Genomic DNA, 115,343 nt, shown 5'->3' on the forward strand with positions numbered 1-115,343 from the left:
GGACCGGCCCGGACGCCGGGCCGGGCGCCAGCAGGGTCGGCCCGTCCAGGCCGGCCAGCGCGCGGGCCCAGGCGGCGTCGGCCGCGTCCCGGTCCTGCCCGGCCAGCCAGCCCAGGAAGCGGCGGTACGGCGGCACCGCGGGCAGCCCCGCCGGTTCGTCCGTCCGGTAGTACGCGAACAGGTCCCGCAGCAGCACCGACACCGACCAGCCGTCCGCGATGATGTGCGGGAACTGCAGCAGCAGCCGGTGGTGGCCGTCGTGGTGGCGCAGCAGGGTGGCCCGCAGCAGCGCCGGCCTGCCGAGGTCGAACGGCCGGGCGCGTTCCGCGGCGACCACCCGGTCCACGTCGTCCGCGGCCACCTCGGCGATCCGCCAGGGCAATGGCACCCGGTCGACGACGGCCTGCACCAGGCGGCCGTCGGGCGCCTGCCGGAACACGGCCCGCAGCGGCGCGTGCCGGTCGAGGACGGCCTGCGCGGCGCGGCGCAACCGGTCCGCGTCCAGCGGCCCGGACAGCTCGACCAGCATCTGCACCACGTACGTGTCGGTGTCCGCGCCGTCGCGCAGGGCGTGGAAGTAGAAGCCCTCCTGCAGCGGCGTGGCCGGCAGGATCTCGGCGCGGCCGGGCAGGTCGGCGGCGAGTTCGGCGGCGGCGGCCGGGTCCAGCACCGGCGGCGGCGCGTCCGGCGACACGGCCGCTCCGGCGGCGTCCGCGGCGTTCACCGCGGGAGCCAGCCGGGCCACCGTGCGGTGCAGGAAGACCTGCCGCAGGGTCATCGCGATGCCGGCCCGGCGGGCCCGGATGACGAGCTGGATGGCCACGATGCTGTCGCCGCCGAGCGCGAAGAAGTCGTCGTCCACGCCGACCGTCGGCAGGTCCAGGACCTCGGCGTAGAGGGTGCAGAGCAGTTCCTCGCGGGCGCTGCGCGGCCGGACCCCGGTACTCAGCGCGCGCCGGTCCGGTGCCGGCAGAGCGGCCCGGTCCACCTTGCCCGAGCCGGTGACCGGCATCCGGTGCAGCGGCACGATCGCGGTCGGCACCATGTAGTCGGGCAGCCAGGCGGCGGCCCGTTCGCGGAGCCGGCGCAGCAGCGCGTGCACGTCGCGGAACGGCACCGGCCGGTTCGCCAGCGCGGTCCGCGGACGGTCCGGGTCGCCGGCGTACGCGGTGAACGGGCGGCCCGGCGGCGCGAACACCGCGTCGAGTTCCCCGGCCGCGCCACCGGCGGTCCAGGTCACCTCGACGGCACAGGCCAGGCGGGCGCCGAGGGCGTACAGGTCCTCGGGGTCGACGCCGGGACCGGTCGCCGGGTTCCCTTCCAGGGCCTGTTCGGCGGCCCGGTCGGCGGTCAGGCGGGCGTTCGGGATGCCGGTGACCCGCACCGTTTCGCCGCTGTCCAGGGCGGTCCGTACCGCCTCGGTGAGAGCATCGAGGTCGGCGAACTCCGCGCGCCAGACCCGGGTGACCCCGGGTGCCGGCGCGGCCGGGCCGCCGAGCACCACGTCGTAGCGGTACCGGGTCAGCTCGTTGTGCGCGGCCCCGCGCTTGACCCGCAGGTCGACGCGGTCGACCGTGGGCAGCGCGGCGAAGAAGTCCGGGTCGAGCAGGAGTTCGCCCTCCCAGGCGAGATCCTGCGCCACCGCGGCCCGCGCCGCGTCCGGATCGGCCCCGCGTCCGAGGTGGACGGCCGCGCGCAGCGTGCGCAGCAGCCGCAGGTTCCGCACGTCGCCGACGAAGATCCGGCCGCCCGGCACCACCAGGTCGGCGGCCTGGCGCAGCACGTCGGCCAGGTAGTCGCCGTCCGGGAAGTACTGCGCCACCGAGTTGATCACCACGGTGTCGAACCGGCCGGCCGGCAGGCCGTCGAACCGGTGCGCCGGCCGGGCCAGCAACGTCACCCGGTCGGCCAGCACCGGGTCCGCGTCCACCTGCCGGCGCAGCGCGGCGACGGCCTCCTCGGACAGGTCGGTGCCCCAGTACTCGGCCGTGTCCGGGGCGATCCGGGTCAGCAGCAGGCCGCTGCCGACACCGATCTCCAGCACCCGCCATGGCCGGTCGGCCGGCCGCAGTTCGGTGATCCGGGCCACCGTGGCGTCCCGCCAGGCGCGCATCTCGGGCAGCGGGATCGGCTGACCGTCGTACGTGGAGTTCCAGCCGGTGAAGTTCTCCCCCGGGCGCTCGGCCTCGCCCGCGGCGTAGAGCAGCTCGTGCAGGTCCTTCCACAGCCGCACCCGGCCGTCCGCGGAGGCCGGGGCGGTGGGCGGCGCGTCGACCGCCGGCACCACATAGGCGACCAGCCGGCCGTCCCGGACCGCGGCGACGACCTGGGCCACGTCCTGGTCGCCGGCGAGCGCCGCCTCCACCTCGCCCAGTTCGATCCGGTAGCCGCGCACCTTGACCTGGTCGTCGGCCCGGCCGACGAAGTCCAGCCGGCCGTCCGTGCCCCACCGCACCAGGTCGCCGGTGCGGTACAGCCGCTCGCCCGGCGCGCCGAACGGGTCGGCGACGAACCGTTCCGCGGTGCGGGCGGCCTGTCCGAGGTAGCCGCGGGCCAGGCCCGCCCCGCCCAGGTACAGCTCCCCCACCACACCGGCCGGCACCGGTTGCAGGGTGGCGTCGAGCACGTACGCCCGGGTGCCCGGGTCCGGCACGCCGATCGGCACCGAGGTACCGCGCGGGTGCGCCGGGTCGCAGCGGCCCAGCGTGGAGTTGACCGTCGCCTCGGTCGGCCCGTACGCGTTGAACATCCGCTGCCGGCCGGCGTACCGGGCGACGAGTTCGGCGGAGACCCGCTCGGTGCCGGCCAGCAGCGTGGCACCGGCCGGAAGTTGCACGTCCGGCGGCAGCGCGGCCAGCAGCACCGGCGGCAGGATCATGAAGGTGGCGCCGTGCGCCGCGGCGTACTCGGCCAGCTCGGCGGTCGGCTGCCGCAGCTCGGACGGCACCACCACCAGCCGGCCGCCGCTGAGCAGGCCGAGGCACAGGTCGAAGAACGCCACGTCGAAGCTCGGCGAGGCGAACTGCAGCACCCGGCTGTGCGGGCCGATGCCGAACCGTTCGATGCCGGTGGCCAGCAGCTTCGCCACCCCGGTGTGGGTGAGCACCACGCCCTTGGGCCGGCCGGTGGAGCCGGAGGTGTAGATGACGTAGGCGGCGTTGTGCACGCGCAGCCCGCCCCGCTCGGCCGGGGTCGGGTTCCGTTCCGGGGCGGCGGCCAGCGCGGCGGCCGTACCCGGGTCGTCCAGCACCAGCCGCACCGTGCCGGCCCGGTCCGGTACCGCGGCGTCCAGCTCCGCGATCGTGACCAGCGCGACCGGGGCCGCGTCGGTGAGCATGTACGCGATCCGCTCGGCCGGGTAGTCCACGTCCAGCGGCAGGTACGCGCCGCCCGCCTTGAGCACCGCCAGCTCGGCCACGTACAGGTCGACGGACCGGGGCAGGGCCAGCCCGACCAGCCGCTCCGGCCCGACACCGGCCGCGATCAGCCGGTGCGCCAGCCGGTTCGCCCGCTCGTTCAGCTCCCGGTAGCTGACCGTGGCACCGTCGCAGACCAGGGCGACCGCGTCGGGCGCGCGCTCGACCTGGGCCTCGAACCGGTCCGGCACGGTGGCCGGGGACACCGTGTGCCCGGTGTCGTTCCAGTCGACGAGGATCCGGTGCCGCTCCTGTTCGGTGAGGACGGCAGGGACACCCCGGGTCGGCACGGACGTGTGCGGGCTGTCGCTCGCGGGCACAGTGGATCCACCTTCGGGTCGGTACGGCAGGGCGGAGCGCCCGCCCTGCGGGGAGGTGCGGTGCGGTGTGGTCCGGTCAGACCGGGCTGGCCGCCGGGGTGAGTTCGGCGCTGCGGTGCGCGACGACCGAGTCGAGGATCTCGGCGGCCCGGACGGCGGCGTTGGAGAGCAGCGACGAGCTGATGCCGTGGCTGTGCTCGGTACCGCCCTGCAGGTAGACGCCGGCCCGCAGCAGCGGATCCGTGGCCACCCGGTAGTCGCGGTTCACCCGCAGCAGCCCGACCGGATCGCGGTGGCAGTACGCGTCCAGCTCGCCCAGCAGCGGCCCGGGTTCCACCGGCGCGTATCCGGTGGCGCAGACCAGCACGTCCGCCTCGATGGTGGTCCGGGTGCCGGTGGCCAGCGTCTCCACCGCGACCCGGACCCCGGTGTCGTGCGGCGTGGCGCCGGTGAGCCGGGACATGTTGAGCACCCGCAGGCGTTCCCGGCCGAGCACCCGCTCCTGGTACGACCGGCGGTAGAGGTCGGCGATGAGGTCGGCGTCCACCACCGAGTAGTTGGTGTTCGCGTGGTAGCCGACGAGCTGGGCCTTCACCTCCGGCGGCGCGACGTAGAACTCGTCGACCGCGGCCGGGTCGAAGATGCGGTTGGCGAACGAGCTGTCGTCGGCCGGGCTGTAGCCGTACCGGGCGAACACCGCGCACACCTCGGCGTCGGCGAACCGCTCGTGCAGGTACGCGGTCACCTCGGCGGCGCTCTGCCCGGCGCCGACCACGACGAACCGGGACGGCGCGGGGCCGTCGGCCAGCCGGTCCACGTTGCGCAGCAGGTCGCTGTTGTGCCAGATGCGGTCGCCGGTGGTGACGCCGGCCGGCAGCTGGGGCCGCAGCCCGGTCGCCACGACCAGGTTCCGGGCCCGGTACGTGGTCTGCCCGGCGGGCGTCCGCACGAGCACGTCGACCAGGTCGATGTCCGGGTCGACGCCGGTCACCGGCCGCACGTCGACCACCTCGTGGCCGTACCGCACCAGCTCGTCGACCTGCGCGGCGGCCCACTCGAGGTAGTCGTGGAACTCGACCCGCAGCGGGAACAGGGTCTTGTGGTTGATGAAGTCGATCAGCCGGCCACGACTGTGCAGATAGGACAGGAAGCTGAACCGGCTGGTCGGGTCGCGCAGCGTCGCGAGGTCCTTCAGGAACGACACCTGCATGGTGGCGTCCTCCAGCAGCATGCCCCGGTGCCAGCCGAAACTCGGCTGCCGCTCTAGGAACACCGACGTGACGGGATCGTCACCGCCGCCCCGCTCGGTCAGTGCGACCGCGAGGGCCAGATTGGACGGTCCGAACCCGACTCCGACGATGTCGTAGACCGGCACCGCATCATGCGGCAAAGCATCCGTCATGACCACCCCTCGCTCGATTTAGGGTAGGCTAACCTCAATCCCTAAACCGGTCAACGTGACGCCCGGAGGCGCCCGATGCGAGTCATCCTGTTCGGCTACCAGACCTGGGGGCACCGCACCCTGCAGGCCCTGCTGAACTCCCCGCACGAGGTCGCACTCGTGGTCACCCACCCGCGCAGCGACCACGCGTACGAGCAGATGTGGGACGACTCGGTGGCCGATCTGGCCAGGGCTAACGGGATTCCCACCATCCTCAAGCAACGGCCGGACGACGAGCTGGCCGACGAGGTCAAGCGCGCCGACGCGGACATCATCGTGGCCACGAACTGGCGCACCTGGCTGCCGCCGGAGATCTACGACACTCCCCGGCTCGGCACGCTGAACCTGCACGACTCGCTGCTGCCGTCGTACGCCGGCTTCTCGCCCCTGGTCTGGGCCCTGATCAACGGGGAACCGGAGGTCGGGGTGACCGCCCACCTGATGGACGCGGAACTGGACGCCGGCGACATCGTGCTGCAGCGGTCCGTCCCGGTCGGGCCCACCGACACCACCGCGGACCTGTTCCACCGCACGCTGGAACTGTTCGGCCCGCTCACCGTGGACGGGCTGGCACTGGTCGAGTCCGGGCGCCGCGACTTCGTGCCGCAGGACCGGACCCGCGCCAGCTTCTTCCACAAGCGGTCCATCGAGGACAGTCGAATCGACTGGAACTGGCCCGCCGAGGACCTGGAACGGTTCGTCCGGGCGCTGTGCGACCCGTACCCGAACGCGTTCACCACCTACCGCGGACAGCGGCTGCGGATCATCGAGGCCGGCGTGTCCCGGGGCTGCTACGGCGGCACGCCGGGCCGGGTCTTCATCCGGGAGGACGACGGCATCGTGATCGTGGCCGGCGCCGATGCCCGCCGCGGACGCAACCACGGGCTGCTGGTCAAGCGCGTCCGCACCGAGGACGACACCGACCACGCCGCCGTCGACTTCTTCCAGACCATGGGCGGTTACCTGGGCGAGCGAGGCGCCTGAGCGGCCAACGCGGCCGGGCCTAGTTCGGTTGGGCCTGGCCGCGCCGCCAGTAACCCATGAAGGCGACCGAGCGCCGGTCCACGCCGCGCTCCCCCACCAGGAACCGCCGCAGCGCCACGACGGTTCCGGCCTCGCCGGCCAGCCAGGCGTAGTCGCGGCCTTCCGCGGCAGCATCCGGGTCGGGCACCGCCCAGTCCGACTCATCGACCAGGTCCGGCTCCGCCCGGCCCGCCGCCGTGCCGAACAGATCACCGGCCAGCTCCCGGACCACCGGCAGCAGCGACTCGCCACGGGACCGCGCGAGGAAGTGCACGGTCACCCCGTCCGGCGCGTCGAACGGCACCGCGTCGGCCGGCTCGGGCACCTCGGCCACGATCGTCGCGGGACGGCCCGGCGGTAACGCCTCGGCGATGGCCGCGGCGGCCGGCAACGCCGCCTCGTCCGCGGCGATCAGCAGCCGGCCGGCGGCGGGCGGCGCCCAGGCCACGTCGGCGGCCGGATCCGAGGCGCCGGCGACCGGGCCGATGATGATCAGCGGATCGCCCGGCCGGGCCCGCCCCGCCCACCGCGACGCCGGTCCGGCGTCGCCGTGCACCACGAAGTCGATGTCCAGCTCGCACGCCTCCGGCCGGAACGACCGCACGGTGTACGTGCGCAACGGCGGCCGCGTCGCGTCGGGCGCGGCCCGCCAGCGGTCGAACCAGTCGTCCGCCGTGTACTCCCGCCGGTCGCCGTCGCAGAACAGCAGGTTGATCCGCTGGTCGAAACCGTGTGCCGCGAAGTGGGTCAGGTCGTCGTCGGCGAGGGTGACCCGGGTGAACACCGGACTGAGCCGGCGCACCCGGGCCACCCGCACCGCGAAGGGACGATCCTCCGCCATGTCAGCCGGACGTCTTGGCCAGCATCGGCACCAGCTGGTCGATCGCGTACGGCACGCTCAGCACCGTGACGAAGGACAGCGCCGCACCGATCGGCGGCTCCATGTAGGGCACGAACACCACCCGGTTGTTCTTCGCCACGTTCAGCGCGGCGAAGGCCTTGTCCGCGCGGACCCGCGGCTCGACGGTGCCGTCACCGGTCAGCACGACCAGCTGGTCCACGTCCAGGATGTCCAGCCGCTCGGCACTGAGCACCGCGGCGGTCTCCTTGCCGGCCGCCGCGTCCACTGCGGGCGCCAGCTTGAAGCCCATGTCCGCGAGCAGCTGCGCCTTCGGGTCCGACTTGGCGAACGCGGCGTACGTGCCGGGCTCGCTGGCGTCGGTGACCGCCGCGGTCTTGCCGGCCCAGGCGGCGTGCTGCGCGCGTACGTCGGCGAACCGCTTGTCGATGTCGCCCAGCAGCTTCGTCATCGCCGGCTCCTGACCGAGGGCCCGGCCGATCACCAGCGACATGTCCTTCCACGGCGCGGCGTAGTCCGGGAACTCCTTGATCTGCGCGACCACCGGGGCGACCTTGGAAAGCGTCGTGTACTGCGCCTGGGTCATGCCGGAGTACTGCGCGACGATCAGATCCGGCTTCAGCGCGATGATCTTCTCGGTCTGGTACTCGTCCCGCTCGCCGACGATCTGCGGCGGCGTGCCGCCCCACCGGTCCTTCACCCACGGCCAGTTGCCGTACGGGCGCTCGCCGAACCAGTCGACCACGCCGACCGGCACCACGCCCAGGGCCAGCACCGCGTCGTGGTCGCTGAGTCCCAGGGTGACGACGCGGGTGGGCGCCTTCTCGATCGTGGTGCTGCCGTACTTGTGGGCGATGGTCACCGGGAAGGCGGTGCCCGCGGCGGAGGACGCACCGGCGGCCGGCGTGGACGCGCCGCTGTCACCGCCGCAGGCGCCTAGGGTCAGGGCCAGCGCCACGGCGGCCACGGTGGACATCAGGCGGCCCGATGGGCTGCGGCGGATACGCGGTGCGCGTCGAGACATGAGTGTCCTTCGGAGTGTCGGCACAGGTCAGCGGCAACCGTCAGCGATGTCGGGGCCGATCTGGCGGGAATACTAAGGGTCGGCTAACCTAACCTCAACCCGCCCCGCTGCGGGGAGACCACCGCCACTCGCGTCGCCGGCGCCGGCGTTGCCGTCCACGATCGGGGACATCGCGTGACCACATCGCTCCGGCGGCCGGCGGCCACGGGGCCACGACCGCCGGCGGTACGCGCCGCGGTGCTCGGCGCCGGCCTGGTGGTACTGGCGCTGACCTGCCTCGTGTCGATCGCCGTAGGGGCCCGGGCGATCCCGCTCGACCAGGTGCTGCGGTCGTTCGTGGACCCGGGTGGCGTACCCGCCGACGTGCTGGCCATCGTCCGCGGGCTGCGTCTGCCGCGGACCGGGCTCGGCCTGCTCGCCGGTGCGGCGATCGGTCTGGCCGGCGCGCTGATGCAGGGCCTCACCCGCAACCCGCTGGCCGACCCGGGCCTGCTCGGCGTGAGCGCCGGAGCCGCCCTCGGCATCGTGATCGCGGTGGCCCTGCTCGGCATCAGCAGCCTGTACGGCTACATCTGGTTCGCGCTCGCCGGCGCCCTGCTGGCCAGCGCCGTCGTCTATCTCCTCGGCGGGGTCGGCCGGGACGGCGCGACGCCGGTGAAACTGGCCCTGGCCGGGGTCGGCGTCACCCTGCTGCTGGGCTCGCTGACCAGCGCGATCGTGCTGTCCAACCCGGTGGCGCTGGACCGGTACCGGTTCTGGACGGCCGGCTCACTGGCCGGACAGGACACCGGTGCGCTGCTCCGGGTGGCGCCGTTCATCCTCGCCGGCATCGTGCTCGCGCTGGGCGCCGCGCCCGCGCTGAACAGCCTCGCGCTCGGCGACGACGTGGCCCGCGCCCTCGGCCACCGGGTCGGCCTGGTCCGGCTCACCGGGGCGGCCGCGGTGATCCTGCTGGCCGCCGCCGCGGTGGCGGTCACCGGGCCGATCGTGTTCGTCGGCCTCGTGGTGCCGCACGTGGTCCGCCTGATCACCGGTCCGGACTACCGGTGGCTGCTGCCGTACACGCTGGTCCTCTCGCCGGTGCTGCTGCTGGCCGCCGACATCCTCGGACGGGTCCTGGTCCGGCCGTCCGAGATGCAGGTCGGCGTGGTGGTCGCGTTCGTCGGCGCGCCGTTCTTCGTGGCGCTGACCCGGCAGCGCCGGATCGCGGAGCTGTGACCGTGGCGCTCGTCGAGGTCTCCGCGCGGCGCGGGCACGCCGCGTACCGGCTCGGCCGCGGCGTGGTCTCCGGCCGCGTCCCGGTACGGCCGGCACTGGCCGCCGTCGTGCTGGCCGTCGCCACCTTCGGCGCGTTCGCGGTGTCGCTGACCGTCGGCGACCTGCCGATCCCGCTCGCCGACGCGGTGGCGGCGCTGTTCGGCTCCGGCGACGCCGCCACCCTGCTGGTGGTGCGGGAGCTGCGGCTGCCCCGGGCGCTGACCGGCCTGCTGGTCGGCGCCGCGTTCGGACTCTCCGGCGCGGTCCTGCAGACCATGACCCGCAACCCGCTGGCCAGCCCGGACATGATCGGCGTGATCGCCGGCGCGCAGACCGCGGTGGTGGCCGGCATCGTGCTCGGCTTCGGCGCCGGCGTCGGCACCCAGTCCCTCGGCCTGCTCGGGGCGCTGCTCACCGGCGTGGTGGTGTACCTGCTCAGCGCCGGGCGCGGCGCCACCGGGTACCGGATCGTGCTGGTCGGGGTCGGCATCACCTGGATGTGCACCAGCGCCACCGACTACCTGCTCGCCCGGGCCATGCCGTACGAGGCCGCCCGGGCGGTGGGCTGGCTGGTCGGCAGCCTCAACGAGCGCGGCTGGGAACACGTCCGCCCGCTGGGACTGGCCATGGCGGTGCTGGTGCCCACGGTGCTGATGCTCGGCCGATGGCTGGGCACGCTGCAACTCGGCGAGCAGGTGGCGGTGGGACTCGGCACGCCGGTGCGCGCGGCCCGCCTGGCGCTGCTGGGCGCCGCCGTGGCGCTGGCCGCGTTCGGCACCGCCGCGGCCGGTCCGGTGCTGTTCGTCGCGCTGGTGGGTCCGCAGATCGCCCAGCGGCTGGCCGGCCGGCCCGCGCCGCCGCTGGTCGGCTCCGCGCTGACCGGCGCACTGCTGCTGCTCACCGGCGACCTGCTGGCCCGGCACGTGCTGCCGGACGAGCACCTGCCCGTCGGGGTGGTGACCGGTGTCCTCGGCGCGCCGGTGCTGCTCTGGCTGCTGACCCGCGCCAACCGCACCGGTTCCGGAGGATGACGTGACCGAGCACGGACCGATCGAGCTGCGCGCCGAGGGCCTGACCCTGGGCTACGAGGACCGGACCGTCATCGACGACCTGGACCTGGTGGTGCCGCCGGGGCGGATCACCGCCATCGTCGGCGCCAACGCGTGCGGCAAGTCCACCCTGCTGCAGGCCCTGGCCCGGCTGCTCGGTGCCCGCGCGGGCACCGTGCTGCTGGACGGCCAGTCGATCCACCGCATGCCGACCCGGCAGGTGGCCCGCCGGGTCGGCATCCTGCCGCAGTCCCCGGTCGCACCGGTCGGCATCACCGTCGCCGACCTGGTGACCCGTGGCCGGTCACCGCACCAGACCTGGTGGCGGCAGTGGTCGGCGGCGGACGAGCAGGCGGTGACGGCCGCGCTGACCGCCACCGGCATGCTGGAGCACGCCGAGCGGCCGGTCGACGCGCTCTCCGGTGGCCAGCGGCAACGCGCCTGGATCGCCATGGCCATCGCCCAGGGCACGCCGGTGCTGCTGCTCGACGAGCCCACCACGTACCTCGACCTGGCGCACCAGATCGACGTGCTGGACCTGGTGATGGACCTCAACCGCACCGAGGGACGCACCGTGGTCATGGTCCTGCACGACCTCAACCAGGCCAGCCGGTACGCCGACCACCTGGTCGCGCTCAAGGCGGGCCGGATCGTCCGGCAGGGTCCGCCGTCCACCGTGGTGACCGCCGAACTGGTCGAGGAGGTCTTCGATCTGGACTGTCACGTGGGCACCGACCCGGTCACCGACACCCCGATGATCACGCCGATCGGCCGGCACCACCGGGCGGCCCGCCTGGCCCTGTCGTGACCGCGGCGGAGCGGGCCCGGAACCGGGCCGGCGGACGGTTGCTGCGCCAGGCCGTGGCCGGCCAGCGCCGGCTGGTCGCCGTGGGCGCCGTCCTGGCCGTCGGTCACCAGGCGGGCGAGGCGCTGGTACCGGTGCTGATCGGCACCATCGTGGACGAGGCCGTGGCCACCGGCTCCGGCGCCGCACTGATCCGCTGGCTGCTGGTGCTCGCGGTGGTCTTCGCCGGCCTGTCCGCCTGCTACCGGTTCGCCGCCCGGGCCGGCGAACGCGCCGCCGAACAGGCCGCGCACGATCTCCGCCGCCGGCTGGCCCGGCGCGTGGTCGCACCCGCGGGCGGCGCCGAGACCGGCCGGCTCCCCGGCGAACTGGTCAACGTGGCCAGCGCGGACGCGGCCCGGGTGGGCGCGGTGAACATGGCCGTCACGGCCGGCGCCGCCGCGTTCGCCGCGCTCGCCACCACCGCCGTGGTGCTGCTGCAGATGTCCGTACCGCTGGGCCTGGTGGTGCTGCTCGGCGCGCCGCCAGTGCTGCTGCTGGCGCAGGTGCTCGGCCGCCCGCTGCAACGCCGCAGCGAGACCGAGCAGGAGAACGCCGGGCACGCGGCCGGCGTGGCCGCCGATCTGGTGGCCGGCATCCGGGTCCTCAAGGGAATCGGCGCCGAGGGCACCGCCCTGGCCCGCTACCGGCGGATCAGCCGCAGCTCGCTGAGGGCCACCATCCGCGCCGCGGACGCCCAGGCCGGGCACGACGGCGCGCTGGTCGCGGTGAGCGGCGTGTTCATCGCCGCGGTCGCCCTGGTGGGTGCCCGCCTCGCGCTGCGCGGCGACATCACGGTCGGCGACCTGATCGCCGCGGTCGGCCTGGCGCTGTTCCTGCTCGGTCCGCTGTCCATCGTCACCTGGGTCAACGGCCAGCTCGCCCAGGCCCGCGGTTCGGCGGTCCGGGTGGCGGAGGTCCTCGACGCCCCGCCGGCGGTGCCGCCCGCGACGCGGGAACCGGACCGGCCGGTGCGCGGTGAACTCGTGCTGCAGGACGTCGCCGACGGCCCGCTGCGGGTGCCCCGCCTGCGGATCGCGCCCGGCGAGTTCGTCGGCGTGGTGGCCCTCGACCCGGCGGCCGGCACCGCGCTGGTGCGGGCGCTGGCCCGCGAGGCGGATCCGGCGGCCGGCACCGTCCGGCTGGACGACCGGCCGCTCACCGAGCTGGAGCCGGCCGCGGTGCGCGCCGTCATCGGCACCGCCCAGCACGACTCCGTGCTGTTCGACGACACCGTCCGGGACACGGTCGCCGGGCCGGGAGAGGCGCCGGCGGATCGCGTCCGGCTGACCGCCGTGCTGGCCGGCACCACCGTGGACGAGCTGGTCCGCACGCTGCCGGACGGCCTGGACACCCGGGTCGGCGACCGCGGCCGGGCGCTCTCCGGCGGCCAGCGGCAGCGGCTGGTCCTGGCCCGCGCCCTGGCCGCCGAGCCACCGGTGCTGGTGCTGCACGACCCCACCACGGCGGTCGACGCGGTGACCGAGGCACACATCGCCGACCGGCTGCGCGCGCTGCGCGCCGGACGCACCACGGTCCTGGTCACCACCAGCCCGGCGTTGCTCGCCGTTGCCGACCGGGTGGTCGTGCTCTCCGGCGACGCCGACCCGGTCACCGGTACGCACGCGGCGCTGGTCCGCGACGACGCCCGGTACGCCGCGGCGGTGCTCGCGTGACCGCCCCGCTCCCGGTGGCGGACCGGGCCGAGACCCTCCGGACGGTACGTACCCTGCTCCGGCCCCGCCGCCGCCTGGCCGTCTCGGGATTCGCCGTGCTCACCGCGGCCACCGCGGTCGGGCTGCTCACCCCGCCGCTGCTCGGGCACGTCGTCGACCTGGTCGCGCAGCGGCGCCCGGCCGAGGCGCTGACCCGCCCCGCGGTCCTGCTCGTGGCGGTCGCGCTGGTGCAGGCCGCCGGCACCGCACTGGGCCTCGGCCTGGTCGCCCGGCTCGGCGAGACAATGCTCGCCGACCTGCGCGAACGCTTCCTGGACCGGGTGCTCCGGCTGTCCCTGCGCCGGGTCGAGCAGGCCGGCGCCGGTGACCTCACCTCCCGGGTCGGCAACGACGTCACGGTGATCGCCGAGGCGGTCCGCAGCGCGCTGCCGGAACTGGCCCGCTCGCTGCTCGCCATCGTCCTCACGCTCGTCGCCCTGGCCGTGCTCGACTGGCGTTTCCTGCTGGCCGCGCTGCTCGCCGCGCCGGTGCAATGGCACACCGCCCGCTGGTACGCCCGGCGCAGTTCGACGCTCTACTCCGCGCACCGGACCGCGGTGGCCACCCAGCAACAGCAGCTGCTGGAGACGATCGGTGGCGCGCCGACGGTCCGCGCGCTGCGGCAGTCCGACGCACAGGTCGACCGGGTGGTCGCCCGCTCCACCGCGGCCGTGGACCTCTACCTGCGCGCGATCCGCCTGCTGACCCGGTTCTACGGCCGGCTGAACCTGGCCGAGTTCATCGCGCTGTCCGCGGTGCTGGCCGGCGGCTACCTGCTGGTCGGTGCCGGGGCGGTGACCATCGGCGGCACGGCCGCCGCGGCGCTGTACGTACACCATCTGTTCGGCCCGATGAACTCGGCGCTGCGGCTGGTCGACGACGCCCAGGTCGCCGCGGCCAGCCTGGCCCGGCTCGCCGGGGTGGTCCAGGCCGAACCGCCGCCCGCGCCGCACCCCGCGCAACCGGCCGACGGCGCGGTGAAGGCGGCGGACCTGCACTTCGCCTACCGCCCCGGGCATCCGGTGCTGGCCGGCGTCACGATCGACCTGACGGACGGCGAGACCGTGGCCGTGGTCGGTGCCAGCGGCGCCGGCAAGACCACGCTGGCCCAGCTGGTGGCCGGCGTACACCGCCCCGGAAGCGGCAGCGTCACGATCGGCGGCGTCGACCTGGCCGACCTGACCGACGCCGACCGCCGGCGCACGGTCGCGCTGGTCACCCAGGAGGTGCACGTCTTCGCCGGCACGCTGGCCGACGACCTCCGGCTGGCCCGGCCGGACGCCGACGACGACGCGCTGTACGCCGCGCTCGCCGACGTCGAGGCCCTGGACTGGGCCCTGGCGCTGCCGCAGGGCCTGCAGACCGTGGTGGGCGACGGCGGCCACCGGCTCGCGGTGACCGAGGCCCAGCAGCTCGCCCTCGCCCGGCTGATCCTCGCCGACCCCAAGGTCGTCATCCTGGACGAGGCCACCGCGGACGCGGGCAGCGCCGGCGCGCGGGTCCTGGAACGCGCCGCGGCCCGGGCCCTGCGCGGGCGGACCGCGCTGGTCGTGGCGCACCGGCTCACCCAGGCGGCCGGCGCGGACCGGATCGTGGTGCTGGACGCGGGCCGGGTGGTGGAGACCGGCACCCACGACGAGTTGCGGTCCCGTCCGGACGGGCGGTACGCGACGCTGTGGCGGGCGTGGTCGCGGTCCCGCTAACTCAGGGCGCACTGTAGTCGCCCGAGAGCCTTACTTACACTTTCTCAGGAATGTGTAAGTAAGATGGGAGGCGTGGTTACACGACAGGCCGCCGCACACGACTCCGTTCCGGTCCCGGCCGCAACCTATGAAACCCAGACGTGGACACCGCGCGATCGCGGCTATTACTCCCGGGCCGAGATGCGCCGCCAGCGCGGGCCGTACCAGTCGATAGTCACAGCGCCCCTGGTCCGTTGGCAACCACAACTGCCGGCCGGCGTCGCAGCGGACGTCGAAGACGGCGCCCGCGCATTGGTTGACTTCGACCTGCACGCCCTACATGCCCTCGGCGCCGAAAGCCCGGCGCTCGGGCCGATGTCGGCAATCTTGTTGCGAACCGAGAGCTCGTCCAGCTCACAGATCGAGAACCTTACGACGAGCGCCCGGCAGTTGGCCCTCGCCGAGATTGGCCAGAGCGACAAAGCCAACGCCCGGACCGTCATCGGCAACGTGCGCGCCATGGAAGCGGCCCTGGCGCTCTCCGACCGTATCGAGACAACGGCGATCTTGACGATGCACCGCGAACTCATGCGGCATCAGCCCGGTTTTGAACAGCATGCTGGGCGGTTCCGAGAGGAGACCGTTTGGATCGGGAAGGACAACGCCGGGCCGATCGGCGCGGACTTCGTCGCTCCACAACACGAACGCGTGCCGGAGGCGATTCAGGACATCGTCGAGTTCGCCGAGCGTGACGACCTGCCGGTGCTCGTTCAGGTGGCGGTCGCGCATGCCCAGTTCGAGACAATCCATCCTTTCGTGGACGGCAACGGACGCACCGGACGCGCGCTCGCCCAGGCCATGCTGCGGAGCAAGAAGCTGGTCCAACACGTCACCGTGCCCCTCTCGGCGGGCCTGCTGACTGATACCGGCACCTACTTCGACGCCCTGGGAGCCTTCCGGGACGGTGACGCCGGGCCGATCGTGCACCGCTTTGCCGATGCGGCACGCTTCGCCGCCGCCTCAGGCCGGGTCCTCGTCGATGACCTTGCAGCCCAGCTTGCGGAGGCCCGCGACAAACTGACTGGCGTCAGGGCGCATGCAGCCGCTTGGAGGGTATTGCCCACACTGGTGGGGCAGCCCGTGGTCAACGCCAAGTACCTGACGTCCACCTTGGCGATGAACGAAGTTACGGCACAGCGCACTCTCGACCTCCTGGCCGAACGCAAAATCTTGGCCGAGCGCACCGGTCTGCGGCGGAATCGAATCTGGCAACACACCGGGATTCTCGATGCCCTGGACAACTACGCGTCCATGGTTCGGCGCACTCCGCCCTGACGAGCCTCACGCTTCCGCCACGCCGTTGAATCAACTGTTCGGCCGCCCATCATCCGCGCCATGAACTCGAGAGTGATGACGGCCGGAAGTTCCCCGCCCGTTGGCTCCGCGGTCATGGCGGCCACCCTAGTCGCACGTTCAGTCCTTGAGAAGCTGACGGGCCATCACGATGCGCTGGACCTGGTTGGTGCCCTCGTAGATCTGGGTGATCTTGGCGTCCCGCATCATCCGCTCGACCGGGTAGTCGCGGGTGTAGCCGTACCCGCCCAGCAACTGCACCGCGTCCGTGGTGATCTCCATCGCCGCGTCCGACGCGAAACACTTCGCGGCCGCACCGAAGTAGGTCAGGTCGGCGTCCCCGCGCTCGCTCTTGCCCGCCGCCGCGTAGGTGAGCTGCCGCGCCGCCTCCAGCTTCATGCCCATGTCGGCCAGCATGAACTGCACGCCCTGGAAGTCGCCGATCGGCTTGCCGAACTGGCGGCGCTCCTTGACGTACCCCTTGGCGAAGTCCAGCGCGCCCTGCGCGATGCCGAGGGCCTGCGCGGCGATCGTCACGCGGGTGTGGTCGAGGGTCTGCATCGCGGTGGCGAAGCCGGTGCCCTCGGCGCCGATCATCCGGTCCAGCGGGAGCCGGACGTTGTCGAAGTACACCTCGCGGGTGGGGCTGCCCTTGATGCCCAGTTTCTTCTCCGGTGCGCCGAAGCTCACGCCCTCGTCCGCCTTCTCCACCACGAACGCCGAGATGCCGCGGGACCGGGCGCCGGGGTCGGTGACCGCGAAGACCGTGTAGTACTCGGAGACGCCGGCGTTGGTGATCCACCGCTTCACGCCGTTGAGCACCCAGTGGTCGCCGTCGCGGACCGCGCGGGTGGTCATCGACACGGCGTCGCTGCCGGCTTCCGGCTCGGACAGGCAGTACGAGAACATGGCCTCGCCGGCGGCCACCGGCGGCAGGTACGTCCGCTTGAGCTCCTCGCTCGCGGCCAGCAGCAGCGGCATGGTGCCGAGCTTGTTCACCGCCGGGATCAGGCTGGACGAGGCGCAGGCGCGGGCCACCTCCTCGATCACGATCGCGGTGGCCAGCGCGTCCGCACCGGCGCCGCCGTACTCGGCCGGGATGTGCGGGGCGTGGAAGTCGGCGGAGCGCAGCGCGTCGTACGAAGCCTTGGGGAACTCGCCGCTCTCGTCCGCCTCGGCGGCGTGCGGGGCGACCCGGGCGTCGCAGACCTCCCGCACCGCGGCCCGGATGGTCTGGTGGTCCTCCGGCAGCTGGTAGACGTCGAACGCAGGCATGGCTGGGTCCCCTCTCGATGCGGCTCCGAGAGCCATGTTACTGGCGCGTAGGGTACGCGTGTCACCGGTTCGCGGGTGGCGTTCGGCGCGTCGGCTTGCGCCATGAGAAGGTGAATGCCCCCTAATGTGTGCGAGCGGAGATTCCCGGCGTGACGATCCCCTACCCCAACCAGCAGTCCGCGATGGCGTTCCCGCCGGTCGAGCCGCCGTCCGGGGCGCCCCGTCCGCGGTTGTCGTTCCTCGGCACCGGTTATCTGGGTGCGACGTACGCGATCTGTTTCGCGGAGCTGGGCTACGAGGTTCTCGGTTTCGACATCGACGAGGCGAAGATCGCCAAGCTCGCCGGTGGTCAGGTGCCGTTCCACGAGCCGGGTCTGGACGAGCTGCTGCGGGCCAACGTGGCGTCCGGGCGGTTGCGGTTCACCACGTCGTACGAGCAGGTGGCGGAGTTCGCGGATGTGCACTTCATCTGTGTGGGCACGCCGCAGCGGGGCGACGGGATGGGCGCCGACCTGTCGTACGTGGAGACGTCGGTGTCGAATCTGGCGCGGCATCTGCGGCGTAAGGCGCTGATCGTGGGCAAGTCCACGGTGCCGGTGGGTACCGCGGAGTGGGTGGAGCAGCTGGTCGCCAAGCACACCGATCCGTCGTTGGGGATCGAGGTGGCGTGGTCGCCGGAGTTCCTGCAGGAGGGTTTCGCGGTCGAGGACGTGCTGCGGCCCAACCGGATCGTGGTCGGGGTGAAGACCGACTGGGCGAACGGGATGTTGTATTCGGCGCACAAGGGCGTGTTCGACCTGGCCGCCACCGAGGACCGTGAGGTGCCGCTGGTGGTGACGGACTTCGCCACGGCGGAACTGGTGAAGGTGGCGGCGAACGCGTTCCTGGCCACGAAGATCAGTTTCATCAACGCGATGGCCGAGGTGTGCGAGGTGGCCGGCGGTGACGTGACCCAGCTGGCCCGGGCGATCGGCTACGACCCGCGGATCGGCAACCGGTTCCTGCAGGCCGGGGTGGGTTTCGGTGGTGGGTGCCTGCCGAAGGACATCCGGGCGTTCCAGGCCCGGGCGCAGGAGCTGGGTGCCGGTGAGGCGTTGCGCTTCCTGCACGAGGTCGACCTGGTCAACCTGCGGCGCCGCAGCCGGGTGGTGCAGCTGGCCTCGGAGTTGCTGGACCGGCCGTCCGGCCCGGCCGGGCCGGACCTGTCCGGGACCCGGATCGCGGTGCTGGGTGCGGCGTTCAAGCCCAATTCCGATGATGTACGGGACTCGCCCAGCCTCGCGGTCGCGGCCACGCTCGCCAAGGCCGGGGCGGACGTGCGGGTGTACGACCCGCAGGGCACCGAGAACGCCCGGATCGCCCAGCCGGCCCTCACCTACGCCGAGTCGATGGTCGACGCGGTCACCGGGGCCGAACTGGTCTGCGTGCTCACCGAGTGGGCCGAGTTCCGCAACGCCGACCCGCAGACGCTGGGCGCGCTGGTCGCCGGTCGGCGCGTCATCGACGGCCGGAACTGCCTGGACGCCGGGCTGTGGGCGCGCGCCGGTTGGGCCTACCGCGGCATGGGACGTCCACAGCCTGCGGTTTAGTGAGGTTCGCGGTCGTTTCCGCAGATGTCCACCCGCTTGAGCCTGTTCTAATGAGGTGTCGTACCGGCATGCTCTAGTTGGGCGTGGAGTTACGCGGGTCAAGGAGGTTCCGTGGCGCAGGCTGATGGGCCCGACGGCTACGAAGACGAGCTGGCACGCATCGACGCGTCCATCGCCGAACTGAAGATCCGGGACATGGCGGCCGCCTCCGAGCGGTCCACGATCGCCAGCCAGCTGCAGGCGGCCCAGTTCCAGCGGGACATCCTGGCGCACGCCATGCAGCAGCGGAAGAAGGCCGCCCGGGTGCGCAAGGTGCGCCGCCCGCAGGCGGCCACGGCCGCGGCCGGCCCGGCCACCGACGCCCGCCGGGGCGGCGGCACGCCACCGCCACCGCCGCCCGAGGCCCGCCGGGCCGGTGCGCCACCACCACCGCCGCCACCGGCCGGCACGCGCCGGTCCGACGCCCCGCCGGCACCCGCCGACGAACGCCGGGCCGGCTCCGTAACGCCACCCGGCCCGGGACACTCGACCCGATCCGCACCACCACCCGGCCCGGGACACTCCACCCGTTCCGCGCCATCGACCGGCGCGGGACACTCCACCCGATCCGCACCACCGCCCGGCGCGGGACGCCCGGCGGGATCCGCCCCGCCACCCGGCGCGGGACGCCCGGCCGGATCCGCCCCGCCAGCCGGCGGGGGCCGGCGGTCCGACGCCGTCCCGCCGCCGGCCGACGGGCCGCCGGACTGGGCCGCGCCGGGCACCGCGTACACCGGTCCGCCCGGGGCGGCCAGCGACGGCCGCACCGTGCTGGTGGACGACCCGCCGCCCACCGAGCGCCCGGCACCGACGCCGCGCCGCCCGCACGGTGAGGCGCCGCCGCCACCGCACGAGCCGGAGACCTCGTCCCAGTCCGTGCAGAACATCCTGCTGGTCGTCGGTGCCCTGCTGGTGGGCGTGGCGGCCGTGGTGTTCGCCGGGGTGGCGGTGTCCAACCCGTTCGGCCGCGCCGCGATCCTCGCCCTCGCGACCGCGATCGCGCTCACCCTGGCGCCCGGCATCGCCCGGCGCGGCCTCAGCTCCACCGCGGAGACCGTCGCCGCGGTCGGCCTGGTGCTGCTGCCACTGACGCTGTATGCCCTGCACGGCAGCCCGATGGTCGGCGGCCCGGCCGTGCCGACGCCGTTCTACCTGGGCGTCACGTTCGCGATCACCGCGGTGGCCGGCTTCGTCTACGCGGGCGTCACCCGGCTGTCCGCGCCCCGGTACGCCACCGTGATCGCGCTGCAGCCGGTGCCGCCGCTGCTGGCGTACCCGCTGATCGAGAGCCCGGCCGGCTGGGGCCTGGCGCTGGCCGCCGTGGCGCTGCTCGACCTGCTGCTGCTGACCACGGTGATCCACCGCGGCCGGCTGGTCCCGCGCTGGCCGCTGGGCCGTCCCGGCGCGGCCGACCGCGAGACCACGGCGCTGGCCGACGCCCGGGACATCGGTGCCGCCGACTTCGACAAGCGGGACGCCGGACCCGACCCGGCCGACCCGTCGGCCTACGCGATCGACGCTCCGCCGCGGCCCGAGTCCCGTCCCGAGGAACCGGACCTGATCCTCGGCGGGCTGGCCGGCCCGCGCGGCCGCAAGTGGATGCCGACGCGCATCTTCCCCGGCCGCCGGCCCGACGGTGCCCCGCCGGCCGGGTCGGTGCCGCTGGCGCCGCCGGCCAAGCCGCCGTCCGCGGACTGGTTGCGGGAGCTGACCTTCGCGCTGCTCTGCGCGGCGGTCGCCGGCTCGCTGCTGTACGCCGGTGGCGCCCTGATCGGCGCCGACGCGGTGCCGGACGCGATCCGGTCCGGCCTGATCCTGGTGCTGGCCGCGGTGATCGCCTCGGCCGCGGCACGGCTGCTGGACAACCTGACCGCGCGCAACGTCGCCGGTGGCGTACTCACGCTCGCCGTCATCGCGGCCTGCGCCCGGATCGCCGCGGTCGCCTCGCCCAGCTGGACGCTGCTCGCCGCCGCGGCCGCGGTCGCGGTCACCGGCGCCGTGGTCACCACGCTCCACGAGGAGGTACGCCGGGGTCCGCAACTCGCCTCGGCCGGCGCGCTCGCACTGATCGGCCTGTTCGTGGCGGTGGACGCGCTGCGCGCCGCGCTCGCCCCGATCCAGGCCGCCCGGCCGGTCTGGAACGCGGACACCGCCGCGTACGCGCAACGGATCGCCGAGGCGGCCGGCCCGTCCGGCTGGCTGCTGGCGCTGAGCGCGCTGCTGCTCACCGTCGCCGCGGCCCTGGCGCTGCCCACGGAATGGCGGCACGAGGGTGCCGTGGCGGGCGTGGCGCTGACCGCTCTGGCCGTACCCTCGTCGTTGGGTCTGCCCTGGTCCGAGGCGCCGTGGCCGCTGGTGCTGGCAGCCATCGGCCTGGGCGCGGCCGGCCTGATGGCCCGCACCCGCCGGAGCGCCATCGCGCACGTGGCGGCGGCCGGCGTGGTCGGCCTGTTCGGTGCCGGCGCGGCGCTGAGCGCGGTGTGGCTCACCGCCGCCGTGCTCACCGCGCTGGCCGGGGCCGGCGTGATGGTCGCGATCGCGGCCCGGCAGATCCCGATGAAGCTGTACGCCTGGCTGATCGGCGACTGGGCGTCCGGCGCCGCCGCGCTGGCCCTGCCCGGCGCGGCCACCACCGCCGTGCTCGCCATGTCCGACCGGGGCGGCGGGCCACCGGCCACCGAGGCCGTCACGGTGCCGGCCCTCGCGTTCGGCTTCCTCGCGGTGGCCGGCACGCTGACCTACGCCGCGGTGTTCCAGGTGGCCCGCCGGGAGATCAGCCTTCCGCTGAACGTCGGCACCGCCCTGGGCGCGGTGGCGATGGCGCTGGCGGCGCTGCTCGCACCGGGCGCCACCGCGCCGGACATCTGGGTGGGTGCGCTGCTGCTCGGCGCCGCCGGCCTGCTGGCCTTCGCCAAGTCGCTGGACCAGGGCCGCCGAGCCGACCGGATGCTGGACGGGCCGGACATCGCCGCCGCGGCCGCCACCGTGGCGATCTGCGGGGCGCTGGCCCGGGTCGCGGCGCTCGCCTTCCCGCAGGCGCCGCTGCTGGTCGCCGGCCTGGTGATCCTGCTCGTCGCGCTGGGCATCCGGGCGCTGCCGGTGGACTGGCGGCGCGGCCCGGTCCGCGGGCTGGCCGCGGCCGGGATCGTGGTCGGTGCCATCGCCGGCTGGATGGCGCTCAGCAACGGCCTGCGGGTGCTCGCCGCGCCCGGCCCGCTGTGGGGCGCCGACCTCAGCGGCTACCCGGCCAGCGTGCCGGCCGACGCCTGGCAGGGCCCGCTCACCCTGCTGCTGATCGCGGTCGCGGCGGCCGCCGCGCTGCCCCCACCGGCCTCGTACGACATCGGCGCGGTCTGCGCCACGCTCGCCACCATCGGCGCCCCGGCCGCGTTCGGCCTGCCCTGGTGGGCGCCCCTGATGGTGGGCGGCGTGGTCGCGCTCGGGTACGGCATCTCCGCGGTGGCCGCCGTCGACCCGCGCGCCGCCGTGGCCCGGGCCGCCGTGGCCATGGTGGTCGCGCTGCACTTCGTCGGCGTCGGCCTGGCCCGGCCGTGGTCCACCGCGATGGCGCTGACCCTGGTCGTGCTGATCGGCGTCGTGGTGGCCGCGCTGTGCCGCGCCGAAGTGCCCCCGCTCACCCCGGCCCAGGCGGCGCCGCTCGTCGCGGACCGGCCGGACCGGCTCGACCCGGAACCGGAACCGGTGGTCCAGGCCATCTCCGACGACAGCACGCTGCTCGCCCGCGACGACACCGGCATGCCCCGCCACCGCGCCCAGATCGGCGGCGCCGCCACCCTCGGGGTGCTGCTCGCCGTCCCCGGGGTGTTCGCCGCGGTCGCCGCCGACCAGGGCCGGTCCGCGCAGGTGGTGCTCACCGCCGCGGTGGCCGGGTCCAGCCTGGCGCTGGCGGTGCTCGCGCTCTGCGGCCGGTGGATCCCGCAGTACCTGCCGTGGGCCACGGTCGGCCTGGTCGGCGGCGCCACCATCACCGCGTTCGCGTCCGTGCCGACGCACTTCCCCACGGCCATGTACGCCGCCGCCGCGGCCCTGCTGGGCGTGGTGGCCGAACTGCTCCGCGGTGCCACGCCGGCCCCCGGCATCACCACGGCCCCCGGCTACCGCACCGAACGCGGGTACCTCCGCACCCGCTGGACCGACCTGCGCCCGAGCGGCCTGCGCGGACGCTGGCTGGTCGACCCGGCCAGCGGCGCCGTCCTGGTGGCCACGCTGCCGACGCTGCTGGCGCTGGTCTCCATCGCCCCGGCGCTGGGTGCCGCACTGTTCGGCCCGATGGACCAGTTGGACGCGATCTGGGACGGCCCGGTCCCCGCGCTCACCGACCCGGCGTCCGGCAACGTCGACGCCACCAGCGTGCTGGCCACCGTGCTGCTCACCGTGGCGGCCGCGCTGGCCGCCCTCGGGTTCGGCGGCCGCCCCGCGGAGGCCGTACCGGTGATCCTGCCCGGCCTGGCCATCACCCTGCTGGTCGCGCCGATCGGCCTGGACGCCCGGTGGCCCGCGTCGACCGCCGCGGCGCTGGTCGTCTTCACCATCGCCATGCTCGGCCTCGCCCTCACCCCGCCGCCGCTCAGTACGCACGCACCGATGCTGCGCGGCACCCGCGTCGTGGTGTTCGTGATCGGCCTGCTGGCCGGCGGCGCCGGGCTGGCCGGCAGCCTCGCCACCCCGGAACTCACGTTGTTCACGCTGGGCAGCGCGGTCGGCGTCGGCCTGGTCGCGGCGCTCGCCGGCCGCAGCTCCCGGGCCCGCATCCTGGGCTGGCTGTTCACGGTCGTGATGGGCCAGGCGTTCGTGCTCTCCGTGGGCGAGGTCGCCGGGCTGCACCGGTCCTGGTCCGCCTTCGGCGTGCTGGCCGTCGGCGCCGGGCTGCTGATCCTGCAGGCCGGCGTGCCGCGGCTGGGCCGCCCGGAGTACGCGCTGGAGTCCGCCGTCATCGAGTGGAGCGGATACGCGTCCGCGCTGCTGGCCGCCGTGCTGGCGTACGACTCCCCGGAACACCTGGCCGCGCTGCTGGCCGCCTGGGGTGCGGTGCTCGGCCTGGTCGCCACCCGTCCCGGCCGCACGCCCACCCAGCGGCGCAACCTGTTCTGGCTGGCGGTCGGCTTCGAACTCGTCGGCTGGTGGCTGTTCATGACGCTGACCGACGTGGCGCTGCCCGAGGCGTACACGTTGCCGTTCGCCGCGCTGGCCCTGGTCGTCGGCGCGGTCGAGGCCCGGCACCGGCCCGAGCTGAGCAGCTGGTCGGCGTACGGGCCGGCGCTGCTGGCCGCGTTCGTCCCGACCATCGGCATCGTGCTGGCCACCGACGCCACCGAGTCCGGCGATCTGCGCGAGTTGTTCCTGCTGCTCGGCGCGGTGGGCACGCTGATCGTCGGTTCCCGGCTGCAGCAGCAGGCGCCGGTGGTGGTGGGCGCCGTGGCCACCGCGGTGGCGGCGATCCACTTCGCCACCACGCTGGTCGGTCCGTGGCTGGTGCTGGTGCCGGTGGGCGTGATCCTGCTCTTCCTCGGCGCCTCCAACGAGAACCGGCGCCGCACCCAGGAACGCCTCCGCGGCGCCCTGGTCCGCATGCGCTGACGCACCGGACCGGACTCGCTGCCGGCCGGCGCCTCGGCCGGCCGGCGAAGGGCGTCAGCCCAGCAGGCGCTCGCGGAGCGCCGCGTCCTTCTCGGCGACCATGTGCTCCAGGCCTTTCTGGAAGTCGGCCATGCGCTTGCGGATCGCCGGATCGGCCGCGCCCAGGATCCGCGCCGCGAGCAGCCCGGCATTGCGCGCCCCGCCGATCGACACCGTGGCCACCGGCACGCCGGCCGGCATCTGCACGATGGACAGCAGCGAGTCCATCCCGTCCAGGTACTTCAGCGGTACCGGCACGCCGATCACCGGCAGCGGCGTGAGGGCGGCGACCATGCCGGGCAGGTGGGCCGCTCCCCCGGCGCCGGTGATGATCACCTGTAGGCCACGGTCCGCGGCGCTCTCCGCGTAGTCGACCATTTTGCGGACGGTGCGGTGCGCGGACACCACGCCCACCTCGAACGGCACCTCGAACTCGGCCAGGGCGAGCGCCGCCGCCTCCATCGTGGACCAGTCCGAGTCGCTGCCCATGATGATGCCGACGACCGGCTTCATTGTTCGCCCTCCTGCAGCCAGCGGGCGGCGTGTGCGGCCCGGGCGCGTACCGATGTCATGTCGTCGCCGAGCACGGTGACGTGGCCGATCTTGCGGCCCGGCCGGACCTGCTTGCCGTACAGGTGGATGCGCACGCCGGGGTCGGCCGCGAACAGGTGGTGCACCCGTTCGTCCAGGGCGAGCCCGCCGGGTGCGCCGCCGAGTACGTTGGCCATCACCACGGCGGGCGCGGTCAGGCCGGTGGCACCCATCGGGTAGTCGAGTACGGCGCGCAGGTGCTGTTCGAACTGCGACGTCCGGGCGCCTTCGATGGTCCAGTGACCGGAGTTGTGCGGGCGCATGGCGAGTTCGTTCACCACCAGGCCGTCGGCGGTCTCGAAGAGTTCGACCGCGAGCAGGCCGACCACGCCGAGCGCGTGCGCCAGGTCGATGGCGAGCTGCTGGGCGGCCAGCGCGCGGTCCTCGGGCAGGTCCGGTGCGGGCGCGAGGACCTCCACGCAGATGCCGTCGCGTTGCACGGTCTCCACCACGGGGTACGCCGCCACCTGCCCGAACGGCGACCGCGCCACCTGCGCCGCCAGTTCCCGTCGCAGCGGCACCCGTTCCTCGACGATCAGGTCGGTGCCGGTGGCGACGAGTTCCTCGGCGGCGGCGATGTCGGCGAGCATCCACACGCCGCGGCCGTCGTAGCCGCCGCGGGTCGCCTTGGCCACCACCGGCCAGCCGGTCTGCTCGGCGAACGCCGCGACGTCCGCGGCGGTGCGCACCGTGGCCCAGCGCGGGACCGGCGCCCCCAGCTGTCCGAGCCGCTCGCGCATCCGCCGCTTGTCCTGGGCGTACAGCAGCGCCTCGGAACCTGGGTAGATCTTGATGCCCTCGGCCTCGAGCGCGCGGATGTGCTCGTTCGGCACGTGCTCGTGGTCGAAGGTGACCGCGTCGCAGCCCTTGGCGAAGTCACGCAACGCGGCCAGGTCGGTGTGGGTGCCGATCCGCACATCGGCGGCGACGAGGGCGGCACTGTCGTCGGGTGACTCGGCGAGCACACGCAGCGACTGGCCGAGGGCGATTGCGGCCTGGTGGGTCATCCGGGCCAACTGGCCGCCTCCCACCATGCCGACCACGGGCAGACCGGTTCGGGTATCCATCTCGCCGCCAGCCTAGTCAGCCCTCCGCACCGGCCGTGAGCCGGGCGATGAGGTCTGCGGTGCTGGTCACCGGGCGGTCGCAGACGAACCCCCGGCAGACGTACGCGGTGGAGCGGCCGTCGAGGTACGGCCGCCCGGCGAGCAGCGGTACGCCGGGACGGTCGGGTTCGCCGGCCACCACGACGGTGCCGGGCGGCGCGTGCCGGCGGGCGGCGACGACGAGCGGGTCCCCGTCCGGGTCGGTGGTGGCGACGGCGACCTCGTAGGGCCCGGCGAGCGCGGCCTCGGCGACGGCGGACGAGTACCCGGCGAAGCGGGCGTGCCCGGCGATCAGTGGCGCGACCGTCTCCAGGGCGGCGTCCGCGGCCTCGCGGTACCGGGTCTCCCCGCTGAGCGCGGAGTAGGCGACCAGGGCCGCGCAGATCGCGGACAGCCCGGACGGGGTGGCGTTGTCGGTGGGGTCGGCGGGCCGGGTGACCAGCTTCTCGGCGTCGTCCGCGGTGTCGTAGAACCCGCCCGCGCCGGTGCCGAAGTGGGCCAGCGCGACGTCGAGCAGCACGCCGGCCAGCTCCAGCCAGCGGCCGTCGCCGGTGAGCTGGTGCACGGCGCAGAACGCCTCGGCCACGCAGCCGTAGTCCTCGAGGACACCGGCGGGGTCGCCCACCACGCCGTCCCGGGACACCCGGCGCAGCCGTCCGTCCACCAGGTGCCGTCCGGCCAGCACCTCGGCGAGCGCCACCGCAGCCACCCCCGAGGCGGTGGCCGCCGGAGCAACGGCCCCGGAAGCGGTGGCCGCCCCGGAAGCGGTGGCCCCGGTGAGGAAGGCGTGCTCGACGAGGGCGGTGACCGCGAGGCCGTTCCAGGAGGCCACCACCTTGTCGTCGCGGGCCGGCTGCGGACGTCGGTCGCGGGCGGCCAGCAGCCGGGCCCGGACGTCGTGCCACCGCCGTACCAGCTCCGGCTCCGCGGCGTCGATGTCGCGGCCGAGCACCAGCACGCTGGCGCCATGCTCGAACGATCCCTCCGGCGTCACCCGGAACAGGTCGGCCGCCCACTCGCCGTCCGCGTCGCCCAGGGCCGCGGTCAGCTGCTCCGGCGTCCAGGCGTAGGTCAGGCCCTCGACGCCGTCGGTGTCCGCGTCCAGCGCGGACGCCAGACCGCCGGCCGGGGTGGCGAGGTCGCGCAGCAGGAACGCGGCGGTCTCGTCGGCGATCCGCCGGGCCGGCGGATCGTCGGTCAGCCGGGCCAGCCCGGTGTACGTCCGCAGCAGCAGCGCGTTGTCGTACAGCATCTTCTCGAAGTGCGGCACGGTCCAGGTGGCGTCCACCGCGTACCGGGCGAACCCGCCGGCCAGCTGGTCGTAGATGCCGCCGCGGGCCATCTGCTCGGCGGTGTGCCGGACGATCTCCAGGTCGGACGCGGAGCCGGTGCGCTGGTGGTGCCGCAGCAGGAAGAGCAGGTTCATGTGCGGCGGGAACTTGGGCGCGCCGCCGAACCCGCCGTACCGCTGGTCGTGGTCCTTGGCCAGCTGCTCCGCCGCGCCGTCCAGCAGGCCCGGGGAGATCGGCGCGGTCGGGCCGCCGACCAGCTGAGCGCCGCCGATGGCCTGGACCACCGCGGCGCCCTGCTTCAGCACGTCGTCACGCTGCTCCCGCCACGCCTTGGTGACCGACTCCAGCAGCCGGCTGAACTGCGGTTTCGGGAAGTAGGTGCCGCAGAAGAACGGGTCGCCGCCGGGCGCCGCGAACACGGTCATCGGCCAGCCGCCCTGCCCGGTCATGGCCTGCGTGGCGGTCATGTAGACGGCGTCCACGTCGGGCCGTTCCTCGCGGTCCACCTTGATCGCCACGAAGTTCTCGTTGACCAGCGCGGCCACGCCGTCATCCTCGAACGACTCGTGCGCCATCACGTGACACCAGTGACAGCTCGAATACCCCACGCTGACCAAGAGCGGAACGTCCCGCCGCTTGGCTTCGGCAAAGGCGTCGTTCCCCCATGGCCACCAGTCCACCGGGTTCTCTTTGTGCTGCAGGAGGTAGGGAGAGGTCGCCCGAGCGAGACGATTGGCCATGCCCCACCTTCTCACGGCCACCACGGGAACCTAGCTCATTGCGCCCTTCGTGGACTGGCAGGCGTCGACCGATCTCGATGTAATGGCACCCGCCATGCCAAGCCGGGCCACTGTGCCGGCTCGGACAGCATCCAGCCTCCGGCAATGCGACCGAAACCTCATAGTTCGGTCGACGCGCCTTACCCGATCATCCGTCGCCACCCACTCAGATGGCGGCAACCTCCATGCGGAGAAAGTCGTGATGAATCGATACGTTGCCCACGAGTCGCCGAGCAAGAGCCGAATTTTACGCTGAGTGGAGAACGCAACGACGAGTTGAAGGTTGTCACCACCCTCGGCGCCGATGATGTCGGTAGGACCGCCGCGCTACTAACGGCCCTCAACGACCTGGAGACCAACGCAACCACGAAAGCCCTCGAAGAAGTTCCGGCCGGCTGCCTCAGGCTGTGGACATTGCCGTGAGAAGGCACGTAGCGACCAGCGAAGATCGAGCACATGACCTACGCACTGCGCCAAACAGTACGTCGATCCGGTTGATGTACTTCAGCGCCCTGGACGCACGGGGGATCCTTCTTCGAGGAGGCCGAGAACCAGAACCCGGACGACGAATTGCGCCGAGGGCTCGCCTTTCTGAGAGAGCGGCGATCCTGAGTTGACCTCCGGAGCGGATTTGCTGATGTAGATCCGCCCCGGACCCGTCTGACCCCTCGATCCGTACCCAGTGGCGCGGGGGACGGCCGGGCCTGGTGCCTTCTGTCGTAGATTGCAACTCAGGCGTGTGCTATATAGGAAGCAGCGGGTGTGCTAGATAGGTACCATCGCATGTGCTAGATCGTCACTGGCTGGAGTCTCCGCTGAACGCCTACGTGCCCCGCATCGCCGACACAGAGCTCGCCGAGATCCTGGCGACTCATCCCGCTACGCTCGTCGTCGGTCCACGCGCCTGCGGAAAGACCACCACGACGCGGCGATTGTGCCGTTCTATCCTACGGCTGGACGTCCCTGCTCAGGCCGTGGTCGTTCGCGCCGACCCCGACGCCGCACTCCGTACTCTCGACGAGCCGATCCTCGTCGATGAGTGGCAGCTGGTCCCCGAAGTCCTCGGCGCAGTCAAGCGGGCTGTTGATGACGATCCGCGCCCCGGTCGGTTCATTCTGACTGGTTCTTCCCAGACCGACCTGACCACCGCGGGCTGGCCCGCCACCGGTCGGATCGTCCGGCTGACGATGCACCCGCTCGTAGGTCGAGAGCGGCATGGTGACCCGTCTGCGCCATCACTGATCGACCGGATCCTCGCTGACGGCCCCGACAGCTTCAGCGACCCCTCGGCCGAGTGGGACGTGCACCGATACGTGGCAGAGGCACTCACCAGCGGCTGGCCGGAAGCCCTCCGCGCCACCACCGAGCGGGCGCGCGACCGCTGGCTGACCAGCTATGTCGATCATCTGGTCACCAGAGAGGCCGCAGCGCTCGGCGTCTCCCGAGACCCGGTCTTAATGCGTAGATATCTGCAAGCGATTGCCGCCAACACCGCCGGCGTGCCGAACCACAAACTGCTATACGACGCCGCCGGAATCACGCGACACAGCGCGGTCGGCTACGACGACCTCCTCGACACGCTCATGATCACCCAACGCGTGCCTGCCTGGGCCGGCAATCGCATGGATCGCGCTGTGCGGCTACCAAAGCGGTACCTCACTGACCCAGGTCTGCTCGGTCCGCTGCTCCGCATCGACCAGCGCCGCGTTCTGCGCGATGGCGACCTCCTCGGGCGCGTTCTGGACACCCTCGTCGCCGCTCAGCTACGGGCCGAATGCGCCGCCAGCGTTGTTGGCGCTGATCTGTTCCACTATCGCGATGCGAACGGCCGGCACGAGGTCGACCTGCTTATCGAAGCCAGAGACGGCCAGATGATTGCTGTCGAAGTCAAAGCCACCGCCGCGCCCTCGGCCGCCGACGCTCGGCACCTGGAATGGTTCGCCGACCGCACCGGGTCAACCTTCGCAGCCGGCATCGTCCTGCACACCGGCCCTCGCGCCTTCCAGCTGACCGAACGGATCATCGCCGTACCGATCGCCAGTTTGTGGGCAACGGCGGCGACGTGACCTACGGCCACCGTATCCCCGGTCCGGTCAGGACGCGTCGTCGGCGCGCAACGGGACGATCTTCGCCGGGGCCGCCTCGGCCAGCTGGCGCAGCGCCCCGACGATCTTGTCGGCCGGCAGCGGCTGGCAGAAGTGGTAGCCCTGCGCGGAGGTGCACCCCAGGGCGATCAGCGCGGTCCGCTGCTCGGCGGTCTCCACGCCCTCCGCGACCACCCGGGCACCGAGGCGTTCGCCCAGCTCGACGGCGCCGCGCACGACGGCCGCCGCGGCCGGTGAGTCGATCATCTCGTCCACGAAGGAGCGGTCCACCTTGAGCTCGTCGACCTGTACCCGGGTGACGAACGAGAGCGACGAGTAGCCGGTGCCGAAGTCGTCCACGGACAGCTGGACGCCCATCTCCCGCAGCGTGCCCAGCACCTCGTCGACGATCTCCTGGTCGCTCACCGCCACCGACTCGGTGATCTCCAGGACCAGCTGGGTGGTGGGCAGGCGGTGACGGCGCAGCATGTCGGCGATCTGGGCCGGGAACGTGGCGTCCAGCAGGCTGCGGGCCGAGATGTTGACCGAGACCGGTACGTCGATGCCGGCCGCGAACCAGTCCGCCGCGGCGGCCAGCGACAGGTCCAGCATGTACCGGGTGAACGGGCCGAGCAGCTCACTGTGCTCGACCGCGCGGATGAACGCGGCGGGCGACAGCTGGCCGCGGCGCGGGTGCCGCCACCGGGTCAGCGCCTCCACCCCGGTGGGCGCGTTGGTCTGCAGGTCGACGGCCGGCTGCAGGGCCAGCACGATCTGGTCCCGGGCGGTGAGCGCGTCGTTCAGCTCGGCCAGCATGGCGAGGTGGTCGGTGCTGTCCGCGTCGTGGGCGCTGTCGTACGTGGCCACGCTGACCCGCAGGCGTTTCGCCTGGTCGAGCGCCATCGAGGCGCGCCGGATCAGCTCGGCCATGTCGGCGCGCGCGGCCCGGGTCACCACCACGCCGACCGCCGCCTCGACGGTGAGCCGGATGCCGGCCACCTCCATCGGCGCGGCCAGCCGGTCGACCAGTTCGCGGGCCCGGCGCACGGCCTGGGGCAGCGCGCCCGGTGCCTCCCGCAGCGGCGTGGCGGAGTCGGTCAGGGTGGCGACCGTGGGCAGCAGCAACGCGAACTCGTCGTCGCCGATCCGGGCCACCAGTTCGCCGTCGCGGGCCAGGTCGGTGATCCGCTCGGCGACCCGGACCAGCACCTCGTCGCCGGCCCGGTGCCCGAGCGTGCCGTTGACCTCGCGGAAGTCGTTCAGGTCGAGCAGCAGCAGTCCGACGTGGCAGTCGCCCTCGGCGGCGCGCAGCAGCCGGTCGCCGTCGACGTGCAGCGCGGTCCGGTTGGCGAGCCCGGTGAGCGGGTCCCGGACGCCGTCCCGGGCCACCCGGGCCTCCAGCTGGCTCAGGCGCTGGTGGGCGGCGGCGTCGTGCAGCGCACCGGCCAGCGCGTCCCCGTACGCCGACACGGCCATCTCGTCCCGGGTCACCGGGAGCGTCGGCTCGGACAGCCACACGCTGAGTTCGCCCACCGCCGTCTCGCCGACCGCCATCTGCCGGGTGATCACCGGGCCGGGCAGCCCGGAGGCGGCGACGTCCAGCCCGGGCGCGTCCTCGGCGTAGCTGCGGTGGCCGCCGCCGGCCGTGAGCACCTCGATCTCGACCCGGCGGGCGCCGAACACGTCCAGCGCCCCGCGCAGGCCCGCGGCCACCACGTCGGCCTCCACCGCGCCCGGCAGGCCGGCGGTGGCCCGGGCGAACGCCGCCCAGATCCGGCGTTCCTCCTCGGCCCGCAGGTGGTGCCGATAGGTGCGCTGGAGCAGCCACAGCGCGGGCGGGAAGGCCAGCAGCCAGAGCGGCTCGCGGAGGAAGGCGAACAGCGCGACCAGGCCGATCAGCACGTTTCCCACGAACATCGGCAGCTTGGCGTGCAGCGCGCGGCCGATGATCTGGGCCGGCGGCGCGTCCCGGTGCAGGGCCAGGGTGAGCACGCCCAGGCCGAGGGTGACGGCGAGATAGGTGCAGGCGCCGGCGATCAGGGCGGCCTGGGTGCGGGCGTCGGTGACCGCGGCGCCGCCGGCCACGGCGCCGGCCACCAGGGTGGCGCCGGCCGCGCCCAGGGTGAGCGAGGCGGCCAGGTGGACGACGTCGACCAGGGACCGCTGGTCGCCGAGCCAGGAGATGACCAGCCAGGCGCCCGCGGCGCCGACCAGCGTGGCGAGCGGCACCCAGCCCGGTGGCGCCAGCGCGAAGGCGAGGATGAACGCGGCCTCGCCCCAGGACACGCTGACCGTGCCGCGGCCGATCCGCAGTCGCAGCCGGGCCAGTTGCCCGGCGGCGGCCAGCGCGGCGGCCACGCCCAGGGCGGCCGGCGCGGAGAGCGGGACGCCCGGCGGCGGGGCGCCGGAGCGGAGCAGGCCCACCGCGACCGCGGCGAGCGCGGCGGCGAGGACGATCGCGGCGAGCACCAGCACGGCCCGGGGCCGCCCGGCGACGCCGATCCGGTCGGGCGCACGGGCGGGCCGGACCTGGGTCCCGGCGAGCAGCGGCGTGCTCATGCGCTTGCCTTGGTCGGAAAAGGCACTGGCGTCTGCACGTGCATCTGCAGTGGAGGATGCGGGGGGCGGAAAGTGGTCATCATCAGCGCCCCCTTCCGCACAGGGTCCGGGGACATTGAAGCCCCCGGCGGGAAGGCTAAGCCAATCCGGGAGAAGACAACAGGGGTTGACCGTGGGCCCCTGTCTATGCGCGACCGGTAACGACCGACCGGGCTTATCGATATGACAGGCCCGGCCCGGCCCGACCGGCGCGGACCCGGCTAAGCGCGCTCGTCGCCCCGGTCGCCGGGCGCCGGCTGATCGCCGCCTGCCACGTCGCTGACCTGGGAGTCCGCGCCGTCGCCCGATTTTGATGATCGACTCGGCTCGATGACCGCCGCGCCCGCGCCGGCGGCCGGCTGCTCGATCGCGGCGTCGAGGCGCGCGATCTCCTCGTTGCGGCGGGCGGCATCGACGTCGACAAAACTGTCGGGAAGCCGACGCAAGCGCTTGTTCATGTTGCGGATCAACAGGACAGTTGCTATTGACATCAGCACAATGATGAATAGCCCCATCGGGCCGGCCAGGCCGCCCGAGCGGGTGTCGCCGAAGTTGTTGACCGCCTCGAAGTCCACGCCCTCAGCCTACGCGCCTGCGACGGCGCCCGGTCAGCGCGTCTCGACGGACTCGCGGATGCCGGCGAACAGATCCGACTCGGGCACCGGGCTGTCGACGAACGACCGGACCAGCTCGAAGTCCTCCGTGGGCCAGACCTTCTGCTGCAGCTCCAGCGGGACGTGGAACCAGAAGCCGTCCGGGTCCACCTGGGTGGCGTGCGCCCGCAGCGCGTCGTCGCGCACGCCGAAGTACTCCCCGCACTCGACCCGGGTGGTGATCCGGTCACCGCGGTCCTCACGGTCGTTCCACTTCTCCAGCCACTCGCCGTACGGCGACTCCAGGCCGGCGGCCAGCATGCCCTCGTGCAGCGCCAGCATGCGGGCCCGGGTCCAGCCGGAGTTGTAGTACAGCTTCCGCGGCTGCCACGGCTCGCCCAGCTCGGGGAGCCGCTCCGCGTCGCCGGCCGCGTCGAACGCCGCCATCGTCACCTTGTGGCACATGATGTGGTCGGGGTGCGGATAGCCGCCGTTCTCGTCATACGTCGTGACCACGTGCGGCCGGAACTCGCGGATCAGCCGGATCAGCGGGACCGCCGCCTCGGCCGGGTCCATCAGGCCGAAGCAGCCCTCCGGCAGCGGCGGCAGCGGGTCGCCCTCGGGCAGGCCGGAGTCGACGAAGCCGAGCCAGGCCTGGTCCACGCCGAGAATCTCGCGTGCGGCGTCCATCTCGGCCCGCCGGATGTTGGCGATGTCGGCCAGCACCTCCGGACGGTCCATCTTCGGGTTGAGCACGCTGCCGCGTTCCCCACCGGTGCACGTCACGACCAGGACCGAGACACCCTCGTCCACGTAACGCGCCATGGTCGCGGCGCCCTTGCTCGACTCGTCGTCCGGGTGCGCGTGCACGGCCATCAGACGCAACTGCTCAGCCACTGGTGAACTCCCTCGACCTGGCCATGGAGAGATGTGCCGGTGCCGGCTGCGAGACGGGCCGGTGCCGACTGGAAGAATGGACCCTGCCATTCTGGCCGATCACACCGACAACAAGCGCACGAGAGGCCGCCCAGGTGAGCGAGACGCGCGCCACAACCCCGGTGTTCCCGCCGGGCCGGTACGGGCGCCGCCGGGACGGCCGGCGCCGATGGCTGCTGCCGGTGATCTTCGCGGTCCTGGTGCTGGCGCTGTCGGTGCTCGCCGCCGTGCGCCTCTACCGGCAGTACGGCGATCCCGACTACGACGCCAAGATCGTCGGCTGGTCGGACGTCACGCCGGCGCGGATGACCATCGAGTTCACGGTCCGGGTGCCGGCCGGCGGCTCGGCGGTCTGCGTGCTGCGGGCCCGGACGTACGACGGCGCCGAGGTGGGCCGGCGCGAGGTCACGGTCCGGCCGACCGGGTCCGCGACGCTGGTCCGGGCGGCGGAGAGCGTGCCCACGACCGCCCTGGCGGCGGTCGGCGACGTGGTCCGGTGCCGCCCGCCGGGGTGATCTGCGGCGCGCCCCGGAAAAAGGGTGCAAGATCCTGCAATCCCGACTCCGCGCATACCGCTGGTAAGCTTTGTGATTCGCTCCGTTCGCTTCAGCATCACCATCAGCTTGTTCCGTCAGCTCGTACCGTCAGCAAGGAGATCGACCGTGTCCAGTTCAGAGGCGTCGAAGACCTGGCTCTCCCAGGACGCTTACGACCGGTTGCAGGCCGAGCTCGACCAGGCGATCGCGAACCGTCCGGTCATCGCCGCGGAGATCAACGCCCGCCGCGAGGAGGGCGACCTCCGGGAGAACGGCGGCTACCACGCCGCGCGTGAGGAGCAGGGCAAGGCCGAAGGCCGGATCCTCTACCTGAAGGAACTCCTGCGCACCGCCGAGGTGGGCGAGGCGCCGGACCACGACAAGGTCGCGCCCGGCACCGTCGTCACCATCTACTTCGACGACGACCAGAGCGACACCGAGACCTTCCTGCTCGGCAACCGCGAGATCGCGGCGACCACCGACCTCACCGTGTACAGCCCGGAGTCGGCGCTCGGCAAGGCGATCCTCGGCGCGTCCGAGGGCCAGACCGTCACGTACACCGCGCCCAGCGGCGCGGACATCAAGGTCACCGTGGTGAAGTTCGCGCCCTACGGCTCCTGACGCCGGACACCGGCCCGCCGCCCGGTGCGGCGGGCCGTGCCGTCAGGGCCGGTCGCCGGAGAGCACGGTGACCTGGTAACCGCCGTCGCGCAGGGCACCCAGCAGCGCCGCCGAGTGGTCCGGCCCACGGGTCTCCACCGACAACGCCACCTCCACCTCGCCGAAGCTGAGCCGCGGGTTCTGCCGGGAGTGGGCCACGTCCACGATGTTGGCGCGCTGCTCGGCGATCCGGGCGAGCAGCCGGGCCAGTTCGCCGGGCTGGTCGGCGCAGCGCACCGACAGGCGCAGGAACCGCCCGGCCGAGGCCAGGCCGTGCTCGATCACCCGGAGCAGCAGCATCGGGTCGATGTTCCCGCCGGACAGGATGGCCACCACCGGGCCCGGCAGGTCCAGTTTCCGGGTGAGCAGCGCCGCCACCGCGGCGCCGCCGGCCGGCTCGACCACCATCTTGTGCCGTTCCAGCAGCATCAGCAGCGCGGCCGACAGATCTTCGTCGGTGACCGTGACGAACTCGTCGACCAGCTTGCTGACGTGCGCGAAGTTGAGGTCGCCGGGACGCAGCACGGCGATGCCGTCGGCGATGGTGGCGGACACGTCCAGCTTCAGCGGCGCGCCGGCGGCCAGCGACGGTGGGTACGATGCCGCGCCGCTCGCCTGCACCCCGATGACCCGTACCTGGGGGCGCAGCGCCTTGGCGGCCACCGCGACGCCGGAGATCAGCCCGCCCCCGCCGACCGCCGTGATGATCGTCCCGACGTCCGGGCACTGGTCCAGGATCTCCAGCCCGACCGTGCCCTGGCCGGCGATCACGTCCGGATGGTCGAACGGGTGGATCAGCACCGCCCCGGTCTCGTCCGCGAACCGCCGGGCCGCCACGAGCGCGTCGTCCACGCTGTTCCCGGCGTACTCGATCGCGGCGCCGTACCCCTTGGTCGCGGTCACCTTGGGCAGCGGCGCGCCCTCCGGCATGAACACCGTGGCGCGCGTGCCGAGCAGGCCCGCGGCCAGCGCCACGCCCTGGGCGTGGTTGCCGGCGCTGGCCGCGACCACGCCGCGGGCCCGCTCGGCGCCGGACAGGCGGGAGATCCGGGTGTACGCCCCGCGCACCTTGTACGACCCGGCCCGCTGCAGGTGCTCGCACTTCAACCAGGTCGGCACGCCGGTCCGCTGACTCAACGGGGCGGACGCCTCCAGCGGCGTGGTCCGCACGATTCCGGTCAGCAACTGCCGCGCGGCCTCGATGTCGGCCAGCGAGAGCAGATCCAGCACCCGAGAGGTCATAAGATCATCTTGCCACCGGGTCAGACCAGTGCCAGGCGCTGCCAGGGGTTGGCCAGCTCGAACTGGGCGGCCACCGCCAGCAGCAGCAGCTCGGAGTCGGGCGGCCCGACGAACTGCACGCCCAGCGGCAGGCCATCGGGGCGCACCCCGACCGGCACCACGATCGCCGGGAGCCCGGCGAAGTTCCACGGCGCCGCGTACGGTGCGTACCGCACGTTGACCCGCATGTTCGACCGCCAGCTGCCGCCCGCGTGCCCGTCGGCCGGCGGCGGCGTGGACGCCAGCGCCGGGGTGAGTAGCAGGTCGAGCCCCCGGTCGGCGAAGAACCGGAGCGCGGTCGCCCGCCAGCCGTCCCGCTTCGACTGCGCCGCGTAACCGCGCCGGTACGCCCACCGGCCCAGCCGCACGTGCTGCCGGGTGCGCGGCTGCAACCGCCGCAGGTCCAGCCCGGCCGCGTCGACCTCCCGGTACGCCGCCGCGAACCAGGTGCCCAACCCGGCCACGCCCAGCCCCGGCGAGTACGGCGGTTCCGCGGTGACCGTGTCGTGCCCCGCGTTGACCAGCAGCTTCCCGGCCGTGGCGACGGCGGACCGGTTCGGTTCGTCCGGGCGTACCCCGGCCACCGGCGACCGCAGCGACACCCCGACCCGCAGCCTGCCCGGCTCGGTCAGCTTCTGCGGCCGGCGCCCGGCCAGCACGTTGAAGCCGAGCACCGCGTCGGCCACCGTGGTGGTCAGCACGCCGTGCTCGACCATCCCGAACCAGTCGTCCACACCCAGGTCCCGCGGGATCACCCCGGAACCCGGCTTGAGCCCGACCAGCCCGCAGCAGGCGGCCGGGATGCGGATCGAGCCGAAGCCGTCGTTCGCGTGCGCGATCGGCACCAGCCCGGCCGCGACGGCCGCGCCGGCACCGCCGGACGACCCGCCGGGGGTACGGTCCAGCGCCCACGGATTGCGGGTGGCGCCGTCCGGGGAATCGGTCACGCCCCACAGCCCGAACTCCGGCATCCGGGTCGTCCCGACCACCACCGCCCCGGCGCCGCGGAGCCGGCGTACCACCTCGTGGTCCTCCTCGGCGACGGCCGTGCGGGCCGCCGCCGAGCCGTGCCAGGTCGGCAGGCCGGCCACCGGGGTGTTCTCCTTCACCGCGACCGGCACCCCGGCCAGCGGCAGGTTCGCCAGGTCGTCCTGCTCGTCGACCTTCTCCGCCTCGGTCATCGCCTCGCCGCCGCGCACCACCCGGAACGCGTTCAGCTCCGGGTCGCTGATCGCGATCTGTTCCAGGTGGTCCGCCACCACCTGGGTGGCCGACGTGTCACCGCGGCGCACCGCGCGCGCGATCTGCCTCGCGGTGGCGCCCACCAATGTGGTCGGTACGTATTCCATCGCGTTCCCGTCATCGCTCCAGTGCGGACGTCAGCCGAGCGCCTGGGCCAGATCCGCGAGCAGATCGTCAAGCGTCTCGATGCCGACAGACAGTCGCACGAGATCGGCGGGCACTTCAAGCGCCGAGCCCGCGGCACTCAGGTGTGTCATTTGACCGGGGTGCTCGATCAGCGATTCCACGCCGCCGAGCGACTCCGCCAGCACGAACAGTTTCGTCTTGTTGCAGATGGCCACGGCCTGCTCGGGACCGCCCGCGGCGCGGAACGAGATCATCCCGCCGTACCGCTTCATCTGCTTGGCCGCGGTCTCGTGCCCCGGGTGCGACTCCAGGCCCGGATACAGCACCTCGGACACCGCCCGGTGCGACCCCAGGTAGGCGGCGATCCGCTCGGCGTTGTCGCAGTGCCGGTCCATCCGTACCCCGAGCGTCTTGATCCCGCGCAGCGTCAGCCAGGCGTCGAACGGGCCGTTGACCCCGCCCATCGCGTTCTGGTGGAAGGCCAGTTCGTCGCCGAGGCCGTCGGTGGCCGTGACCAGCGCACCTCCCACCACGTCGGAGTGACCGCCGAGGTACTTGGTGGTGGAATGGATCACGACGTCCGCGCCCAGGGTCAACGGCTGCTGGAGGTACGGCGACGCGAACGTGTTGTCCACCGCCAGCATCGCGTCATACTCGTGCGCCAACTGCGCCAGCGCGGCGATGTCACACACGTTGAGCAGCGGGTTCGTCGGCGTCTCGGCCCAGATCATCCGGGTGTGGCCGGGCCGGAACGCGGCCCGTACCGCGTCCAGGTCGTCCAGCGGCACGGCGGTCCAGGCCAGACCCCAGTTCTCCGCGACCTTGGCGAACAGCCGGTAGGTGCCGCCGTACGCGTCACCCGGGATCACCACGTGGTCACCCGGCCGGCACACCGTGCGCAGCAGCGTGTCCTCGGCGGCCAGCCCGCTGGCGAAGGCCAGGCCACGGCGGCCACCCTCGATCGCGGCCAGGCACTCCTGCAGCGCGTCCCGGGTCGGGTTGCCGGACCGGCTGTACTCGTACCCGAGCCGCGGCGAACCCACCGCGTCCTGGGCGTACGTGCTGGTCTGATAGATCGGCGGCACCACCGCTCCGGTCCGCGGATCCGGATCCTGTCCGGCGTGGATGGCGAGGGTGTCGAAGCCGTACGGGTCAGCGCTCATGCCGGCCAAGGCTAGTCTCCGACCATGGCCGACTGCTTGTTCTGCGGGATCGTGGCGGGAACCGTGCCCGCCTTCCAGGTCGTGGACAGCCCGGACGGCATCGGCTTCCTCGACATCCGGCCGGTGTTCAAGGGCCACGTGCTGGTGGTGCCGCGCCCGCACGTACCCCAGCTCACCGATCTTGACGCGAAGCTGCTGCCCGGGTTCTTCGCGCTGGTGCAGCGCGTCGCCGCCGCCGTGCCCGCCGCGCTGGGCGCCCAGGGATCCTTCGTGGCGATGAACAACGTCGTGTCCCAGTCGGTGCCGCACCTGCACGCACACGTGGTACCCAGGACGAAAGGAGACGGACTTCGCGGATTCTTCTGGCCGCGCACGAAGTACGCCTCTGACGACGAAGCTGTCTCGTACGCCGAGCGGATCGGTAAGGATTTGGCCGGCCCCGGCGTTACACCTGGCGGATGAAGGGAGTGACCGTGTTCCTGCGGCACAAGAAGATCGAACTGCCCACCCCCGACCAGGCCCTGCCCGGCCGCCCGCTGGCGATGCCGGTGGCCGACAAGCACGTCGTGCTGGGCACCCCGCTGCAGGGGCCCTGGCCCGAGGGACACCAGGTGGCGGTGTTCGGCATGGGCTGTTTCTGGGGCGCCGAGCGCATCTTCTGGCAGATCCCCGGCGTCTACTCGACGTCCGTGGGCTACGCCGGCGGCGTCACGCCCAACCCGACGTACGAGGAGACCTGCTCCGGCGCCACCGGGCACGCCGAGGTGGTACAGGTGGTCTACGACCCGGCGAAGGTAGGTTACGAGTCGCTGCTGAAGGCGTTCTGGGAGAACCACGACCCCACCCAGGGCATGCGCCAGGGCAACGACGTGGGCAGCCAGTACCGGTCCGCGATCTACACCACCACGGACGAGCAGGCGAAGGTCGCGCTGGCCTCGGTGGAGGCGTTCCAGCCGGTGGTGACGGCGGCCGGGCACGGCACGATCACCACGGAGATCGCGCCGCTGCAGACGTACTACTACGCCGAGGACTACCACCAGCAGTACCTATCCAGTGACAAAAACCCCAACGGGTACTGCAACCATGGTCCGAACGGGATGACCTGCCCGATCGGCGTGGCGGAAGTCAACTGATCTGGCTACGAGGCGGGCACCCGATGCGGGTGCCCGCCTCGTGCGACGATGGCAGACAAGGAGGTGACTTTCATGCGCCGATATGCCAAGCCGGTCGTTGTCGCGGACGACCTTGCGCTGTTGGATGGGCCGCGCTCCGGCATCGTCACCCTGCCTCGCCATCTCGACTGGTCCGGCTCGGCCGATTACGACCTCGACAGCCCCGGACGGATGGTCGACCTCTACCGCACGGTCTTGATCGAGGCCACCAAACCAGCCGACCTGCACGCCTTCCTGAACCGGGCGATCCTCACCCAGCTCTGGCCTACGCTCTGGCTGCCGCCCGAGTTGCGCCGGGCCTGGGAGGAGCGCTTTCCTGACCTTCCGCTGACCGGGTCCAGGACCGCCGCCGCGTAGGGTTCTGCGGCATGGATCCACTCCACCGGCGGCTCGCGGAGATCGCCCTTCGCGCTGCGGGCAGCGACTACGGGCTGGCGTTGGCCGGCGGCTATGCGGTTCGCGCCCACGGCATGGGTGATCGCCCAAGTGGCGACGTGGATCTGTTCACCGACTGGCAGCGGCGGGCCGACTTCCCGGCCGTCGCTGACCTCGTCATCAAGGCACTGGCTGACAACGGCTTCCAGGTCGACGTCGACGCCCGGGCCGACACCTTCGCCCGCCTTCTCGTCACGCCGAACGACGAGCCAGGCATCGAGCCGCAGAAGGTGGAGCTGGCCGCTGACTGGCGCGCCCACTCACCCGTGACATTGAGCATCGGCCCGGTCCTGCATCCGGACGATGCGGTCGGCAACAAGGTCGCCGCCCTCTACGGACGGGCGCTCGCCCGAGACTTCCTTGACATCGACGCGGTGTTGGCGAGCGGGCGTTACTCCGGCGAACAGCTTCTTGAGCTTGCGGAGACCGCCGATCCCGGATTCGATCGCACGATGTTCGCCGCCGCCCTGGGAGCGTTGAGCCAGATCAGCGATGCCGCGTTCGCTCCCTACGGCGCGGACGCCTCAACCATCCAGCGCCTGCGTCAACGCTTCGCCGACTGGCGCAACGCGCTGAACCAGCAGTGACCCCTCAGCAGTCATTCGCTTAGCTGCCACCAGCAGTACCTCTCAAGTGACAAAAACCCCAACGGGTACTGCAACCACGGCCCGAACGGGATGACCTGCCCGATCGGTGTCGCCAAGACCGCACAGGCGTCGCATTTGAGATGCCCTCGCCCAGGTGAGGGCATCTCGATGGGCCGTACATGCGCCAGGACCGTGCGGATCGGTCACGGGCTGGCGCGCTGGCCGATGCCGGCGCTTGCGCCGCCAGCAGGCCAGGCGCGTCCAGCTCCCTGTCGCTTACCGGCCTGGTTCGTCGCGGACGAAGACACCAACGCCGGGCAGTGTCTCGGTGATCTCCTTGATGCGGAGGATCTGCATGGCGCGATCGATGACAGGCTCGGTGACGTCGTAGTGAGCGGTGAGTTCGCGGCGGCTGGGCAGGCGCGAGCCAGGCAGGAACTCGCCAGCTCTGATGCGCTGCAGGATGTCGTCGGCGATCTCTTCGTATCGGTAACGCGGTGGCACAGTGATCTCCTCGGTTGGCACTTCCGAGTAGACCACCAACAACTAGCCATTGACTACCCAACGCTAGCTGTGAGAGGTTGTCATGAGTCTCCTCGGTTGGCGCTTGGGAGACGCTGATAGCGAGGTCGGGCGAGGTTGACCCGGCCCGTGGTCGAGGCGAAGGCCCGGAGCAACCATGATGCTCCGGGCCTTCGTCTGCCTACTCTGCCAAAGATGTACGCGCCTCGGCCCGCGACCTCGGCCCGCCTTCTCGGCGGTCCACCCAGCGCGCCCGAGGCCACCAGTTGTCGCCAGGCCACGGGAAGTTGGCGTACTCAGTTTGGAAAGGTGCCCTAACCGTTTGTCCGCGATGCCGGCGTGACCTGCCTGACCTTCGCGGAAGTGCCGAACGGCGAAGCCGACCCTTGTCCTTTGCGGACCGCTTTCATCTCTGCCGACCGATCGATCGGGCACGCAACGGGAACGCAGGCTCATGAAGAGAGGTCAACTTGACACTGCCTCCACCATTATCTTGTGCAGCAGACGCCACTTTGGGTGCCCCTCGTCGTTGGCAGCCTCGGACTCCTGGGAACGCTTCTCGCCGGACTTGGCGGCGTTCTCATCACGCAGCGCGCCACGCTTGAGCGCGAGGCTGCCGCCTGGCAACGTCAACAAAGCATTCGATGGGACGATCGTAGGCTGGATGCCTATGTGAGTTACGCCGCCGCCGTCAAGCGCAACGCGACAGCTGTGGCTCAGCAGTTGGCCAGGAAGGGTGTCACCAAGACAATCGTGGCGGCGAATTTGAACGCGGGATTGGAGGAACTCGCTATTGCGGAGGCCGATCGTTCTGTGGCGTTCGAGAGTGTCCTTATCCTCGGCGACACCGCAACGATCGAGGCCGGCAGCCTCCTCAACCGCGAGGTTTGGCGTATGCAGGCTCAGGCTCGTGGCGAGTTGCATGTCGATCCAATCATCTGGAAAGACACTTTCCACGCTTATCGACAAACTCGTCTCAACTTCTATAACGCTGCTCGCGCCAGCATGGGCGTAGCAGCAGCGGCCATGCCAGCTTCATCTCCGTGGCTCGAGGCGGCGATCCGGGACTCCGTCACGCCTGACGACGGACCTTCATCGACGACGCCTTGACCCCCAGGCAAACAAGAAGGGCCGCCGACCTGGGCTGACAGCGCGGCTAAGCCGCTCAAACTGTCCGTGGACGTCCGTAGCCGTTTACCCGCATTGCTGGTGTTCGTCACCCAATTGGTCACTCACCCCACTGCACCAGCCTGCGCGTAGCCGTGAATGCGAGCGTTGGCAACTCCGTTGGCTACTTCACTTTCGGGTCTCGACGCGGCCATGTTGCTTAAGTCGGAGGCAGTGGTGCGGGTAACCTCTGGACTTGCTGCGGACGGTAACTACTCAGTGTCGATCTGCCGCATAGCGGCCCGCAAGGTTGTGTCCATGCTGATCTTTTGTGTCATCGTATCGAAGGCCGCTTGGCTGATGTGGATCCAGCGCTCGCGCTCCCAGTCCTCTCCAAACAGATCATTGGTCTTGCCGAGTGGCGCGTGCTCGATAGCAAAGCGTAGGTTATCGACAGCCTTGGCGAAACGATCCCAAGCATCATCGAAGGGCTCCGAGAAGAGCAACCGGAAGCGGATACCAAGGTCATCTGTTTCACGTGCGAGATCTATCGCGCGATCCGTGACGTTATTCCATTCGTAACTTTCGTCATTTTCGGCTCGGTTAGTTATGATAATGAGTAAGCTGCTCCATTTTGTTAAATGTTTACCGACTTCAAATAGGAGCTCCACCCGGTTCGGACGCAACCGTTGGACTTTCTCACGCTGGTCCTCGCGTTCCTTCGTGGTCCGATCGTGCTCAAACTTGACCGCCTCGCGCTTATCTGTGCGGCGCTGGGCGATCCAAACACCGACGAGCGCGAGCACGGCTCCTATGACAGTCCCGATCAGTGGTAGGTAATCCTTCACCACCACAGCTTAGGAGGACAGGTATGGAAGCGGGATGACGTCGAGGCCTGGGTTCGTATACACCGGCCCGAGGTCCATAAGGACTGACCGCTTCCGTGTCAAGGAACGATCATGGTGCGTTCACCTGTGGTGTGGTGCCGCCTGAGCTGCGCGAACAGTCTGTCTGAGTCCGTACTTGTCCAGCGCCGTGGGTCCCGGTTGTCACTCGGTTAGTCACTCGGCGCTTGGTCTTGGCTCTGGCCGCCTTCGTCCGAGCCATCATCTACAAGGCCACACATGAAGGTGATATCGCCGGACCGGATCATCTCGGCGATCGCCTCCATCATCGCCGGCACGCCGGGGCTGGGAACGATGACCTGATCCGAGCACCAGAAGAGTTCGGCCACCGCCCGTCTTCTCAGACTGGGCATCCTTACGGAGAAGCGCGTTGATCGCCTCCGTGGTGAAGAAGGTCGCGTACCGGTAGGTGCCATCAGGCAAGTAGATGTGCGCGTCGACGTTGTCCACCGTGTCCGGCGTGTCCTCGCCGCCCAGCATGAACTGGACCACCACACCGTCCAGCTCCTCAACATGACCATACTTGGTGCTTGAAGCTCGGTCGGTGATTGTCACTCACTTGGGTTATCCCTACCGTCGCCGCGCGGGGCGGACAGCGGACCACGAAGTTACGGGCCAAAACCCACGAGCACACCTAGCTGGCCACCTCACCGAAACGGCGACTCTCGACTACACGGATACCGATGGCATAAGGTCCCTCGTGTGGGAAACTTCAGCGACGGCTTCGAAGAGTACCTTCCGCCGAGTCAGCAGGAGGTTGAAGACCTCTTGAAAAGGGCGCTGATCGTCTTGGATACAAACGTACTTCTTGATCTCTATCGTTTCGCCAAGACGGCGCGTACGGAACTATTTGATGCTTTCGGGAAACTCGGTGATAGGCTATGGATTCCACATCAAGTCGCACTGGAGTTTCACCGAAACCGCGCCGCCGTTGTCACTAGTCACGACGATGCATATCGCAGCGTATTAAAAGAAATTACTGAACTGGATGCCGCCTTCCAGAAAGGTTTAGCACAAGAGATTCGCCGCCTAGCAAACCGGGCAGCACTGGACGATGCTCAACGCGACTCCTTGCTGAAGCATGTTCAGGAGGCTACGAACAAGCTGAAGGAAGAGGTCACTGAGTTGCGCGCCTCGCACGGCGTTTCTGAAACCTTCCTGCATGACGATGCGGTATTGCACCAGCTCGGGGAGCTGTTAGACGGCAAAGTGGGGGATGCGTTAACCGACGAGGAAGGTCAGCTAGCGCGCGAAGAAGGACTTAGACGGGTGGAGGCAAACGAACCGCCCGGATTCAAAGATTCGGTCAAGGACGACCCCTCGGGTGATTACATGCTCTGGGTTCAAGGATTGGCTGAAGCCAAGAGCAGGAACTCTTCCCTTCTTTTCGTGACCCGCGATTCTAAGAGTGACTGGTTTGAGAAAGTCAATGGCAAGACAGTAGCCGCGTTACCAGATTTGGTACGCGAAGCTCAGAAACGTTTCGGCGTTCGTTTCGTTGCAATGTCAACCAAGAGCTTCTTGGTTCATTCTCGACGGGTTCTCGGCACGAGCGTCAGTGACGCGACGCTTCGCCAAGCAGAATCATTACGTTCTCCAAGGTCAACAGAACTTCAATTCACAAAGAGCGTCCTCGGCGCCCTTAGTGTAATCCTCCCGGCGGGGAATGATCTTGAAACGCACAGGATCTCAAACGGCTTCGAGTTTGACGCTGCCATAAGTCGATCGGGAACTCACGATCGCGATCTATCCAACAGCGTAGTGGTTGAGACGGTAGCGCGACCTCGCAGGGAGAAGATCAAGAAAGACCTGCAGAAGCTAGCGTCTTCTAACGCGGGCCGCGCCATCTACATTGTGAAGCAAGGACCGTTCGACAGGCAAGTTACCCGAGACTTTGAAGCGTTTGCCGGGAATGAAGATGCCAACAATGTTTATCTTTTAATTCTGGATCTAGAAGAGGATTTTTTGCCTTCACTGGCTAATATCGTCGACAAGGCATTGGATTCATTGGAGCGCGACACTGTTGACGGTAAGTCAACCGTCAAGGAAAACTTGACAGACGAACCGAGTTGGTGACGGGGTGGCGGCGCGCGCCGCGATGCGGGCAGGCCGGTGGCCTGCCCGCTTGATTGCCTGACCGCCAGGGCCCGCAGATGCTCCGAGGTCCAGGGCGGCCGCTTGCGGCCGTCGCTTGCGACGCGAAGCGCCCTTGACTTCGGAGGGGCGGCCCGGACACACTGCGCGCCGGCATCCGACGGCAGTGACTCGCGCTGCGGCCTGCCGTGGGCAGCTCGTCCGCGTCGTGCAGGCCGTGCCGATCGGCTGGCGGCCAACCCTCACAAACTTACTTAGTTACTACTCTCGTTGCGGCCCGACCTGCTCTGCACGCCAGCCGACGGGCGTTGGCTTGGCCGCCGCCGCCCGCCTTGCAGGCGGCGGCCATGACGCCCTGGTCGGCGGCGTGAGCGGCCCGTTTCGGGCCGCCTTGACCCTGTATTGGAATTCGTAACCATGGATCGATGGTCAAGCCCTTTCGGTGCGGCGTGCAGTTTGCTGCCCGGCACGGACGCCGTCAACGGACTTCTGCTCACCACGCGCCAACCGTAGCTTTGTCGTCATACACCACCCGGTTCCCTCGCGGAGCCGGGTTTTCTCTTGTGCCAGGTGTTCGTACCGCGCCTACGACGGTCACCAGCAGTACCTCTCAAGCGATAAACCCGAACGGGATGTCATGCCCGATCGGTGTCGCCAAGACCGCATAGGCGTTCGCATCGAGGTGTCCTCGGCGAGATGAGAGCACCTCACCGCGGCACACCGCGAACCATGCGGATCTCCCGCACCCCGTCCTCGACCTGGACCGTCCCGTCGGCGACGAAGCCGTGCTTGCGGTAGAACGCCTGCGCACGCGGGTTCGGATCGGCCACCCACAGCGCCGCCGACTCGTCCGCATCGATGACCGCCGCCAGCAGCGCCGGCCCGGCCCCCGAGCCGTGGTCGGCCGCGAACACGTAGAGCACGTACAACTGCCTCGCCCACACCGCACCGGCGTCCAGGGGCGGGCCGGACATGGCGACCCCGATCAGTTCGCCGTCCCGATCGGCGACAGCCAGGCGGTTGTCGCGGTAACGCTCGTCGGTCAGCGCGGCCGTCCAGAACCGCTCGCGGGCGGCCGGCAGCCCCGGGTCGTCGAGCACCGCGTCCGGCATGAGTCCGCGGTACGTCTCCTGCCAGCACCGCACGATGACGCGCGCCATCTGCGCGACGTCCTCGACCCGGGCCGGGCGCACCGTCACCAGGGAACCCACCGCCAAATCGTAGGCCGCGGCGCATCGCGGGCGGGAGCGTTCATGCCTCCGGGCGACAAAGATCGACATGTTCCGACCCGCCGCACACACTGAGATCGAGTAGATCGATTGTGGGAGGTGCGCCGTGCCGGGGTTCCACAGCGACGACGAACGGACCGCCTGGACTCGTGCCGAGTCCCTCCTCGACCGGGCGTGCGCCATGATGCGGCAGGCGGAGACCGCGCTGGAGAGGTTCAAGCGGGGCAAGGAACTGAACCGGCAGCGGTGCGCGCTTCGCGGGATCAGCGCCACCGACGCGGAGATCCGGTGGGTGGAGACCGCCAGCGCCCAGAACGCGCTGGCCGACAACAGTTTCCACGTGGGGCTGGCGACCATGTACTTCGGCGCGGCCTCGGCGCACTACACCCGGGCGCTCTACCTCCGCAGCCGCGACCGCACCTGAAGCCTCGGGGCCGGCCGGCCGCACGGGGGACGGTAGGCCAGCCCCGAGGGGTCTCACCTCTCCACCATGCGCCCGTAACCTGAGTCTTCGCTGAATGGATGGCGGCGCGGGTGTTGCCGTGCGCGGTGTCGGGAAACACTGAGAGGGTGCAGATCGCAACGGAGACCGAACGCAAGTACGACGTACCCGACGACTTCGCACTGCCTCCGTTGCCGGGGGCCGGCGACGCCGAGGCGCATGATCTCGACGCCACCTACTACGACACCGACGACCTGCGGCTGGCCCGGAACCGGCGGACGCTGCGTCGGCGCACCGGCGGCACCGATGCCGGCTGGCATCTGAAGACGCCCGGTGACGGTTCCAGCCGCACCGAGCACCGGCTGCCCATCGACGGCGACGAGGTGCCGGGCGAAATGCACGATGAGGTACGGGTGATCGTCCGGGACCGCCCGCTGCAACCGGTGGCCCGGCTGCGTACCCGGCGGCTGGAAACGCCCCTCCGCGACGCCGACGGGCGCACGCTGGCGCTGATCGCCCAGGACCGGGTGACCGCCGAGACCGGCGGCCGGGAGCAGACCTGGCAGGAGGTCGAGGCCGAGCTGGTGGAGGGCGACCCGGAACTGCTGGAGGAGGTCGAGCGGCACCTGCTGGCGGCCGGCGCCCGGCCCGCGGCCGGCCCGTCCAAGCTGGCCCGGGCGCTCGGCGACCGGCTTCCGCCGCGGGCCGGCGCCGCGGCGCTCGACCGGGACGCGGTGCACCGGTACGTGCGGGAGCAGCGGGACGCGCTGGCCGCCTACGATCCGGGGGTACGGGCCGGCGACGCCGAGTCGGTGCACAAGATGCGCGTCGCGACGCGGCGGCTGCGCAGCACGTTGCGGACGTTCAAGCGCTCGTTCCCGCCCGGTGCCGCCGCGACGCTCGGGCCGGAGCTGAAGTGGCTGGCCGCGCAGCTGGGTGAGGTCCGGGACGGGCAGGTGCTGGAAGGCAAGCTGCTGGCCGCGGTGGACCAGGCGGGTCCCGACTTCACGCCGGTGGCGGACCGGATCCGGGATCACCTGGAGGCCAAGGTGGCGGCCGGCCGGGAGGCGTTGCGGCACGATCTCAACGGCGAGCGCTACCTGCGTCTGCTGGACGCCGTCGACGATCTGGTCGAGCGCACGGCCGCGGAGCGCAAGCCGGTGCGGCGGGCCGGGAAGGCGCTGGCCAAGGCGGACGGCCTGCTGGCGGAGGCGATGCGCGCCGACTCCGACGAGGAGCTGCACGCGGCGCGGAAGGCGTACAAGAAGGCCCGTTATGCCGTGGAGGTCTTCGCCCCGGGCGGCGGCAAGCCGGCCCGGCGGCTGGTCAAGCGGCTCACCGAGTTGCAGGACGTGCTGGGCGCGCACCAGGACTCGGTGGTCGCCCGGGAGGTCCTGCGCGACCTGGCCCGGGACGCCGACGACGGCTTCCCGTACGGCGTGTTGTACGCCCGCCAGGAGCAGATCGGCCGGGACACGCTGCGCCGCCTGCCCGCCGTGGTGGCCGCGTCCGGAAAGCCCAAGCTGCGCGGCTGGCTCGGCGGGCCGGCCGCGCGTGGCGTCGATGTCCGAGGGTAAGAACGACACCATGCAGGCCGAGGCGGAACCCAGGCAGGACGACGACGCGACCGTACCCTTCGAGGAGGCCGCCACCGAGCCGTACGACGGCCCGGTCGAGGCGCTCGGCGGATATCGGGTGGCGGACGACGATGACGACGATCCGGTGCTGCTCAACGCGGACGGCACCCCGGTGGACACGTGGCGGGAGGACTACCCGTACGACCAGCGCATGCCCCGCTCCGAGTACGACCGGGAGAAGCGGCTGCTGCAGATCGAACTGCTCAAGCTGCAGAACTGGTGCAAGGACACCGGCGAACGGCTGGTGATCCTGTTCGAGGGGCGCGACGCGGCCGGCAAGGGCGGCACGATCAAGCGGTTCATGGAGCACCTGAACCCGCGCGGCGCGTCCGTGGTGGCACTGGAGAAGCCGAACGAGCGGGAAAGCACGCAGTGGTACTTCCAGCGCTACATCAAGCACCTGCCGGCGGCCGGCGAGATCATGCTGTTCGACCGGTCCTGGTACAACCGGGCCGGCGTGGAGCGGGTGATGGGTTTCTGCACCCGCGCCGAGTACCTGGAGTTCATGCGGCAGGCGCCGGACCTGGAGCGGATGCTGGTCCGGTCCGGCATCAACCTGATCAAGTTCTGGTTCTCGGTCTCCCAGGGTGAGCAGCGCACCCGGTTCGCGATCCGCCAGGTCGACCCGGTGCGGCAGTGGAAGCTCTCCCCGATGGATCTCCAGTCGCTGGACAAGTGGGGCGACTACACCGAGGCCAAGGAGGCGATGTTCTTCTACACCGACACCGCCGACGCGCCGTGGACCGTGGTGAAGAGCAACGACAAGAAGCGCGCCCGGCTGGAGGCGATGCGGTACGTGCTGAACCGTTTCGACTACGCCGAGAAGGACGCCGAGGTGGTCGGCACGCCGGATCCGCAACTGGTCGGGCCCGCCTCGCTGGCGGTCGAGGGCACCGAGATGTCCCCCCGGGTATTCCCGCGGCTTTAGTGACTTTAAAACCGTTGTCGAGGGCGTTCGCGGTGGTTAACGTGGCGGTACACGTGAAGGGAGGTGGTCCGAAGTTGTATAGCAACGGGACTCGTGAGGTGGCTGTCCGCTAGCCGCTGTCCTTGACAGCTTCGTAGGAAGAAGTACGTCGAGACCGTGTGGCAGCGGCCCGGCGAGTACCAGACAGCCACCCGACCCCCGGGAATCCGGCCTTGTCCGACCGGACCGTGTCGTTCGCGACACGGAAGTTCCCGGGGGTCGCTTTATGTTCGGGAGCGGGCGATGCGTGAACTCGTGGTGCTCGGCACGGCCAGCCAGGTGCCCACGAGGTACCGCAACCACAACGGCTACGTGCTGCGCTGGGACGCCGAGACGATCCTGTTCGACCCGGGCGAGGGCACCCAGCGGCAGATGGTGCTGGCCGGGCTGGCGGTCAGCCCGCTCACCCGGATCTGCATCACCCACTTTCACGGGGACCACAGCCTCGGCCTGGCCGGTGTCATCCAGCGGATCTCCACGGACCGGGTCTCGCATCCGGTGACCGTCACGTTCCCCGGCACCGGCCGCGAGTACTTCGACCGGCTGCGCTACGCCACCAGCTACTGGGATCACTCGGACCTGCGTCCGGAACCGGTCGGCGCGGGCTACGCGGTGGAGACCTCGGCGGGGCGGCTCACCGCCCTGCCGCTCCACCACTCGATCGAGACGTACGGGTACCGCCTGGTCGAACCGGACGGCCGGCGGATGCTGCCGGACCGCCTCGCCGCACACGGCATCTCCGGGCCGGCGGTCGGCGAACTGCAGCGCACCGGTCAGCTCGGCACGGTGACGCTGGCCGACGTCAGCGTGCCCCGGCCCGGGCAGAGCTTCGCGTTCGTGATGGACACCGGCCTGTGCGACAACGTGTACGCGCTGGCCGACGGCGTGGACCTGCTGGTCATCGAGTCGACGTTCCTGGCCGAGGACGCGGACCTGGCCGCCCAGGTCGGGCACCTCACCGCGGGCCAGGCCGCCACGGTCGCCCGGGAGTGCGGCGTGCGCACGCTGGTGCTCACCCACTTCTCCCAGCGGTACGCCGATCCGGCCCGGTTCCTGGCCGAGGCGCGCCCGCACTTCGACGGGAAGATCGTGGTGGCCGAGGACCTGATGCGCGTGCCGGTCCCGCCGCGCGTCTGACCGGCGGTGCCGGGTACGCACGCGGATTGGCAGACGGGAGCGCATGACCGAGTGAATGCGGGGGAACCTGTGGTCACGCGCTCCCGCCAACCGCCCCGCCCAAACCGGGGGTGCGCCTGGCCGGAGGCGCTGACCGGCGGAGGCGTGCCGGTCATCCAGTTCTTGGGCGGGCTTTGGGGTGCGGGATGCCGTTGTGCTGGCGGGGCACAACGGCGTCACCGCCGGGAGACGTCGTCCGGGCCGAAGAGCCGGTTCTTGCCGGGGGACGGTCAAGTTCCCGGGCGACGTCGGAGCTGTGGAGTTGTGTCAGTCGAAGAAGCCGCGGTTGCCGGCGGGCCGGCCGGTGGTCCGCTGGTTCGGCCGGCGCGCGCCGGCCGGGCGGGCCGGTGCGCGGTGGTTGTCGTCCACCCCCGGCATCGCCCGGATGCTGTTCAGGTCGTGCCGCAGGGTCCACGCCTCCCGCCACGGCCGTCGGGACGCCACGTCGGCCTGTTCCGCGACGCGCCGCGGGGCACAGGGCCACTGCCATCCACACCAGACGCAGACGTCCTCCGCGTCGGGCTCGGCGTGACGCGACAGCATCTGCTGAGCGTCCCGCCAGAGCAGGCGGTCCACGATGTCGGCCGGTTCAGTCTGGTCGACGATGACCATTCCTTACCCCTCCGTCCGTGAGGTGCGACGACCTCCGTCATGACACATACAACCCCGGTCCGCCGGCATCGGGTCGGACTTTCTGTCCGATTCGTAACTTCCGGGGCGTCGGCCGGGCGCTGTTCGCCGAGGGCGGACGCGGCACGGGCATGCCGGGCCCGCGGCGGGCGTTTCGACCTGCATGGATACCGAACACACGGGCCTCGAGACGCAGGCGCTGGATGCCTACAGCCGTGTCGTCACCGGGGTCGCCGCCACGCTCCTGCCCTCCGTCGCCGCTCTCTCCGTCCGGTCGCCACGCGGCGCCGGTGCCGGTTCGGCGGTCACCTTCACCGCCGACGGATTCCTGCTCACCAACGCGCATGTGGTCGCCGACGCGAGCGGCGGCACGGCCGCGTTCGCCGACGGCACCGAGTCGACGTTCGACGTGGTCGGCGCGGACGCGCTCTCCGACCTGGCCGTGGTCCGCGTGCACCAGTCGGGTGCGCCGGCCGCCCCCTTGGGCGACGCGGACGGGCTGCGGATCGGCCAGCTCGTGGTCGCGGTCGGCAACCCGATGGGCCTGGCCGGCTCGGTCACCGCGGGCGTCGTCTCCGGCCTGGGCCGGTCGCTGCCGGCCCGCGACGGTCGCCGGGTACGGATCATCGACAGCGTCATCCAGACCGACGCCGCGCTGAACCCGGGCAATTCCGGGGGCGCGCTGGCCGACTCGACCGGCACCGTGGTCGGCATCAACACCGCGGTCGCCGGGTACGGGCTGGGCCTCGCCGTCCCGGTCAACTCGACCACCCGGCACATCATCAGCGAACTGCTCGCGGGCGGCCGGGTGCGCCGGGCCTGGCTGGGCGTCGCCGGGGTGCCCGTACCGTTGCCGCCTCCGCTGGCCGAACGCCTCGGCCAGAAGCTGGGGCTGCGCGTGGTGGAGGTGGTGCCGGGCAGCCCCGCCGGTACCGCCGGGATCTACCTGGGCGACGTCCTGCTGAGCGCCGGCGGCCAGCCGGTCCAGACCGTGCAGGCGTTGCAGCGGCTGATGCTGGGCCCGGCCATCGGCAATCCGCTGCCGCTGACCGTGCTGCGCCGCAACGCCTTCGTCGACGTGGTCACGGTGCCCGCCGAGCTGTCCTAGCCGGCTTGTCGGGTCAGCTGAGGTGGGTCAGCAGGTCCTGCCGGGTGAGTACGCCGGCCGGCTTGCCGTCGACCAGGACCATGGCCGCGTCCGCGTTCTCCAGCATGGCCACCGCCTCGCTCACCGGCTGCCCGCCGCCGATCATCGGCAGCGGATCGCCCATGTGGCGTTCCACCGTGTCGTGCAGGTGGGCGTGCCCGCTGAACAGCGCGTCCAGCAGCGTCTTCTCGCCGACCGAGCCGGCCACCTCGCCGGTCACCACGGGCGGCTCCGCCTTCAGCACGGGCAGCTGGCTGACGCCGTACTCGCGCATGTAGTCGATGGCGTCGCGCACCGTCTCGGTCGGGTGGACGTGCACCAGCGGCGGCATGGTGCCGTCCTTGGCGGCGAGCATCGTGGCCACGGTCGGCGTGCCGTCGCCGGTGGACAGGAAGCCGTACCGGGCCATCCACCGGTCGTTGAAGATCTTGGACAGGTATCCGCGGCCGCCGTCCGGCAGCAGGACCACCACCACGTCGTCCGGACCGGCCCGGCGCGCGGCCTCCAGTGCCGCCACCACGGCCATCCCGCAGGAACCGCCGACCAGCAGCCCCTCCTCGCGGGCCAGCCGCCGGGTCATCTCGAACGAGTCCGAGTCGGAGACCTCGATGATCTCGTCGCAGACGCCCCGGTCGTAGGTCTCCGGCCAGAAGTCCTCACCCACACCCTCGACGAGGTACGGCCGGCCGGTGCCACCGGAGTAGACCGAGCCCTCCGGGTCGGCGCCGATGATCCGCACCGGCCCCTGCTCCTTCAGGTACCGCCCGACGCCCGTGATCGTCCCGCCGGTGCCGACGCCGGCCACGAAATGCGTGATCTTCCCGGCGGTCTGGTCCCACAGCTCCGGGCCGGTCTCCTCGTAGTGCGAGCGCGGATTCGCCGGGTTGCTGTACTGGTCCGGCTTCCAGGCACCGGGGATCTCCCGGGCCAGCCGGTCGGAGACGTTGTAGTACGACCGTGGATCCTCCGGCGCCACCGCAGTCGGGCAGACCACCACCTCGGCGCCGTACGCCCGCAGCACGTTCTGCTTGTCCTCGCTCACCTTGTCCGGGCAGACGAAGACGCAGCGGTAGCCGCGGAGCTGGGCCACCAGGGCCAGGCCGACCCCGGTGTTGCCGCTGGTCGGCTCCACGATCGTGCCGCCGGGACCGAGCAGGCCGGCCTTCTCGGCGTCCTCGACCATGCGCAGCGCGATGCGGTCCTTGACCGAGCCGCCGGGATTGAAGTACTCGACCTTCGCCAGCACGGTGGCGGCGATGCCGTCCGTGACACTGCGCAGCCGTACCAGGGGTGTGTTGCCGATGATGTCGACGACGTTGTCGTAATAGCGCACGCCTCAGACTACGACGACCCGCGCCTGCTCCTTCTCCCACTCCAGGAAGCGTTCCGTCTCGCTGAGCACGGCACCCGCCAGCCAGGTGACCATGATGGCGTCGTCGGCCAGCCCGAACACCAGCAGCAGGGCCTCCGGCACGGCGTCGATCGGCGACACCACGTACGCCGTGGCGGCCGTCAGGAGCAGCAGTCGCATGCCGCCGTCGTACTCTCCGCGGGTCGTCGCCTTGATCATCCGCGGCAGCGCCGCGAGGCGCTTGCCGATCGACGGACCCCCGCGCGCCCCGGACATCAGCGCCCGGGCGAGCGCGGAGAATGCCGCGGTCCGCTTCAGCGTCCTGGCCATGTCGGCCCCCTCTCCACGTACCTACCAGGATGACGGCAACGCGCCACAACCGCTCGCCGACACCCGCGGCCCAGCCGACGCCGCGGCGTCCGGGCACGGAAACGTGAGTGAACTTATGTCCGGTAGGCGCGCGCCAGCGGTCGGTTGTCGTACCCGCGAGTTAGCCTCGAGTCCCCAACGTCGCCGGGATGGTTCGATCGAGGGGGGTCGGACGGGGGTCCCGCCGAGCACCGCGGAGGGAGATCGTGCAGCAGCTAGCGAGAGTGACGCGGGGTCTTGAGTGGCCCCGGCCGGGCTCCGGCGCCCTGGGCCTCGGCCCGGCGCTCAGCCCGAGCCGGGCGCTGGGCCGCAACCGGACACCGGGCGCGAACCGGATCCCGGGCGCGAGCCGGATGCTGGGCGCGAGCAAGGCCGGACCGGGGTGGGAGCGGATGCTCGGGGTGGACTGGGGTCGCCTCGTCGCCGGGACCGACTGGCAGCGGATCCGCACCGCGAGCCGGATCGTCGGCGGGATCACCGGCGGCGCCGCGGCCGTGGCCGGGCTGTCGCTCGCCCTGCTGATGCGGCAGGCCGCCGACGCCCGCCGGGTCATCCCGATGGCCGAGGCGCCGCCGCCACGCGCCGACGGGGTGTATGGCGGCAAGTTCCCCGGCAAGCCGCTCAGCCTGGTCATTCTCGGCGATTCGTCGGCCGCCGGGTACGGCGTGCACCGGGCCCGCGAGACACCCGGCGCCCTGCTCGCCACCGGGGTTTCCCGCCGCCTGCGCCGCCCGGTCCGGCTGCACCGCCTGGCCGTGGTGGGCTCGGTCTCGGCCGGCCTGCCGTACCAGGTGGACGCGGCCCTGGAGTACGCCCCCGACGTGGCCGTGATCATGGTCGGCGGCAACGACGTCACGCACGCCTCGGCCCGCGCGTCCGCCGTGCGGCACCTGGCCGACGCGGTCCGCCGCCTGCGGGCGGCCGGCTGCCGGGTGGTCGTCGGCACCTGCCCGGATCTCGGTGCCATCCAGCCGATCAAGCCGCCGCTGCGCTGGCTGGCCCGCACCTGGAGCCGGCAGCTCGCGGCCGCCCAGACCGTGGCCGTGGTGGAGGCCGGCGGGCGCTCGGTGTCGATGGGCGACCTGCTCGGCCCGGCCTTCGAGGCCGACCCGGTGCGGATGTTCAGCTCCGACCGGTTCCATCCGTCCGCCGAGGGGTACGCCCGGGCCGCCGCGGTCCTGATGCCGACGCTGATGGCGGTGCTCGGCGACGACGACCGCACCCCGGCCGCTCCCGCCGAGGCCCTGCGCACCCTGCCGCAGGCCGCGCACGAGGCGGTCCGCGCGGCCGGCACCGAGGTCAGCCCCACCCGGGTCGACGGCCGCGAGCGCGGTCCGGGCGGGCACTGGGCGCAGTTGCGGCGGCACCCGTGGTTCGGCGAACAGCGGCTGTGGTTCGGACACCGTCCGTCGGGGAATCCGAAAGGGTCCACGGACACCGTTCCCAGCGGCCGGTCGGCACCCAGCCCCGTAGGCTGGACGCCAGAGGATCACGGAACCGCCACGTAGTCGAGCAGGAGGCGAGATGAGCGGCCTCGCAGGTCGGATCGGTAAGGCCACGGCGACGACATTGCTCACCGGTGCCGTCGGCAGCGTGGCGCTGCTGGCCGGTGAGGCGATCGCCGCCAAGGCCCGCCGGTATGCCAAGCCGACCATGGGACTGGCGCTGCGCACGTCGATGGGACCGTCCAGTGCTCCCACGCTGCGCCTGGTGCTGCTCGGCGACTCGGCCGCGATCGGGGTGGGCGTCGAGTGGCTCGCCGAGACCGTCGGCGGCCAGCTCGCCCGCATGCTGGCCGAGGGCACCCCGGACACCGGCGAACGCCACGTGCTCCTCTCCAGCGTCGGGGTGTCCGGCTCCCGCTCCAGTGACCTGGCCACCCAGGTGGCCCGCGCCCTGCTCGGCGACCGGCCGGACGTGGCGGTGATCCTGATCGGCGCGAACGACGCCACCGGGCTGCGGTCCCCCGAGGAGTCCGCCGAACACCTGGGCGCGGCGGTCCGCCGGCTGCGCGAGGCGGGCGTCGAAGTGGTCGTCGGCACCTGCCCCGACCTGGGCGCGGTGCGTTCGATCGCGCCGCCGCTGCGCCAGGTCGTCGGGCTCTACGGCCGGCGCGTAGCCAAGGCACAGGCCCGCGCGGTCACCGAGGCCGGCGGCGTCGTGGTCGACCTCGCCGAGGAGACCGGCGCGGTGTTCCGCGCGGACGCCGGAACGCTCTGCTACGACGGCTTCCACCCGTCCGCGGACGGCTACCGGGTGTGGGCGCACGCGCTGTACCCCGCGGTCGAGGAGGCCGCCATGGCCGCCGCCGTCTGACCCACCCGCACCAGCCCGGTCCGCTTACCGGCCGGTCACCTCGCCGGCCAGGCGCCTCACCGGCCGGTTGCCGCGAGTGTGACGAACCGGCACTTCCGTCCCATGTTACCGGCGAGTTAACGTGGGCAGATGCCGGAAGCTGTCATCGTCGCCACCGCCCGCTCCCCCATCGGACGCGCCGCCAAGGGCTCGCTGCGGGACCTGCGCCCGGACGACCTCGCCGCCACGATCGTCGACGCCGCGCTGAACAAGGTGCCGCAGTTGGACCGTACCCTCATCGAGGATCTTTATCTGGGTTGCGGTCTGCCCGGCGGCGAGCAGGGCTTCAACATGGGCCGCGTGGTCGCGACGCTGCTCGGCCTGGACGGGCTGCCCGGTGCCACCGTCACCCGGTACTGCTCCAGTTCCCTGCAGACCACCCGGATGGCGTTCCACGCGATCAAGGCCGGCGAGGGCGACATCTTCGTGTCGGCCGGCGTGGAGACCGTGTCCCGCTACGCCCGGGGCAGCTCCGACGGCCTGCCCCCGGAGGCGCAGGAGATGGTCGGCGGCGGTTGGCACAACCCGGCGTTCGCGGCGGCGGCGGCCCGCACCACGGAGGCCGCGCAGGGCGGCCGAACCTGGCACGACCCGCGCGCGGACGGCAGCCTGCCGGACATCTACATCACGATGGGCCAGACCGCGGAGAACCTCGCCCAGATCAAGGGCGTGAGCCGGGAAGACATGGACGAGTTCGGGGTACGCAGCCAGAACCTCGCCGAGAAGGCCATCGCGGACGGGTTCTGGGATCGCGAGATCACCCCGGTGACCACCCCGGACGGCACGGTCGTCTCGGTCGACGACGGCCCCCGCGCCGGCGTGACCATGGAGGCCGTCGCCCAGCTCAAGCCGGTGTTCCGCCCCGACGGCCGGGTCACCGCCGGCAACTGCTGCCCGCTCAACGACGGCGCCGCGGCCGTGGTCGTCATGAGCGACACGAAGGCCCGCGAGCTGGGCATCACGCCGCTGGCCCGGATCGTCTCGACCGGCGTCACCGCGCTCAGCCCCGAGATCATGGGACTGGGCCCGGTGGAGGCGTCGAAGCAGGCGTTGAAGCGCGCCGGGATGACCATCGACGACGTCGACCTGGTCGAGATCAACGAGGCGTTCGCGGCGCAGGTCATCCCGTCGTACCGGGACCTGGGCATCCCCATCGAGAAGCTGAACGTGAACGGCGGCGCGATCGCGGTCGGCCACCCGTTCGGCATGACCGGGGCGCGCATCACCGGCACGCTGATCAACTCACTCGACTGGCACGACAAGAGCATCGGCCTGGAAACGATGTGCGTCGGCGGCGGCCAGGGCATGGCGATGGTGCTGGAACGGCTCAGCTGACCCTCCGGGCGCCGCGCTCCGGCTCGGCGTGAACGTCCACCCGACTCCGCCGCCGAGATCGTGAGCATTTAGGCGGCGTGCCCGCTGGCGGGACACCGCTGGCGGGACACCGCCGCCGGAGCACCGCTGGCGGGACACCGCTGGCGGGACACCGCTGGCGGGACACCGCCGCCGGGGCCGGGCCACCGCTGGCGGGACACACCGCTGCCGGGGCGGATGCCGCGGGGCGCGCGGCCCCACCGCACCGCAAACCCACACGCACCTGGGCAGGCCGCAACGCGTGTGGACGCGCGGCCCTCACCGCACCCCAGCTCCACACACCGCCCGCGACCCCAGCACCCGTGCGACGAAACGGCGCGCTCCGCACCTCAAATCCACACGCACCTGGGCAGGCCGCAACGCGTGTGGACGCGCGGCCCTCACCGCCCTCACCGCACCCCAGCTCCACACACCGCCCGCGACCCCGGCACCCGTGCGACGAAACGGCGCGCTCCGCACCCCAAACCCACACGCACCCCGCCAGCCCACAACGCGTGCGACGAAACGGCGCGCTCCGCACCCCAAACCCACACGCACCCCGCCAGCCCACAACGCGTGTGACACCACGGCGCGCTCCGCACCCCAGCTCCACACAACGCTGGCCCCACCACCTCGGCACCCGTGTGCGGCCCGGCCGGGAGGACTGGACTAGAGCGCCCGGTGGACCGCCTCGACGTCGGTGGTGGCGTGTTTGAGCACGTCGTCCGGTGCGTCGACGGCCACCAGATCGTCCCGCATCACCCGCAGCTGGTCGGCCAGCACCAACGCCCCGGCCCGGGGCACCGGACGGCGCGCCCGCCCCTCCACGTCAGCGGTCCGGTCGGCCAGGCGCTGCACCAGATCGTGCACGAGCTCGGCACGCGACCGGTCGGCGGCGCCGGGGACGGCCGACCAGCGCGGCCCCTCCCAGTGACCGACCTGGTGGAGCAGACGGTCGACGGCGGCGGCGAAACTCTGGGCGGGCACGCCGCGACTGTATCGCCGCGCGGCCCGGCGGTGCCGCCCGGGAACGGGACAGCGCCCGGTCCGTGGGGAGACGGGCCGGGCGCTGTTGGCGGCTGGCGAGGGGTCGCCGGCCGTCGCTGGGATCAGTCGTCGCCTTGGAAGTAGCTCAGCAGGCGCAGCACCTCGATGTACAGCCAGATGAGGCTGACCAGGATGCCGAACGCGGCGGTCCAGGAGTAACGCTGCGGCAGTCCCATCCGCACGCCCTCCTCCACCTCGTTGAAGCTGAGGATGAAGCTCAGCGACGCGACCACGATGCAGACGAGGCTGAAGCCGATGGCGAGCGGACCGCCGTCGCGCAGGCCGGTGTTGACGCCGAACAGGTACAGCACGAAGTTGACCAGCATGACCGCGAACAGGCCGGCCATGACGGCGATCATGCCCTTGACGAACTTCGGCGTCGCGCGGATCACCCGGGCCCGGTACAGCGCCGCCATCAGGAAGAAGACGCCGAAGGTGGCGACCACCGCCTGCAGGACGATGCCGTTGTAGGCCGACTCGAAGACCTTGCTGACCAGGCCGACGAACGCGCCTTCGACCACGGCGTACGTGATGACCAGCGCGGGGTTGGCCATGCGCGAGAACGAAATGATCAGGCCGAGTACCAGACCGACGACCGCGGCACCGATCCACGCCGCGCCGAGCAGCGCGTCGGGAACGAGAACCCAGGCGGCGACGGCCGACAGGCCGGTGATGCCGAGAAGCGTGACGGTTTTGACGACGACGTCGTCGATGGTCATGGGTTGCACGGCCGGCGGAGCGGCGGGGTAGTCCGTCGCCGTCGGGTACGGCTGCCCGTAACCCGGCTGACCGGCAGGCGGTCCGTACGGTCCGCCGGGGGCGGACCCGGCCGACCGCTCCCGCTCGGCCGCCTGGCCGAGGCGCGAGAGCACCGGGTTGGAAGTCTTCACTGTGTCCAGCCTCCCTTTGAGGTTGCGGCACGTAGGCGTGCCTTTCCAGGGTAAGCGCTGCACCCGTGTCGTGTCGCCTGCAGTCGCTGTGAGCAGGCTGAGAGCGTGCCCGGGGCGGGTCTCGAACCCGCACGCCTTTTCGGGGCAGCCGCTTTTAAGGCGGCCGTGTCTGCCGTTCCACCACCCGGGCCGGTCGGTGCCCTGTCACCGTAACCGCTGCCACCCGCCCGGCATTGGGCCGGACGGGCAGAAAGCGCCGGAAGCACGGCATCAAGTGCCGGACCGGGCAGGCGGGCCCGCACGGTCAGCGGGCGGCCGGCACCGCGGCGGCCGGGGCGACCGGTGCGGACGCCTGGTCGTCGCTCAGCGGCGGGGTCACGCCGGTGAACTCCTGACGCGGTGCGTGCAGCTGACCCAGCGACACCGTCTCCCGCTTGAACACGAACGCCAGCGTCCAGTCGGCCAGCACCCGGATCTTCCGGTTGAACGACGGGATACGGCTCATGTGGTACGTCCGGTGCATGAACCACGCGGGCAGGCCCTTGAGCTTGATCCCGTACACCTGGGCCACGCCCTTGTAGAGGCCGAGGCTGGCGACGCTGCCGGCGTACTTGTGCTTGTACTCCTTCGGCACGCCGCCCAGGATCACCTGCCGGATGTTGTCGGCCAGCAGGGTGGCCTGCCGGACCGCGTGCTGAGCGCTGGGCGAGCAGTAGGCACCGGGCTTGGTCAGGTCGGGCACCTGGGCGCAGTCGCCGGCGCTCCACGCGCCCTCCAGCACCCGGTCGCCGTCCACCACCTGCAGCGTCGGCAGGCAGGTGACGTGCCCGCGCGGGCCGCGGGGCAGGTCGGTGCGCTCCAGCATCGGCGACGGCTTGACGCCGGCCGTCCAGACCAGCGTCTCGGCGCGGAACTCGGCGCCGTCGGAGAGCTTGATCAGCCCGTCGACGCAGGACTCCAGCCGGGTGCCGAGCCGGATGTCGATGCCCCGGGAGTCGAGCTGGCGGACCGCGTACGCGCCCATGTCCGGGCCCACCTCGGGCAGCACCCGGTTGGTGGCCTCGACGAGGACGAACCGGACCTCCTTACGGTCCAGCTCCGGGTAGTACTTGAGGGCGTCGTGGACCACGTCCTCCATCTCGGCCAGGGCCTCGATGCCGGCGTAGCCGCCGCCGACGAAGACGAACGTCAGCGACGCCTTCCGCACCTCGGGGTCCGGGGTGACGGCCGCGATGTCGAGCCGGTCCAGGATGTGGTTGCGCAGGTAGATGGCCTCGCCGATGGTCTTGAAGCCGATCCCGTTCTCGCGCAGCCCGGGGACCGGCAGGGTGCGGGACACGCTGCCGGGCGCGACCACGATGTGGTCGTACGTCATCTCGGTGGCCGGGCCGTCGATGGGCTGGACGGTGACCGTCTTGCGGTCGTGCTCGATCTTGGTGACCTCACCGGAGACGATGCGGCAGCGCTTGAGTTCCCGGCGCAGCGGCACCACCGAGTGGCGCGGTGAGATGTTGCCGGCGGCGGCCTCGGGAAGGAAGGGCTGGTACGTCATGTGCGGCTGGGGGTCGATCACTACCACCTCGGCCCGGCGCGCATTGATCTTCTTCGACAGGCGCAGAGCGACGTACAGCCCCACGTGTCCTGCCCCTACGACGACGACACGCTGCGGATTCACGCCTCCATTGTCGCCCCTGCGGGCCCCGGCCGCCCGCCGTTGTGACGCAGCACAATGCCGGCCGGACGGTGCCGTAAAGCACAGGTGTCGGATCAGTTACCGGTACGGTGCAGCAGCCGGGTGAGCAGCATCGTGGCACCCACCGCACCGGCCAGCCCGACCAGCGTGGCGATCACGAACGCGCTGCCGGACAGCTCGTCGGCCAGCCCCAGCGCGACCACGGTGAGCACCGCCGAGATCAGCACCACCGCACCGGCCCGGCCCAGCCAGGTGGCGACCACGTCCACGCTGACCACGGCGTCGTACGGGAGCACCGCCGCCAGCGCGGCCAGGGTGTGTCCGAGGTAGAGCAGGGTGGCCAGGGCGAGCACCCGCCACAGCGCGATCCGGGCGTCCTCCCAGGTGGTGTCCACCACCCAGCCGGCGACGACGAGCAGGATCGCGGCGGTGACCCCACGGCCACGCGGGGCGATCGCCGGGTACGCCGCCACGGCCAGCAGCGGCACCACGAGTTCGCTGGTCACCACGGACGCCGGCCACGACACCAGCACGGCGAGCATCAGGCTGACCGCGATGCCGCCGCGGACCAGCAGCGGCACCAGGGTGGCCCGGCTGAGCACGGTGCGGGCCCGCTCCAGCCGGCGGGTGATCGACGCCAGCATCAGCGCCCCCTCGGCGCCGACGCGAGCCGCGCCACGTCGCGCAGGACCAGGTCCAGGCTGCCGGCGCCGGCCCAGGTGACCACGGGTACGCCGTGCTCCCGCAGCCGGCCCAGCACGTTGTCCCGTTCGATCCGCCACAGCCGGGTGGCCAGCGGCGTCCACGGGCTGCGCTGCGGTGGCGCCGCCCCGGCCGGCAACGTGTCCACCGCGACCGTGTACCGCCCGGACTGGGTGAGGCTGGCCAGCATGTCCGCCGAACGCGGGTCGACCAGCGGGGTGAGCACCACGACGAGCGCGTCCGACGACACGTGGTGGGCGCCGAACACGTGCTCGGTGGGCGCCTGGTCGCTGACGTCGGCGCGGACGTCGAGCAGCCACTCCAGGACGGTCAGGTACTGCCGGCGGCCGGTGGCCGGGCGCAGTCGCCGGGCGGCCGCGCCGTACTCCAGCAGCGACACCCGGTCGCCGCGCTTGAGGTAGTGCTCGGCGATCGCCGCCGCCGCCCGCACCGTGGTGTCCAGCACCGACGCGGTGCCCTTCACACCGCCCGAGGTGCCGGCCTCGCCGAGCACGTCGAGCAGCAGCAGCACCTCGGCGTCGCGGTCCGACAGGGTGGCGGCCACGTGCAGGTCGCGGGTGCGCAGCGACACCCGCCAGTCGATGCGGCGCAGGCGGTCACCGGGTGCGAACGGGCGTACCCCGGCCAGCTCACCGCCCTCGCCCGGGCGCCGGGAGCGGTGGTTGCCGACCAGGCCGGCCGCGGCCGGCATCGCCTCCACGGCCGCGAACGGCTCGGTCACCGGGTACACCCGGACGCCGCGGGCCGGGGTGACCACCGGGCGGCAGGCCAGCAGGCCGGCGCAGGCGGCCACCCGGGCGGCCGCCGGTCCGACGTCGTGCCGGCCCCAGCGCAGCGCGTCGCCGGGCAGGTCGATGCCGGTCCAGCCGTCCACCGGCACGGTCACCGCGAACGGCCGGTCGGCCTTCTCCAGTTCCAGCCACGGCGAGGTCCGGGTGCGGACCACCACCAGGTCGTACCGGATCACGTCGGGGTTCGCCACGGTCAGGCCGCCGTCGACGCTGCCGCCCTCGACCAGGTGTTCCTCATCGGCGTCGATGGTCACCTGGGGCGCGCTGCGCGGCATCCGCCGCAGCGCCAGCGCGCCGCCGATCGCGAACGGCGCGGCCAGCAGGACCAGGTCGACCCGGCCCAGCGCCACGCCGGCGACCAGCAGCAGGCCGGTGAGCAGCACGGTACGCCCGAGCGCGCGGGTCGGCACCCAGGCCGGGCCGGTCCACGCGTCCTCGGCGGAGCCCTCCTCGACCGGCGGGACCGCGGCGCGCAGCAACGGCTCACCGCTCACGGCCTACCCCCGCTCCGCGGATCGGCGATCGTCCGCCGTCGTGGTCCGGACCGTAGCCTCGCCGCTCCGCTCACTGCTCGGCGTACCCACCGGCGTAGGTCGGAAGGGCACCGCTGGCCGGTGCGGGGGTGCCGGCCAGCACCTCCTGGACCACGAACGAGGGGTCGACCCGGCGCAGCCACATCTCCGGCCGCAGCGTGATCCGGTGGGCCAGCGCGGGCACCGCGACGTCCTTGACGTCCTCCGGCACCACGAAGTCCCGCCCGGCCATGGCGGCCCGGGCCCGGGCCAGCAGCAGCAGCGCCAGCGAGCCCCGGGGCGACGAGCCGACCAGCGCGGACGCGTGCTCGCGGGTGGCCGAGGTGAGCGCCACGATGTACCGGCCGATCGAGTCCTCCACCGCGACGGACTCCAGCCCGGCCTGCATGGACTGCAGCGCGCGGGCGTCCACCACGGGCGCCAGCTGGGCCTCCTCGTGGCGGCGGGCCATCCGCCGGCGCAGGACCTCCCACTCCTCCTCGGCGGTCGGGTACCCGAAGGACACCCGCAGCATGAAGCGGTCGAGCTGGGCCTCCGGCAGCGGGTACGTGCCCTCGTACTCGATCGGGTTGGCCGTGGCCAGCACGTGGAACGGCGGGTCCAGGCGGTACGTGACACCCTCCACCGAGACCTGCTTCTCCTGCATCGCCTCGAGCAGCGCGGCCTGGGTCTTCGGCGGCGTCCGGTTGATCTCGTCGGCCAGCAGCATGTTGGTGAACACCGGCCCGGCCCGGAACGCGAAGTCGCCCTTGCGCTGGTCGTAGAGGAACGAGCCGGTGACGTCCGCGGGCAGCAGGTCGGGGGTGAACTGCAGCCGCCGGAAGTCGAGCCCGAGCGCCTGGGCGAAACAGCGGGCGGTGAGCGTCTTGCCGAGACCCGGCAGGTCCTCCAGCAGCACGTGACCGCCGGCCAGGATGCCGGCGAGCACGAGTTCGAGGGCGTCCCGCTTGCCCACGACCACGCTGCCGACCGAGTCCAGGATCGCGCCGGCCAGCCGCCCCACCTCGTACGGCGGGATGGGCTCCACGCCTGCGTCCGTCACAGATCAGCCTCTTTCACAGTCGTTCCAGTGTTTCCACGTACGCCGCCAGCTCCTTCGCCTTGGGCGCACGGCGTTCCGGATCGGCGAGCAGCAGCCACATCGGCTCGCCGATCAGTTCCCGGGCGCGGCGCGGGTCGGAGGACCGCGTGATGCCGTGCCGCAACCGCAGCCGCTCGTCGGTGAGTTCCGCGAGTACCGGCAGAACGTTACGCGAGAACCGGTCACCATCGGACTGCGACCACTGCAGGCGCTGCTCCCAGCGGCGTACCGCGGTGCGCAGCGAGTCGGCGCCGTCCCACCGGTAGGCGCCGCTCTCCTCGCCGCGCGCGCTCCGCGACCGCGGCACGGGCGGCGGCGCCACCTCGGACACCGCCAGCATCAGCAGCCGCAGCGCGATGAAGGCGGCCACGATGATCAGCAGGGAGATCCGGACGCCGGCGATCCGCAGTCCGGCCACCGCGACCACGGTGGCCACCGCGACCAGCAGCACGTTGCGGATCAGCCAGCCGAACCGCGACCGCGGCTTCTCCTCGACCGGCTGCGGCTCCTCGACGGCCCGTTCCGCGCCGAGCGCGAACAGCTCGTCGAGTCCGCCGTCGTCGCGTTCGGCCGGGCTCATCGCGCCACCCCCGCCCCCAGGTCGGCGCGGAGCCGCTGCAGCGCGGACCGGGCCTGCGCGCGCATCTGGTCGTCGACGGTGTGGGTGGCGTACCGGGCCTGCCGGTACACCTCCAGCAGCGCGGCCAGCACCTGCCCGTTCACCTGCTGCTCGCGCAGCAGGCGGCCGACCAGGTCGGTGGGGCTGTCGCCGGGGTGCCGGGCGGTGCCGGCCGCGGCCGCGGCCTGTTCCAGCCGCACCCAGCAGGCGATCACGGCGCGGCGCGGGTCGCGGTCGGTGTCGGAGAGTTCCTCCAGGCCGGCGTCGAGCGCGGCGACCAGATCCTCGGCGGTACGCGCCTCGGCCCGCTCCGGCAGGCGCGGGACGCGACCGCGCCGGCGCCGGCGTGTCTGGTCCCGCAGGATGGCCCAGACCACCAGCCCGATCACCACCGCCCCGGCGATGCCGAGCACGGCCAGCGCCGCGGTGCCGACCCACTCCGGCAGCCCGCCGGTGGCCTCGGCGGCCGGGCCCGGTGTGCCCGGGACGGTCTCGACCGGGGTCGGCGGCAGCAGCGGTGGCGCCTCGTCGGCGGGCGCGGCGTCCGGGGCGATGCGTTCCAGCTGCGGCTCGCTGCGGGTGGCGGCCAGCGAGGTGAGGAAGAGCAGCCCGAGAACGGCGGCCAGGGGCCACCATCGGCGCAGTGCGGCGAGATCCATCGGGACGCGTCAAACCCCTGCTTCGTGGAAGGTCGGCAGAGCACGAATCATGCCAGGCCCGCCAGCCGTTTGGCACGGCCCAGCACATCGTCCAGCATCGCCGGGGTCAGCCGGCCGGTGAACGTGTTCTGCTGGCTGACGTGGTAACTGCCGAGCAACACCGGTGTTCCGGGCACGCTGACCTGGGCGGCGTGGCCGAATTTGGGGCGCGGCACGGGCGGCCGGACGCCGTAGACGGCGGTGGCCGCGGGCCACCACGCCGCCCACGCGAACCCGCCGAGCGCGATCACCACGCGCAGTGTCGGCCGGATCAGGGTCAGCTCACGGTGCAGCCACGGCGCGCAGGTGTCCCGTTCGACCGGGAGCGGCTTGTTGTCCGGCGGCGCGCAGCGGACCGCGGCGAAGATCCGGGTGTGGTGCAACGCCAGCCCGTCGTCCGCGGAGACGCTGATCGGCTGGTTCGCCAGGCCGGCCCGGTGCAGCGCGGCGACCAGCACGTCGCCGGAGCGGTCGCCGGTGAAGATCCGGCCGGTGCGGTTGCCGCCGTGCGCGGCCGGCGCCAGGCCGAGGATGCCGATCGCGGCGTCGCCCGGACCGAGCCCGGCCACCGGGCGGCCCCAGTACTCCTCGGTGCGGAACGAGGCACGCCGCTCGACCGCCACCTTCTCCCGCCAGGCGACCAGGCGCGGGCAGGCGAAACAGTCCGCCGCGGCGGCATCGAGGGCGGGCAGGTCGGGCGCCGCGGCCGCGTGGGCGGCCACATCGTCAGGGGTACGGCTGAGCACGGGTCCAGCACAGCACGCGCGGGTTCAGCCCGCCGGCCGGGGGGCGGTCGGCCGGAGACACAGCAGGTACCCGCCGGCGGCGTCGCTGGAGTAGACGAAGAACTGCTCGGCCGGCTGGAAGTACCCCTCGCAGGCGGCGCTGTCCGAGCCGTCCGCGCCGTTCACCCGCCCCACCACGGTGAACCGGGCCTCGTCCGAGGCGCAGTCGACCACCTCCGCGTCGGTGCGGCCGAGCGCCTCGCCGGTGGCCACGCAGTCGCCGACCACGGCGTTGCGGGACTTGTCGCCGAACAGCACGCTCTTGACCGCGAACACGCCGAGCCCGACGAGCACCGCCAGGCCGACGTGCAGGATCAGCCGGCCGACCGGATGCGACCGGCCCTCCGGCGCCGGCTCGGCGGCCGGCTCAGGCGCCGGTCCAGGGGCCGGTCCAGGGGCCGGAATGACCGCCGTCTCCGACCGGTCCTGATCGGGATCCGACCAACCGGGATAACTCACGTGGTTCCTCTCCGCGGCCCGGTCGAGGGACCGACCGGGGCACACGGAGGCACGCTAGCGAGGCGACGCACGTCCCCGCGACTCCGGTCACCCAGGCGTTTACCGGCTGGGGCTCGGCGCGGCCGACGGAGTTGCCGCGGATGCCGCGCCCTCGCTCGGGGTGGGCCGGGCCGACGGGACGGACGCCGAACCCGCCTCGCCCGGGAGCCGGAACGGCGCGTTCTCCGGGCAGTACGGGTACTTCGAGTCGTCCGCCGCGACCTCACCTCCGGCGTGGTCGTCGCCGAAGCAGTAGGGCCGGCCCAGTCGGATCGGCATGCCGTTCTGGTCGAACAGCCGGGCGCCCTCGACAAGCCGCCCCTGCCCGTCGTAGATGTAGACATCTTCCACGTGGTTGTACGGGTCGGAATACCCCACGTCGGTGAAATCGGCGCCTCGGGCGTTGCTGTCCGCGCTCAGGAAGCCGCTGAGCGCCACCAGCACCAGGACCGCGGAGCCGGCGTACAGCGCGTACCGGGGCAGGCGCTCCAGCGGCGCGCCCCGCCGGCCGAACCAGATCGAGCCGAGCACCCCGGCGGCGAGCAGCAGCAGTGCCACCACGTCGCTGCCGCCGATCCGGGGCAGCAGTCCCATCGGCTGGCTGGAGTCGTCCAGGATCCAGGCCAGCACCATGGCCGCGAGGTAGCCGCGCAGCACCCACCAGGCGGGCCGCAGCAGCTGCAGGAACTCGCTGACCCGCGGGTAGCCGAGCAGCGGCCCGACCCGCGCGTCGGCGGCCCGCAACCGGAGCATCGCCCGCTCGCGCACCCGGGCCAGCGGGTCGGTGGTCGGCGGCGGGTCCGGGAAGCCACCCACGAAGCCGGCACTGATCCGCAGTTCGGTGGCGTACGCCTCGGGCGTGCCGAGCCGCTCGGTCAGCGAGCCCACCCCGTCGGCCAGCACCTCGGCCAGGTGTTCCGGGAGGTCCTCGGTGAGTTCGTCGCGGGTGGCCTCCGGCAGGCCGACGAGTGCGGCCCGGACCGCCTCGACGTACGCGGTGATCTCGTCGATGTCGGTGCCGTTCACGCCGTCCCCCGCTCACGAAGCAGATCGTTCATCGTGGATGCGAATCCGTCCCAGATCTTGCCGGACTGCTGCAACTCGGCCCGGCCGGCCGCGTTGAGCGCGTAGTACTTGCGGTGCGGGCCCTCGTCGCTGGGCACCACGTAGCTGTTCAGCAGGCCGGCGTTGAATAGCCGGCGCAGCGTCCCGTAGACCGAGGCGTCGCCCACGTCCTCGAGCCCGGCGGTGCGCAGCCGGCGCAGGATGTCGTAGCCGTATCCGTCCTCGTCGCGCAGGGCCGCGAGCACCGCGAGATCCAGCACTCCCTTGAGGAGCTGGGTGGTATCCACGCGATGCACACTAGTGCGCACTGCGAAGTACCGTCAAGAACGCTATTCCGCGAGTCCGAACGCGATGCCGTCCAGGATGTCGTGCTCGCTGGCCACCACGGTGTCCTGGCCGGCCCGCTCCATGACCGTCCGCAGGATGAGCGCCCCGGCGCCGATCACATCCGCCCGCCCGGGGTGCATCACCGGCAGCTCCCGCCGCTCGGCCACCGGCGCGGCGAGCAGGTCGGCGGTCACCTTCGCCACCGCGTCGTAGCCCACCCGGGCGTGGTGGATGCGCCGGGCGTCGTACCCCGGCAGGTCCAGAGCCAGTGCCGCCACCGTGGTGACCGAACCGGCCAGCCCGACCAGCGTCGCGGCCGCCCGGCCGGGCACCGCGGCCAGCGCGGCGTCCACCGCCGCGGTGATGTCCCGTTCCGCGGCCGCGATCTCGGCCGCGGTGGGCGGGTCGGACCGCAGGTGCCGCTCGGTCATCCGGACGCAGCCGATGTCCATCGAGATCGCCGCGGTCACCTCGGACCCGCCGGTGACGAACTCGGTGGACCCGCCGCCGATGTCCACCACCAGGTACGGCGGTTCGCCGTCCAGGCCGCGCACCGCACCGGTGAACGACAGCCGCGCCTCGGCGTCACCGCTGATCACCTCCGGGTCCACGCCCAGCACCGCGCGCACCATGCCGGAGAACTCGGCGGCGTTGGAGGCGTCCCGGGACGCCGACGTGGCACACATCCGGACCCGCTCGATGCCCAGCTCGGCGATCTCGGCGGCGTACCCGAGCAGCGCCGTCCGGGTCCGCTCGATCGCCTCCGGGGCGAGCCGGCCGGTCCGGTCGACGCCCGCGCCGAGCCGGACGATCTCCATCCGCCGGGCCACGTCGGTGAGCCGGTTCCCGGACACGTCCGCGATCAGCAACCGGATCGAGTTGGTGCCGCAGTCGATGGCCGCGACTCTCATAGGTGCAGCAGCATTCTCGTGTTCCCCAAGGTGTTCGGCTTGACCCGTTCCAGGTCCAGGAACTCCGCGACACCCTCGTCGTAGGAGCGCAGCAGTTGTTCGTACACCGCGTGCGGCACCGGCGCACCGTCGATCTCGACGAAGCCGAACGAGCCGAAGAACCGGGTCTCGAAGGTGAGGCAGAAGACCCGGGCCACGCCCAGCTCCCGGGCCACCCCGAGCAGTTCGGTGACGATCCGGTGGCCGATCTTCTGACCGCGGCAGGCCGGGTCCACCGCCACGGTACGGATCTCCGCCAGGTCCTCCCACATCACGTGCAGCGCCCCGCACCCGACCACGGCGCCGTCGTCGGTGCGCACCGCCACCCAGAAGTCCTGGACCTGTTCGTACAACGTCACGGTGGCCTTGGTGAGCAGCCGCCGGTCACCGCTGTACGTATCGATCAGCCGCCGGATCACTTTCACGTCGGACGTTCTCGCCCGTCGGATGTGCACGTCCATGGCGGCGACCCTACGACTCCGGGACGTCGACACACGGACCGTTTGTCCACCACGGTCCGATGGCGGCGAGCACCTCGTCGCCGAACGGGTTCACCCCCGGGCCGGCGGCCAGCGCGTGTCCCAGGTGGACGTGCAGGCACTTCACCCGGTGCGGCATGCCGCCCGCGGACACGTTCGCGATCTCCGGAACGTGCTGCACCGCCTCGCGCCGGGCCAGGTAGTCGTGGTGCGCCTTCGCATACCGCTCGGCCAGGTCCGGATCGGTGGACAGCCGGTCCTGCATCTCGCGCATCACGCCGGAGGACTCCAGCCGGCTGCACGCCGCGGTGGCGTTCGGGCAGGTCAGATAGAAGACGGTGGGGAACGGTGTGCCGTCCGCGAGCCGCGGCGACGTCTCCACCACGTCGGGATTGCCGCACGGGCAGCGGTGCGCGACTCCCCGGGTGGCACGTGGCGGACGGCCCAACTGGGCCGCCACGGTGTCGAGGTCGGCCTGGGTGGCGGGTTCCATTACTGGCGGGGCTCCGAATCGGCGGCGGCGACGCTGGACCACAGGGTGTCGTACCAGCGGTCGGGGGCCGCGGCGGGCGACGCCTGACCGGCGTCGCGGGCGGCGCCCTCCGGGTCGTTGAGGACCAGCAACGGGACCTCACCCGGGCGGACGTAGAACAGGCGGTCGCGGGCCTGGATCCGGACGTACTCCGGGTCCTGCCACTTGGCGACCTCCTCGGCCTTGTCCGCGATCACCTCGCGCTGGTCCGCCTGCGCGGCCTGCATCTCGGCGATCTGCGACTCCTGGGCGAGGTAGACCCGGACCGGGTACGTGTACGCCAGGGCCAGCGCGATCAGGACGACCACGAGGACGGTGGCCCGGCCGGTGAACGCGCGGGGCCGGGTGGCGACCGTGCGCTTGGTGGCGCCGGTGGCGGCGGTGCGGCGGGCCGCGGCGGGACGGGTGGCGCGACCGGCACGGGCGGTCGGCACCCGGCCGGACGAGACCCGGGGTTCGATGCGCGTGGCGGCGGTGTCCCGCACGGTGCCACGGGAGCCGCGGGCGGCGGGCCGGCCGGTGTGCCCGCGGGGACGCCGGGACGGACCCTGCCCGCTGAGCCCGGAACCTCCGGGTGTGCGGCGCTGCGTCATCCCTGCCCCTCCCCCCGATGTCGCGCGGCCATGGAGTTGCGGCACCGGTCCTGAACCTATGCCCAGGAAACCGGAGACCACAACTCCATGATCCGACGGCTCGGTGTTACGCGGAGCGGTAACGCGGGAACGCGCCCGCGCCGGCGTACCGCGCGGCATCGCCCAGCTGCTCCTCGATGCGCAGGAGCTGGTTGTACTTGGCCACCCGGTCGGACCGGGCCGGCGCGCCGGTCTTGATCTGCCCGCTGCCCACCGCGACGGCCAGGTCGGCGATCGTGGTGTCCTCGGTCTCGCCGGACCGGTGGCTCATCATCGTCCGGAAGCCGGACCGGTGCGCCAGGTCCACGGCGTCCAGCGTCTCGGTGAGCGAGCCGATCTGGTTGACCTTGACCAGGACCGCGTTCGCGGCGCTCTCCGCGATGCCCCGGCCGATGCGCTGCGGGTTGGTGACGAACAGGTCGTCGCCGACGATCTGAATCTTGTTGCCCAGCTGCGCGGTCATCGCGCTCCAGCCGGCCCAGTCCTCCTCGGACAGCGGGTCCTCGATCGAGACGATCGGGTACGCCTCGGCCAGCTTGGCGTAGTAGTTGATCATCTCCTCGGAGGACTTCGGCGTGCCCTCGAAGACGTACGCCCCGTCCTTGTAGAACTCGGTCGCCGCGACGTCCATGGCCAGCACGATGTCGGTGCCCAGGCTGAAGCCGGCGGCCTGCACGGCCTCCGCGATCAGGTCCAGCGCGGCCGCGTTGGTCGGCAGGCTGGGCGCGAAACCGCCCTCGTCACCGAGGCCGGTGGACAGGCCCTTCTTCTTCAGTACGGACTTCAGCGCGTGGTACACCTCGGCGCCGGTCCGCAGCGCCTCGCTGAACGTCGCCGCACCGATCGGGGCGACCATGAACTCCTGCACGTCGACGTTCGAGTCGGCGTGCGCGCCACCGTTGAGGATGTTCATCATCGGGACCGGGAGCAGGTGCGCGTTCGGTCCGCCCAGGTAGCGGTAGAGCGGCAGCTCGGCGGAGATGGCGGCGGCCTTGGCCACGGCGAGCGAGACGCCGAGGATGGCGTTCGCGCCCAGCTCCGACTTGCCCGCCGAACCGTCCAGGTCGAGCATCCGGTTGTCGATCAGGCGCTGCTCGTCGGCCTCGTACCCGATCAGCTGCTCGGCGATCTTGTCTTCGACGTTGCTGACCGCCTTTTCCACGCCCTTGCCGAGGTAACGGCCCTTGTCGCCGTCACGCAGCTCGATCGCTTCGAACGCGCCGGTCGAGGCGCCGGACGGGACCGCGGCGCGGCCGATCGAGCCGTCGTCCAGGCCGACCTCGACCTCGACGGTCGGGTTGCCCCGCGAGTCCAGGATTTCCCGGGCGACGATCACTTCGATGGTGGCCATGTGTCGTGTCGCTCCTAACAGCTTGTGCGGATGATGTTCCGGACCGCGACCCTGCGGCCGACCACGCCCCTGAGGGTATCGAGCCGGGGTCCCGGGCGTACCGGCGGCCGGTGAACTTACCCCTCGACATGCCTCAAGCGGTGCCCCCAGATGCCGATCACCAGGGTCGCCATGACCAGTTACCAGCTCCCCGATGCCCAGGCGCTCGTCGAGATGACCGTCGACGGCGAGCCACGGTCCGGCGTGCGCGTCATCCGGTCCGCCGACGACGTGGTCACCCTCTCTCTGGCCCTGGACGGCATTCCCGACTCCGGCACCACGGTCACGCTGCGCTGGCCGGCCGGCCCGCGCGGCCGGTACGCGCTGCCCGGCACCGTGGTCCAGGTCGACGGCAACCGGGTCGACATCCGGGCCGCCGGCACGCTGCAGGTGGAACAGCAGCGCAACTACGTGCGCGGCGGCGGAGGCGAACACGTGCTGCTGCTGCAGCAGGACCGCGGTGACACGCTGGGCTGGGTGCGCGACATCAGCGAGCAGGGGGTACGCGCACACTTCGCCGACGTGGAACTGACCGAGGGCGACGAGGTCGGACTGCGCGTCCAGCTGGAACGCGACATCGTCGAGATCCGGGCCACCGTGGTGAAGGTGGGCACGCTGCGGCAGATGATCCCCCGCCGCGGCCCGATGTCGGTGGAGGTCGTCGCGGTCTTCACGCCGGAGGAGTCGCAGGCCACCGTCATCCGCCGGTACGTTTTCCGACAGCAGTTGCTAGCCCGTACCCGGACAATTTCCTGACGTTTTGTTCATTTTCGTCCGGTCTTGTGCCGTCGCGCGGGCCGCAAATTGGGTTTGCGCGGCCTTGCGCGCATCCGCTTAGGTGTTGCACGTGTCGTCCGCCCGCAGAGTTGTCCTGGCCGCCGCCCTGGCCGCGGCGTCACTGACGGCCGGGTGCAGCGGCGTCGACGAGGCCAGCGCGCAGGGCCTCGCGCGCAACGATCTGGTGTCCGAACTGGCGAGCCAGCTGTCCACGTCCGGCACGCTCACGTACTCGGCCGCCTACCACGTCGCCGGCGGCGCCCGCGCCACCGTGGTCCAGGCACAGAACCCGTCCCGGACCGCCTACCTCTACGCCGGCGGTCGCGTGGTGGTCACCGAAACCGGCGTCACCGAGTGCCGCGGCACCACCTGTACGGTGACCCCGCCTCCCAAGCCCGGCACCCCGCCCTCCACCACGGTCTTCCGCACCGCGCAGCAGACCGGCATGATCGCCCCCGGCACGGTGATGGACCTGCTGAACGCGGCCTCCCTGGACACCGAGGTGGTGGCCGAGTCCCGGGACACCACGATCGCCGGACACCACGCGACGTGCCTGGCCCTGAGCGGCGTGGACGACGCGGCGGCCCGCGACTTCAGCGCCTGCGTCACCAACGACGGCGTGCTGGGCAGCTTCCAGGGCACCATCGGCGGCGCGACGATCGACATCGCCATGACCGAATACTCGGCCGAGGCGAACGACGACGCGTTCCGGGCCCCACCGTCGGCGCGGGTGGTCGACCGCCGGTCCGCGCCCGCCAAGTAACCGCGGCCCGCCCCTCACCCCGGGGACGACCCTCGGCCGGTGACCTCGTCGCGGCCGGGATGGCTCGGCATGGCTCGAGCCAAACCGCCCAATCCCGGTGAAGGAGGGCTAAAGGTCACCCGGTGGGACGGCGGATCGTGCAGATTTCGGACGGCTCGGCACCGCCGCGATCGACGCCCTCGACGGCGGCCGAGCCAGGCGCACATTTGCCCGGCAACGTAGGTGTCCGAGCGGGCGCGCATGTTGCCCGGCAACGTAGGTGTCCGAGCGGCGGCGCGAATGTCCGGTATGCGCCGCCCGCCGAGGGCGGTTCCCGTCGTCTCTGAGCCTCCCACCGAGCCGTTCCCGTCGTCTCCGCCTCCAAGAGCTGTGAAGTGTTGCGGCCTCCGCTCTCACCACGGTCGCGTTGCCTCACCGCCCCGCCGACGATCGATCGACGGCGGCGTGCGCCCGCGTTGCCTGCAGATCTTGTGAACCTGGGGTCGTATTTCGACCACAGCTGCACGACTTCGACGGTCCCGCAGGGCGCGTTGAACGGATGCCTCGCCCGCAGTGCCCTTTCGCCGGCCGCCCGTGGATCTCCTGAGGGCGAGGCAAGCTCCAGCCGCGGCCCCACGATTGATCCACAGGGACAGAACCGGAGGCGTGCGGATCAGTGGCGCGCTGAGCGCCGAAACCCCACACGCCCCCGCCACCCCAACCCAGCGTGCGGAATTGCGGCACGCTGCCCACCGAAACTCCACACGCCCTCACCACCCCAACCCAGCGTGCTGAACAGCGGCACCCACCGCGCCACAACTCCACACGCCCCCACCACTCCAGCCCGACGTCAAGAAATGCGGCATGCCGCGCCACAACTCCACACGCCCCCACCACTCCAGCCCGACGTCAAGAAATGCGGCATGCCGCGCACCCGAAACCGCACACGGCGTCGCCCGAGCCCGGCGTGAAGAATTGCGGCGCGCTCGGCACTGCGGAAGGCCGAACCGGCGGAACCACGCGCGACCCGTCACGCCTCCGACGCCCTGCTGCGCCGCGCGCTGGACGCCGAGGATCTGGCAGCGGTGGCAGGCAGGCGGGCGGTGCCATACGGCTGCCTGACCGCCGCACCTCCACGAGCTGTGGACTGGGCCGTCGGGTCGGATCTGGCTGACGCGGGGCGCAACGGCCAACTCCTCGCGTGTGGCCAGCCGCCCACGACCGGCTGGGCAAATTCCAGGCGCGGGCGGTCGTCGCTGACCGACGTCGAGGCCCGCGCACGAGGCGCATCCGCGAAGGAGCCCCTACACGCCGAGCAGCGTCCGCAAGTGGCGTGGCGGCGGGGAGCCGTGCGCCAGCATCGCGTCGTGCCAGGCTTTCGGCGTGGCGCCGAACGGGCGGGCCGCCGCGATCGCCGAGACCTCGGTGTAGCCGACGAAGTACGTGGAGAGCTGCGTCGAGGTGAGCAGGGCGCGGCGCCACTTGCCGGCGGCTTCGCCCGGTTCCTGGAAACCGCGCCCGGTCATCAGTGCCATGGCGTCGGACTCGGTCATGGCCTCGCAGTGCACCTGCTGGTCGAGGATCGCGTTGATGGACATGCGCAGCTGCATCTTGAGCTGCTGCAGGCGCACCGGCAGACCGCCGAAGCCGAGGCCGGCCATGAGTTCCTCGGCGTACACCGCCCAGCCCTCGACGAACGGGCCGGACCAGCCCAGCGACCGCACCCGGGTGGCGGCCCGGAACCGGCGCGCGTGGGCGATCTGCAGGAAGTGGCCGGGCATCGCCTCGTGGACGGTGAGGTCGCGGAGCATGTGGTCGTTGTATTCGCGGTAGAACGACTCCACCCGCTCCGGCGACCAGTCGGACGGCGCCGGGGAGATGCAGTAGAACGTCGGCAGGTCGGCGGTTTCCAGCAGGCCGGGCGGGTCGCAGTAGGCCACCGAGACGCCGCGGGCGAACTCCGGCATCTCCTCGATGACGCAGGGGTCGTCGGTCAGGGTCAGCAGGTCGTGCCCGCGGACGAAGTCGGTCGCCTCGGTCATGGTGACCTTGGCGAGGTCGAGGATGGTGGCGTCGTCGGGGTGCTGGCGGGCGAGCGTGTCGAACGCGGTCCGCACGGTCTCGTCGGTGGGCGGACCGCCGACCAGCTCGGCCGCGGACTTGCGCACCTCGGCGGTGACCCGGTCGAGGTTGCGATAGGCCCGGTCGAGCACCTCGGCGGCGGGCATCTCGGTGTCGAGGGTGTGCCACAGCCGCGCTTCCCACAGCGGACGGCCCAGCCGGGGGTCGCGGTCGGCGGTGTCCACCCGCTCGCGCAGCCACCCGTCGAACTCGGTCAGTGCGTCGAGCGCGGCCGCGGCGGCGGGCTCGACCGCGGGCCGCGGCCCGGGCTCTTGGGTGAGCAGCGCGGGGACCTCGTCGCGGATCAGCGCGGCGGTGCCGGCGAACTGGCCGATCGCGGTCTCGGTGTGCACGCGCGGGAGGTCGCGCAGCACGGCCCGCGCGGTGGCCAGTGCGTCGGGGATGGCGGCGAGACGACCGGCCAGCGCGGTGAGCCGCTCGTCGACCGGCGCGAACGGCCGGGCCATCAGGCCGTGCAGGAGCGGGCCGGGGTTGTGGGCGAGCGGGTTCCACTCGTGTTCGCGCACGTCGGTCAGCTCGAACAGGCGGCGCTCCACCAGGGCGGACAGGATGGCGTGGTCGACCTGGTCCTGAGCGTCGAAGGCGTCCGGGTCGATGCCGGCGAGCGCGTCGGTCGCGTCGCGCAGCATGGTGACCTGGTCGGCGACGGCACCCGGGGACAGGTCGGGCAGGCGATCGTCGAACCGGTGGTCCCCGGCCGCGGAGGCCATCGCGGGGTCGCTCTCCAGCAGGGCGTCGACGATGCGCTCGGCGAGCGGCACGAAGTCGGGCATGCCGAGAAAGCTACCCGCTGCCTGCGACGGTTTCGCCGGGGTTCGCTTCGCCTGTGGACAACCGGGCGGCCTCCGCGGCGCGGACCGCGGCGGCGTGGGACAGCACGGCGTGGCGGAGGTCGGCCTCGGCGTCGCGGCCCGCCGCCCGGGCGTCCACGACGAGCCGCAGCAGGGCGGTGCCGAGGTCGGTTCCGGACGGCAGGGGTACGTCGAGTCCGGCGCGTTCCGCCCGTTCGAGGATCTTCGCGGCCAGTGACAGCGCGGGCTGGCTGAGCGCGATGCCGTCCAGGACGGAGTCCCGTGACTTCTCCGCCTTCTTGATCCGTTCCCAGTTCTCGACGATCGCCTCGACGCCGTCGACGGTCTCGCCGGCGAACACGTGCGGGTTGCGGCGGACCATCTTGTCGACCAGTCCCCCGGCCACGTCGTCCACGCTCCACCGCTGGTCGTCCGGCAGGTCCTCGGCGAGCCGGGCGTGCAGCACCACCTGCAGGAGCACGTCCCCGAGTTCCTCGCGGAGCGCGGCCAGGTCGCCGTCGCCGATGGCGTCGTACGCCTCGTAGCTCTCCTCGAGCAGGTACGGCGCGAGGCTGCGGTGGGTCTGCTGCTGCTTCCACGGGTCACCGCCGGGCGACACCAGCCGGTCCATCACCGCCACCGCGTCCAGCAGCCGGGCGCCGGGCGGGTCCCACGAGCCGTACATCAGCTCCAGCTCGGCCAGCGCGGGTTCGCGGGCCAGCCGCAGCCCGAGCCGGCGGGCGAAGTCCTCGTCGCCGGCCGGTCCGGCCAGCCACACCACGGTCGGATCGGTGGTCAGCGCGCCGATCAGCGTCTCCGGGTCGGGTGCGATCACCGACACCGGTACGCCGGTCACCCGCAGCGCGGTCGGCAGCTCCCCGTCGGCGGCGGTGTAGACCGGATGCGCGCGCACCAGGTCCCACGCTTCGGCGGTGAGCAGCCCGGCCGGCAGCCGGGGCGAGGTGACCAGGAGAACGATCCGCCCGGGCGTCGCCGGTCCTTCAGTCATGCGCTCTGGGTTCAGTCCCGTGCCTAACGTGCGTCGGTCACCGGCATCGTGGCGGGGTCGACCAGCGGCAACACCACCAGCGGAAGCAGCCGCTGCTTCTCCGTGCCGACCGCGAAGACGTCGATGTCCGCCGCCGAGAACCGGGGGTTCACCTCGATGTCGAGCTTCTTCACCTGGTCGCGGAGGGCGTCGCGGGCGGCCACGCCCATGCCCAGCACATCGACGCTCTGCGGGGAGAGCCCTTCCTTCCAGGACTCGAACGACACCTGCGGGGCGACCTCGCCCACCTCCCGCGAGGCCTCGTACGCGTACCGCAGGTCCGCGTCGGTGACCTGAGCGGGCTTGGCGTTCTGGGCGATCCCGGCGATGGTGGCGTAGCCGTCGCTGTAGAGCTTCACGTACTCCGCGTCGGCGGGCAGCCCGGTGAGCTGACCCAGCGCGTTGAGGTCGGGCGTGCCGCCCTGGGCCGGCTTGCCCTGCGCGAGCGACTTGCCGACCTCGCGGCTGACCAGGGCCCCGACCACGTCGATGGCGGTGATCGGCAGGCGCACCGGCGGGACGGACTCGGCCGGCCGGCCCTCCAGCGCCGCGGCCTGGGCGGCGGTCAGCTTGTCCCGGGCGTCGTCCAGGATGCGGTCGACCTCGGCCACCGTGACCTGCTCGGTGTCGCCGAAATACACCGCCACGTCGGGCGCCGAACGGCAGGCGGACAGACCGCTGACGGCCAGGGTCGCGATGACGGCCACGGATGCGAGTCGGCGAGCACGCTGCATGGACATGACTCTCTCACGCTCCGGACGTTACTGCGGACACGGGGGCCGGGATGTCACCGAGCACATCGGAGAGCAGCTGCGCGCACCACTGCAACAGGGCCTGGTCGCGCAGCGGCTCGCCGCCGACCCGGCGGGTGTTCGGCCGCGGCACGCTGACCTGGTCGTTCGCGCTCTTGTACACCGAGTCGGGGTGGTACCGCTTGAGCCGCATCTGCTTGGAGTCGGGCAGCGGCAGCGGCGAGAACCGCAGGTGCCGGCCCTGCACCGAGACGTCGGTGAGCCCGTACGCCCGGGCCACCTGCCGGAACCGGGCCACCGCGATCAGGTTCGCCACCGGCTCGGGCGGCTCGCCGTACCGGTCGGTCATCTCCGCGACCACCTCGTCGAGCTGGGCGTTGTCGCGGGCCTCGGCGAGCTTGCGGTACATCTCCAGGCGCAGCCGTTCCACCGCGATGTACTCGGTGGGCAGGTGCGCGTCCACCGGCAGGTCGATCTTGACCTCGGCCTCCTCCTCGGGACGTTCACCCTTGAACGCGCTCACCGCCTCGCCGACCATCCGCACGTACAGGTCGAAGCCGACGCCCTCGATGTGGCCGGACTGTTCGCCGCCGAGCAGGTTGCCGGCGCCGCGGATCTCCAGGTCCTTCATCGCCACGTACATGCCGGCGCCCAGCTCGGTGTGCTGGGCGATGGTGGCCAGCCGCTCGTGGGCCTGTTCGGTGAGCGGCTTCTCCCGTGGGTAGAGGAAGTACGCGTACGCCCGCTCGCGGCCGCGGCCGACCCGGCCGCGGATCTGGTGCAGCTGGGCCAGGCCGAGCAGGTCGGCCCGCTCGACGATGAGCGTGTTGGCGTTCGGGATGTCGATGCCGGACTCGACGATCGTGGTGCAGACCAGGACGTCGAACTCCTTCTCCCAGAAGCCGACCATCACCTTCTCGAGCGCGTCCTCGCCCATCTGCCCGTGCGCCACCGCGACCCGCGCCTCGGGCACCAGCTCGCGCAGCTTGCGCGCCGCCTTGTCGATCGACTCGACCCGGTTGTGCAGGAAGAACACCTGGCCGTCGCGGAGCAGCTCGCGGTGGATGGCGGCGGCCACCTGCTTGTCGTCGTACCCGCCGACGAACGTGAGCACCGGGTGCCGTTCCTCCGGCGGGGTGGCGATGGTGGACATCTCCCGGATGCCGGTGATCGCCATCTCCAGCGTCCGCGGGATCGGCGTGGCCGACATGGTGAGCACGTCGACCGAGGCGCGCAGGGCCTTGAGCTGCTCCTTGTGCTCGACGCCGAACCGCTGCTCCTCGTCCACGATGATCAGGCCGAGGTTCTTGAAGCGGGTGGAGTTCGCCAGCAGCCGGTGGGTGCCGATGACGATGTCGGCGGTGCCGTCGCCGGCCTGTTCCAGGGTCTGCTGCGCCTCCTTCGGGGTCTGGAAGCGGGACAGCTGCCGGATGGTCACCGGGAACTGGTTCATCCGCTCGGTGAACGTGTTGTAGTGCTGCTGGGCGAGCAGCGTGGTGGGCACCAGGATGGCGACCTGCTTGCCGTCCTGCACCGCCTTGAACGCCGCCCGGACCGCGATCTCGGTCTTGCCGTAGCCCACGTCGCCACAGATCAGCCGGTCCATCGGGACGGCCAGCTCCATGTCGTGCTTGACCTCCATGATGGCGGCCAGCTGGTCGGGGGTCTCGGTGTACGGGAACGCGTCCTCGAGTTCGCGCTGCCACGGGCTGTCCGGGCCGAACGCGTGGCCCTTGGACGCCTGCCGGGCCGCGTACAGCTGGATCAGCTGGGCCGCGATCTCACGGACCGCCTTGCGCGCCCTGGCCTTGCTCTTCTGCCAGTCGGAGCCGCCCATCTTGTGCAGCGGGGGCGACTCGCCGCCGACGTAGCGGGACAGCTGGTCGAGCTGGTCGGTCGGGACGAACAGCCGGTCGCCGGGCTGGCCGCGCTTGGAGGCGGCGTACTCGATCACCATGTATTCCCGGTCGGCGCCGTTCACCGTGCGCTGCACCAGCTCGACGTACCTCCCGATGCCGTGCTGCTCGTGCACCACGTGGTCACCGGGCCGCAGTTCCAGCGGGTCGATGGTGTTGCGCCGCCGGGACGGCATCTTGCGCATGTCCTTGGTGGACGCGCCGCGGCCGCCGGTGATGTCGTTGCCGGTGATCACCGCGAGCCGCGCGACCTCGTCGACGAAGCCGTGGTTGAGCCCGCCGCAGGTGACCAGGAGCTGGCCGGGCTCGACCGGCTCGGTGATCGCGTCGACCGGTGTCACGCCCAGCCCGGCGTCCCGCAGCAGCTCGGTGGCCCGTTGGGCGGTGCCGTGGCCCTCGAACACCAGCGCGACGGCCCAGTTGTCCGCCACCCAGCGGGACAGGTCGGCGGTCACCCGCGCGGTGTCGCCGTGGTAGAGCGGCACGGGCTGGGCCGCCAGCGAGACGGCATCGCCAAGATCGGGCGACACCTCGACTGCGGGCGTTGCCAGCCACGGCGTCTCGTCCGAATTGTCCGCAGAAGACGAGGATTCCAGTCCGAACGGCGACACCGTCCACCAGGGCAGGCGCAGCGTCGCGGCGTGCGCGCGCACGTCCGCCAGGCTGTGGAAGGCGGCCGCGCCGACGTCCACCGGGGCGTCGCCGCCGACCGCCGCCGCGGCCCAGCTGGCCTGCAGGAACTCGTCCGAGGTGCGGGTCAGGTCGTGGGCCCGGGTGCGGATCCGCTCGGGGTCGCAGAGCAGCACGTGGGTGCCGGCCGGCATGCAGTCGATCAGCAACTCCATGCTGTCGGTGCCCTGCAGCAGCGCCGGGGCGAGCGACTCCATGCCCTCGACCGGGATGCCCTCGGCCAGCTTGTCCAGGATCTCGGCCAGCTCGGGGTGCGCCACGGACAGCTCGAACGCGCGGGTGCGCACCTCGGGGGTGAGCAGCAGCTCCCGGCAGGGCGGCGCCCAGAGCCGCTCGACCGGGTCGATGGTGCGCTGGTCGGCGACCGCGAAGGTGCGGATCTCCTCCACCTCGTCGCCCCAGAACTCGACCCGGGACGGGTGCTCGTCGGTGGGCGGGAAGACGTCCAGGATGCCGCCGCGGACCGCGAACTCGCCGCGCTTGGTGACCAGGTCGACCCGCGCGTACGCCATGTCGGTGAGCCGGCGCGCCACGTCCTCCAGCTCGGCGCCGCCACCCGCGGTCAGCTCGACCGGCTCGAGGTCGCCGAGGCCCTTGAGCTGTGGCTGCAGCATGCTGCGCACCGGCGCCACGACCACCTGGACCGGGTGCTCGCCGGGGTGGGCCAGGCGGCGCAGCACGGCGAGCCGGCGGCCCACGGTGTCGGACCGGGGCGACAACCGCTCGTGCGGCAGCGTCTCCCAGGACGGGTAGACCGCGACCCGGTCCGGGCTGAGCAGGCAGCCCAGCGCGTCCGCGAGGTCGTCGGCCTCGCGGCTGGTCGCGGTGACCGCGAGCACCGGGCGGCCGGCGCCGCCGGACGCGGCCGGACCGGCCACCGCGGCGACCACGAACGGGCGCAGGGCCGGGGGTGCGGTGAGGTCGAGGGCGTCGGAGTCGACGCCGCCCTTGGCCGCGAGGTCGCGGGCGCGCGTGAGGCCACGGTCGCGCAGGGCGGCCGGGATCAGACCGGCAAGTTGCACGGGAGGCTCTCCTGGGAGACAGTGATGCACGTCGAACTGCCCCGAACGCCGGAACGACGGGGGCTGGTGTAGCCCAGCTTAGTCCGGCCCTGTGACAAGAAATCCGCACCGGCGGTATCGGACATCATGTCCGACATAACCGACGCACCCTGCTGAAGACTCCCCGGACGTTGTGCCAAGACCTGGGGAGGTGGGGCATGCGGGTTCTTCTGCTCGTGTCGGCGTTCAACGGATTGAGCCAGCGCGTCTGGTGTGCGCTGCGCGATACCGGCCACGACGTGGGCGTGCTGCTCGCCACCGGATCGCAGGACATGATCGACGGCGTCCGGGCGGCGGCGCCGGAGTTGATCCTGTGTCCGTTCCTGAAGGACCGGGTGCCGGCCGAGGTGTGGCAGCACTGGCGCACGGTGATCATCCACCCGGGCCCGGTCGGCGACCGCGGCCCGTCGTCGCTGGACTGGGCGATCACCGAGGGCGCGCCGCGCTGGGGGGTCACCGCGCTGCAGGCGGTCGAGGAGATGGACGCCGGGCCGATCTGGGCCACCCGGACGTTCGCCCTGCCGGCCGAGCCGGTGCGCAAGTCCGCGCTGTACGGCGGCCCGGTCGCGGACGCCGCCCTGGAGTGCGTGTTCGAGGTGCTGGCCAAGGCCGCCGACCCGGGGTTCCGGCCGGTGCCGGCGGACCGCGTCCCGGCCGAGGTGCCCGGTGCCCGGTTGCGCCCGCTGATGACCCAGGACGACCGCCGGTTCGCCTGGGACGCGCCGACCGGCCACATCGTCCGCCGGATCCGGGCCGCGGACGGCGCGCCGGGGGTACGGACCGAGGTTGGCGGCCTGGCCGTGTTCGCCTACGACGCGCATCCGGCAGCGGTCCGCGGCCGGCCCGGCGCGCTGCTCGGCCGGCGTCAGGGCGCGGTCCTGGTCGGCACCGGCGACGGAAGCGTGTGGCTGGGCCATCTGCGGGCCGCCGACGGTACCGGCATCAAGCTGCCCGCCACCCGGCTGCTCGGCCGGCGACTGCGCGACGTGCCGCAGTGGCCCCTCCCGCCGGGCACCGAGCCGGAGGGCCCGTCCGCCTACCGTCAGGTGCGGTACCGCCGCACCGGCCGGGTCGGCTGGCTGGCGTTCGACTTCTACAACGGCGCGATGGCGACCGGCCACTGCCGGCGGCTGCTGGCCGCGTTCCGGCACGCCGCCGCGCAGGACACCGCGGTACTGGTGCTGCGCGGCGGCACCGAGGCGTTCAGCAACGGCATCCACCTCAACGTGGTCGACGCCGCCGCCGAGCCGGCCGGCGCCGCCTGGGACAACATCAAGGCGATCAACGCGCTCTGCCGGGAGATCATCACCTGTACCCGGCAGGTCGTGGTGGCCGGGTACGCGGGTGGCGCCGGCGCCGGCGGGGCGATGCTCGGACTCGGCGCGGATCTGGTCGCGGCCCGCCGGGACGTCGTGCTGAACCCGTACTACGACATCGGCCTGTACGGATCGGAACTGCACACGTTCACGCTCCCCCGGCGGGTCGGCGCGGACGCCGCCGACCGGCTGATCGACGGCCGGCTGCCGGTCGGCGCGGAGCACGCGGCGTCGCTCGGCCTGGTCGACCGGGTCGGGCCGCGGGATCCCCAGGCGTACGACGAGTGGCTGGCCGCGCTGGCCGACGAGCTGGCGGACCCACGGGCGGCCCGGCTGCGACAGTCCGCCAAGGCGCGCCGGCTGGCCGCCGAGCGGGTGCCGATGGATGCGTACGAGGCCCGCGAACTCGCCGAGATGAGCCTGGACATGTTCGGCGACCGCTCCGGGTTCGCCGCCGCCCGGCGCGCCTTCGTCGGCAAGGCCAGACCGGTCGCGACGCCGGAGCGGCTGGCCCTCGGGCCGGCCCCGGCCGGGCGGGCCGCGCAGATCGCCCGCCGGCGGCACCAGAACGCGGGCGACCGGCGACCGCTCGTCCGTCCGGCGGTGCCGCTCTCGGCCTGATCCCGCACCGACCGGCCGGACCCCCGAGAGCGGACCGGCCGGCGGCCCACCGCCGCGGCCGACGTCGCGGCGGTGCTTCCTGCGCTCCGTCCCGCATCGCAGTGAGAGGACGTCGATGAGTGTCGTGCAGACCCCGATCGAGGGGCCCGGACACCGCACCACCGCACCCGAAGTGCCCGCGCCGCGCCTGCCGCTCGGCCCGGCGGCACTGCGGGCGTTGAACGGCGCCACCATGGCGCTGCCGAACCGGTACAGCTACAGCGCCTACAGCGTGCTGGCCGGCCCGGCGAGCACCGCCGAGGAGGCCGGCGACCGGGTCCGGATGCGCCGGCTGGCCCGCCGCCGCCCGATCGCCACGCTGCTGATCACGTTGTTCGCCTTCGCGTTCGAGACCACGTTCTTCGCCTGGCTGCTGTCCTCGATCGAGGTGCCGGACCGGGCCCTGCACCCGGTCCTCTACACCGCCACCGTGGTGATGATCGGCGCGACCGCGCTGATCGAACTGTTCCGGCTGATGAACGTGGTGACGCTGTGCCTGGCCACGTTCTGGGCCAAGGACCCGACGCCGATCGTGCCGGACCCGGCGCTGCGGGTGGCGTTCCTGACCACGATCGTGCCGGGCAAGGAACCGGTGGAGATGGTGGAACGCACGCTGCACGCGGCGCTGGCCGTGCGGCACTCCGGGCCGTACCACGTGTGGCTGCTCGACGAGGGCGACGACGACGAGGTCAAGGCCATGTGCGAGCGACTCGGGGTACGCCACTTCAGCCGCAAGGGCAACACCGGGTACAACACCGGGGCGGGCGCGTACAAGGCGAAGACCAAGCACGGCAACTACAACTCCTGGATCCACTCCCACGGCGACTCGTACGACGTGTTCGTCTCGGTGGACCCCGACCACGTGCCGCTGCCGAACTTCTGCGAACGACTGCTCGGCTACTTCCGCGACTCCGACGTGGCGTTCGTGGTCGGACCGCAGATCTACGGCAACTACGACAACGTGGTGACCCGCTGGGCCGAGTCGCAGCAGTACCTGTTCCACTCGCTGCTGCAGCGGGCCGGCAACGGCCGCGGGATCGCCATGCTGGTCGGCACGAACAACGCGGTACGCATCGACGCGCTGCGCTCGATCGGCGGCCTGCAGGACTCGATCACCGAGGACATGGCCACCAGCCTGGTGCTGCACAGCACGGACAACCCGGAGACCGGCCGGCGCTGGCGCTCGGTCTACACCCCGGACGTCCTCGCGGTCGGCGAGGGCCCGTCGTCCTGGACCGACTACTTCAGCCAGCAGCACCGCTGGTCCCGCGGCACCGACGAGGTGGTGGTGCGGCAGTTCGGCAGGCTGATCCGGCGGCTCGGCGTGGGCCGGTCCGTCCACTACGGACTGCTGATGTCCTACTACCCGCTGACCGCGCTGGCCTGGATGCTCGGCGCGCTCAACGCCGGCTGCTACCTGCTGCTCGGCGCGAAGGGCGTGCAGGTGCCGCAGGAGGTGTGGCTGATGCTGTACGTGGACGCCGCGCTGTTCCAGATCGGGCTGTACCTGTTCAACCGGCGGCACAACGTCAGCCCGCACGAGGAGGCCGGCTCCTCCGGGCTCACCGGCATGCTGGTCTCCACGCTGTCCACGCCGATCTACGTGGCGTCGTACCTCGGTGCCCTGCTCCGCCGCCAGGCGGGTTTCGTGGTCACCCCCAAGGGCGACTCGTCCAGCCCGGACCGGCTGCTCACCTTCCGCCACAGCCTCGGCTGGGCGGCCTTCTACGCCGCCCTGCTGGTGATCGCCCCGCTCGCCGGCCACGTCGACGGCGCGATGTGGGTGTGGCCGTTCCTCAACCTCGCCATCTGCCTGACCCCGGCCACGATCTGGCTGTTCACGAGAAGGAAAGCCACATGAAGCCTCGCCCCCGCCCCACTCTCGCCCGCCGCCTGGCGAGCGGCCTGGTCGCGCTGGCGGTGCTCGGCATCGTCGGGTTCGTCAACCGGCCCATGGTCGCCGCCGCGAGCGACGCCTATCACGAGTTCGCCATCAACCGGCAGTCCTACAAGGAGAAGTACGGTCACTGGTCCCGGCTGCCGGTGCCGGACGACTTCCGGATCAACGCCATCCACGCGGCGCTGCTGAACACCGGCAAGGTGCTGATCATCGCGGGCAGCGGCAACAACCGGGACGCGTTCGAGGCCGGCACGTTCCGCACCGTGCTGTACGACCCGGCCACCGAGGCGTTCCGCGACGTGCCCACGCCCACCGACGTGTTCTGCGCCGGGCACACCTTCCTGCCCAGCGGCAACCTGCTGATCGCCGGCGGCACCAAGTCGTACGAGGTGCTGGCGAAGGACATCACGCACGCGGCCGGCGTCCTGAAGCTGAAGAACGAGTCACCGCAGGGCGGCCCGCGGGTGATCCGCAAGGGCACCCGGGTGCGGGCCAAGTCCGGTGCCGTGTACCTGACCCGGACCGACGTCACGCTGCCCGCGGCGACCGCGATGAAGCACGGCGACGAGGTGATGGTGCACGCCGGCGAGGTCGAGGTGTGGGTGGACGCGGAGCGGGCCGGCGACGGCTCGATCGTGTCGGCCCCGGCCCAGTACGTGGTCGAGGGGCTGACCGGCGACGACCGGCGCAACATCTACGGGCTGGCCGACAAGATCACCCGGGAGAAGCAGGAGTACGGCGGCGACCGGACGTCGTACGAGTTCGACCCGCGCACCGAGCGGTACGTCCGGACCGGCGACATGGTGCGGCACCGGTGGTATCCGACGCTGGCCGAGCTGCCCAACGGCGACGTGCTGGCGGTCTCCGGCCTGGACCAGTTCGGCCGGATGCTGCCCGGCGACAACGAGCGCTACGTCAAGGACCAGAAGCGCTGGGTGGACGCGCCGGAGCTGAAGCGGGTGTTCCCCACGTACCCGGCGCTGCACCTGATGGCGGACGGCCGGCTCTTCTACTCCGGCTCGAACGCGGGCTACGGCTCGGACACCGTCGGCCGTACCCCGGGCCTGTGGGACGTCAAGAAGAACGCCTTCCGCGAGGTGCCGGGCCTGCGTGACGCGGGCATGACCGAGACCAGTTCGTCGGTCCTGCTGGCGCCGGCCCAGGAGCAGCAGGTGATGATCTTCGGGGGCGGCGCGGTCGGCGAGTCGCCGGTCTCCACCGCCCGCACCGACATCATCGACCTGCGCGCGCCGAAGCCCGGGTACCGGCCCGGGCCGGACCTGCCCCGCCCGGCCCGCTACCTGAGCACCGTGCTGCTGCCCGACGACGGCGTCTTCACCAGCGGCGGATCGTCCGGCTACCGCGGCGGGCCGTACCGCGGGAAGCCGCGCAGCGACCTGTTCAACGCGCAGATCTACCGGCCCGGCAGCAACGCGTTCGAGAAGGCGGCCGAGTCCACGGTGGGCCGCAACTACCACTCCGAGGCGATCCTGCTGCCCGACGGCCGGGTGGTCACGCTCGGCAGCGACCCGCTGTACGACCCGACCGGCCGCAACCCGGGCACGTTCGAGCAGCGCATCGAGGTGTTCAGCCCGCCGTACCTGTTCCAGGGCGACCGGCCGGTGGTCGGCGACGGCCCGCGGGCGGTGCAGCGCGGCACCACGGTCCGGTTCGCCACCCCGGACGCCGGGCGGATCCGCGCCGCCCGGCTGATGCGCCCCAGCGCGGTCACCCATGCCACCGACGTGGACCAGCGGTCCGTGGCGCTGGACATCACTCCGGTGCCGGGCGGGCTGAACCTGTCCGTGCCGGACCGCCGGGGCCTGGTGCCGTCCGGCTGGTACATGCTGTTCCTGGTCGATGACCGCGGCGTGCCGTCGGTGGCGCGCTGGGTCCAGGTGCGCTGACCATGCCGACTCACGCCCAGCCGTCGCGGACCGGCCGGCGGGCCCGGCTGAGCGCGGCCGTGGCGACCGCGGCGATGGTCCTGGGTGCCGGCCTCCTCGTCGCGGGCCACCGGGACGCGCCGGCCGGCACCGCCGGCCCGGGACCGGGCGGGACCGGCACGCCGGACACCGCCGGCGGTGCGGCGGACGCCGGGGCGCTGACCGGGCGCGCGCTCTACGTCGACCCGACCGGCGCGGCCGCGGAACAGGTGCGCGCCTGGGAGGCGGTGGGCCGGACCGCGGACGCGGAGGTCGTCCGGCGGATCGCGGGCCGGCCGGTCGCCACCTGGTTCGCCGACGACGTCTCCGCGACCCGGGCCGGGCGGCTGGCCGCCGACGCCAACCGGGCCGGGCAGGTGCCGGTGCTGACGCTCTACTTCATTCCGGAGCGGGACTGCGCGGGTCAGTCCGCCGGCGGGGCCGCGGACGGGGCGGCGTACCGGGCCTGGGTGCAGTCGATCGCCGCGGCGCTGCGCGACCGGCAGGCCGTGGTGGTGCTGGAACCGGACGCGGTGGCCCAGGCGGTGCAGGGCTGCCTGAGCGGTCCGGCCGCGGTCCTCGAGCGGTACGCGCTGCTCCGGCACGCGGTGACGACGCTGCGGGCGATCCCCGGCGTGGTGGTGTACCTGGACGCCGGCAATCCCAGCTGGATCCGTGAACCGGACCGGATGGCCACGGCACTGCGCCGGGCCGGCGTGGCCCGGGCGCACGGGTTCGCGCTGAACGTGGCGAACTTCGAGACCACCGCGGCCAACGTGGCGTACGGCACCGCGCTGTCCGGGCTGCTCGGCGGCGCGCACTTCGTGGTGGACACCAGCCGCAACGGCAACGGGCCGGCCCAGATCGGGGCCGGCGACCGGCACTGGTGCAATCCACCCGGCCGCCGGCTCGGCGAGGCGCCCACCACCCGGACCGGGCACCGGCTGGTGGACGCGTACCTGTGGATCAAACGACCGGGCGAGTCCGACGGCGCCTGCACCGACGACGCCCCACCCGCGGGGGTGTGGTGGCCGGAGTACGCCCTCGAACTCGCCCGGTGATCCGTCCGCTAGCCCTTGATGCCGTGCAACGGCGGCACGCGCAGCGTGCGCTTCTCCGCCGTACCACCCAGGATGATCTTGCGCAGGGCGGAGTTGTTCTTCGTGTTCAGCTCGGCCAGCTTGTTGTCCGGGTTGGCCAGCACCTCGACGAAGTAGGTGCCGTTCGGCAGGTCGGTGACCTCGAACGACTGACCCGGCAGGTTCTGCGTGTAGGTGTCGCCGCTGCCCACGTCGAGCACCTCACGCACCGCCACGGCGGTGTTCGCGCCGCACGAGCTGTACAGGTCGGTGTTCTCCGGCCGCCACTTGGCGTTCGGCAGGGTGTAGTCGACCGCGTCCGTGTTGACCAGGCAGAACGCCTCCTTGCCGGAGCGCACGGCCTGGGACTTGTCCGCGTTCAGCAGGTTGTACTGCGCGAAGTCGGTGAAGTGCCAGTGGTTGTGGCCCTCCTGCGGGTCCCACTCCATGGTGCCCGCCTCGACCGAACCGACCTCCTTGCCGTTCGCGTCGAAGAAGTACTGGTACGCGTCCATCAGCTCGGTGCCGGTGCGCCGGAAGCCGTCGACCCGCAGCGGGGAATTGCCGCCGTTCCACACCGTGGCGCCGAAGCTGACGTACCACTTGCCGTCGTCTTCCTTCGCCAGTTCGATGCCGTGCGCGGGCAGCGACCGCAGGTCGGGACGCGGGCCCTTCTTGGGCTCGGCGGCGAGCGTCGCCGGCCGCTTCGCCGGCGGGCGGAACTCCGGGTGGTACGCCGAGACCTGCGCGGCCGCGTCACCCTCGGTGCCGTGCTCCACGTGCTCGACGGCCTCCGCCTGGGTGCCGGACGCTGCCAGCATCCGCTGCTGGGCCACCTCCCGGCCCTTGCCGTCCTCGTCCGGCCGGTCCGTGATGGTGAGGTTGACGGTCACGCTCGCGGCGGACTCCGGCACGTCCAGCAGCTCCCGGTACGCCGGGGTCAGCTTCACCGTGGCCTTGTACTGACCCGGTGCGATGTCGAAGTCGACGTCGCCGCGCTTGTCGAACCGCGGCGTGGTGCGCACCTCGGCGTTCCAGCCGGCCTGGATGCCCCAGACCGCGCCGAGCAGGAACGGGTTGCCGCCGGCACAGCCCGACGGGAACGGGTTGTCGGCCGGTGCGTCCCGGCGGGTCCGGGCCGAGTCCCACGCGTTCGGGCAGAACGAGGTGCTGAACTGCTTGACCGTGGCACCGGCCGCATCGGCGATGGTGACCTCGGTGAAGTCGGTCAGGCCCTCGAAGTCCTTGATCAGGCCCTCCGGCAGCGCCACCGCCTGCCGCTCGCCGTTCTCCCCGGTCACGAACCGCTCCGCCTTGATCGCCTCGGCGTACGACGAGCGCTTCGCCCAGATCTCCAGCGGCTGGTCTCCGGCGATGGCGTGCACACCGAGGTCGAGGGACACGAAGGCCTGACCGTTGTCCCGGACGTACCGGGTCCCGACGGCGTTCGCGGACGCCGCCACCAGGGCGACCGCCGGTCGCTCGTCGGCGGCGTTCGCCACTCCGTAACCGGCTCCGGCAAGCGCCACCGCGGTAGCCACCGCGCCGCCCACCAAGATTCGGGTTCTTCTCGTAGACATACGTTCCTCTCGATCGGTGCGTCGGCACACTAAATCGGGCGGCCTGTGAGGTCCGTGTGAACCGGTATGAGACTTGCCTCAAATCACGCAGGCCGGGAACGCTGCCGATACGATCTGCGGAAGTCGGGACAGCGCTGTCCTCCGCACGTACGCAGAAGGAGCGACCGGTGACCGACGCGAACGGCCACGCTGAGCCAATCCGCAGCGGAAAACCCCAGATTGGAAGCCCCACGGAGCCACCCCGCAGCGGAAAATCGACCGAGGGGCACCTCGACCCGGACGGCCCCGACGCCGCGCTGCGAGCCGACATCCGCCGGATCGGCACCCTGCTGGGCCAGACCCTGGCCCGGCAGGAGGGCCGGCCGCTGCTCGACCTGGTCGAGGAGGTACGCGCCCTGGTCCGCCAGGACGCGCAGGCCGCCGCGGACCGGCTCGCCGCCATGGACGTCACCACCGGCACCAAGCTGGCCCGGGCCTTCTCCACCTACTTCCACCTGGCGAACATCACCGAGCAGGTGCACCGCGCCCGGGACCTGCAGCGGCGCCGCGCCCGCGACGGCGGCTGGCTGGACCAGGCCGCGAAGCGGATCGCCGAGCAGGGGGTCCCGGCCGACGAGATCGCCGCCGCGGCCCGCCGGCTCGCGGTGCGCCCGGTGTTCACCGCACACCCCACCGAGGCCGCCCGCCGCTCCATCCTGTCCAAGCTGCGGCAGCTCGCCGACACACTGGACGCCGAGGCCGCCGCCGCGGTGCTCTACGGCGCCACCGACACCACCGGCTCCACCCGCCGTTTCGCCGAGCTGATCGACCTGCTCTGGCAGACCGACGAGCTGCGCCTGGACCGGCCGGACCCGACCGATGAGGCCCGCAACGCGGTCTACTACCTCAAGGACCTGTACGCCGACGCCGCGCCGCAGGTCCTCGACGACCTCGCCGAGACGCTGCGCCAGCTGGGCGTGGAGACCGCCCCGACGGCCCGCCCGCTGACCTTCGGGTCGTGGATCGGCGGCGACCGCGACGGCAACCCGTTCGTCACGCCCGCGGTCACCCGGGACGTGCTGATGATCCAGCACGAGCACGGCATCCAGGCGTCCGAGAAGGCGATGGACGCGCTGATCGACGAGCTGTCGGTGTCCAAGCGGCTGCGTGGCGTGTCTCTCGACCTGGCCGCCAGCCTGGCCAAGGACCTGGACAGCCTGCCCGAGGTGGCGCCCCGGTTCCGGCGGACCAACGCCGAGGAGCCGTACCGCCTGAAGGTACGGGCGATCAAGGCGAAGCTGGCCAACACCCGCACCCGGCTGCGGCAGGGCACCCCGCACGTGGCCGGCCGGGACTACCTCGGCACCGACCAGCTGATCGCCGACCTGGAACTGATCCGTGCCTCGCTGGCCCGCAACTCCGGCCAGCTCACCGCGGTCGGCGTGGTGGCCTCGGCGATCCGTACCGTGTCCGCGTTCGGCCTGCAGCTCGCCACCCTGGACGTCCGCGAGCACGCCGAGAAGCACCACGAGGTGCTCGCCCAGCTGTACACCCGGGTCGGCGAGGTGGACGACTACACCGCCCTGGACCGGGCCGACCGCACCAAGCTGCTCGCCGCCGAACTGACCGGCCGGCGCCCGCTGTCCGCGCTCGACACGCCGCTCACCGACTCGGCCCGCAAGACCTTCGACGTGTTCCACACCATCCGCGACGCCCAGGACCGGTTCGGTGCGGACGTCGTCGAGTCGTACATCATCTCGATGACCCTGGGCGTCGACGACGTCCTCGCGGCCGCCGTCCTGGCCCGCGAGGCCGGGCTGATCGACATCCACACCGGGCGCGCCCGGGTCGGCATCGTGCCGCTGCTGGAGACCCCGGCCGAGCTGGACGCCGGCGGTGAGCTGCTGGACGAGATGCTGTCGCTGCCGGCGTACCGGGAGATCGTCCGGGCCCGCGGCGACCTGCAGGAGGTCATGCTCGGCTACTCCGACTCCAACAAGGAAGCCGGCATCACCACCAGCCAGTGGTCCATCCACAAGGCACAGCGCGCGCTGCGCGACGTGGCCGCCCGGCACGGGGTACGCCTGCGCCTGTTCCACGGCCGCGGCGGCACCGTCGGCCGCGGCGGCGGCCCCACCCACGAGGCGATCCTGGCCCAGCCGTACGGCACGCTGGACGGCGCGATCAAGGTGACCGAACAGGGCGAGGTCATCTCCGACAAGTACACGATCCCGGCGCTGGCCCGGGAGAACCTGGAACTCACCGTGGCCGCGGTGCTGCAGGCGACGCTGCTGCACAAGACACCGGCCGTGGACCTGACCTCGCTGGCCCGCTGGGACTCCACCATGGACACCGCGTCCGCGGCGGCGTTCGCGGCGTACCGCCGGCTGGTCGAGGACCCGGATCTGCCCGCGTACTTCTGGGCGGCCACCCCGACCGAGCTGCTGGGCGCCCTGAACATCGGCTCCCGGCCGGCGAAGCGGCCGAACGCGGACGCCGGCCTGGGCGGGCTGCGGGCCATCCCGTGGGTCTTCGGCTGGACCCAGACCCGGCAGATCGTGCCCGGCTGGTTCGGCGTCGGCAGCGGCCTGGCCGCGGCCCGCGAGGCCGGGCTCGGCGACGCGCTGCAGGAGATGAACGAGAACTGGCAGTTCTTCCGGACGTTCCTGTCCAACGTCGAGATGATGCTGGCCAAGACGGATCTGAGCATCGCCCGGCGCTACGTCGAGACCCTGGTGCCGGAACACCTGCGGCCGATCTTCGAGCGGATCGAGCAGGAGTACGAACTGACGGTCCGCGAGGTCCTCGCCATCACCGGCGGATCCGGCCTGCTGTCCGGGCAGCCCGAGTTGAACCGGACGCTGGGCGTACGCGACACCTACCTGGAACCGTTGCACCACCTGCAGGTCGCGCTGCTGCGGCAGTACCGGGACCTGGGCGACGGCGACCGGCAGCTGCCGACGGCGCCGGGGTCGAGGCGGCCGCCGTCGGACTCCACGGCGCTGGAGCGGGCGCTGCTCACCACGGTGAACGGCATCGCCGCCGGCATGCGCAACACCGGCTGACCCCGCGGCGGGTGTGTGGAGACGCACGTGCTCCACACACCCCGGGCGGGCACTTCCGCGTTGAAGCGCGCCGCACGCCCAAGGCACGTGTGCATTCGCTCACCGCAACGTCACACGATCCTCAGTACGCCAGGCGCTCTTCAGTACGCCAGGCGCGCTCACCACAACTCCACACGCGCTCTCCGGACGCCGGACTTGTGTGGAACCCGGGCAACCAGCTCACCACGACTCCACACACCCCCGGAGGGCGCCGGCAGCGTGGGGAGCACGGGCCCTCACCGCACCACATCTCCACACGCACCGCAGGGACGCCAGCCGCGTGGGGAACTCGGGCAACCAGCTCACCACGACTCCACACGCCCCAACGGCCGCTTCCAGACCGTGCGGATTTGCGGCACCCATCGCACCCCAACTCCACACCCCGACCGCGGCTCGCAGACCGTGTGGACTTGCGGCACCCACCGCGCTATTCAGTCACATGACGACCACAACTCCACAAGATCGGCGCTCAACGAGGCGGCCGGCAGATCACGGGTTGAAGTAGGGGTCCTCGGTCAGCCGGCGGAACGCGCGGAACGCCGCCCGGTCGCCGGTGAGCTGGAACTGCTGCTTCGGCCCGTTACCCTCCGGATCGGACTCGAAGTAGACGACCGCCTTGATCTGGCGGTTCGCCTTGAACGTCCGCTCGGCGTCCCGCAGCCAGGCGGCCCGCCCGTCCGATCCCCACGCCTTCGCCACCCCGAACTCCCCGATGATGATCGGTTTGGGGCGTTCGGCCGCCCAGCGCAGGAACGGCTCCATCAACGTGCCGATCGGCTGGAACACGTTGCCGGCGTAGACGTCGACGCAGGTCCAGTCGACCTGGTCGTCGCCCGGATAGAAGTCCGGCGCGTCGCCCCGGATGAAGCCCTCCGCGGTGGGACACCACACCCACGACACGTTGGTGGCGCGTTCCGCCGCGAAGATGGCCCGGACGTGCTTCCAGGCGGCGATGTAGTCGGCGCCGGACCACATGGTTGCGCGCAGGTTGGGCCGGTCCATCTCCCAGCGCATCCGCAGCAGCACCGGCTCCCGGACCTTCCGGATGGCGCGGGCCTGCTGGCGGATGAGCCGGTCGTGCTCGCCGGTGGTGATCGACCGGTTGTCGCCGGTGGCCCAGCTGATCATCAGGTTCGCGTCCTGGTCGAGGAACTCCCGGTCGCTCTCGGTGCCGACCATCTGGTCGAAGCGGCGGTACGTGTTGACGATGTCGAGCCGCCGGCCCAGGTCCTGTTCCAGCGTGTCGACGGCTTCCAGGCGCCCGGCGTGGGTGAGCTCCGCCGGCTTGATCCACGCGCCCAGGTAGGCGCCCTCGGCCGGCGGTGCGAACGGGCCGGCGTCGAACGGGCCGGACTGGACCGCGATGCCGACCGGCGCACGGGTCAGGTCGGGCGACGGGGTGGGCTCCGGCTCCGGCTTGTCCGGCCCGGTGCAGCCGGCCAGCACCAGCACCGCGATCAACGACACCGACGCCCACGGGGGGAGAGCGCGCACGGTCATCTACCCCCGGGTACGGCGGGCCGTGTAGAGGACGTTGACCGCGTACGAGTCCGCACCCGGCAACCGCCGCGCCGCCGCGTCCGCCGCCCGGGCCAGCGGGTTGCCGTGCAGCGACGGCGTCAGCATGGAGAAGCCGCGCCGCTCGGTCACCTCGAACCCGTGCCGGCCCAGCAACTCCGCCACCTGCTCGTGGGACAGCTCGGCGAACCAGCGTTCCCCGGCGTGCCGGCGGGCCCGCAGGTGCCGCACCGAGCTGGCGTTGCCGTGGTTCTCCACCACCAGCACGCCGGCATCGGCGGTCGGCAGCGCCTTGGCGGCGAACGCCAGCGCCCGGTCCCGGACCGTGTCGTCGACGTTGAGCAGCAGCCGGAACATGGTGACCACGACGGGCCGGCCGGCGTCCACCGGGTCCGGCACCGGGCCGTCCACCGCGACCTGGTGCCAGGCGGCCTGCGAACCCACCTCGGCGGCCTTCGCCATCATCTCGGCCGAGGTGTCGTACCCGTGCGCCTCGCGGACCAGCCCGTGCAGCGTCCGGATGGCCCGCCCGGTCCCGCAGGCGAAGTCGTGGTGCACCGGCCGGCGGTCGCCGAACTCACCTGCGACCAGGGCCCGCAGGTACTCCTGCTGCCGTTCGTTGATCCGGGTGGCGTAGCTGTCCGGCGCGTACGTGACGTGCTCGTACTTGTCGACCGCCCCGGCGTCCTGGAACACCTTGGTGTAGTCGGTCATGCTGTCCTCCTCTTTCGGGTGAAGGCGTCCAGCGCGAGGGGGCCGCGGCACAGCCACGCCCCCGCGCAGAAGGTGAGCGTGGCGAGGCCGAGCGCCACGGACAGGGCCGCGGCGGACGTGCCGGCCACCGCGGTGACCGCTCGCGGCAGGACGCCGAAGCAGCACACCGACAGCAGCGCCGCGGTCAGCGTGCCGGCGCCGAACGGGTGCAGGCGCGCCGCCCGGCCGACCTGGATCAGCGGCAGCAGGTTGTTCACGACCAGCGCGCCGGCCAGGCCGGTGGCGGCACCCAGCGCGCCGTGCCGCGGGATCAGCACCACGTCCAGGGTGACCGCGACGGCGAGCGCGACCAGCACGTTGACCAGGTTCCACGAGGTGCGGCCGGCCATCGCCAGCACCATGTCGACCATGCCGCAGCCGGTGGCGAACAGCATCGCGGCGGCGAGCACCACGACGACCGGCACGCCGGTGACGTACCCGGCGCCGAACAGGCTCAGGTAGACCGGGGCGAACAGCACCACGAGCAGCAGCAGCGGCCAGGTGACCAGCACCAGCCAGCCGGTCGCGGTCTGGTAGAGGTGGTTCGCGGCGCGCCGGTCGCCGACCGCCAGCGCCTCGGCGAGCCGCGGCTGCACCGACTGGGACACGCCCTGGTTGGCGAACTGCACGAGCACGACGAACCGGCCGGCGACCGCGTAGACCGCGGCCGGTGCCAGCCCGCCGAGCACGGCCACCAGGAGGACGTCGACGCGCTGCAACGCGAGCTGGGCGACGCTGGCCACGGCCCGCGGCCCGGTGAACCGCCAGAAGTCGCGGCGCAGCCCGGCGCGTTCCCGCCGGCGGGTGCGCACGGCGTCCGGCCGGCCCGCGCGGTACGTCCGCCGCAGCGCGTACGCCGCGAGCACGGTGACCGGCAGGTACGGCGCCGCCCACGCCAGCGCGAACCAGGGCAGCGAGGCGGCCGTCCACAGCGTCCCGACGCCGACCGCACCCACCAGCAGCAACTGCAGCGCGCTGCGGAGAATCCGGTCGTACACCACGGTCGGGCGCATGGCCCGGTAGCCGCGGGTGGCGGTGAGCAGCGCGTCGGTCAGCGCCTGCAGCGGCAGGAACACCGCCAGCATCCGCAGCCCGGCGGTGTGCCCGGCCACCACGTGCGGCGAGTCCGCGGCGGTGAGCCGGGCGATCGCCGGGGCACCCACCCACATCGCCACCGCCAGCACCGCGGCCAGCACCGCGACCGGCACCAGGCCGGTACGCAGGCACGTGCCGAGCAGGTGTTCGCGGCCGGTGGCGCGGAGCCGGGCCGGCCAGTACACCAGCGACGTCTGAGTGCCGAGCTTGGCGACGCCGCCGATCAGCACGAACGCCGCGGTGGCCGCGAAGAACGCGCCGGCCTCCTCGGGCCCGAGTACCCGGGCGACCACCCAGGTCACCACCACGCCGGTGGCACCGGCCAGGGCCGACCCGGCCATTCCGGCCAGGCCGCCCCGGGCCACCCCGCGGGTGCCGGTTCCGGTGCCCGGCGCGGTGGTTGCGGTCACGCGGTACGCCAGGCCGGCGGCTGCCCGAGCCACATCGCGAGCGCCTCGTCGTGCGGGGCGTAGTGCGCGGTGAGTTCGCGGCGGATGCCCGGGTCCATGTCGGCCGGGCGGGGCCGGGCGTTGTGCCGCTCGAACGGCGGCTTCGCCAGGTCGGTGGGCAGGCCGAGGAACTCGAGCACCTCGTCGTACACCGGTTCGGGGTCGGCGAAGAACCGCTCGCTCTCCACCACGTGGATGCGTTCCCGGCCGACGTGCTGGGCCATCACGCTGAGGTAGCGGGCGTACTCGCCGCGGGCCCGGTAGGCGTGGTGCTGGTGGCCGAAGCTGTAGTACGCCGGGTCCTGGGCGAGCCGTTCCTCCTGCCGGTGCAGCCGGGCCCGTTCCAGCGCCAGCGCGTTGCCGAAGTCCCGTTCCTGCTCGAAGCCGCGGGCCACCTCGTGCGCGTGCTGCGAGTACGCCCGCTCGACCGGGTCGCGGACCAGCACCACCAGCTTCGCGCCGGGCAGATCCTGGGCGATCCGGGCGGCCGCCTGCGGGTGGTACATGTAGTACGGGCTGGACTCGAACGTCTGCGCCGGTACGCCGTACCGCTGCTTGATCTTGTCTCCGCTGCGCTGCAGCGGGAAGTGCCCGCGGTACCACGACATGCCGTGCCGGTACGACGTGTCGAAGTAGTGCACGCCCTTGTGCAGCACCGCCTTCAGCACCACCGGGTGCGCGGCCAGCGCCCGGTAGAGCGAGGTGGTGCCGCAGCGCTGCCCGCCGCAGATCAGGAACGACGGGATCATCCGCGCGGGTGCGGTGATCCGGCCGTACGACCGGGAACCGAGGTGCACCACCCGCTTGACCGGGGTGGGCACGTTGCGAACGTCCACTGCTACAGCTCCTCAACCCTGCGGATCAGCACCGGCAGCAGCCAGGTGCCGAGTACGCCGAGACGGGCCCCCGCCTCGGCCTGACGGTCGGTCAGGTACCGCGCCGCCAGGTCCACCAGGTAGAGCAGCGCGGTGAGTTCCCGGGCGCCGGCGTCGACCCCGAACGGCGCGAGCAGCTCGCCGGCCTTCCGGACGGTGGACTCCACGGCGCCCGCGGCGTCGCCGGTCGACTGGATCCGCCGCTGCAGGTCGTGGTGCACGGCGTCGAAGCCGACCGGCACCCCGGTGGCGAACCGTTCCCAGTCCCAGACCAGCAGCGCGTCGGCCAGGTTGGCCATGTTCCAGGGCGCCCAGTCGCCGTGCCAGGCGCCGTACCGCAGCGTGGTCCGCCCGGCGTGGGTGGCCAGCAGTTCCGCGGCGGACAGCAGTTGCGCGCCTTCCGGCCGGTCCTGCACCGCGGCGAGCCGGCCGCGCAGCTCGTGCCAGTACGTGCTGCCGGCGAGCGTGCCGGTGGAGTACCCGCAGCAGCCGGCGATGTCCAGCATCGCGGCGGTGAGCCGACGCGGGGCCAGCGGCGCCCGGGGCAGCCAGACCGGCAGCGCCGACTGGACCAGGATCTGCGAGCCGCGCCACTGCCCGCCGTGCAGCACGGTCGGCACGGTCAGCTTGGTCAGGCCCGACTTGCCGAGCGCCACCAGCGCGTTCGTCTCCGCCTTGACCAGCCGCTGGGTGAGCGGCCCGGTGCCCATCTTGCCGAACCCGAACGTCTCGCCGTCCGGGCTGATCAGCTGCAGCACCGGCTTGCGGTTGGCCCGGGCCGGCCCGATGTGCACGCTCACCGCCAGGTCCCGGCCGAGCGCGGTGCGCAGGTAGCCGTCGATGCTCTCGCCGATCGGACCGGTGACCCGGATCCGGTCGCGCAGCAGCACGCTGGACGCGCCGGTGCGCAGCGCGGCCACCACGGCGTCCCGCTTGAGCCGGGCGGCCCGGGACTGCGGCTCGGCGTAGCGGCGTACCGCGGCGGCGGCGACCTTGCGCGACCCGGACGGCACCAGCAGCCGCGGCCGGCGGGCGTCCGGCACCACCAGGTATTCGGCGATCCGCTCCCCCGGGCTGCCGTCCACCGCGCACGGCGCCGGGTAGAGCAGTTCCAGTACCTCGGCCAGGTACTGGGTCCGCAGGGCGGCGTCGCCGACGGTGAGCGCCGCGGGCGCGGTCCTCACTGGACTCATGCTTCTGCTTCCCCCTCCAGTTGGTTGCGCCAGAGCAGCGCGTAGGCCAGGACCATGAAGGCCAGAGGGGTGGCCAGCGAGTTGTACCAGAGCATCGCGGAGAACGAGGTGAGCAGGGCGGCGCTGCCCGCGATGCCGATCGCGCTGCGGTCGCGGCGGAACCGCCACAGGCCGTACGCGAAGAAGCCGAGGTAACCGACGGTGCCGACGGCGCCGTGCGCGTAGATGAGCTGCCACAGCTGGCCGTTGCCGCCGACCGTGAAGTTGCCGCAGCGCTCGCAGTTCGCGCTCTCGCCGACGGTGATCGAGTTGCGGCCGCCGATCGTGGTCCGGGTGGAGCCGTACCCGATCACCGGGGACGCGGCCGCGCCGTCCAGGGCCCGTTCGACCAGGAACGAGCGCACGCCGTTGGACTTGCCGTTGTCGAGCCGGGCGTCGACCACGTCGCCGAGCGGGCTGGCGGTCAGCGCGAGCACCAGTCCGGCGGTGGCGGCACCGAGCAGGACCAGGATCCAGATCTTGCCGAGCAGGACGTAGCGCAGCGCGACGTACGCCACCAGCACGCCGACGCCGATCCACAGGCCGCGGTTCAGCGACACCACCGCGGGCACCACCGAGACGGCGAGGCACAGCACGGCGAACACCCGGGCGCTCAGCTTCCGCGAGGTCCAGGCCGCCACCACCAGCCAGCCGGCCAGCAGGCAGAAGTTGTTGCCCCAGGTGTTGGTGTAGCCCCACGGCGCGGCCGGGCGGGGTTTGTCACCGCCGACGATGTCCATGATCTGGGCGGCGTAGGGGTGCACCAGGGACTGCACGAAACCCTTGTTGCGTACGCCGTCCGGCAGCAGCCACTCGACCGGCGAGGTGAACTCGAACCGCCCGGCGACCATGCCCAGCAGCCCGCCGGCCACGGTGATCACGAAGAGCCAGCCGAGCAGCTTCACCAGCCGCCGCCGGGGCAGTTCCGCCTCGGTCAGGTTGCCGGCGTAGAGCAGCAGCACGGTCAGCGCCAGGTACATGACGAGCCGGTAGACCACCGCGAGCAGGCGGTCGGTGGCGTGCTCGGCGACCGTACCCGCCGGGTCCGCGCCGAGCGCCGCGATGCTGATCACCACGGCCGCCAGGAACAGCGCCCACCAGCCGAAGCCGGGCGGCAGCCGCAGCGCGCGGCCGGCCGCCCGACGGCGGACCAGCAGCACCAGCATGGGCGCGGCCAGGATCGGGAAGATGAGGACACCCAGGCCGAGCGCCCACCACAGCGGGTAGAGGGCGAGCAGGCTCGCCACCGGCCAGGCCGGGAGCGCTACCGGTCTGGCGGGCGCCTCGGCATGGGCGGGACCGGCGGTACGGCCGATCGCCGCTCCGCCGGAGGCGAGCAGGGTCACCGCTCGTCGCTCTTGCCGTCGACGCTTTCGGTGTGGGTCGCCGGGCTCAGTTCGATCACCGCGGTGGCGTCGTCACCGTCGCCCTGCCGGGGCCGGACCGGGGACGGGAGGGGCCGGGCGCCCGGCTTGCCGGGCAGCCGTAACGGCTGGGTGCGGTCCGCGTCCAGGATCGCGGTCTCGTCCGGTGCCGGACCGCCTCCGCCGCCCGGGGACGACGACGGTGGCGGCGGGAGCGACACCACCGGCCCGTTCGCCTCGTCGGTACGCAGGCCGGACAGCCGCGGCAGCACCACCGCGCCGAGCAGCGGGGTGCCCACCCGGCGCAGCTGCTCGGCCGCGTCCAGCAGAGCGGGGCGGCGGGCCCGGCGCAGTTCGACCGCGAGGATCGCCGCGTCGGCGAGGCTGGCCAGACTCTGCGCGTCCGCGCTGCTGCTGGTCGACGGCGCCTCGATGACGATGTATCCGGACTGCCGGCGCAGCGCCTCCAGGGTGTCCCGGAGCCGCTGCGACTGCATCAGCCCGGCCGCGGTGGCCGCGCCGCCGGTGGTGATCACCCGGAGCGAGGGGATGCGCGGCGTGCGCTGCAGGACCTTGGCCAGCCCGGTCCGCCCGGCAAGCAGGTCGGACAGGCCGGGCATGGCGGAGACGCCGAGCATCCGGGCCAGCGGCGCCGCGTCCACCACGCTGTCCGGCAGGTGCGCGCCGATCAGCACCACGTCGCTGCCGGTCCGGGCCAGCGCGGTGGCCAGGTTCGCGGCGACCAGGGTGGACGCCGAACCGCGGCTGGCGCCGGTCACCACGATGATCTGGTCGCCCTTGGCCAGGCTGGCGAGCACCTCGTTGCGGAGCCGGTTGAACACCCGGCCGCCCGGGCCGTACGGCTGCAGCACGTCGTCGAAGTGCGGCGTGGTCCGCTCGTCGAGCGCGGCGAGCACCGGGATGCGGGCCCGCTCCCGGACGTCCGCGGCGGTGCGCAGCCGGCGGTCCAGCCGCTCCCGGGCGTACGCCAGCAGCAGCCCGAACAACAGGCCCAGCATCGCCCCGGTGGCCAGGTTGAGCGGCGCGTTCGGGCTGGTGGGCGCGTCCGGGACGCGGGCGTCGCTGATGATGCTGCCGGCCGCGATGGTGGTCGTGGTGAGCTCGTTGAGCCGCCCGGTCAGGTTGTTCAGCTGGTTCTGCGAGTTGCTCCGCAGGCTCTCCAGGTTGCTGCGCTCGGAGCTGCCCGGCTGGGTCCGGGCGAGCCGGGCGTTGATCCCAGTCAGATTCGTGGTGAGCTGCCTGACCTTGAGGCTCAGCGACTTGATCTGCGCGTCCAGACCGGACCGTGCGGTCTCCTCGCGGTTACGCAGGTACGCCTCGGCGAACGCGTGCGAGCCGCGCTGGGCACCGTCCGGCGTGTCGGCCTGGTAAGTGATCATCAGGACCGTGGTGTTCGCCGGCACCTCGACCGAGACGTTGCGGGCCAGTTCGGTCGGCGGCTCGGTGGACCGGAGCAGCGCGGCGGCCTTGGCGGCGACCGCACCGGAGCCCACCAGCTGGGCCTCGGTGTCCAGGTTGATCGCGCCCTTGGTGCGTCCGCCGGACTGGTTGTTGTCCTGGTCCACGGCCTGGACCAGCACCGACGCCGACGACTCGTAGACCTTCGGCACCGCACTGGTGACGACGGCGCCGAGCCCGAGGCCGAGGCCGGTGGCCGCGAGCACGACCCACCAGTGCCGGCGCAACATGCCGACGTAGTGCGAGAGGTCGGCGGACACCGGGCGAGTCGCATCCATCGGTTCGGCGGCCCTTTCGCGTGAGGAGTGAGTTGAGGCATTCGAGCGTTTCGCCCCCAGGGGTAAACGGCCTGGATGCCGGTACGTAACTCCTCCACACGGTCTTTCCCCGGTGCTCAGGTCAACTTGGGCTCGACCCAGCCGTTCTCCACCAGGTACGCCAGCACCACGTCGATGGCGTCCGGCACCGACATGGACGTGGTGTCCAGCACCAGTTCCGCGTCCGTGGGCACCTCGTACGGGTCGTCGATCCCGGTCATGCCGCGCAGCTGCCCGGCCCGCGCACGGGCGTACAGGCCCTTGCGGTCGCGCTGCTCGCACACCTCCAGCGGGGTGGCCACGTGCACCAGCACGAAGCCGGCGCCGGCCTCGACGGCCAGCCGGCGCACCTCGGCCCGGGCGTGCGCGTACGGCGCGATCGGGCAGGCTACGGCCATCCCGTGGTGCCGGGCCACCTCGGCGGCCACCCAGCCGATCCGGCGCACGTTGCGGTCCCGGTCGGCCTTGCTGAAGCCGAGCCCGGCGGAGAGTTCGCGGCGCACCACGTCGCCGTCGAGCAGCGTGATGGTGCGCTCGCCGGTCTCCCGCAGAGTGTCCGCGAGTCCCCGGGCGACGGTCGACTTGCCGGAGCCGGAGAAGCCGGTGAAGAACACCACCAGGCCGCGGTACCGGCGCGGCGGCCGGACCCGGGCGAGTTCCTTGGCGACGGCCGGCGGGGTGTGCCACTCGGGCAGCGGGAAGCCGCGGTCCAGCAGATCGTCGATCTCGGCGGGGGCCATCGGCAGGCGCCGGTTGCGCGGCGGGATGTCCTCGCGCCAGCGCCACTGCCCGTCCCGGTTGTCGTAGGCCAGCTCGCGCGGCACCAGCACCCGCAGCCCGCCGCCGGAGAGCATGTCGCCGGTGGACAGCACGTGCGTGACGCCGTACGCCAGGGCCACCCGGGCGCGCAGCAACGCGTCGCGCATCTCGTCGCCGCGCGGCATCAGCGGCACCGCCACGATGGTGGCCGGGGGCATCCGGTCGCGGGCCGCGAAGACGGACCGGACCAGCGCCTCGGGCGGCAGGCCGTCCGGGCCGGGCCCGGTCACCGGGATGAAGATGAGCAGGTGCGCGGCGAGCGTACGGGCGGCGTGCGCGATCTGCGCCAGCTGCGGGCGGTGCAGCGGACGGTCGGCGATCACGCCGAGCACCCGGCCCGGCGGCAGCAGCGCCTTGACCTCTTCGGGCGTGCGCCGCAGCCGCTGGAACGGCCCGTGCCCGCCGTCGCCCATCCGGCGCACCGGCCCGCCGATGCCGTAGAGACCGTCGCTGGTCGGCCAGGTGTCGGTGACCTCGATGGACGCGACCGGGGCGCCCTCCGGGTCGGTCAGGATCACGGTCCGCTTCAGCGGGTCGTCGAGCACCAGCCGGGCGGCCATCTCGGCGGGAATCTCGCAGGTGACCGCGACCGGCCAGGGCGTGCCGTCGTGCAGGCGGCCGCGGCGGCGGAGCGCGAGCAGGTCGGCCCGGCCGAGGAAACCGGTCAGCGGGGCGTACGCGCCGGAGAGCAGCAGTTCGAGGTCCGCCAGCTCGTGCGGGCGTGGCGTGTACGACGGCGCGTCACGCAGCACGTCCTCGGGCAGCATCGAACCGTTCACCGTGTAATCCCCCTGCAGCCGACTGGAGGACAGTTTGACAGTCTGCTCGGCCAATGGTCGAGACGGGCTCCGGTCGGGGTTGCCGGTCAGCGAGAGGGCGAGCGGGCCGGCGGCGACACGCGCCGCAGCGACGCCGGTGGCGAGGGCGTGGGCCCCCGGGAGCCGGACCGGGAGCCGAGGTCCCACTGCATGGTGGCCGCGGATATCCGCGCCAACGCCTCCCGCTTCCACGAGTTCTCGAGGGTCTTGGTCAGCCCGGCGTCCGCCGCCACCCGGACGTTCTCCGACGGTTGCGCGACCGACCAGCTGTCCCGGGCCCACTGCTCCGGGGTGACCACCCGCATCGGCGCGCCGTTGTTCGGATTCTGGCCGGCCACACCGCGCAGCTGACGGTAGGCGTCGTAGAACGCGTGCGCGGCGAGTTCGCCGGTGAGCGAGATGCGCCACGCGCTGGCCGGGTTCGCCTTCTCCGCGAGCCGGGAGCCGGGCTGGATGCCGGTCGGCAGGAACCGGCCCTGCGCCACGTCCTCGGGTCGCACGACGGCCTTGCCCTCGACCATGTCCTGCTGGGCCAGGGCGAAGTACCGGTCGATCATGTTCTTCGCGGCGAGCCCCATGACCTGCTGACCCGGGCCGCCGGGCCGGACCTGGAAGGCCCAGATGTCGATCTTCGGCATCGGGATCAGGGCGTCGTCGTTGTCCAGGTCGTAGGGATTGCCGCCCTGGTCCATAGCGGAGTAGAGGACGGCGTCCTCGCGAGCGTCGATCATGGGGAACGTGAGGTCACCGCCCCGCAGGCCGTCCGCGCCCGGCGACGGCCGCACCGACAGGTCGGTGATGACGTCCCCGGTGCGGGCGCCGACCAGGAAGACGGCCATGTCCTTGACCGACACCTCGCCGTGCGCCCGCATCTCGTACGTCCAGATGTCGCGCAACGTCTGCCCGGTGTAGCCGGAATCCCGCGGCAGCACCCGGGCCAGATCGTCGGCCGCGGCCATCAGGTCGCGCACCGCGAAGCCGGCCTGGTTCGCCATGGCGGAGACACCCGGCATCCGCGGGCCGTCGGCCGGATGGATCCACAGCTCGCGGGGACGGCCGGGCGACGCCGCGGCCATCTCGCGCAGACGTTCCGCGGTGTAGGCCGGCAGGTCGCCGCCGATCCAGACCGTTGCCGTCGTCATGGTCTCCCCCACCCTCCGGCGACGCGCCGGTCGACCCTACGACGCAGCGGAACGGCCTCCGGTTCATGGTCGGGGTAGTCGACAAAACGTACTTTAGGTTTAATACTTCGCAATTGTGACACGATCTGCGCGACGCTCCCCGCTGCTGCACGCCGCGACCGTGACCACGGCGTTCGTGCTGTCCCTGGTGACCACGCTCGCCTGGGCCTGGACCGGCGGCGTGGACCAGCTCGGCCTGACCGTCGGCTCCGGCGATCCCACCGTGCAGGGACCGGCGCTACCCGGACCGGAGCCGGTCGGCACCCGACCCGAACCCGGCGTACCCCTGCGGCCGCAACGACCGCACCCCGTCGCCCCGGCCGCGCCCGGCCGCACCGCCGCACCCGCCACACCGGCCGCGCCGGCGGCGGCGTCCACCACCGCCACGGTCACCGCCCGCGGCGGGCCGCGCCCGTCCACCGCGCCCACCGGCGGCCCCTGCCGCACCGGCGTGAAGCTCGTGCCCACCTGCGGCATCCTGTGGGGCGTGGCGCCCGGCGCGTTCACCGACCGGCGCGGCGCCGACGCCCTGGCGAGGTTCGAGAAGAAGACCGGCCGGCATCAGAACGTCTTCCACGCCTACCACCGGGGCACGAACCAGATCTTCCCCACCAAGACGGAGATCGCCATCGCCCGGCAGAAGGGCCGCGAGCGGATCCTGCTGCTGAACTGGAAGCCGGCCGGGGCGTCCTGGGCCGAGATCGCCCGCGGCGACGCCAAGACCGACGCGTTCCTGGACCGGCTCGCCGCCCACCTCAAGCGGAACTATCCCGAGGACTTCTTCCTGGCGGTGCACCACGAGGGCGAGGACAACGTCCGGCAACGGAAGGGCTCCGGCTACACCGCCGCCGACTACGCCGCGATGTTCCGGTACGTGATCAAGCGGCTCCGGTCCCGCGGCGCGGACAACGTGGTCAGCGTGCTCATCCACATGGCGTACGTGCCGCACACCACGAAAAGCTGGTTCCACGACATGTACCCCGGCGACGACGTGGTCGACTGGATCGGCTTCGACACCTACGCCTACAGCGACCCCGGATACGGCCACGGCGACTTCGCCGAACTGCTCAACCGGCGCGCGAAGAGCAAGCCGGCGTGGCCCGGCTTCTACAACTGGGCCGTCCGACGGCACCCGGACAAGCCGCTGATGGTCGCCGAGTGGGGCGTGTGGTCGTCGAAGCGCAACCCCGGCCACAAACCCGACTTCTACCGCGAGGTGGGCCGGCAGCTGCCGCGCTTCCCGAACCTCCGCGCCCTGGTCTACTTCGACACCCCGCACAACCAGGACGGCCGGGACTCACGGGTGGACGCCACCGGGGAATCACTGCGGGCGTACCGCCGGCTCGGCAGCCTGCCGGTCTTCCGGGTCCGGGTCGACCGCGACGTTTCCTGAGAGCACGCTGAGAGAACTCGGGGGCGGATCGGGGTTGTTCCCGATCCGCTTGCGTGCCTGGAGTTCCTACGCTGTGCCGGTGAGCCTCATCGTTACTGACGCGCTGACCAAGACCTACGGCGGGCGGGTGACCGCGCTGTCCGACCTCACGGTCACCGTCGAGCCCGGCGTCATCGGTCTGGTCGGCGCCAACGGCGCCGGCAAGTCCACCTTTATCAAGATCATGCTGGGTCTGCTCGCGCCGTCCAGCGGCAGCGTGCGGGTCTTCGACATCGATCCCACCGTCAACCCGGACCAGGTACGCGCCCGGGTCGGCTACATGCCCGAGCACGACAGCCTGCCACCGGACGTCTCGGCCGCCGAGTTCGTCACCCACCTGGGCCGGATCAGCGGACTGCCGCGCACCGCGGCCCGGGAGCGCGCGTCCGAGGCGCTGCGCCACGTCGGCCTCTACGAGGAGCGGTACCGGCAGATCGGCGGCTACTCCACCGGCATGAAGCAGCGGGTCAAGCTGGCCCAGGCGCTCGTGCACGACCCCGACCTGCTGCTGCTGGACGAGCCCACCAACGGGCTGGACCCGGCCGGCCGGGACGCCATGCTGGCGCTGATCCACCGGATCGGCACCGAGTTCGGCATCTCCGTGGTGGTCTGCTCGCATCTGCTCGGCGAGGTCGAGCGAATCTGCGACTCGCTCATCGCGATCGAGGGCGGCCGGCTGCTGCGCGCCGACCGGATCTCCGAGATGACCGCGGCGTCCGACGTGCTCGCGGTGGAGGTCAGCGAGGGTACGGACGCCCTCGCGGAGGCGCTCACCAAACTCGGGCTTACCGTGGCGCGCGAGGACCGGCTGCTGCTCGTGCCGCTGGAGTCCGACGCCGCCTACGACCGCATCCTGCAGGCCGTCGCGGATCTGGAACTGCCGCTGCACCGCCTTGACCAGCGACGGCACCACGTCGCGGAGCTCTTCGCCACGAAGGAGACGGCCGATGTCTGAGGCCAGCGTCATCCATGACATCGGGTACCAGCGGTACACCGGGCCGCGGCTCGGCCGGCTGCAGGTGCTGACCGCGATGTACGTGCACGGGCTGCGCGCCGCGTTCGGCTTCGGCCGGTCCGCGAAGGCGAAGATCTTTCCCTGGATGGTGGCCGGCATCGTGCTGCTGGTCGCCGTGATCCTGGCCGCGGTCCGGGCCCAGGCCGGCATCGTGGCACTCAACTACGTGCAGTTCGCCGACGCGATGAGCTGGCTGGTCATCCTGTTCGTCGCGATCGTGGCGCCCGAACTGGTGTCCCGGGACATGCGGTCCGGGGTGCTGCCGCTGTACTTCAGCCGGCCGCTGCGCGCCGCCGACTACGTGTGGGCCAAGTTCGCCGCGCTGGTCACCGGCGTCTGGCTGCTCCTCGGCGTACCCCAATTGATCATGTTTCTCGGCGCGGCCTTCACCACCAAGACCGGCATGCGCGGGGTCTGGAACGAGGTCGGCGACCTGCTCCCGGCGTGGGCGTACAGCGTGCTCTGGGCCGTGGTCTTCGCGGCCATCGGGCTGCTCATCGCGTCGCTCACCGGCAAGCGGGCATTCGCGGCCGGCGGCATCGTCGCGGTGTTCCTGATGACCACCCCGGTGGTCGGTGTCCTCTCCATCCTGCCGTCCACCGACGCGCAGCAGCTCTCCGGGCTGGCCAGCCCCATGACGCTGGTCGCCGGCGTCGGCACCTGGCTGATCCCGGCCAGCAACATCGGCCTCGACCTGGGCCGCTTCGGCGTGGTCTACCTGATCGAGGCGCTCGCCCTGATCGCCACCTGCCTGCTGCTCCTGCTCGCCCGATACCGGAAGGTGGCTTCGCTGTGAGCACGGTGGAAATGCAGAACGTCTCCCGCTGGTACGGCAACGTGGTCGCGGTCAACGACATCACCATGCGCCTGGAGCCGGGCGTCACCGGCCTGCTCGGCCCGAACGGCGCCGGCAAGACCACGGTGCTGCACATGATGGCCGGCTTCCTCAACCCGTCCAAGGGCACGGTCACCCTCGACGACAAGCCGACCTGGCGCAACCCGGAGGTGTACCGCCACCTCGGCCTGGTCAACGAACGCGAGGCGGTGCACGGCTTCCTCACCGCCGAGGAGTTCGTGGTGGCCAACGCGAAGATGCACAAGCTGCCGGACCCGAAGGCGGCGGCCGCCCGGGCGCTGGACCTGGTCGAAATGACCGAGGCGAAGGACCGCCGGATCGGCACGTACTCCAAGGGCATGCGGCAGCGCACCCGGGTGGCCGCCGCGCTGGTGCACAACCCGCGGGTGCTGCTGCTGGACGAGCCGTTCAACGGCATGGACCCGCGCCAGCGGATGCACATGATGACGCTGCTGCACTCGCTCGGCGAACGCGGCCACACCATCCTGTTCTCCTCGCACATCCTGGAGGAGGTCGAGCAGGTCTCCGGCACCGTCCAGGTGATCGTCGCGGGCCGGCTCGCCGCGTCCGGCGACTACCGGGAGATCCGCCGGCTGATGACCAACCGGCCGCACGTGTTCGCCGTGCAGTCCTCCGACGACCGGCGGCTCGCGGTGGCGCTGATCGCCGAGAAGTCGGTGAGCGGCGTGGAGATCGACGCCACCGGCCTCACCGTCCGGGCGTCGGACTACGGCAGCTTCACCCGCGCGCTGCCCCGCATCGCCCTCGGCGAGGGCATCCGGCTGCGCAAGCTGCTGCCGTCCGACGAATCCCTGGAGAGCGTCTTCTCCTACCTGCTGGAGGCATGATGTCCACGGTCGCCTACATCACCACCCGCGGCCTGTTCGGCCGCCGGCGGGCGCTGCTGCTGCTGCCGTTGCCACTGCTGCTGGTCGGGCTGGCGCTGCTCTGCCGGTCGTACGACGTGCCCGCCACCGACTGGGGCACACCGGTGCTCGTCGGCCTCGGCCTGGCCGTGGTCCTGCCGGTGATCTCCCTGATCGTCGGCACCGGCGTACTCGGTTCCGAAGTGGACGACGGCACGCTGGTGCACATCCTGACCAAGCCGATGCCCCGCCGCGACATCATCCTGGCGAAGCTCGGCGTGGCCATCGTGGTGAGCGCGGTGACCTGCGCGGTGCCGCTGTTCATCGCCGGGGCGCTGGCCGGCTCGGCGAAACTGGGCGTGGGCCTGGCGGTCGGCGCGGCGGTGGGCGCGTGCGCGTACTCCGCGTTCTTCCTGCTGCTCAGCCTGGTGACCCGGCGGCCGGTGCTGCTCGGGCTGGTCTACATCCTGGTGTGGGAGGGGCTGCTGGGCCGGTTCGTGAGCGGGACCCGGGTGCTCTCCATCGAGCAGTACGTGATCACGTTCGCCGACCGGATCTCCTCCAGCGACCTGCTGGTGGCGCGGGTGTCGCTGCCGGTCGCGGTGGTGCTGAGCGTGCTGATCACGGTCGGCTGCACGGTGGCGGCGGTGGACCGGCTCCGCTCCTTCAGCATGGCCGGCGAGACCAGCTGACCCGACGCTGGTGTTCCACTGGAGCGCTCCAGTGGAACACCAGCGTCGTTTCCCGGGGTCCAGAAGAGCACTGCCGTGCCACTGGTACACCAGCGCTGTTTTCCGGCCCCCATAACAGCGTCGGTGTACCACTGGAGCGCTCCACTGGCACACACGCCAACGTCAGCGCCGCGCCGCGGACGCCGTCAGCAGGCGCAGGGCGTACGGGGCGTCGTGACGCAGGTAGCGCGACGCCAGCCGGCCCGGCTCGGTGCCCAGCCGGTGCGCCCATTCCAGTCCGGTCCGCTGCATCCAGCGGGGCGCGCGGTCCACGTCCCCGGCGACGAAGTTGACCGCCGCGCCGCAGCCGATGAACCAGGCCCGCGGGAGTTCGTCCCGGAGCCGGGTGATCACCTTCTCCTGCTTGGGAAATCCGAGCCCGACGAAGACCAGGTCCGGCGCGGCGTCCCGGACGGCGGCGCAGAATTCGGCGTACACCTCGGGGTCGTCCTCGAAGCCCGGCTCCGGGCAGAGCGTGCCGGCGATCCGCAGGCCGGGACTCGCCCGGCCGAGGCGGACGGCCGCCCGGATCGCGCCGTTGTCCTCCTCCGGGGTCGCCGGGTTGCCGCCGATCACGAAGATGGATCGCCCGTCCCGGCCCAGCCCTTCGGACAGTGACCAGATCAGGCTGCTGCCGGCGACCCGTTCGGGCAGCGGCGTGCCGGTCAGTTTGCTGGCCCAGACCAGCGGCATGCCGTCCGCGACGATCAGGTCGGCGTCGTCGAGATAGGCGCGTACCGCGGTGTTGACCTTCGCCTGCCGCAGGATGTCGATGTTCGGGGTGACGATCCGGCCACCGCGGCCCGACGCGACGGCGTCGCGGACGATCGCCACCACTTCGGATTCGGTGATCCGGTCGAAACCGGTTCCGTCGAGGTGCACGCGGTCGAATGCCTCGATTGACAACCCAACGCCTCCTTCAGGCTTGTTCGCTCGTTATAGGAGCGAAACGAGTGAAGGCGGGACAAAGTGGCACGGGTGCTCTATCTGGGCGGATTGGGACGAAGCGGTACCACGCTCGTCGAGCGCCTCCTCGGCGAGCTGCCCTCCGTGTGCGCACTCGGCGAGCTGGTCCACCTGTGGCAGCGCGACGTCCGCGACGACGAGCGCTGCGGCTGCGGCGCGCGGTTCTCCGGCTGCTCGTTCTGGAAGCGGGTCGGTGAGCGGGCGTTCGGTGGCTGGGGCAACGTCGACGTCGACCGGGTACACGCGCTGCGCGACGCGGTGGAACGCACCCGGCACATTCCGCGGCTGGCCGCGGGACAGATGCCGATGACCGAGGTACGCGAGTACGCCAGCTACTACGCCCGGGTGTACGCCGCCGCGGCCGAGATCTCCGGCGCCCGGGTGGTGGTGGACTCGTCCAAGCACAGCGCACTCGCCCACGTCCTGCGCTGGGCGGACGACCTCGACCTGCGGGTGGTGCACGTGGTGCGGGACGCCCGCGGGGTCGCGTACTCCTGGACCAAGACCGTGTCCCGGCCGGAGACCGACGGCACCGAGGAGATGACGCGCTACTCCCCCGGCCGTTCCGCCCTGCTGTGGAACGCGCACAACGCGGCGTTCGGCCTGCTGGCCCGCCGGGGCGTCGCGGTGCGGCGGATCCAGTACGAGGAGTTCCTCACCGACCCCCGGGCCGCGCTGATCCGCCTCGCGGACTTCGCCGGACTGACCCTGACGCCGGCCGACCTGGCGTTCCTGCGACCGGAGTACGCCGATCTCTCGGTCGGGCACAGCGCCGCCGGCAACCCGATGCGCTTCACCGTCGGCCGCCTGCAGCTGCGCCGCGACGACGCCTGGGTCCGGGCCCTGCCGCCGGCCCAGCGCCGGCTGGTCGGTGCGGTGTGCGGCCCGATGCTGCGCGCCTACGGCTACCCGCTGAACCCCGCTGAAGTGTCCCAGGAGGCGTGATGAACTGGCCGTCCGTAGGCGTCGTGATCCCCACCCGCGACCGACCGGAGCTGGTCCGCAAGGCCATCGCCGCGGTACGCGAACAGTGCTACCCCGGGGAGATCAAGGTCGTCGTCGTGTACGACCAGACCGAGCCGGACTACCTGCTGGCGTCCACCGAAGGCACGCCGGTGCTGGTGCTGACGAACTGGCGGACCGCCGGGCTGGCCGGTGCGCGCAACACCGGCATCCTGGCCCTGGACACCGAACTGGTGGCGTTCTGCGACGACGACGACCTCTGGTCACCGGACAAGCTGCGCCGCCAGGTGGCCGCGCTGCTGGCCGAGCCGGACTCGGAGTTCGCCACGTGTGCGATCGAGGTGGAGTTCGAGGGCCGCACCACGCCCCGGCTCGCCGGGCACAGCCGCGTCACGATCGACGAGCTGGCCCGTTCCCGGATGGCGATGCTGCACTCGTCGTCGTTCCTGGTGCGCCGGGAGGCGTTGTTCGAGGATCGGATCGGCCTGGTCGCCGAGGACGCGCCGGGCAGTCAGAACGAGGACTGGGACCTGCTGCTCCGGGCCGCCCGCCGGGCCCCGATCGTGCACCTGGACGAGCCGCTGGTCCGGGTGTTGTGGGGCCGCTCGTCGCACTACGCCTACGAGTACGCCACCAAGATCTCGTCGCTGCGCTGGATGATGCAACGCCATCCGGAGATCAGCGGCTGCAAGCCCGGCGCCGCCCGGGTCTACGGCCAGCTGGCGTGCTGGTCCGCGGCGAGTGGCAACCGGAGCCAGGCGTGGCAGTTCAGCAAGGAGGCGGTGCGTGCCAACTGGCGGGAACCGCGGACCGCGATCGCGCTGGCCGCTATGACCGGAGCTGTCAAGGTAGAGAACGTTCTCTCGGCCCTGCACAAGCGCGGTCGGGGCATCTAGGAATGTTAGCGGTAAACATCACTCTTTTGCGCACACCTGATCACCAGGTAGTGTTCGCCTGTGTTCGAAATAGTGCGGTTGCCGCGGCGTAGTTCGGTTGTCTGCTGATGCTGGCGCAACAGCGCCAGTCGGCCATCCTGGACCGGGTCCGTGCGGCCGGCGGGGTGCGGGTCAGTGAACTCGCCGCCGAGTACGGCGTCTCCGACATGACCATCCGGCGCGACCTCGAGGCGCTCGCCGAGCGAGGGCTGCTGGCGAAGGTACACGGCGGAGCGACCACGGTCAGCCCTGGTTCGGCACACGAGCCGGGATTCGCCGCGAAGAGCGTCCGGCAGCGTGCCGAGAAGGCCGCGATGGCGATGCGGGCAGCCGCCCTGGTCTCACCCGGTGACGCCATCGCGCTCTCGGCCGGCACCACCACCGCGGGCCTCGCCCAGCGGCTGGTCGACGTGCCCTCGCTGACCGTGGTGACCAACTCGATCCCGGTCGCCGACATCTTCTACCGCGCCGGGCGCCCGGACCAGACCGTGGTCCT

94 protein-coding genes, 1 tRNA gene and 1 pseudogene (2 of these 96 cut by a window edge) are annotated in these 115,343 nt (G+C 72.1%); 42 read left to right on the top strand and 54 right to left on the bottom strand.

The window, feature by feature from the left end:
- A protein-coding gene (locus LDL48_RS22415; protein ID WP_225257154.1) for a non-ribosomal peptide synthetase crosses the window boundary here: on the bottom strand, window positions 1–3,736 show its start. Its footprint begins 14,432 nt before the window's first position; only the first 3,736 of its 18,168 coding nucleotides appear in the window; the start codon lies at window positions 3,734–3,736; the stop codon falls past the left edge of the window.
- Between the two features lie 76 nt (window positions 3,737–3,812).
- A complete protein-coding gene (locus tag LDL48_RS22420) occupies window positions 3,813–5,138 on the bottom strand; it encodes a lysine N(6)-hydroxylase/L-ornithine N(5)-oxygenase family protein (protein WP_225257155.1) in 1,326 nt (441 codons plus the stop codon).
- A 75-nt stretch (window positions 5,139–5,213) separates the two neighbouring features.
- On the opposite strand from LDL48_RS22420, the gene LDL48_RS22425 reads away from it, so the two are divergent.
- Window positions 5,214–6,161, top strand: a complete 948-nt coding sequence (locus tag LDL48_RS22425) for a methionyl-tRNA formyltransferase (protein ID WP_225257156.1) — start codon at window positions 5,214–5,216, stop codon at window positions 6,159–6,161.
- A 19-nt stretch (window positions 6,162–6,180) separates the two neighbouring features.
- On the opposite strand, the gene LDL48_RS22430 is transcribed toward LDL48_RS22425, so the two are convergent.
- Together LDL48_RS22430 and LDL48_RS22435 are read right to left on the bottom strand one after the other, a co-directional pair.
- The gene (locus LDL48_RS22430; protein WP_225257157.1) at window positions 6,181–7,041 is read right to left on the bottom strand and encodes a siderophore-interacting protein; all 861 of its coding nucleotides are present in this window, start codon (window positions 7,039–7,041) and stop codon (window positions 6,181–6,183) included.
- A 1-nt stretch (window position 7,042) separates the two neighbouring features.
- The gene (locus tag LDL48_RS22435; protein ID WP_225257158.1) at window positions 7,043–8,035 is read right to left on the bottom strand and encodes an iron-siderophore ABC transporter substrate-binding protein; all 993 of its coding nucleotides are present in this window, start codon (window positions 8,033–8,035) and stop codon (window positions 7,043–7,045) included.
- A 300-nt stretch (window positions 8,036–8,335) separates the two neighbouring features.
- Between LDL48_RS22435 and LDL48_RS22440 the strand changes: the two genes are divergently transcribed.
- The 6 genes from LDL48_RS22440 to LDL48_RS22465 all read left to right on the top strand — a co-directional run bounded on the left by LDL48_RS22440 (window position 8,336) and on the right by LDL48_RS22465 (window position 15,965).
- Entirely contained in the window at window positions 8,336–9,301 is a 966-nt protein-coding gene (locus LDL48_RS22440) for a FecCD family ABC transporter permease (protein ID WP_372472188.1), read from the top strand.
- A 2-nt stretch (window positions 9,302–9,303) separates the two neighbouring features.
- The gene (locus tag LDL48_RS22445; protein ID WP_225257160.1) at window positions 9,304–10,371 is read left to right on the top strand and encodes a FecCD family ABC transporter permease; all 1,068 of its coding nucleotides are present in this window, start codon (window positions 9,304–9,306) and stop codon (window positions 10,369–10,371) included.
- A 1-nt stretch (window position 10,372) separates the two neighbouring features.
- Window positions 10,373–11,197, top strand: coding sequence for an ABC transporter ATP-binding protein (locus LDL48_RS22450; protein ID WP_225257161.1), 825 nt, complete (start codon window positions 10,373–10,375; stop codon window positions 11,195–11,197).
- Window positions 11,194–12,909, top strand: coding sequence for an ABC transporter ATP-binding protein (locus LDL48_RS22455; protein ID WP_225257162.1), 1,716 nt, complete (start codon window positions 11,194–11,196; stop codon window positions 12,907–12,909). The genes LDL48_RS22450 and LDL48_RS22455 overlap by 4 nt, the downstream gene beginning before the upstream one ends.
- Window positions 12,906–14,651 (top strand): ABC transporter ATP-binding protein, encoded by a 1,746-nt coding sequence (locus LDL48_RS22460; RefSeq protein ID WP_225257163.1) that lies wholly within the window; start codon window positions 12,906–12,908, stop codon window positions 14,649–14,651. Before LDL48_RS22455 ends, LDL48_RS22460 begins: the two co-directional genes overlap by 4 nt.
- 72 nt (window positions 14,652–14,723) lie before the next feature.
- Window positions 14,724–15,965 carry a Fic family protein gene (locus LDL48_RS22465; protein WP_225257164.1) on the top strand — a complete coding sequence of 414 codons (1,242 nt, stop codon included), beginning with the start codon at window positions 14,724–14,726 and terminating at the stop codon, window positions 15,963–15,965.
- Window positions 15,966–16,103: 138 nt separating this feature from the next.
- Here LDL48_RS22465 and LDL48_RS22470 read toward each other — a convergent pair whose 3' ends face one another.
- Entirely contained in the window at window positions 16,104–17,258 is a 1,155-nt protein-coding gene (locus LDL48_RS22470) for an acyl-CoA dehydrogenase family protein (RefSeq protein WP_225257165.1), read from the bottom strand.
- A gap of 149 nt (window positions 17,259–17,407) precedes the next feature.
- On the opposite strand from LDL48_RS22470, the gene LDL48_RS22475 reads away from it, so the two are divergent.
- On the top strand, window positions 17,408–18,847 hold the full coding sequence (locus tag LDL48_RS22475) for a UDP-glucose dehydrogenase family protein (protein WP_225257166.1): 1,440 nt from the start codon (window positions 17,408–17,410) through the stop codon (window positions 18,845–18,847).
- 111 nt (window positions 18,848–18,958) lie between these two features.
- Window positions 18,959–24,484: an SCO7613 C-terminal domain-containing membrane protein gene (locus LDL48_RS22480; protein ID WP_225257167.1), complete on the top strand. Its 5,526-nt coding sequence runs from the start codon at window positions 18,959–18,961 to the stop codon at window positions 24,482–24,484.
- Window positions 24,485–24,538: 54 nt separating this feature from the next.
- On the opposite strand, the gene purE is transcribed toward LDL48_RS22480, so the two are convergent.
- From purE to LDL48_RS22495, 3 genes are read right to left on the bottom strand one after another with little or no spacing between them, the layout of a single operon-like run.
- Complete coding sequence (gene purE / locus LDL48_RS22485; RefSeq protein WP_225257168.1) at window positions 24,539–25,036, bottom strand: 5-(carboxyamino)imidazole ribonucleotide mutase; 498 nt, start codon at window positions 25,034–25,036, stop codon at window positions 24,539–24,541.
- Window positions 25,033–26,181, bottom strand: coding sequence for a 5-(carboxyamino)imidazole ribonucleotide synthase (locus LDL48_RS22490; RefSeq protein WP_225257169.1), 1,149 nt, complete (start codon window positions 26,179–26,181; stop codon window positions 25,033–25,035). The genes purE and LDL48_RS22490 overlap by 4 nt, the downstream gene beginning before the upstream one ends.
- A 16-nt stretch (window positions 26,182–26,197) precedes the next feature.
- Window positions 26,198–28,252, bottom strand: coding sequence for a thioredoxin domain-containing protein (locus LDL48_RS22495; RefSeq protein WP_225257170.1), 2,055 nt, complete (start codon window positions 28,250–28,252; stop codon window positions 26,198–26,200).
- Window positions 28,253–29,118: 866 nt separating this feature from the next.
- On the opposite strand from LDL48_RS22495, the gene LDL48_RS22500 reads away from it, so the two are divergent.
- Window positions 29,119–30,357 carry an ATP-binding protein gene (locus LDL48_RS22500; RefSeq protein ID WP_225257171.1) on the top strand — a complete coding sequence of 413 codons (1,239 nt, stop codon included), beginning with the start codon at window positions 29,119–29,121 and terminating at the stop codon, window positions 30,355–30,357.
- Between the two features lie 27 nt (window positions 30,358–30,384).
- Here LDL48_RS22500 and LDL48_RS22505 read toward each other — a convergent pair whose 3' ends face one another.
- The 3 genes from LDL48_RS22505 to mca all read right to left on the bottom strand — a co-directional run bounded on the left by LDL48_RS22505 (window position 30,385) and on the right by mca (window position 34,442).
- Window positions 30,385–32,934 carry a putative bifunctional diguanylate cyclase/phosphodiesterase gene (locus LDL48_RS22505; RefSeq protein ID WP_225257172.1) on the bottom strand — a complete coding sequence of 850 codons (2,550 nt, stop codon included), beginning with the start codon at window positions 32,932–32,934 and terminating at the stop codon, window positions 30,385–30,387.
- A 260-nt stretch (window positions 32,935–33,194) separates the two neighbouring features.
- Window positions 33,195–33,488, bottom strand: coding sequence for a hypothetical protein (locus LDL48_RS22510; protein ID WP_225257243.1), 294 nt, complete (start codon window positions 33,486–33,488; stop codon window positions 33,195–33,197).
- A 93-nt stretch (window positions 33,489–33,581) separates the two neighbouring features.
- The gene (mca, locus tag LDL48_RS22515; RefSeq protein WP_225257244.1) at window positions 33,582–34,442 is read right to left on the bottom strand and encodes a mycothiol conjugate amidase Mca; all 861 of its coding nucleotides are present in this window, start codon (window positions 34,440–34,442) and stop codon (window positions 33,582–33,584) included.
- A gap of 155 nt (window positions 34,443–34,597) precedes the next feature.
- Between mca and LDL48_RS22520 the strand changes: the two genes are divergently transcribed.
- A complete protein-coding gene (locus LDL48_RS22520; RefSeq protein ID WP_225257173.1) occupies window positions 34,598–35,017 on the top strand; it encodes a DUF4307 domain-containing protein in 420 nt (139 codons plus the stop codon).
- Between the two features lie 147 nt (window positions 35,018–35,164).
- Window positions 35,165–35,659, top strand: coding sequence for a transcription elongation factor GreA (greA, locus tag LDL48_RS22525; RefSeq protein WP_225257174.1), 495 nt, complete (start codon window positions 35,165–35,167; stop codon window positions 35,657–35,659).
- Between the two features lie 42 nt (window positions 35,660–35,701).
- Here the strand turns inward: greA and ilvA are convergent, their stop codons facing one another.
- The 3 genes from ilvA to LDL48_RS22540 are packed head-to-tail and all read right to left on the bottom strand — an operon-like array spanning window position 35,702 to window position 39,510.
- The gene (gene ilvA, locus LDL48_RS22530; protein ID WP_225257245.1) at window positions 35,702–36,928 is read right to left on the bottom strand and encodes a threonine ammonia-lyase; all 1,227 of its coding nucleotides are present in this window, start codon (window positions 36,926–36,928) and stop codon (window positions 35,702–35,704) included.
- A gap of 32 nt (window positions 36,929–36,960) precedes the next feature.
- Window positions 36,961–38,328, bottom strand: coding sequence for an amidase (locus LDL48_RS22535; protein ID WP_225257175.1), 1,368 nt, complete (start codon window positions 38,326–38,328; stop codon window positions 36,961–36,963).
- Window positions 38,329–38,358: 30 nt separating this feature from the next.
- Window positions 38,359–39,510, bottom strand: a complete 1,152-nt coding sequence (locus tag LDL48_RS22540; RefSeq protein ID WP_225257176.1) for a cystathionine gamma-synthase — start codon at window positions 39,508–39,510, stop codon at window positions 38,359–38,361.
- A gap of 24 nt (window positions 39,511–39,534) precedes the next feature.
- Here LDL48_RS22540 and LDL48_RS22545 point away from each other — a divergent pair, with 24 nt between their 5' ends.
- The 5 genes and pseudogenes from LDL48_RS22545 to LDL48_RS22565 form a co-directional block, all read left to right on the top strand.
- On the top strand, window positions 39,535–39,972 hold the full coding sequence (locus LDL48_RS22545) for an HIT family protein (RefSeq protein WP_225257177.1): 438 nt from the start codon (window positions 39,535–39,537) through the stop codon (window positions 39,970–39,972).
- A gap of 11 nt (window positions 39,973–39,983) precedes the next feature.
- Window positions 39,984–40,643 (top strand): peptide-methionine (S)-S-oxide reductase MsrA, encoded by a 660-nt coding sequence (msrA, locus tag LDL48_RS22550; protein ID WP_225257246.1) that lies wholly within the window; start codon window positions 39,984–39,986, stop codon window positions 40,641–40,643.
- Window positions 40,644–40,691: 48 nt separating this feature from the next.
- Window positions 40,692–41,039 (top strand): hypothetical protein, encoded by a 348-nt coding sequence (locus LDL48_RS22555; RefSeq protein WP_225257178.1) that lies wholly within the window; start codon window positions 40,692–40,694, stop codon window positions 41,037–41,039.
- 11 nt (window positions 41,040–41,050) lie between these two features.
- Window positions 41,051–41,704, top strand: a complete 654-nt coding sequence (locus LDL48_RS22560) for a nucleotidyl transferase AbiEii/AbiGii toxin family protein (RefSeq protein ID WP_225257179.1) — start codon at window positions 41,051–41,053, stop codon at window positions 41,702–41,704.
- 27 nt (window positions 41,705–41,731) lie between these two features.
- Window positions 41,732–41,824, top strand: a pseudogene (locus LDL48_RS22565) (peptide-methionine (S)-S-oxide reductase MsrA); the annotation flags it as partial.
- Window positions 41,825–41,980: 156 nt separating this feature from the next.
- On the opposite strand, the gene LDL48_RS22570 reads toward LDL48_RS22565, so the two are convergent.
- Entirely contained in the window at window positions 41,981–42,244 is a 264-nt protein-coding gene (locus LDL48_RS22570) for a winged helix-turn-helix domain-containing protein (protein WP_225257247.1), read from the bottom strand.
- Between the two features lie 477 nt (window positions 42,245–42,721).
- On the opposite strand from LDL48_RS22570, the gene LDL48_RS22575 reads away from it, so the two are divergent.
- Window positions 42,722–43,336: a hypothetical protein gene (locus tag LDL48_RS22575; protein ID WP_225257180.1), complete on the top strand. Its 615-nt coding sequence runs from the start codon at window positions 42,722–42,724 to the stop codon at window positions 43,334–43,336.
- A gap of 269 nt (window positions 43,337–43,605) precedes the next feature.
- On the opposite strand, the gene LDL48_RS22580 is transcribed toward LDL48_RS22575, so the two are convergent.
- A complete protein-coding gene (locus LDL48_RS22580; protein ID WP_225257181.1) occupies window positions 43,606–44,181 on the bottom strand; it encodes a hypothetical protein in 576 nt (191 codons plus the stop codon).
- 258 nt (window positions 44,182–44,439) lie between these two features.
- Complete coding sequence (locus LDL48_RS22585; protein WP_225257182.1) at window positions 44,440–44,793, bottom strand: hypothetical protein; 354 nt, start codon at window positions 44,791–44,793, stop codon at window positions 44,440–44,442.
- Window positions 44,794–44,940: 147 nt separating this feature from the next.
- Between LDL48_RS22585 and LDL48_RS22590 the strand changes: the two genes are divergently transcribed.
- Window positions 44,941–46,314, top strand: coding sequence for a PIN domain-containing protein (locus tag LDL48_RS22590; RefSeq protein ID WP_225257183.1), 1,374 nt, complete (start codon window positions 44,941–44,943; stop codon window positions 46,312–46,314).
- Window positions 46,315–47,039: 725 nt separating this feature from the next.
- Here LDL48_RS22590 and LDL48_RS22595 read toward each other — a convergent pair.
- On the bottom strand, window positions 47,040–47,543 hold the full coding sequence (locus LDL48_RS22595; protein ID WP_225257184.1) for a GNAT family N-acetyltransferase: 504 nt from the start codon (window positions 47,541–47,543) through the stop codon (window positions 47,040–47,042).
- A 124-nt stretch (window positions 47,544–47,667) separates the two neighbouring features.
- Here LDL48_RS22595 and LDL48_RS22600 point away from each other — a divergent pair, with 124 nt between their 5' ends.
- From LDL48_RS22600 to LDL48_RS22615, 4 genes are all read left to right on the top strand, one after another.
- Entirely contained in the window at window positions 47,668–47,985 is a 318-nt protein-coding gene (locus LDL48_RS22600) for a hypothetical protein (RefSeq protein ID WP_225257185.1), read from the top strand.
- A 146-nt stretch (window positions 47,986–48,131) separates the two neighbouring features.
- Complete coding sequence (locus LDL48_RS22605) at window positions 48,132–49,580, top strand: CYTH and CHAD domain-containing protein (protein WP_225257186.1); 1,449 nt, start codon at window positions 48,132–48,134, stop codon at window positions 49,578–49,580.
- A complete protein-coding gene (gene ppk2 / locus LDL48_RS22610) occupies window positions 49,567–50,568 on the top strand; it encodes a polyphosphate kinase 2 (RefSeq protein WP_225257187.1) in 1,002 nt (333 codons plus the stop codon). The genes LDL48_RS22605 and ppk2 overlap by 14 nt, the downstream gene beginning before the upstream one ends.
- 282 nt (window positions 50,569–50,850) lie before the next feature.
- The gene (locus tag LDL48_RS22615) at window positions 50,851–51,744 is read left to right on the top strand and encodes a ribonuclease Z (protein WP_225257188.1); all 894 of its coding nucleotides are present in this window, start codon (window positions 50,851–50,853) and stop codon (window positions 51,742–51,744) included.
- A gap of 306 nt (window positions 51,745–52,050) precedes the next feature.
- Here the strand turns inward: LDL48_RS22615 and LDL48_RS22620 are convergent, their stop codons facing one another.
- Window positions 52,051–52,395, bottom strand: coding sequence for a hypothetical protein (locus LDL48_RS22620; protein ID WP_225257189.1), 345 nt, complete (start codon window positions 52,393–52,395; stop codon window positions 52,051–52,053).
- Window positions 52,396–52,576: 181 nt separating this feature from the next.
- On the opposite strand from LDL48_RS22620, the gene LDL48_RS22625 reads away from it, so the two are divergent.
- Window positions 52,577–53,521 (top strand): S1C family serine protease, encoded by a 945-nt coding sequence (locus LDL48_RS22625; protein WP_225257190.1) that lies wholly within the window; start codon window positions 52,577–52,579, stop codon window positions 53,519–53,521.
- 13 nt (window positions 53,522–53,534) lie between these two features.
- On the opposite strand, the gene LDL48_RS22630 is transcribed toward LDL48_RS22625, so the two are convergent.
- Both LDL48_RS22630 and LDL48_RS22635 read right to left on the bottom strand, forming a co-directional pair.
- Window positions 53,535–54,893 carry a cystathionine beta-synthase gene (locus tag LDL48_RS22630; RefSeq protein WP_225257191.1) on the bottom strand — a complete coding sequence of 453 codons (1,359 nt, stop codon included), beginning with the start codon at window positions 54,891–54,893 and terminating at the stop codon, window positions 53,535–53,537.
- Window positions 54,894–54,896: 3 nt separating this feature from the next.
- On the bottom strand, window positions 54,897–55,241 hold the full coding sequence (locus LDL48_RS22635) for a YkvA family protein (protein ID WP_225257192.1): 345 nt from the start codon (window positions 55,239–55,241) through the stop codon (window positions 54,897–54,899).
- A gap of 431 nt (window positions 55,242–55,672) precedes the next feature.
- On the opposite strand from LDL48_RS22635, the gene LDL48_RS22640 reads away from it, so the two are divergent.
- The 3 genes from LDL48_RS22640 (at window position 55,673) to LDL48_RS22650 (ending at window position 58,970) form a co-directional block, all read left to right on the top strand.
- Entirely contained in the window at window positions 55,673–56,788 is a 1,116-nt protein-coding gene (locus tag LDL48_RS22640; RefSeq protein ID WP_225257248.1) for an SGNH/GDSL hydrolase family protein, read from the top strand.
- Between the two features lie 16 nt (window positions 56,789–56,804).
- Complete coding sequence (locus tag LDL48_RS22645) at window positions 56,805–57,596, top strand: SGNH/GDSL hydrolase family protein (RefSeq protein WP_225257193.1); 792 nt, start codon at window positions 56,805–56,807, stop codon at window positions 57,594–57,596.
- A gap of 129 nt (window positions 57,597–57,725) precedes the next feature.
- Window positions 57,726–58,970 (top strand): acetyl-CoA C-acetyltransferase, encoded by a 1,245-nt coding sequence (locus tag LDL48_RS22650; protein ID WP_225257194.1) that lies wholly within the window; start codon window positions 57,726–57,728, stop codon window positions 58,968–58,970.
- A 687-nt stretch (window positions 58,971–59,657) separates the two neighbouring features.
- On the opposite strand, the gene LDL48_RS22655 is transcribed toward LDL48_RS22650, so the two are convergent.
- The 18 genes from LDL48_RS22655 to eno form a co-directional block, all read right to left on the bottom strand.
- Complete coding sequence (locus LDL48_RS22655; protein ID WP_225257195.1) at window positions 59,658–59,975, bottom strand: hypothetical protein; 318 nt, start codon at window positions 59,973–59,975, stop codon at window positions 59,658–59,660.
- 122 nt (window positions 59,976–60,097) lie between these two features.
- Window positions 60,098–60,925, bottom strand: a complete 828-nt coding sequence (locus LDL48_RS22660) for a Bax inhibitor-1/YccA family protein (RefSeq protein ID WP_225257196.1) — start codon at window positions 60,923–60,925, stop codon at window positions 60,098–60,100.
- 106 nt (window positions 60,926–61,031) lie between these two features.
- Window positions 61,032–61,115, bottom strand: a tRNA-Leu gene (locus LDL48_RS22665).
- A gap of 114 nt (window positions 61,116–61,229) precedes the next feature.
- Complete coding sequence (locus LDL48_RS22670; protein ID WP_225257197.1) at window positions 61,230–62,600, bottom strand: NAD(P)/FAD-dependent oxidoreductase; 1,371 nt, start codon at window positions 62,598–62,600, stop codon at window positions 61,230–61,232.
- Window positions 62,601–62,692: 92 nt separating this feature from the next.
- Entirely contained in the window at window positions 62,693–63,262 is a 570-nt protein-coding gene (locus tag LDL48_RS22675) for a hypothetical protein (RefSeq protein WP_225257198.1), read from the bottom strand.
- Complete coding sequence (locus LDL48_RS22680) at window positions 63,262–64,626, bottom strand: DUF58 domain-containing protein (protein ID WP_372472183.1); 1,365 nt, start codon at window positions 64,624–64,626, stop codon at window positions 63,262–63,264. Before LDL48_RS22680 ends, LDL48_RS22675 begins: the two co-directional genes overlap by 1 nt.
- 70 nt (window positions 64,627–64,696) lie before the next feature.
- The gene (locus LDL48_RS22685) at window positions 64,697–65,707 is read right to left on the bottom strand and encodes an AAA family ATPase (protein ID WP_225257199.1); all 1,011 of its coding nucleotides are present in this window, start codon (window positions 65,705–65,707) and stop codon (window positions 64,697–64,699) included.
- 13 nt (window positions 65,708–65,720) lie between these two features.
- The gene (locus LDL48_RS22690) at window positions 65,721–66,326 is read right to left on the bottom strand and encodes a hypothetical protein (protein WP_225257200.1); all 606 of its coding nucleotides are present in this window, start codon (window positions 66,324–66,326) and stop codon (window positions 65,721–65,723) included.
- On the bottom strand, window positions 66,323–67,024 hold the full coding sequence (locus LDL48_RS22695) for a DUF4129 domain-containing protein (protein WP_225257201.1): 702 nt from the start codon (window positions 67,022–67,024) through the stop codon (window positions 66,323–66,325). The genes LDL48_RS22690 and LDL48_RS22695 overlap by 4 nt, the downstream gene beginning before the upstream one ends.
- A 47-nt stretch (window positions 67,025–67,071) precedes the next feature.
- Window positions 67,072–67,809 (bottom strand): uracil-DNA glycosylase, encoded by a 738-nt coding sequence (locus tag LDL48_RS22700; protein WP_308016482.1) that lies wholly within the window; start codon window positions 67,807–67,809, stop codon window positions 67,072–67,074.
- Between the two features lie 24 nt (window positions 67,810–67,833).
- Window positions 67,834–68,307, bottom strand: coding sequence for an LppU/SCO3897 family protein (locus LDL48_RS22705; RefSeq protein ID WP_225257202.1), 474 nt, complete (start codon window positions 68,305–68,307; stop codon window positions 67,834–67,836).
- 99 nt (window positions 68,308–68,406) lie between these two features.
- Window positions 68,407–69,372 (bottom strand): HAAS signaling domain-containing protein, encoded by a 966-nt coding sequence (locus tag LDL48_RS22710; protein WP_225257203.1) that lies wholly within the window; start codon window positions 69,370–69,372, stop codon window positions 68,407–68,409.
- Window positions 69,369–69,698: a PadR family transcriptional regulator gene (locus LDL48_RS22715; protein ID WP_225257204.1), complete on the bottom strand. Its 330-nt coding sequence runs from the start codon at window positions 69,696–69,698 to the stop codon at window positions 69,369–69,371. Before LDL48_RS22715 ends, LDL48_RS22710 begins: the two co-directional genes overlap by 4 nt.
- 42 nt (window positions 69,699–69,740) lie before the next feature.
- Window positions 69,741–70,649, bottom strand: coding sequence for a Ppx/GppA phosphatase family protein (locus LDL48_RS22720; protein WP_225257205.1), 909 nt, complete (start codon window positions 70,647–70,649; stop codon window positions 69,741–69,743).
- Complete coding sequence (locus tag LDL48_RS22725) at window positions 70,646–71,149, bottom strand: amino-acid N-acetyltransferase (RefSeq protein WP_225257206.1); 504 nt, start codon at window positions 71,147–71,149, stop codon at window positions 70,646–70,648. The genes LDL48_RS22720 and LDL48_RS22725 overlap by 4 nt, the downstream gene beginning before the upstream one ends.
- A gap of 10 nt (window positions 71,150–71,159) precedes the next feature.
- Complete coding sequence (locus LDL48_RS22730; RefSeq protein WP_225257207.1) at window positions 71,160–71,660, bottom strand: DUF501 domain-containing protein; 501 nt, start codon at window positions 71,658–71,660, stop codon at window positions 71,160–71,162.
- Window positions 71,660–72,292 (bottom strand): FtsB family cell division protein, encoded by a 633-nt coding sequence (locus tag LDL48_RS22735; protein WP_225257208.1) that lies wholly within the window; start codon window positions 72,290–72,292, stop codon window positions 71,660–71,662. Before LDL48_RS22735 ends, LDL48_RS22730 begins: the two co-directional genes overlap by 1 nt.
- A 106-nt stretch (window positions 72,293–72,398) precedes the next feature.
- Entirely contained in the window at window positions 72,399–73,682 is a 1,284-nt protein-coding gene (gene eno / locus LDL48_RS22740) for a phosphopyruvate hydratase (RefSeq protein WP_225257209.1), read from the bottom strand.
- Between the two features lie 150 nt (window positions 73,683–73,832).
- Here eno and LDL48_RS22745 point away from each other — a divergent pair, with 150 nt between their 5' ends.
- Entirely contained in the window at window positions 73,833–74,477 is a 645-nt protein-coding gene (locus LDL48_RS22745; protein WP_225257210.1) for a hypothetical protein, read from the top strand.
- 91 nt (window positions 74,478–74,568) lie between these two features.
- Entirely contained in the window at window positions 74,569–75,261 is a 693-nt protein-coding gene (locus tag LDL48_RS22750; protein ID WP_225257211.1) for a hypothetical protein, read from the top strand.
- A 1,283-nt stretch (window positions 75,262–76,544) separates the two neighbouring features.
- Here the strand turns inward: LDL48_RS22750 and LDL48_RS22755 are convergent.
- Genes LDL48_RS22755 through mfd form a run of 4 tightly spaced genes read right to left on the bottom strand, consistent with a single transcriptional unit; the run spans window position 76,545 to window position 83,601 of the window.
- Window positions 76,545–78,155: a DUF885 domain-containing protein gene (locus tag LDL48_RS22755; RefSeq protein ID WP_225257212.1), complete on the bottom strand. Its 1,611-nt coding sequence runs from the start codon at window positions 78,153–78,155 to the stop codon at window positions 76,545–76,547.
- Window positions 78,156–78,165: 10 nt separating this feature from the next.
- Window positions 78,166–79,182, bottom strand: a complete 1,017-nt coding sequence (locus tag LDL48_RS22760; RefSeq protein WP_225257213.1) for a nucleoside triphosphate pyrophosphohydrolase — start codon at window positions 79,180–79,182, stop codon at window positions 78,166–78,168.
- 23 nt (window positions 79,183–79,205) lie between these two features.
- Window positions 79,206–79,928, bottom strand: coding sequence for a hypothetical protein (locus LDL48_RS22765; protein ID WP_225257214.1), 723 nt, complete (start codon window positions 79,926–79,928; stop codon window positions 79,206–79,208).
- A 40-nt stretch (window positions 79,929–79,968) separates the two neighbouring features.
- Window positions 79,969–83,601, bottom strand: a complete 3,633-nt coding sequence (gene mfd / locus LDL48_RS22770) for a transcription-repair coupling factor (RefSeq protein ID WP_225257215.1) — start codon at window positions 83,599–83,601, stop codon at window positions 79,969–79,971.
- 197 nt (window positions 83,602–83,798) lie between these two features.
- Here mfd and LDL48_RS22775 point away from each other — a divergent pair, with 197 nt between their 5' ends.
- From LDL48_RS22775 to LDL48_RS22790, 4 genes are all read left to right on the top strand, one after another.
- The gene (locus tag LDL48_RS22775) at window positions 83,799–85,577 is read left to right on the top strand and encodes an enoyl-CoA hydratase-related protein (protein ID WP_225257216.1); all 1,779 of its coding nucleotides are present in this window, start codon (window positions 83,799–83,801) and stop codon (window positions 85,575–85,577) included.
- Between the two features lie 115 nt (window positions 85,578–85,692).
- Complete coding sequence (locus LDL48_RS22780) at window positions 85,693–87,477, top strand: glycosyltransferase family 2 protein (protein ID WP_225257217.1); 1,785 nt, start codon at window positions 85,693–85,695, stop codon at window positions 87,475–87,477.
- Entirely contained in the window at window positions 87,474–89,423 is a 1,950-nt protein-coding gene (gene glxA, locus LDL48_RS22785; protein ID WP_225257218.1) for a radical copper oxidase GlxA, read from the top strand. Before LDL48_RS22780 ends, glxA begins: the two co-directional genes overlap by 4 nt.
- A 2-nt stretch (window positions 89,424–89,425) precedes the next feature.
- The gene (locus tag LDL48_RS22790; RefSeq protein WP_225257219.1) at window positions 89,426–90,502 is read left to right on the top strand and encodes a glycoside hydrolase family 6 protein; all 1,077 of its coding nucleotides are present in this window, start codon (window positions 89,426–89,428) and stop codon (window positions 90,500–90,502) included.
- Window positions 90,503–90,510: 8 nt separating this feature from the next.
- Here the strand turns inward: LDL48_RS22790 and LDL48_RS22795 are convergent, their stop codons facing one another.
- Window positions 90,511–92,061 (bottom strand): lysyl oxidase family protein, encoded by a 1,551-nt coding sequence (locus tag LDL48_RS22795; protein ID WP_225257220.1) that lies wholly within the window; start codon window positions 92,059–92,061, stop codon window positions 90,511–90,513.
- Between the two features lie 257 nt (window positions 92,062–92,318).
- Between LDL48_RS22795 and ppc the strand changes: the two genes are divergently transcribed.
- Entirely contained in the window at window positions 92,319–95,144 is a 2,826-nt protein-coding gene (ppc, locus tag LDL48_RS22800; protein WP_225257251.1) for a phosphoenolpyruvate carboxylase, read from the top strand.
- A gap of 528 nt (window positions 95,145–95,672) precedes the next feature.
- Here ppc and LDL48_RS22805 read toward each other — a convergent pair.
- The 9 genes from LDL48_RS22805 to LDL48_RS22845 all read right to left on the bottom strand — a co-directional run bounded on the left by LDL48_RS22805 (window position 95,673) and on the right by LDL48_RS22845 (window position 107,044).
- Window positions 95,673–96,677: a glycosyl hydrolase gene (locus LDL48_RS22805; protein WP_225257221.1), complete on the bottom strand. Its 1,005-nt coding sequence runs from the start codon at window positions 96,675–96,677 to the stop codon at window positions 95,673–95,675.
- A 6-nt stretch (window positions 96,678–96,683) separates the two neighbouring features.
- Entirely contained in the window at window positions 96,684–97,415 is a 732-nt protein-coding gene (locus LDL48_RS22810; RefSeq protein WP_225257222.1) for a methyltransferase domain-containing protein, read from the bottom strand.
- On the bottom strand, window positions 97,412–98,959 hold the full coding sequence (locus LDL48_RS22815; RefSeq protein ID WP_225257223.1) for an MATE family efflux transporter: 1,548 nt from the start codon (window positions 98,957–98,959) through the stop codon (window positions 97,412–97,414). The genes LDL48_RS22810 and LDL48_RS22815 overlap by 4 nt, the downstream gene beginning before the upstream one ends.
- Window positions 98,956–99,834, bottom strand: coding sequence for a sulfotransferase family protein (locus LDL48_RS22820; protein ID WP_225257224.1), 879 nt, complete (start codon window positions 99,832–99,834; stop codon window positions 98,956–98,958). Before LDL48_RS22820 ends, LDL48_RS22815 begins: the two co-directional genes overlap by 4 nt.
- A gap of 2 nt (window positions 99,835–99,836) precedes the next feature.
- Window positions 99,837–101,066: a hypothetical protein gene (locus LDL48_RS22825; protein WP_225257225.1), complete on the bottom strand. Its 1,230-nt coding sequence runs from the start codon at window positions 101,064–101,066 to the stop codon at window positions 99,837–99,839.
- Complete coding sequence (locus LDL48_RS22830) at window positions 101,063–102,451, bottom strand: hypothetical protein (protein ID WP_225257226.1); 1,389 nt, start codon at window positions 102,449–102,451, stop codon at window positions 101,063–101,065. The genes LDL48_RS22825 and LDL48_RS22830 overlap by 4 nt, the downstream gene beginning before the upstream one ends.
- Entirely contained in the window at window positions 102,448–104,226 is a 1,779-nt protein-coding gene (locus LDL48_RS22835; RefSeq protein ID WP_225257227.1) for a tyrosine-protein kinase domain-containing protein, read from the bottom strand. The genes LDL48_RS22830 and LDL48_RS22835 overlap by 4 nt, the downstream gene beginning before the upstream one ends.
- Before the next feature lie 116 nt (window positions 104,227–104,342).
- Complete coding sequence (cysC, locus tag LDL48_RS22840; RefSeq protein ID WP_225257252.1) at window positions 104,343–105,851, bottom strand: adenylyl-sulfate kinase; 1,509 nt, start codon at window positions 105,849–105,851, stop codon at window positions 104,343–104,345.
- A 98-nt stretch (window positions 105,852–105,949) separates the two neighbouring features.
- A complete protein-coding gene (locus tag LDL48_RS22845) occupies window positions 105,950–107,044 on the bottom strand; it encodes a hypothetical protein (protein WP_225257228.1) in 1,095 nt (364 codons plus the stop codon).
- 115 nt (window positions 107,045–107,159) lie between these two features.
- Between LDL48_RS22845 and LDL48_RS22850 the strand changes: the two genes are divergently transcribed.
- The 5 genes from LDL48_RS22850 (at window position 107,160) to LDL48_RS22870 (ending at window position 111,944) form a co-directional block, all read left to right on the top strand.
- Window positions 107,160–108,476: a glycosyl hydrolase gene (locus LDL48_RS22850; RefSeq protein WP_225257229.1), complete on the top strand. Its 1,317-nt coding sequence runs from the start codon at window positions 107,160–107,162 to the stop codon at window positions 108,474–108,476.
- A 79-nt stretch (window positions 108,477–108,555) separates the two neighbouring features.
- Window positions 108,556–109,470 carry an ABC transporter ATP-binding protein gene (locus tag LDL48_RS22855; protein ID WP_225257230.1) on the top strand — a complete coding sequence of 305 codons (915 nt, stop codon included), beginning with the start codon at window positions 108,556–108,558 and terminating at the stop codon, window positions 109,468–109,470.
- Window positions 109,463–110,326: an ABC transporter permease gene (locus tag LDL48_RS22860; protein WP_225257231.1), complete on the top strand. Its 864-nt coding sequence runs from the start codon at window positions 109,463–109,465 to the stop codon at window positions 110,324–110,326. Before LDL48_RS22855 ends, LDL48_RS22860 begins: the two co-directional genes overlap by 8 nt.
- Window positions 110,327–110,337: 11 nt before the next feature.
- The gene (locus LDL48_RS22865; protein WP_225257253.1) at window positions 110,338–111,234 is read left to right on the top strand and encodes an ABC transporter ATP-binding protein; all 897 of its coding nucleotides are present in this window, start codon (window positions 110,338–110,340) and stop codon (window positions 111,232–111,234) included.
- Window positions 111,234–111,944, top strand: coding sequence for an ABC transporter permease (locus tag LDL48_RS22870; RefSeq protein ID WP_225257254.1), 711 nt, complete (start codon window positions 111,234–111,236; stop codon window positions 111,942–111,944). The genes LDL48_RS22865 and LDL48_RS22870 overlap by 1 nt, the downstream gene beginning before the upstream one ends.
- A 162-nt stretch (window positions 111,945–112,106) precedes the next feature.
- On the opposite strand, the gene LDL48_RS22875 is transcribed toward LDL48_RS22870, so the two are convergent.
- On the bottom strand, window positions 112,107–112,889 hold the full coding sequence (locus tag LDL48_RS22875) for a WecB/TagA/CpsF family glycosyltransferase (RefSeq protein ID WP_225257232.1): 783 nt from the start codon (window positions 112,887–112,889) through the stop codon (window positions 112,107–112,109).
- A gap of 63 nt (window positions 112,890–112,952) precedes the next feature.
- Here LDL48_RS22875 and LDL48_RS22880 point away from each other — a divergent pair, with 63 nt between their 5' ends.
- The 3 genes from LDL48_RS22880 to LDL48_RS22890 all read left to right on the top strand — a co-directional run.
- On the top strand, window positions 112,953–113,894 hold the full coding sequence (locus LDL48_RS22880) for a sulfotransferase (RefSeq protein WP_372472184.1): 942 nt from the start codon (window positions 112,953–112,955) through the stop codon (window positions 113,892–113,894).
- Window positions 113,894–114,808, top strand: coding sequence for a glycosyltransferase family 2 protein (locus tag LDL48_RS22885; RefSeq protein ID WP_225257234.1), 915 nt, complete (start codon window positions 113,894–113,896; stop codon window positions 114,806–114,808). The genes LDL48_RS22880 and LDL48_RS22885 overlap by 1 nt, the downstream gene beginning before the upstream one ends.
- 107 nt (window positions 114,809–114,915) lie before the next feature.
- On the top strand, window positions 114,916–115,343 hold the 5' portion of the coding sequence (locus LDL48_RS22890) for a DeoR/GlpR family DNA-binding transcription regulator (protein ID WP_225257235.1). Its footprint extends 349 nt past the window's final position; only the first 428 of its 777 coding nucleotides appear in the window; the start codon lies at window positions 114,916–114,918; its stop codon lies off the right edge, out of view.

It is taken from the genome of Jidongwangia harbinensis, assembly GCF_020216025.1.
Lineage (GTDB): Bacteria > Actinomycetota > Actinomycetes > Mycobacteriales > Micromonosporaceae > Actinoplanes > Actinoplanes harbinensis.

Coding starts and splice junctions, on each gene's coding strand:
- LDL48_RS22420 (WP_225257155.1), bottom strand. CDS start 5,138: ATGACGGATGCTTTGCCGCATGATGCGGTGCCGGTCTACGACATCGTC.
- LDL48_RS22425 (WP_225257156.1), top strand. CDS start 5,214: ATGCGAGTCATCCTGTTCGGCTACCAGACCTGGGGGCACCGCACCCTG.
- LDL48_RS22430 (WP_225257157.1), bottom strand. CDS start 7,041: ATGGCGGAGGATCGTCCCTTCGCGGTGCGGGTGGCCCGGGTGCGCCGG.
- LDL48_RS22435 (WP_225257158.1), bottom strand. CDS start 8,035: ATGTCCACCGTGGCCGCCGTGGCGCTGGCCCTGACCCTAGGCGCCTGC.
- LDL48_RS22470 (WP_225257165.1), bottom strand. CDS start 17,258: ATGCCTGCGTTCGACGTCTACCAGCTGCCGGAGGACCACCAGACCATC.
- purE (WP_225257168.1), bottom strand. CDS start 25,036: ATGAAGCCGGTCGTCGGCATCATCATGGGCAGCGACTCGGACTGGTCC.
- LDL48_RS22490 (WP_225257169.1), bottom strand. CDS start 26,181: ATGGATACCCGAACCGGTCTGCCCGTGGTCGGCATGGTGGGAGGCGGC.
- LDL48_RS22495 (WP_225257170.1), bottom strand. CDS start 28,252: ATGGCCAATCGTCTCGCTCGGGCGACCTCTCCCTACCTCCTGCAGCAC.
- LDL48_RS22505 (WP_225257172.1), bottom strand. CDS start 32,934: ATGAGCACGCCGCTGCTCGCCGGGACCCAGGTCCGGCCCGCCCGTGCG.
- LDL48_RS22510 (WP_225257243.1), bottom strand. CDS start 33,488: ATGGGGCTATTCATCATTGTGCTGATGTCAATAGCAACTGTCCTGTTG.
- mca (WP_225257244.1), bottom strand. CDS start 34,442: ATGGCCGTGCACGCGCACCCGGACGACGAGTCGAGCAAGGGCGCCGCG.
- LDL48_RS22535 (WP_225257175.1), bottom strand. CDS start 38,328: ATGGAATACGTACCGACCACATTGGTGGGCGCCACCGCGAGGCAGATC.
- LDL48_RS22540 (WP_225257176.1), bottom strand. CDS start 39,510: ATGAGCGCTGACCCGTACGGCTTCGACACCCTCGCCATCCACGCCGGA.
- LDL48_RS22545 (WP_225257177.1), top strand. CDS start 39,535: ATGGCCGACTGCTTGTTCTGCGGGATCGTGGCGGGAACCGTGCCCGCC.
- LDL48_RS22555 (WP_225257178.1), top strand. CDS start 40,692: ATGGCAGACAAGGAGGTGACTTTCATGCGCCGATATGCCAAGCCGGTC.
- LDL48_RS22560 (WP_225257179.1), top strand. CDS start 41,051: ATGGATCCACTCCACCGGCGGCTCGCGGAGATCGCCCTTCGCGCTGCG.
- ppk2 (WP_225257187.1), top strand. CDS start 49,567: ATGTCCGAGGGTAAGAACGACACCATGCAGGCCGAGGCGGAACCCAGG.
- LDL48_RS22615 (WP_225257188.1), top strand. CDS start 50,851: ATGCGTGAACTCGTGGTGCTCGGCACGGCCAGCCAGGTGCCCACGAGG.
- LDL48_RS22620 (WP_225257189.1), bottom strand. CDS start 52,395: ATGGTCATCGTCGACCAGACTGAACCGGCCGACATCGTGGACCGCCTG.
- LDL48_RS22625 (WP_225257190.1), top strand. CDS start 52,577: ATGGATACCGAACACACGGGCCTCGAGACGCAGGCGCTGGATGCCTAC.
- LDL48_RS22635 (WP_225257192.1), bottom strand. CDS start 55,241: ATGGCCAGGACGCTGAAGCGGACCGCGGCATTCTCCGCGCTCGCCCGG.
- LDL48_RS22640 (WP_225257248.1), top strand. CDS start 55,673: ATGCTCGGGGTGGACTGGGGTCGCCTCGTCGCCGGGACCGACTGGCAG.
- LDL48_RS22645 (WP_225257193.1), top strand. CDS start 56,805: ATGAGCGGCCTCGCAGGTCGGATCGGTAAGGCCACGGCGACGACATTG.
- LDL48_RS22650 (WP_225257194.1), top strand. CDS start 57,726: ATGCCGGAAGCTGTCATCGTCGCCACCGCCCGCTCCCCCATCGGACGC.
- LDL48_RS22675 (WP_225257198.1), bottom strand. CDS start 63,262: ATGCTGGCGTCGATCACCCGCCGGCTGGAGCGGGCCCGCACCGTGCTC.
- LDL48_RS22690 (WP_225257200.1), bottom strand. CDS start 66,326: ATGAGCCCGGCCGAACGCGACGACGGCGGACTCGACGAGCTGTTCGCG.
- LDL48_RS22695 (WP_225257201.1), bottom strand. CDS start 67,024: ATGGATCTCGCCGCACTGCGCCGATGGTGGCCCCTGGCCGCCGTTCTC.
- LDL48_RS22720 (WP_225257205.1), bottom strand. CDS start 70,649: ATGAGAGTCGCGGCCATCGACTGCGGCACCAACTCGATCCGGTTGCTG.
- LDL48_RS22725 (WP_225257206.1), bottom strand. CDS start 71,149: ATGGACGTGCACATCCGACGGGCGAGAACGTCCGACGTGAAAGTGATC.
- LDL48_RS22730 (WP_225257207.1), bottom strand. CDS start 71,660: ATGGAACCCGCCACCCAGGCCGACCTCGACACCGTGGCGGCCCAGTTG.
- LDL48_RS22735 (WP_225257208.1), bottom strand. CDS start 72,292: ATGACGCAGCGCCGCACACCCGGAGGTTCCGGGCTCAGCGGGCAGGGT.
- eno (WP_225257209.1), bottom strand. CDS start 73,682: ATGGCCACCATCGAAGTGATCGTCGCCCGGGAAATCCTGGACTCGCGG.
- LDL48_RS22745 (WP_225257210.1), top strand. CDS start 73,833: ATGCCGATCACCAGGGTCGCCATGACCAGTTACCAGCTCCCCGATGCC.
- LDL48_RS22755 (WP_225257212.1), bottom strand. CDS start 78,155: ATGCCCGACTTCGTGCCGCTCGCCGAGCGCATCGTCGACGCCCTGCTG.
- LDL48_RS22760 (WP_225257213.1), bottom strand. CDS start 79,182: ATGACTGAAGGACCGGCGACGCCCGGGCGGATCGTTCTCCTGGTCACC.
- LDL48_RS22775 (WP_225257216.1), top strand. CDS start 83,799: ATGCGGGTTCTTCTGCTCGTGTCGGCGTTCAACGGATTGAGCCAGCGC.
- LDL48_RS22780 (WP_225257217.1), top strand. CDS start 85,693: ATGAGTGTCGTGCAGACCCCGATCGAGGGGCCCGGACACCGCACCACC.
- glxA (WP_225257218.1), top strand. CDS start 87,474: ATGAAGCCTCGCCCCCGCCCCACTCTCGCCCGCCGCCTGGCGAGCGGC.
- LDL48_RS22790 (WP_225257219.1), top strand. CDS start 89,426: ATGCCGACTCACGCCCAGCCGTCGCGGACCGGCCGGCGGGCCCGGCTG.
- LDL48_RS22810 (WP_225257222.1), bottom strand. CDS start 97,415: ATGACCGACTACACCAAGGTGTTCCAGGACGCCGGGGCGGTCGACAAG.
- LDL48_RS22825 (WP_225257225.1), bottom strand. CDS start 101,066: ATGAGTCCAGTGAGGACCGCGCCCGCGGCGCTCACCGTCGGCGACGCC.
- LDL48_RS22835 (WP_225257227.1), bottom strand. CDS start 104,226: ATGGATGCGACTCGCCCGGTGTCCGCCGACCTCTCGCACTACGTCGGC.
- cysC (WP_225257252.1), bottom strand. CDS start 105,851: ATGCTGCCCGAGGACGTGCTGCGTGACGCGCCGTCGTACACGCCACGC.
- LDL48_RS22845 (WP_225257228.1), bottom strand. CDS start 107,044: ATGACGACGGCAACGGTCTGGATCGGCGGCGACCTGCCGGCCTACACC.
- LDL48_RS22860 (WP_225257231.1), top strand. CDS start 109,463: ATGTCTGAGGCCAGCGTCATCCATGACATCGGGTACCAGCGGTACACC.
- LDL48_RS22865 (WP_225257253.1), top strand. CDS start 110,338: ATGCAGAACGTCTCCCGCTGGTACGGCAACGTGGTCGCGGTCAACGAC.
- LDL48_RS22870 (WP_225257254.1), top strand. CDS start 111,234: ATGTCCACGGTCGCCTACATCACCACCCGCGGCCTGTTCGGCCGCCGG.
- LDL48_RS22885 (WP_225257234.1), top strand. CDS start 113,894: ATGAACTGGCCGTCCGTAGGCGTCGTGATCCCCACCCGCGACCGACCG.